The following is a 115,343-nucleotide window of genomic DNA, read 5'->3' on the forward strand; positions in this document are numbered from 1 at the left end:
GACCGCGATATGAGAATAGCTGTCCGGATCGTTGAGCAGTCGCTGCCCGAGCGTCAGCAGCAGGACATAGACGCCTGCGCCCACCAGCGAGGGGAGCGCCGCACGCACCGGGAATGGTTTAGCCGCGCTGCGGATGACCTGCTCGCTCATGAGGAGCGCAGGTTAAGGCGGCAGCCTTAATTCTTCTTTACCGTTCACCGCGTCCCGCCCACGCTGTCAGCAGAGCGATGTCGGTTTAACACCGTCAGCAGCAGGACGATCCGGTGTCATGGTGATCGTTCGCGCCGACAGAGGCCGCGACGTAGCTGAATGAGGTGGCAACTCGCACAAGTTCGGTCGACCCGGTGAACCGAACAGTAACCACGATTTTTTCCTTGGCCTTAGGAGATACCGGTAATGATCCCGCATCCGGGGTGTAGCGAACCGCCAATACGGTCGTAACGGTGCGATATGAATGGTTGGGACGCACGGCTGGCCTGGCGGACATTTAACCTGAATTGGTTTCCCATCGCGGCGTTGGGTGCCGCGCTGCTGCTTGCGATTGCGCGGACTGACTTTTCGTTGGAACCCGTTGCCTTTGGCCTCGCCGCCGCGGTCGCGCTTGCTTTGACCCTGATCGCCTATACGCACGCGTTCGCGAGAGCACAGGCTGCGGACCCGAAGCTTATTTTCTGGCTTGGGACCACCGCCCAGGTGATCCTCGTCACCGCGATTGTCGGGCCTCTCAGTTATATCGCCAACGCGCTCGACTGGCCCTTGCAGGACCAGACATTGTTGTTGATCGATCGCGCCATGGGTCTGAATCCAGAGCCGATTGCGGCTTTCGTAAACGATCATCGATGGCTCGCGAAATGCTTCGAGACCGGCTATGGATTTATCAAATGGCCATTGCTCGGCGTCCCGATCATTCTGGCGATGACGTTGCGGTTGATCAGGTTACAGCAATTCATATTGGCGCTGAATATCGCTCTCGCCGTAACAATCGTGATTTCAATATTTGTCCCGGCCATTGGAACGTACTACGGCCTGAACTTGTCGCCACCCGAAAGATTTCCGTTTATAAATTCCTCGATTTATGCCGCGCAGCTGCGCGATATCTTGTCGCTGCGGGATGGATCGTTGCGCCAGCTCGAGCTGTTCAAGCTGGCAGGCATCGTGTCATTTCCAAGCTTTCACGCGGCTTCGGCCGTGCTTTACATGTGGGCGTTGTGGCCGGTCTGGGGCTTTAGATCCGCGGCAATCGGCATCAATGTGCTGATGATCGCAGCGACACCCGTCATCGGCGCGCATTACATCATCGACGTCATCGCGGGTGTTGCCGTTGCAGCAGGATCCATCCTGCTTACGAAGCATCTTTTTCGAATTCATGCTTCCAGAAGCGCGGCGGGTGCCGAGGCAAGTTCGTCAGCCAAGACTATCCCTCAACTTGCACTTGGTCAGAGCTAGTATCGCACGCCTGAACCGGGCGGAGTGATGCTAGGCTTGCGAGGCAAGTACCCCGGACCTGTGCTCGCATCAGCTTTTGAATATCTGCAAAATAGAAAGGCCCTGGCATGCCAGGGCCTTTCCGATTGGGCGATGATAGAGAGAAGCTTACTTGAGGCTGGTCGAGATCGACGCGAACTTGGTGTTCAGCGTGGAGCCGAGGCCGTTCACAACCGCGATGATCGCGAGCGAGATGCCGGCGGCAATCAGACCGTATTCGATCGCGGTGGCGCCGGACTCATCCTTCACGAAACGTGCGATAACATTCTTCATAGTGTAACTCCCGAGTGTTCACGAGCTGCTGACTAAAGCTGGTCTCACCGGCCCCTCAGCGCCGTGACCATGCGTGCATCCTAGGTTTCGCAAATTGAAGCCTAGTTAACCCGATCCCGTAAACCCGGGGGTTTTCGCGGTTTTTCCGGCGAGGTAAATGCGGCCCTAAAATAGATGTTAAAATCCGGGAGGTCCGTCTATTGGGGACGCGCGGTCAACGGCCTCACCTCCCAGGCCTGACCGTTGGAAGCCAAAAAGCGGATCGGCAGGCCGTGAGGCGGACGCCGGAGGAGCCGGTCATCAGCACCGAGCCTTCACGGCCTTGACGATGGCATCCTTCACTGATCGCGCGCTCTCGCAGCATGCCACCGAGCGAAGCGATTGAAGCAAGCCGTCGGCTGTCGGCAGCCTTTGATTATTCTTCGTTAAAAAGTCCGAGCGTGTCTTATCTACGATTGCCGGGCGTTATTGCATCGATGCCGCAGGTTACAGGGTGCGCTCCGCAGCCGCTCGGATTTACTCGAAGTTATCACCTGCCGTGGTCCAATGATGCAGCTCCAATGAGACAACTGCGCCCGCCGCGCCCTCAAGCGAAAAAGTCCATGTCGATCTCCATCGCGGATACCATCGGCTCGCAAAGGGTCACACGGGGATTCCTGCCGCTTTGCGCCGGGGTGGGAGCGTATCTCTTCTTCCTGTTTACTGGCGACGGCCTGCTGCAGGATTCTGACACTTTCTGGCAAATCAAGGTCGGGCAGTGGATCATCGACCACCGCGCCGTGCCCCACACCGACTTCTACTCGTTTACAAAATTGGGGGCGCCGTGGATCTCGACATCGCCACTATCCCAGATACTTTACGCGGCTGTCCACGCGCAATGGGAATGGGCCGGGCCGGTGATCCTGGCCTCGCTCGCAATCGCCGCGACCGTCGCGATCTTTGTCTATCTTCTTTCGGCACATTTCGAGGCGGCTCACTGCATTCTGCTGGCGATGCTCGCGCTTCTGCTGTCGCTTCATCACCTTCTGGCGCGTCCTCACGTCCTGGCGATGCCGGTCATGGTGGCCTGGGTTGGCGGAATGATCGCGGCTGCCGACCGGCGCGCTCCGCCGTCCCTGCTTCTGTTGCCGTTGATGGCGCTTTGGGCCAATCTACACGGCGGCTTCGTCCTGGGATTGGCGCTGATCGCGCCAGTTGCGCTGATAGCACTCTGGGATAGTGCTCCCGAACGCCGTCTATTTCTCGCATTGAGGTGGAGCTTCTTTGCAGCCGGTGCGCTGTTGGCAAGCTGCTGCACGCCGTACGGGGTGAACACATTGTTGGGCGCGGCCAAGATCCTTGACCTTGGCGAACTGTTGTCGATCATATCGGAATGGCGGCCTGCGGATTTCAGCTCGTTCGGCTTTTTTGAGGCCTCTCTCCTCGGTTTGATCGGCCTGGGATTTTATCGCGGTCTTGTTCTGTCTCCACCGCGAATTATTCTGGTGTTGGGCTTGATTTACATGGCGCTGGCGCATGTCCGAAGCATAGAGGCATTCGCGTTTCTGTTGCCGCTCGTCCTGGCGAAGCCGATCGCGAAACAGATCAGACCGGATACCGCTTCTTGCACCGCCGGGTTTTGGTCGCCACCCTACGTCACGGCCTTTGCGGCAATCGCCATCGTCGGCGCCGCCTGGGCATCGACGATGTCCTATATGTCACATCACAGCTTTGTCTTCGTGAATTCGCAGACGCCGAGTGCGGCGGTCGAGCTTCTCAAACAACGCCAGGCCAAGCGTATCTTCAATTCATATGAATTTGGCGGCTATCTGATCGCCAGCGGCGTGCCGGCGTTCGTCGACGGTCGCGCCGAACTCTACGGAGAGAAATTCGTTATGGATTTCTTCGATGCCGTTGAACACGGCAAGGTCGATCAGCTGCTGCGCCTGCTGGATGACTACCGCATCGATGCGACCTTGCTGGTTCCGAAGTCGCCTGCCGTACAGGTGTTGGATCACATAAAGGGCTGGCAGCGGCTTTATGCGGATGACGCCGCGGTAATCCACATCCGTCAGCCCAATGCGGATCATTGATGCGCGCTGGGTCGGAATTCAAACTGATTTCGGAATCCTCAGAAATATTGTAACCTGCGTTCGTGGCGAGCTTCTGCCGGCATGGATGGACGGCCTTGAATTGCCGGGCGATTGGTTCGTCTGGCATCTGGTCAGGCCGCGGCAGACCGATCCAAATCCGGCAATACCGAAACGGGTCCAGTTCGTTCGGCTGGAACCGCGTGGCGACCGACCGTCGTCCGCCGCAGGGTCGCCATTTCAATGGTCAGGCCAGACAATCTCTCGCGCCATCGACGGGATAACGACAGTGCGGCCCGGTCGACTTGGGAAAACAACAGACCGGCGAGGAAGACAAGGCCGATGCCAGCGACGATTGCGCCGACGCGTGCCAACCCGAGTCCGACTACTCCACTCAGCCACAGGAAGATCAGGGCTACCGGGCCAAACAGGATCGGCCAATGTACCAGGTAGACTGGAAACGACAGCCGCGAGTACCTGACCAGCCACGGCCACGAAAGCGCTGACCGCGCCCACTGCAGATGGATCAAACCGGTCAATACGAGGATCGCTCCGAGTGCCTTCTGCTGCGGTGCCGCGGTCTGGCCCGGAAACAACCAAAACGTGGATTCGCTGCACAGTCTGCGCAACCCTTCAAATTGCCAGATGTCCGCACGCACACAAAGAAACACACCAAGCGCGACTGCCATTGCCGGCAGCAATTGATTTGCCGGAGCGGGCTTTTCGGCACGGTGCCAGTTCGCTAGCAGATGGCCGACGACGAAGCACAGATACGCGCTGCGAATCGTAAAGAACGTCGCCAGAACGACTGCCGCCCACCACAAGGGGCGCGATCGCCGCGCGAACCATGACAGCAGGAGAACTGAGAGCGAGCCATAGAATTCGATGCTGAGCGTCCACAGCGGCGGAACGAAGGACTGGTCGATCGGCTGCTGCCATGGCGCCAGAAAAGCGACACCGGGTAAGCCGCGGTAGCCGAGGAAGAGGGCGTTGCCGACTCCATCCCGGACCACCGAGAGCATCGATAGTTCGGTGAAGTGCGGGCTGGCAAACCATTCCGAACCCGAGATGGCGCTCGCATCTACGTTCGGCCTGCCAAGGATCTCGATGACCGCCGCGCTTACCAGCACGGCCGCTACGGCCGGCAGTCCGAGGCGGAGTGCCCGCGCCGATATCAGAGCAAGCGGGCGTTGCAGATGGCGTTCGAACGAGCGGCTCAGAACATAGCCGCTGAGAACGAAGAAAATATAGACCGCCGAATGGCCGTCATAGAGAAACGAGAGGGGTGACAGATGAACGTACCATGCCGGACTGCCACGTGCAGATTCGAACACCAGATCGGGCCGAAAGGCACTGAAGAAATGCAACAACACGACCTGAACAGCGGCGAGGCCCCTGATCGATTCCAGATAGGCAAGTCGCTGCGGTTCGGCTGAATGTGACGGAGGCGTCATCAAAGGTCCGGCTTGTAAGTATCGCAAGTGTAATGAGAAGCGGCGCGCCGATCATCTTCACCGATTTGACAGCAATACCGTTACCATTGCGTCAATCCCGGCGATCGATTTTGATGGACTAAAGATGGGCCAAAGTCAGCGGACGTCTGCTTCGCGCGGGATGGCCTTTCTAACGACGCATTTTTTCGAGGCGGTCAGTTTCAAGCGCTTCGTCCACGCCCTGAACAATCCAAGGGTCGCGTTCGCCGATATAAATCGTCACGCGCGACAGCTTCAACACGCGGATGGCGAACAATGAACTTGTCAATGTGTCCACGTGGAACCGCAGAAGTGACGGACTGCAATAATCTCGCGCGAAAATCCGGAATTGCTCGCGTCGGCAGCGATTGCAAAACGCAGGCCCGATGATAAAGTTAATCGTGCGAATTGGAACGATTCAAGTCGCGCTATTTGCGATAAACCCGCCGGATTCATTAGGAGCGCTGCCTCTATGAAGCGGCCCGGAACTGCTGTTCGCCGGCGAGATCTGCTTGGTTTTGCGGTTGCGGGCGCTGCAACGGCGGCTGCGAACACGATGGTGCCGACACCGGCGGCAGCGGCGCCCGTTAACCTCAAGGACAAGCGCAAGGCGCGCTATCAAGCCGACTCTCCGGAGGTCAAGAACTTCTATCGCGTCAACAAATACCCGACCCAATAAGGGAATAAGGGAGACGTCCGTGCTGATCAAGAAGTCGGAACGTCATCGGGATCGGCAAAACCTGGATGCCGTGCCAGCTGATGAAACGAGCGATCATCCGGATCGCCGTGCGTTCCTGAAGCGCTCCGGCCTCGCCGTGGGCGCGTTGGCTGCTCTCGGAAACCTTCCGCTTGGCGGTGTACGTCAGGCGCAAGCCGGTCCGCCGCCGCCCGCGGGGGCGACGGTGACGACGCGCAAGAATATCTGCACCCATTGCTCGGTCGGCTGCTCGGTGCTCGCCAAGGTCGCGAACGGCGTGTGGATCGGTCAGGAGCCTGACTACGACAGCCCGATCAATCGCGGATCGCATTGCTGCAAGGGGGCTGCGGTCCGCGACGACGTGCTGAACCAGCGCCGCCTACGTTACCCGGTGAAGCGCGTGAACGGCGAATGGGTCCGCCTGTCCTGGGATCAGGCCGTCGACGAGATCGGCGACAAGCTTTTGGCGATTCGCGAGAAGTCCGGACCGGATTCGGTTTATTGGCTGGGCTCGGCGAAGTTCACCAACGAGGCTGCCTACCTCAACCGCAAGTTCGCCGCCTTCTGGGGCACCAACAACTCCGATCATCAGGCGCGCATCTGCCACTCCACCACGGTCACCGGGGTCGCCAATACCTGGGGCTACGGCGCGATGACCAACAGCTACAACGACATTCGCAACGCCAAGACCATTCTGCTGATGGGCGGCAATCCGGCCGAGGCGCACCCGGTTTCGCTCCAGCACATTCTTGAAGGCAAGGAATTGAACCGCGCTAACATGATCGTGGTCGATCCGCGGATGACGCGTACCGCCGCGCACGCGACCGAATTTGTCCGCGTGCGACCCGGCACCCATATCGCCACGATCTATGGAATGTTGTGGCACATTTTCGAAAATGGTTGGGAGGACAAGGAATTCCTGCGCCAGCGCGTCTACGGCCTCGACGAAATCCGCAAGCAGGTGGCGAAGTGGCCGCCCCATGAGGTCGAACGCGTCACCGGGCTGCCCGAAGCGCAGGTCAGGCGCGTCGCCGAGATTTTCGCCAAGCAAAAGCCGGCGACGCTGATCTGGGCGATGGGACAGACCCAGTTCGCCACCGGCACCGCGAACGTCCGCGCCAGCTGCATCCTGCTTCTCGCCACCGGCAATGTCGGACATGCCGGAGGTGGCGCCAACATCTTTCGCGGCCACACCAATGTGCAGGGCGCCACCGATCTCGGCCTCGATGTCACGACGCTGCCGCTCTATTACGGCCTTGCCGAGGAGGCGTGGCGGCATTGGTGCCGGGTATGGGAAGTCGATTATGACTGGATGAAATCCCGCTTTCCCAGCAAGACGCTGATGGAAGCGCCGGGGATTCCGAGCACGCGCTGGTTCGATGCGACTTTGCTGCCGAAGGACCAGGTCAGCCAGCCGGAAAACGTCCAGGCGATGTTCATCATGGGCCACGGCGTCAACACCATTACAAGGATGCCGGAAGCCAAGCGCGGCATCGAGAAGCTCGAGTTGCTGGTCGTCTGCGATCCTTATCCGACGGCATGGTCGGTGCTGTCGGATCGCAAGGATGGCATCTATCTTTTGCCGGCCTGCACCAGTTTCGAGATGGATGGCTCGCGCACCGCCTCGAATCGTTCGCTGCAGTGGGGCGAGAAGATCGTGGAGCCGGTGTTCGAGTCGAAGAATGACTACGACACGATGTATCTGTTCGCCCGCAAGTTCGGCTTCGCCGACCCGATGTTCAAGAACATCAAGGTCGAGAATAACGCGGTGTCGGCGGAAGACATCCTGCGCGAGATCAATCGCGGCGGCTGGTCGACCGGCTATTGCGGGCAGTCGCCCGAGCGGCTCAAGGCCCATATGAAAAACCAGGCCAAGTTCGATCTGGTCACGCTGCGCGCGCCGAAAGACGACCCGGAAGTCGGTGGCGATTATTACGGCCTGCCGTGGCCATGCTGGGGAACGCCGGAGTTCAGGCATCCGGGCACGCCGATTCTCTACAACACCAATCTGCCGGTGAAGGACGGCGGGGGCACGTTCCGCGCCCGGTTCGGCGTCGAACGCGTGGTCAAGCGCAAGGTGATGGAAAACGGACAGGAAGTCGAAAGGGAGGAACACCACAATCTGCTTGCGGAGGGTTCCTATTCGGTCGGCTCTGAAATCAGGGACGGCTATCCGGAGTTCACCTTGGGCGTGCTCAAGAAGCTCGGCTGGGACAAGGATCTCACGCCGCAGGAAATGGAAGTCATCCAGCGCGTGAATTCCGCCAATCCCGACGCCGTGTCATGGTCGCTCGACCTTTCCGGCGGAATCCAGCGCGTGGCGGTCGAGCACGGCTGTTCGCCCTACGGCAATGGCAAGGCGCGCATGATCGCCTGGAATCTTCCCGATCCTGTTCCCGTCTACCGCGAGCCGATCTATACGCCGCGCCCCGACCTCGTCGCCGACTATCCGACCTTGCCGGACGCACGGCAATTCCGCGTGCCGAATATCGGCTTTTCCGTGCAAAAGACCGCCGTCGACCGGGGCATCGCCAAACAGTTTCCGCTGATCCTGAGTTCCGGCCGACTGGTCGAATATGAAGGCGGCGGCGAGGAGACGCGCTCCAACAAATGGCTCGCCGAGTTGATGCAGAACATGTTTGTCGAAATCAACCCGGCGGATGCGGCCGCGCGCGGCATTCAGGACGGAGGATGGGTCTGGGTGAGCGGTGCGGAGAGTAGTTCAAGGACTCGCATGAAGGCACTGGTGACCGAGCGGGTAGGCAAGGGCCTTGCCTGGATGCCTTACCATTTCGCTGGATGGTATGAGGGCGCCGAGCTGCGCGACAGATATCCGAAGGGTGCCGATCCTATCGTGCTCGGCGAGAGCGTGAACACGCTTACGACCTACGGCTACGATCCAGCGACGGGCATGCAGGAGCCCAAGGCGACTCTTTGCCAGATCAGGGCGGCGTGAGAGGGCGTAGACATGGCGCGCATGAAATTCCTTTGCGACGCGGACCGCTGCATCGACTGCAACGCCTGCGTCACCGCATGCAAGAACGAGAACGAGGTGCCATGGGGCATCAATCGCCGCCGCGTCGTCACCATCAATGACGGTAATCCCGGCGAGCGCTCGGTGTCGATGGCGTGCATGCATTGCACCGACGCGCCCTGCGCCGCCGTGTGCCCGGTGACCTGCATCTATCCGACCGACGACGGCATCGTGCTGCATAACAAGGATCTGTGCATCGGCTGCGGCTATTGCTTCTATGCCTGTCCTTTCGGCGCGCCGCAGTACCCGCAGGTCGGAAATTTCGGCTCGCGCGGCAAGATGGACAAATGCACCTATTGCGCCGGCGGCGGTGGACCAGAAGCTCCCGGCAGCGCCGAAGAATTCGCGAAATACGGCTCGAACCGGTTCGGCGAAGGCAAGCTGCCGCTATGTGCCGAGATGTGCTCCACGAAATCGTTGATGGCGGGTGACGGCGACATCATCGCGCAGATCTACAAGGAGCGTGTGCTCAAGCGCGGCTACGGCTCCGGCGCGTGGGGCTGGATGACGGCCTATCACGAGGGCATCGAGGTCTGAGCGGGCAGGCCTGATGGCCGGAACCCAAAACGAGGATGGTCGTCATGGCTTTTTTTGCACGCATTCGCCTCGCGCTCCTCGTCATCATGCTCTTACTCGGGATCGCGGCGTTCGGCCCGGCGATCGCGCAGAAGCTCAATTCGGATGGTGCCCCCAATCCAACCGCGAGCGTCACCAGCGAACGAGAGCTGTTCAAACAAGCTCCTCGCATCGAAGGGCGCATCACCATCCCCGATAGTAAAGCCAGCGTGCTGATCCAGCCTGCCGGGCGGACTTGGGAATATTTCCGGGAGGTGGTGCTGCAATGGGGCGGCGCGATCGTGATCCTCGGCACTATCGGGATACTCGCATTGGCCTATTTGATCGTGGGACGGATCCGGATTGCGGCAGGACGTTCGGGACAGAAAATTCGGCGCTTTAAGGCCTTTGAGAGATTTGTGCATTGGCTGACGGCGACCTCCTTCGTCATTCTCGGATTGACCGGGTTGAATATCACCTTCGGAAAACGTCTGCTTTTGCCGATCGTCGGCGCGGACGCGTTTTCGGATATTTCGCAGGCCTCAAAATACGTGCACAACTTTACCAGCTTTGCGTTCGTAGCCGGCCTGGTCTTGATCATCGTGATCTTCTTCAAGGACAATCTGTTTGAAATGATCGATCTCGTCTGGATCAGGCAGGGTGGAGGTTTCATCCGGAACAAGCATGCGCCCGCCGGACGTTTTAATCTCGGCGAGAAGCTCGTCTATTGGCTCGCCACTGCCGCCGGGCTCGCGGTCTCCGTGTCGGGGGTCCTGCTGCTGTTTCCGTTTTACGGAACTGATATCGCGCAGATGCAGCTCGCGCAGGTCGTTCATGCCGTCGTCGCCGTGCTGTTCGTCGCCCTGATCCTGGCGCACATCTATATCGGCACGCTCGGCATGGAGGGGGCCTTTGAGGCCATGGGAACGGGCGAAGTGGATCTCAACTGGGCCAAGGAGCATCACGATATCTGGCTCGCCCAACAACTGGAGAAGGAGCACAGTGCGGGACGCCCCTTGGCGACTCCAGCGGAGTGAATGTCCGACGCATCACAACGATATCTTGTCCTCGCGGATATGGGGCGAATCCGCGAATACCGAGACTTGAAGGAGTGTGACTTGAAGGAGTGTGACTTGAAGGAGTGTGACTTGAAGGAGTGTGACTTGAAGGAGTGTGACTTGGAGGAGTGTGACTTGGAGGAGTGAACGTCATGCATGATGTCACGCGACGTACATTACTGACGACCACTGCCGCCGGCGGCTTTCTTGCAGCGGCGACCGCCGGTGCGCAGACCAACGAGCCCGTGCCGCAACCGCAGCGGCCCGGACATGGCGGCACCGATCCCGGTCCGCGCAACGTTGTCCGTGACAGGCAGAATCCCGATCTGCTGGTGCCGCCGTCCACCGATCACGGCACGCTGCCCAATTTGCGCTTCTCCTTCTCGGACGCTCATGTTCGGCAGGAAACCGGCGGCTGGACCCGCCAGGTCACGGTACGGGAACTCGGCATTTCCAAGGACATAGCCGGCGTGAACATGCGCCTGAACGCCGGAGGGGTTCGCGAGCTGCATTGGCACAAGGCCGCCGAATGGGCCTACATGCTTTACGGCACGGCCCGCATCACGGCAATCGACCCTCAGGGGCGCAATTTCGTTGATGACGTTGGCGTCGGCGATCTCTGGTATTTTCCATCGGGCATTCCGCATTCGATCCAGGGCCTGAATCCGGACGGTTGCGAATTCCTGCTGGTGTTCGATGACGGCGATTTCGACGAAGACAACACTTTTCTGCTGAGCGACTGGTTCAAGCATACCCCGGACGAGGTGCTGTCCAAGAATTTCGGTGTTCCCGGCTCGTCTTTCGCCCACATGCCGGATCCGAGCGAACTATATATTTTCCCTGCGCCGGTGCCGGAGCCGCTCGGCTCCGACAGGGTCGTAGGGGCGGTCCCGGGAGCGCCCGGCTTCAGCCACAAGATGCTGGCGCAGCAGCCGATCAAAACCAAAAGCGGCACGGTTCGGATCACTGACACCAGTGTGTTCCCGGCGTCGAAGACGATCTCCGCCGCGCTGGTCGAGGTTCAGCCGGGCGGCATGCGCGAGATGCACTGGCATCCCAACACCAATGAATGGCAGTACTATATTGAAGGACAAGCGCGCATGGGTGTCTTCGCGGCGTCGGGACAGGCGCGCACCTTCGATTTTCAGGCGGGCGACGTTGGTTACGTGCCGTTTGCGATGGGGCACTATATCGAAAACATCGGAACCACAGCCGTGCGCTTCCTGGAAATTTTCAAGAACAGCTATTACGCCGACGTCTCGCTGAACCAGTGGCTGGCACTAACGCCCCCCGAACTGGTGCAGGCGCATCTGAAGCTGGATCGACAAACCCTGGAGGCCTTCCATAAGGAGAAGTCTCCGGTCGTGCCGGTCTGAGAGGCGCAGGCAGGTCAGATGTCTGGATCGTTGTGCTTCAGTGCCTCGCGCTAGCGCAGATAGACGTCCGTGGTGCGAACGGACTGGCCCTGCGCACCGTAGGGATCGAAATTTTGCTCCGCGACGAAGGCGACGCGGCAGTCCTCGCACATCTTGATAGCGTCCAGGCGCCCGGACGAACCGGTGTACATCCAGTGCTTGCCTTCCAGCTTCGCCACCACGAGCTCGATCGTGCTCTTGACGCCGAACGGCTTGCTGCAGCGGATGCAGCAGAACGGTTCCTCCTCCTTGAGGATGCGGGCGGACGCCCGCGCGGCGCGAAAATCGATCTGGGGTTTGAGCGTGATAACCTTCTCTGGACAAGTGGCCTGGCACAAGCCGCACTGCACGCAGGCATCTTCGACAAAACGCAGCATTGGCCGTTCCGGGTCGTCGCGCAGTGCACCGGTCGGACAGGCCGAAACGCAGGACAGGCACAGCGTACAGCCGTCAACGTCGATCTCCACCGCGCCGAATGGCGCTCCTTCCGGCAGTGCGACGACGTCGACGGGGGCAGGAGCGGCGCGGTGAAGTTCGCTCAACGCAAAGCGCAGAACGTCCCGCTTTCTTCCGATCGACTGGAAGCTTGCCGGACGCGGCGCCGACGGCAGTGGCGGAATGGCTTGCAACGCCGATGACAGCTGGTCCGGATCGTCGGTTTCGATGGTCGCGATTCGGCCGGCGCCAAAGCCGAGGCCGATAAGGATCGGATCGGCCAGCGCGATCGTCCGCATCAAGCCGGTTACATCGTGGCGCGGCCGCGCCCGAAGCAGAAGCCGCAAGCCGGCCGCGCCATAGGCAAAGGCGGCGGCGATGCTTTCTAGTCCCAGTTGCGTGATCTCGTTGACCGCAAACGGCAATACATTTGCCGGCAGCCCATCGCCGAACCGTGCCAGAGCGTCGATCAGTGGCGCACCGTGGGGATCATCGTGCACCAGCACGATCGCGCGTTCCCCGCCAGCTTCGCGATAGGCCATCAGCATCCTGCGCAGCTTGCGCATCAGCGCGTCTTCCGGCGGCAGGGCATAGGATGCCGCGCCGGTCGGACAGGCCGCCGCGCATTGCCCGCAACCCGCGCATATGTTGGCGTCAATCGCCACATGGTCGCCGGCGGGCGTGATTGCGCCGGTCGGGCAGAGACCGAGGCAGCGCGTGCATCCCGTGATCTGCGAACGTGAATGCGCGCACAGTCCGGCCTCGAAGGCAACATAGCGCGGCTTCTCGAACGTGCCGACGAGGTCGCGTGCCCTGAGAACCGCCCGCAGCACCGCTGCGGGATCGCCGGGATCGGCGCGCAGATAGCCATCGCGCAAATCGGCCGCCGGGAAAAGCGGCGTGCCGCCAGTCAGATCCAGAATGATATCGCAGCTCGAACGGGACTCGTTGCGCGATGGCCCGAACACCAGCGCGCCGCGCGAGGATGGCGCGGGTTGGGCGAAATCGTCGACCACAAGCTCGAATGTGCCGAGATGACCCCGGGCATTTCTGACCCTGCCCTTCGCCACCGGAAAATCGTTGACACGTGGCGGCAGGATGGAAGCAGGCGGTTCGATCAGGACGGTGACGTCGAGATGGTCCTTGAGCAGGTTGCCGGCTTCGACGGCGGCTTCGTCACGGCCGCAGATCAGGATGATGCCGCCGCTCTCGAGTTCGATGAACGGCACGGGCGGTGCGGGCTCGGCCGCCGCCGCCAGCAGCGCCGCCATTTTTGGCCCGGCCTTGGCAGCCTCGCTGGACCATCCGGCTGTCTCTCGAATATTGGCAAACTGGATCGGAGCCGTGCGGCCAGTTTCCGCTGCCGCTTGGGAAAGAACGGCTGCTTCCTGCGTACATCCGACCGTCAGCGGCGTGTCCTTTGCCGCGATCGCCAAGAACCTGTCGCGCTCGGCGTGGCAGAGCTGGGTCGCGGTCGTGGGATCGCCGCGGCAACCGCGGCGGACCGCGTCGGCATCGAGGGGGATCGTGCCGTCGCACGAGCAGATCAGGAGATGCCTGTTGGAATCAGTCATCGCTCTCACAAATTCTTGCAGACCCGGCTCCGGCTTCCGGTTGCGGACAACTGGCCGGAACTCCGCGGAAAGTATACATTGATGGTGTTGGATAGCGATGCCGGAGGTAGGCAGGAGGCTGCTGCGGATGATCCGGCTTGATGCTTCGGATTCGTTCATTTTTGAAAAAGCGGCGGAGCCCGGCGAATGGGCTGTGTCGGGTGCGTTTGCATTTGCCCATTGCGATCAGGCAGATTTACCGGGCAAGGCACGTGCCGCTTTCCGCGCCGGCTTTTTAGGACTAGAGTCGTTTGGCCGGTCGACATTGGCGCAAATTGTCGAAACGCACGAAAAAGATCGTCAGGCCGTTGTCGAACTGCTTGCGCGGCAATTGGTAAGGCGCTTCGGTGCACCGAAGTTTGACGTCGCTCGCCTGGCCGCTGAGGAGGAGATCGGTTTCGTGACGTCGCTCTGCGATCACCCACCGGGCGTGCTCGTTGCCGTGACCCGGCGCCATGAGGGCGGAGTCATCCGCGAGGAGTTCCGGACGCTGCGTCCGCGCGGTGGAGCGCCGCACGCCCGCGCCTTCGATTTTCTGGAGGTGGTCGGCGACGACGATGTGCCGGACGACGATGTGCCGGCGGAGCACCTCGATCTGGACAGACTGGAGAAGGAGGCGCGTCGTTGAGTACATCGCGTGACTTCTGGGCCTCCTGCGGTCATCATTTGCTCGATCGCGACGCTGCCGGAAAGTTGCTCGTTACCGACGAATTCCTGAAAGTCTATCTGGCGCGTCCTGAGCTGATGCCGCCGCCGGATGCCTGTGCCGCGGAGCAAGGCCTGCACGGCGCATTGTTGAGCGATCCACGGCGGTCGGTCGCAGCCTCGCAGGTTGCCGCGATCGCCGATGCCGATGCGCGCGAAAATTGGGAAATCATGATCGCGTGGCGCGATCATCTTGTGAAACACCGCACTCTCGAAGCCGCCTATCTCGAAATCATCAGGCGCGATATCAGGTTCCCCCATGTCTTGGTGGGTCACCTGGTGCAGCCGATCCTCCGCAATATACTGGAAGGCTGCGAGGACGCTTTCATGCTGCGGGCCGCCGAGATTTTTTTCCGTCCGCAGAAGCTGGTGATGCAGGAAGGTTCGATAACCGCGCTCGACGAAGAGGCGGACCCGTCGGCCGGCCATCACCACCCCCCGTCGCCGCTGTTCGCCTTGCTGGGATTGCCGGCGACCACCCATGTCGACGCGGTCACCGACGAATCGGCAGCCAGCTACTGGGAACGCAGTGATCGCTTCGACATGGCGATTGATCTCACCGCAAGCGGCCGTGGCTGGGCCGCCCTTGGCGAGGTTATCACGCGCTGGCTGGCGCATTTGCTTGCGATCGACGTCGCAATCGAACCTATGGCGAAACTGCAGGCCGCGCCATGGAGCTGGTACGTCGGATTGAGTGCGGACGCCACGCGAATCGGCGATGCGCTCTGGGGCGGCGACGCTCTCGATGATGCGACGCAGGCGCGCTTGATCGGCCTCTACCGGCTGACGTTCCGCGACCCGGCGGAGATGATCGAAAAAGTTAGAGGCGAGCCGGTCTATTTGCTGGTGGCGATGACGCCTGACGAGAAGTTGCGGTTGAAGCCGCAAAACCTGGTAACCGGCCTGCCGGTGCGGCTTGCGGAGGCAGTCCATTGAGATCGACGGCTCTTGTGCGCATTGCAGTCGGCGTCGTGATCGAGCGGCGCAAGGCCAGGAGCATGTGGGTCGACTGCTTGTGGCGGCCAGTTTCGGTGTTTGCCGGAGATCCGTCGGCTTCACCGTGGACGCGGCTCGGTGCGGAGGCGGAAACAAGCTTGTTCTATGCCGGTCAGGCCGTGATCGAATTGCACCGCACCGAGACGACAAATTACCGCGGCAATCTCGCATCGGGGGCGCCCGCGCTGTGGGTCGTGATGCACCCCAACGCGTCTCAGCCGCCCTATGAATTGCTTGCCGTCACGGCGGATCCCGCCGAGGGCGAAGCCTTCACCGATGCCGGCAACAATCTGGTTGAAGCCGTACCCATGCCATCCGACATCGCCGAAATCATCAGCCGGTTCATCCTCCAGCATCATGTCGATCGTCCCTTCGTCAAGCGCCAGCGCGCCCAGGGGACGTCTCTCAACGGCAACGCAGCAGCGAGAACGGGCCGTGACTGACCGAGACAATTTCATTCTGCGTTGGGCGCGATTGAAGCGCGAGCAGGATATGGCACGAGAGATGGAAGGGGGTGCCGCGAGCGTTGACGCGACGACCGCGCGGGCGCCGGGTGAGGCCGCCGCCGCGCCGTTCGATCTGGCGAGCCTGCCATCGATTGAGTCGATTGTTGCCGATACGAATATCGGCGCCTTTCTGCAATCCGGTGTCCCGGCCGAGTTGACCCGCGCGGCGTTGCGCCGGGCGTGGGAAAGCGATCCCGCCATTCGCGACTTCATCGGCATCGCGGAGAACCAGTGGGATTTCAACGATCCGGATGCAATCCCCGGATTCGGCCCGCTGCACCCGTCCGACAACGCGTCTGCTCTCCTCGCGCAAGTCTCGGGCTGGTCCGAGGATGTCCGCGAGGCGCTTGCGGAAGTGCCGGTGCCGGTCGAATACAACCAACCGAGCGCAATCGATTCCGGGCGGCTGACGGCCCGGCATGGCGCACAGTTGACGTCTGGCGAACCAAGCTCCGCGGATTCTGGAAATACTTCTCCATCGAGCGAGACTGGCGAAGCGGACAAGAAGACGGGGCGTGCACCCATCGTGGAGCAATCCGATGCTCCCCGACATCGTCGTCACGGCAGCGCCTTGCCACGGTAACAAGCCGCATCGAGAAAAGATGGTTGATTTGGCCTCACAGGAGACTTCCAAACGACTTGTCGATGAGATCGACCGCGCCCGCGCGCAGGAATATGCGCTGTTGGCAAGCCTGCTCTCGCGCAGCCCGGATTCCCGGCTGATTTCCGCCCTGTCCCGCCTGCAGGAAGATGCCAGTCCGATCGGAAGGGCACACATGTCGCTGGCCGAGGCGGCAGCGCGCGCCAGCGAGGAGAGCGTTGCGCGCGAGTATTTCGATCTCTTTGCCGGTCTGGGAGCAGAAGCTCTGCTGCCGTATTCGTCCCACTATCTGGCGGGCGGGCTCTACGGACGCCCGCTGGCGCAATTGCGCCTATCGCTCCAGCGCCTCGGGATCGAAAGGTCGCCGGAACGTTCGGAACCGGAGGATCATGCCGCAATTCTCTGTGAAATCATGGCAGGGCTTGCCGGCGGCGACATTGCTGCACCCGCGGGGGCTGATCGCGACTTCTTTGTGGCGCATCTTTCGCCGTGGATCAGGCGCTTCTTTGTCGATCTCGAACGGGCTCGATCGGCTGATTTTTACGCATGTGTGGGGGCATTTGGCCGGACCTTTGTGGACATTGAAAGCGAGGCCTTTGCCCACACATGATTCCGGAGGCGTTTTCTTGGGCCGGCCCGCCGTCTTCAAGGATGGGCTGGATGTTGCGAGAGGAAGGACAACAACCATGCGTGAATTCATCGCAGCTTGCTTTGTCGCCGGTGTAATCGCCTTCGGAGCCGCCGCTATTCTTGACAATTTTGTGCAGGAGCCTGCCTCGGTGGCGTTTGCGGAACCCAGCGCGCGAATCTAGCGCTCCTCGACGCGAATTGAACCTTGCCTGGGCTTCGCCGAAATATTCATGGCTGGGAAACGGAGACGTCCCATGATGCGTCCGATCATTTCTGCCGTTGCGGTTGCCGCCCTGATCGCGATTGGAATCTCCACGTTGCAGCCCCGATCGCCTTTGATCGGGTTGTCCGCCGCCGCAATGCCGCCGTTGCAGGAACTCCATGTGATGGCCGGGGTGAATAAACTTCCGGTCCAGGAAATCGACGACCAGTCGCTGGTTTTTACGGCGGTGACGAAACATTAGAAGCGACGACCCCAGTTCTGACGCGGCGAAGTGGCTTCGCGGCCTCGAGCGATGTCGATCGCGGGAATGGCGTTCGGCGACAGAAAGCCAGCCGCCCCGCGAAGGCCTGAAGTCCAATTTTAGACTAATCTATTGATTCTACGGGACCTTAATGCCGTAAGCCTGCCCCGCCCGAAGACATGGGCTTGCTGAGGGGTCTTGCGACGCCCTATTTTTGCCGCCCCCGATTCGGAAAACCGCCTGCAAGCCGAACCGACCAATCAAGCCTTTTGGCCTGAATCGCGCCGAGTGGCATTGTGGCGTGTTGATCACGGCGCGCTTGGGATGGCGTCTAGGAAAACAAGCCTCATGACCGAACCTGCCGTGGCGCCCGACACCCCCGATGTCGCGGAAACCGTCAGCTTTCTGCGCCGGTTCGCCGAGCTGATGGCCAATGGGCACAACGGGGTCTATTTGCGGCGGGCCGCCGATCTCCTGGAAACCCTGACCGTGCGGGTGGTCTCGGCCTCGGACGAAGAGGGGCTCTGGCGATACAAGTACGAGACTCTGACCCAGCATACCGAGGCACTGCAGGCCCAATGCGAGGCGCTCAAGAATGACATCGAGGGACATCTGGAAATCGCCTCTTCGCTGCTGGCCGAACGTGACACGCTCGGGGGAACACTGCAGGCGAGAGAGGCGGAACTCGCCGTGCTACGCGAGGCCTTGAACCGGGAGCGCGATGAACGCACGGCCGAATCGGCGGCGCACGAGGAAGCGCTCAACGGGCTTCGCTCGGCATTCGACCGGATCAACGCTTTGAGGAATCAAGCGATCATGCCTCAAGCCGGCGCCGAAGCCGCCGTCGCCGCAAGAGCAGGAGCTGGCGCGGAAGCCTTTGCGCTTCCGGTCCTGCCGAACGGTCAGCAGGCCGCTGGCGGGGAAACCAGCGCCGTCGTTCCGATCACGACGCTGCGTCAGGCGCGCGCGCAGTTCGAGTATCTCGCCAGGGACTTCATCCCGCTGGGCGACATCGCCTCGCAGGTGATGTGCGAACTCGGGGCCTACACCATGCACATGGCGCTGATCGGCGGCCGGCCGAGCGACCATCTGCCGGTCGGCGAGGTGGCCCGGAGCATCCTCGCGCCCGTCAGTCTAAACCGCAGCTGAAGCGCGTCACGACCGGCTGGGATCAAGCTGGCGCGTGTCATTTTCGACGCGTGCCCGCCCGGCAATTATACGCCCGGCGAAAGCCCGCGGCTTGCGCGTCGTCTTCGGAGCAGAACCAGCGATCCGGTTTCGTCAGCGGCGCATAGCTTCGGCACCCCTGCAAATGATAGATGCCGAGATTGCCGGTCACGCGCGCGCGGACCGCGAATTTCGCCTTGATGTTGCAGCCGGGCGGCGCCGCAGGTTCTTCCGGAAACAGGACCTGGCGAATTTCGCGGTCCTTGTCGCTCCGGCAGGCCGCGCCCAGCAGCGTTCCGTCCTTTTTGCCATGCCGGAATTCCTGCGGTGCGACAAAGCATCCCCGCCACAGACCCCGCCGGTCGTTCCTGGCGGCGGCTTCGTCGTCCTTGAAGGACCCCTTGGCGGAGGGCTCGAAATTCAGCGCAAAACCCTGACGCACCAGGAGCTGGTTGAGACTGCTGGTTTCGCCGTCGACGGTACAAAGGCCCGCCCGCCGCTTGGGCAAGGTCTTGTCGGCTCCGACATCCTCGCAATGGAGGCCGCGCGCGCCGATCAGTTTTGTCAATTGGTCGCGCGCCTCGACGCCGCAGGTCCAGGGATCGGCATGATCGTCGAGGCATATCTGGTCGAATTCCGGCGCGTCGACGCCATCCAGCCGGTAGGTGACCCCGGCAAGCTGCAGGGTGGCGCCGTCCTTGACGGTTGCATTCGCAGCACAGCCCGGACTCGCCGGCAAGAGCAGGGCCAGCATCGCGAACATCAGGCGCATCGGCGCCAGGAGCTCACGCAATCCGGAATTCGACATGATTGTTCATTCTCCGTCTCAGCGCCACATCCTGCGCATGCTGGCGCCGACGTCAATGCGCGGCCCCTGGCTCGCAGGCCGCGGCGCGGCCGTATTGGCCGCCGCCGCTGGCCAGGTGGCCTGTTCGAACAGCCGGAGCAGAGCAGACGGAATGAACCGTGTCCGGGCGGCGTAGACATGCCGGTCGCCCTTGGCATGCTGGCCATGGGTGAAGAAGCGCTGTGGTACCACGAGATGGAGGTCGTCCTTGGCGCGCGTCATCGCAACATAGAGCAGGCGGCGTTCTTCCTCGATTTCGGCCGACGTGCCGGCGCCGAGATCCGATGGCATGCAGCCGTCGACGACATTGAGCACATATACCGATTTCCATTCCTGGCCCTTGGCGGAATGGATCGTGGACAGGATCAGATAGTCCTCGTCGAGCAAGGCAATGCCGGCCTGGTCGCTGGTGGCGTCGGGTGGATCGAGCGTGAGTTCGGTGAGGAAACGTTCGCGCGAAGGGTATCCGCTCGCGATCTGTTCGAGCTGGATCAGATCGGCGCGGCGGCTATCGGCATCCTCATGGATCCGGTCGAGATGCGGCTCGTACCAGAGACGCGCCAGTTCGAGGTCGGCCGGCCAGGTTGAATGGCTGATGTCGGTCACCGCATCGACGAATGCGCGCCAGTCGTCGCCGGCGCGCGGCGGCGCTGGCGCATGCGCAAGGGCTGCGACCGGATCGGCGGCGCCGGCCATGTGTTCGAGCGCCCGCTGCGCGGAGGCCGGGCCCACCCCGGGGATCAGGTGCATCAGCCGGAAGCCCGCAACACGGTCGCGCGGATTTTGTGCAAACCTCAATAGCGCCAGCATGTCCTTGACATGCGCGGCATCGAGGAATTTCAGGCCGCCGAACTTGACGAAGGGGATGTTGCGCCGGGTCAGTTCGACTTCCAACGGCCCGCTGTGGCTGGAGGTGCGGAACAGCACCGCCTGCTGCTTCAGCAGTGTACCTGCTTCGCGGTTCTCCAGGATGCGCTCGACGATGCAGCGGGCCTGGTCCGCCTCGTCGCGGACGCTGACAAGCCGGGGTTTCGTACCCGAGCTGCGATCGGTCCACAGGTTCTTGGTGAAACGCTCCTTGGCGAGATCGATGACGCCGTTGGCGGCGGCGAGAATGGTCTGCGTCGAACGGTAGTTGCGATCGAGCGTGATGATATCGGCCGCAGGCGAGAATTTTCTCGGGAAGTCGAGGATGTTGCGGACGGTCGCGGCGCGGAACGAATAGATCGATTGCGCATCGTCGCCGACCACCGTAAGCCCGTTGCCATCGGGCTTGAGCGCCAGCAGGATCGAGGACTGCAGACGGTTGGTGTCCTGATATTCGTCGACCAGGACATGGTCGAAGCGGCCGCCGATGTCGGTGGCGAGCGCCGCATCGCTCATGGTCTGCGCCCAGTACAGCAGGAGATCGTCGTAATCGAGCACGTTCTGGCGCTGCTTGGCTTCGACATAGGCCGCGAACAGTTCCTTCAGTTCCGCCGCCCAGCCGGAGCACCAGGGAAACCACGCGCCCAGCACCTGCTCGATCGGAGCCTCGGCGTTGACGCAGCGCGAGTAGATCGCGAGGCAGGTGCCCTTGGTCGGGAAACGGCTTTCGGTCCTTGAAAATCCCTTTTCATGCCGGATCAGGTTCAAGAGGTCGGCGGAATCTTCGCGGTCGTGGATGGTGAAGGCGGGATCCAGACCGATCTGCCCGGCATATTCGCGCAAGAGGCGGGCGCCGATGCCGTGGAAGGTGCCGGCCCAGGCCAGCGTGTCGGTCATGATTCCGGCTTTGTCGCCGATCACCTTGCGGGCGATCCGTTCGACGCGCTTTGTCATCTCGGAGGCGGCGCGGCGGGAAAATGTCATCAACAGGATGCGCCGCGGGTCGGCGCCGTTGACCACCAGATGGGCGACGCGATGAGCCAGCGTGTTGGTCTTGCCGGACCCCGCACCGGCAATCACCAATAGCGGCGCGAACGGGCCTTGGCCGACGGCGCCGTGCTCGACGGCCCGCCGCTGCTCCGGATTGAGGCTTTCGAGGTAGGCAGCTGCCGACGGCACGGAATGGTCGTCCCTGGGGGGTGGAGGATCACATTCCGTGATTCCCGCCCTGTGCACAATGTTTCCGGCAGGGCAAACCCTGGCTCACTAACGCCCATCTTTCTCCAGTTTCGACGCCCTGTTGCTTGCGCTCCTTGCCGCCGATGCCGGTCGAATCCTGTGGATCGCGATCTATTCAACCAGTTGTCACAAAATTTTCGTTCGGCTGTGACGCAGCTCTGAAAAGTTCCGCGCGGTACCGCTTGGTAGCCATTCGCAACCTTCATGTTCAATTCAGCTCTTTATCAGGAGGCAACCCCGATGCGTTTGCCAAAAGCTCTAGGTTTGGTTTCCGCGCTGGCCCTCGCGGCCGCGTGCGGAGGCGCTCATGCCGACGATCGCGACGATCACGCGTCCACCGCGACGCCGATCAAGCATGTCGTCGTCATCTTCCAGGAAAACGTCTCGTTCGACCACTATTTCGGCACCTATCCGAGCGCCCTCAACCTGTCCGGCGAGACCAGGTTCACGGCGTCGCCACGCACGCCGAAGGTCAACAACCTCGCGAACCCGCTCGATGTGAATCATCATTTCGGGCCGCTCGCGGGCGTTGATCTTCTCCATAACAATCCGAACGCCAATCCCGCCAATCCGGCCTCTCCAGTCCCCCCGTTGAGCGGTGGCATCGCCAATAAGAACGGCGCCGGCGCATCAAACCCATTCCGGCTATCACCGTTACAAGCGCTGACGGCGGACCAGGGCCACAACGAGAGCCCCGAGGAAAGCGCCTACGATAATGGCAAGATGGATGGCTTTCCGGCCTTCGTCGGAACCGCTGGCCCGCCGCCGGCCGGCATCGGTACCAAGGCGCTGGTGATGGGATATTACGACGGCAACACCGTCACCGCGCTCTGGAATTACGCCCAGCATTTCGCCTTGAACGACAACAACTACACCACGCAGTTTGGTCCCTCGACGCCCGGCGCGATCAACCTGATCTCGGGCCAGACCAACGGCCTCGCCGCGTCGCTGAATGTGCTGAACGGCAGCACGCTGCTGCACGGCACCCATGAGGCGTTCGGGGATGCGACCCAGTCGCCCACCAACATCACCGAAATCGGCGACGGCGACCCGCTGTTGGACGTGTGCTCCAACCCGACCATCGACCAGGTCACGATGGCCGGCAAGAACATCGGCGATCTCCTCAATGAAAAGAACATCACCTGGGGATCGTTCATGGGCGGCTTCGACCTGACCGTCGTCAATCCCGACGGCACCAAAGGCTGCCTGCGGCACACCAACCCGACCGCGCCGGGCACGCCCGCGTCAACCTCGGTCGACTATATTCCGCACCACGCGTGGTTCCAGTACTACGCATCGACCCGTAATACGACCCACGCCCGGCCGAGTTCGGTTCAGGCCATCGGTCACAGCCTGATCCCGCATACCAACACGCCGGATCCGGCCAATCACCAGTATGACATCAATGACTTCTTCACGACGCTCAAGGCGGGCAACCTGCCGGCCGTGAGCTTCCTGAAGGCCGCGGCGTTCGAGGACGGGCATGCCGGATATTCGGACCCGCTCGACGAGCAGCACTTCCTGGTTCGCGTCATCAACGCCCTGCAGAATAGCCCGGAATGGTCGGAAACCGCCGTCGTCATTCTCTATGACGACTCCGACGGCTGGTACGATCATCAAATGCCGCCGATCGTGAACCCCTCGTTCAACCCGGCGGTGGACACGCTCAATGGGGCCGGCGTCTGCAGCACCAGCAATGGTTTCCAGCAGGACGAGCCGCTCTCGACCACGCCGCTCAACGGCAACGCCGGCACGCCGGCGTGGGGACGCTGCGGTTACGGAACGCGGATGCCGCTGTTGGTGGTGTCGCCGTTCGCGAAACATAACCACGTCGATCACACACTGACCGACCAGAGCTCGGTGCTTCGCTTCATCGAGGACAACTGGCTGCACGGCGAGCGGATCCAGCACGGCGGCTCGTTCGACACGATCGCCGGCCCGCTCAACAACATGTTCGACTTCGACGATCATCACGAACGCAACCCGCGCAAGGTGGTGCTCGACGAGACCACCGGCGCCGTGGTTTCGGTCACCGGCGGCGACGACGATCATCATGATCATGATCATGATCGGCACTAAAGCGTAAGAATGAGCGCAAGGCAGTAGGCGTGTTACCTTCCGGCGAGGCGGATTTCACCTCGCCGGAAGACCGGTCATTACCCGGTTCGGTCAGCCAGCGCGGTCAGCGCGCCGCCAATGTTCGGCCTTCTTGTCGCCGATGCCGAGGATTCCCGCCGCTGCGTCAATGCGCTCGGTGCGAAGCGGCGATGCCATCGATTTCTGGAACCATGCAGCACGACACAGGCTGGTAGGCTGTGGCTGCCGTAACTTGCGACCGCCGCGGCCCGGAGCGCGCCCAGCAAGTTCGGCTCGCCGGCGTCGGTCGCTGCGTCGGGCGCGTGCGCCGGAACGAGGCCGGCCAAGCGCGTCGGGCTGATCCCACGGATACGCCGCACCGTTGCGCCGGCATGGCGCTTTTGCGAGATCTGGCTATTGGCCCGCGCGCCGCGCGAGCATCGTCTGACGCAGCGCGGCGTAGTGCGCGTCGTGCACCGTCCTCGTGAACAGCGACCACTGCTCCGCGTTGTTCATGAGCGTTGGTACCGCAACAACCATCCGCTCGCGATAAGCTTCGTAGTCCGTTGCGGCATCGGCCAGGCGCCCGGCCCCGACGGCGATGTCGATCCGCCGCAACGTCAGCACCTGCTCCTTGAGCGCCTGGCGCGCCAGTGCGCGTACATTTTCGCCGCCGGAGACGCTGGTGTCCTTGCGATCCGGATAGAATTCGGTAAGTTCACGCAATTCGTTGCCGATGGTATCGACCGCGAGCGCGACCACATCCTTGTCGTTTGCAGTAATCGCCGCGCCGAGCACCAGCGCGAAGTCGTTGACCTCCTTCAGGGTCGATGGCGTGTCTTCATACTGGTAGGGCTGCATGCCGTTGCCGATCGCGTTGAGATAGTCGACGAGGTCCTGCCGGTTCTGGTCGGAATAGCCAAGGCCGAAAACGCGATCGAAATGCGCGACTACCTGCTCGTAGGTGTCGTAGCGTCCGTCGTGGAAATACGGCGCGTTGTAGTCGGCATTCATCAACGTCGGGGTCTTGAACAGGCCGCCCGAGCCGACGTCATGCTGGCGGTGATCAACGAAGGCGCCGGAAGGCACGTGACAGGTCGCGCAGCTCATGTTCGGATCGTTCGGAAACGGCTTCACGAACAGCGCTTCGCCCCGACGTTCGCTCTCCATCGCCACGGGCGTCAGCCGTCCGGCCGGACCAAGATTGGGATTTGGCAGAAAATCGATGTCGTTGATATAGGCAACGATGGCTTCGACGGTCGCCGAGGACGGCTCCGGACCGGCGAACTCATTGACGATGACGTTGCGAACGAAGTCGCGCAGCGAAGCCGTGCGGCCATCGATTCCGTAGGGCGCGAGGAGGCGAGCCCCGCGAAGTGAGGGGATTCGCACCGGATCGAGCACCTGGTTGTCGGCCTTCGGATTGAACAGCGGGCCGGTGGTGTCGAAGTTGCCCGGCCGCGTCGACATTTTGGGAATGTAGAGTTTGGGGTTGCCGGCTCCGTTGACGTGGCAGGTGCTGCAGCGGAGGCCCGCCTGCCGTGCCACGCCGCCGAGAATCGAGGGGGAGCTGAAAAGAAGATCGCCGAGATTGATCAAATAGGATTTTCGTCCGTGGAGCGTCTCGGAGTGGAAGACCTCGCGTGGAGTGTTCAGCGCGTCCTCGTTCAGTTCCGTGCCGGCTGGCAGCACGGTCTGGTCGCCATTGACAGGAAATGCGGCGACCCTTCCGACCACTGCGGCGATCAGGAACGTGACCACGACAATCCCGAGACTGCTGACCCTCATTATTTCTGCACTTGTTCGAGTGTCGATTTCCGCAGGCCGAGCCTGCTAGCCGCGTCCTGCAACGCCACGACGAGTTCCTCGGACGCGCGCCGCAGTTTCGGCGTGTCGACCCGTCGCAGGTCTCCTACGGAGACCAGCAGCTTGAGCTCGTCGATCTTGCCGTCGATGGCACCGGCAAACTCGCGATCGATCGCATTCAAACTGGCGGCGAAAAGCGTCCGATGCACGAATTCAATGCCGGCGATGTTGTTGCGCATGTCCTCCAGCGAGGTGCCGCTGATGCGGGATTCGCCGCCGTCGGATTTGCTTTCGCCGACCTCGTAGGCCAGCCGCACGGCGCCGTCCATCAAACCCTGCGATGTCAGGGGTATGCTGCGCAACCGGTTATGGAGATCGCTGAGATGCTTGACCAGCGCATCGGCTTCGCGCGCGTCATCAGTTGTTCCGGCGCCGAACAGGTTTGCTTCGATCGCGTGAAAGCCGGTCGTGGCGTTCGGCCACGCATCGATCTCTGAGTCGAGTTCGGGCACGAAGCCTGCGGTGAAGACTTCCGAACGCTCCCACCCGGCGCGGGCGGCAAGCCACGCCCGCCTCGCTCCGGCGAGATCGTGCGCAGCGATCTTGCTCTGCAGATCGCGCGCGCCGGCCAGGGCCTGATCGATTCCCTCGGTCAGATACGGTCGATAGCGCTCGACGACGTCATCGGGCGCGGCCGCCTCGGCGCGATGAGAGCCCAACGTCAGAACCAGCACGAGCATGCCGATCGCGGAGCTCATGGTTCGCGCGAGGCCGACACCAATATCTGTCATGAGGCGGCAGCTCAGATTCGTTCTTCAGGGCGCTACAGTATCGAGGTCCGAACTCATAGCGTTCGCCAAAGCACTATTGTCGACTTTGTTTGCTGTTTTGTGACAGGCGCGCGGCGTGACCCGCCCGAAGTATGCTTACAGCCCGGTGCGACTGGCCCTCACCAGCGCGATCAGCTCGTCGCCGTAATGTTCGAGCTTCTTGTCGCCGATGCCGGGGATGCCGCGGAGCTCGTTGAGCGAAGTCGGGCGCGCGGCGGCGATGCCGTCGATCGTTGAATCGTGCAGCACGACATAGGCCGGTACGCCGCGGCTCCGCGCCATTTGCGACCGCCACGCCCGAAGCGCGCCGAGCAAGCCCGGATCGCCGGCTTTGCCCGCGCCGCCGGAAGCTGGCGCAAGATCGCCGCGCCGCGATTTGGCACGGTTGCTGCGAATGCGGGAGCCGGGAGTTTCCTCGCGCAGCATCACCTCGGTCTCGCCCTTCAGGACGCCGCGCGCGCTCTCCGTCAGTTTCAACGCGCCGAAGGCCTCGGAATCGGGCTTCAGGTGGCCCAGGGCGACCAACTGCCGCATGGCGGCGCGCCACTGTTTCTCATTGAGTTCGCGGCCGATGCCGAACACCGACAATTTGTCATGCCCGAATTGCTGAACCCGCTCGGTCATGCGTCCGACCAGTACATCGATCAGGTGCATCGCCCCAAAACGCTGCCCGGTGCGATAGGCGCAGGACAGCAGCTTCTGCGCGATCACCCTGCCGTCGCGCACCGCCGGCGGCGACAGGCAATTGTCGCAATTGCCGCATTTGACAGCCTTAAGCGTCTCGCCGAAATAGCCGAGCAGGCGGGTGCGCCGGCAGGCCGTGGTTTCGGCGAGGCCGACCAGCGCCTCCAGCTTGCCGAGCGAGACGCGCTTGAACGCCTCGGAGCCGGTGGACTCCTCGATCATGCGCCGATGCTGCACGATATCCGACAGGCCATAAGCCATCCAGGCGCTGGAGGGCTTGCCGTCGCGGCCGGCGCGGCCGGTCTCCTGATAATAGGCCTCGATGCTCTTGGGCAGATCGAGATGGGCCACGAAGCGCACGTCCGGCTTGTCGATGCCCATGCCGAACGCGATCGTGGCGACGATCACGACGCCGTCTTCGTTGATGAAGCGGTCCTGGTTGCGGGCGCGAACGCTGGCGTCGAGGCCGGCGTGATAGGGCAGTGCCTCGACGCCGGCCTTGGTCAGCGCAGAGGCGATGTCCTCGACCTTGGCGCGCGACAGGCAGTAGACGATGCCGGCGTCGCCGGCATGGCGCTCGGTGATGAAGGTCTTGAGTTGTGCCGGGGCGTTCTGCTTGTCGACGATTTCATAGCGGATGTTGGGGCGATCGAAGCTCGCGACGAATTGCGGCGCGCCGGCAAGGCCGAGCCGGTCGACGATCTCCTGCCGGGTGAGTTCATCGGCGGTCGCGGTCAGCGCAATGCGCGGCACGTCGGGAAAACGCTCCGCGATCACCGACAGGCCGATATATTCCGGGCGAAAATCGTGCCCCCATTGCGACACGCAATGAGCCTCGTCGATCGCGAACAACGCGATCCCGGCGCGGCCGAGCAGGCTCAGGCAGCGCGGCGTCACCAGCCGTTCGGGCGCGACGTAGAGCAGATCGAGATCGCCCGCGAGCAGCCGCGTCTCGACCGCGGAGGCCTCCTCGAAGGAGAGCGTGGAATTCAGGACCGCCGCCCTGACGCCGGCCTCATGCAGGCCCGCGACCTGGTCGCGCATCAGCGCGATCAGCGGCGAGACCACGATGCCGCAGCCCTCGCGCAACAGCGCCGGCAATTGATAGCACAGCGACTTGCCGCCGCCGGTCGGCATCAGCACCAGGCAATTGCCGCCATCGGTGACGTGACGGACGATCTTTTCCTGCGCGCCGCGAAATGCCGGCAGGCCGAACACCGAATTCAGCACGGAAAGCGCCTCAGCGGCGTCATTTCCTGCTTCAGGGGTTACAGCAATGGCGGAAAAAGACATGTGGAATGGGTCGTCCGATGAGGCGTTTTGCTGGAGTGGCGCACCACCGCGGGAATGGCCGCCGCCGATACGGCACGATCAGCCAGTGGAGATCAAACTCCGTGATTCCCGTCGCGCGCACAACGGCTTCCTCGCCGACCCCACATCCGAAGAAATCGCGTCGCGCGCACTCTTGCTGGAATCTCCGAAACAAATCAAGAACAATTCGTTAGACCGTCGCCAGGGACGAAAGGCTGGCGGATTTCAGAAAGGCCGCGCTGGTGGTGGTCGATCACTAACTTCGCTGGATCGATCGGCTACGCGCCCGCCCGCCGCAGCGCTTCCGCGACGCTCACGACCGGGATCTTGCGGCGTGACGCCGCTTCCAGCGCATGGCGCAGCATGATCGGCGAGCATCCGTAAGGGCTGGGCGCGGCCCGGACGTCGTGGCTATAGAAGATCAGCCAGCCGTCTTTGGCGACGGCCTCGTCGAATGCGCGATCTATACCCTCGCGGTCGATATTGGTTTCGATCAGGGGTGTGGAGCGCAGGAACTGCAGGTCGATGGCACCGCTGTTGACACCGGGAAGAATGCCGCGGGCGGAACGGAACGCCTTGCCGAGCTGCCGCTTGTGCGACACCGATGCGAAGCCGTAGGGATAGGCGAAATTCTCAATTCTGATCGAAGGCTCGAGCGCCAGGAAATAACGGCGGTTCTTCTCCATCTCCAGCGTCATCGCCGCGGCGTCGAGGTCGGTCGCCCTTGCGTGCGAAAAGGTGTGGCAGGCGACTTCGTGGCCCTTGCGGTGAAGGTCAACGATTTCATCGGCGCTGACGCCGGTCCAATGGCCTTGCCACCGATCGACCAGTCCGCCGGCGATATAGAACGTTCCCCGCGCGCCGTATTCTTCCAGGATCGGAGCCCCGGCCGTGGCTGCGCTTTTCGGAACGTCGTCGAAGGTAAAGCTGACCATCGGGCCAGTGCCCTTCAGCTGAAACGGCGCAGGGCGAAAATGCCGGGCCAGGCGGTTGCTGACGCGTGCTCTTAATGCAGACCAGGCCGGATGCATGATGATACTTTCGCTAGGTCAGAGGTGCGCGCCACACGGGATTCCTCCTCCGGGGCGAACGCTATTTGACGCAATCAACCATTCACCGGCCATCTCAGGCAAGCTCCGTCCGCTATTATGCATAATGAGGAACCTGCTTCGCTTCCATCGAATCCGGACACGTGGTGAAGCGAGAAAATCAGCGTCGTAACGACCTTCGCGCACCTTGCGATAGATAGTGGAGCCAGTTCTTGAAGATCGCGGTGGCCGCGGCTCCGGCCGCGTTGTCCTGCCGAAGGGTGCGGTCGGGCAGTTCGACGCTCAATCCGGGCCTGCGTTCGACCCGCGCCCGTTGCTCGAAGCGAAGAAGACTCTGTTCGGTTTCGGCGTCGAAATAGCCGACAGGCAAGGCCGGATAGGTGTCGCACTGGCCGGCGAGAAAGCGCGAGATGTCGCGCAAATATTCCCGCTCTAGCGAGAGCGCGTCATATTCGGGATGTCCCTGGAAAAATACGAATTGGCTGCCAAGCTGTTTGGCGAAGATATCGACGCCGGCTTCCGGCGAAGTAGTCAGCAGTTGATAGCCGCGCGCGGCCAGGTCGTCGGCGCGCAACTCGTTGAGGCGCGAATGCGAGATCTTCAGCGGCGACGGCGCATCCCCTGTCAGCCAGTGATCGGTCACTTTGGCGCAGTCATAGATCCCGGAACATTTGGCATCGAGTCGCCGCCGCTCGATGCCGTCGAGATGCAACACCGCGGCATGGGCGGCGAGGCACGACCAGATCGTCGAGCGGGTGTTGGCCTGCGCCCAATCGACAATATCTGTGAGCTCTCGCCAGAACGGTTCTTCCGGAAGCGTCGCGGCGATCGGTTCGGCGCCAGTAACGATCAATCCGTCGAGCTGCAGGCGGTCCAGGTCGGCGATGTCGGTATATTGCTTTTCGACCCGCCACTGCGAGGTCTGCGATCTCGTGACCGAAGGCAGCGAGAAGCAGTGGAAGTCGATGCGAATATCGCCGGCGGCTTGTCTCAGCAGACGCATGAACTGACGTTCGGTCGCCTGCAGCGCCGCATCCGGCATGTTGTTGACGAGCCCGATCGTGAGATCCACATCGGCATGTTGCGGACGGCCGAATTTATCCTCGCGCCGCAACTGCGTCGGCGCGAGGCCGGGACTGACGATCAGCCGCCGTTTTTCCAACAGGACGGTCATGCTGGGCCCTCAAAAGATCTATTCCGCGGCCTCGAGCCGCTGGTGCCGGCTGCATGCCTGCGCCAGCGCCTGGTCGATATCTTCAATGATGTCCGAAGAATGTTCGATGCCGATCGACAACCGGATGGTTTCCGGCAGCACGCCGGCCAGGCGCTGCTGTTCCGGAGACATCTGGCGGTGGGTGGTCGAAGCGGGGTGGCAGGCGAGCGATTTCGCGTCGCCGATATTGACCAGCCGCGTGATCAGTTTCAGGGCATCGTAGAATCGCTTGCCGGCCTCCATGCCGCCCTTGATGCCAAAGGTGAAGAGCGACGACGCGTTGCCGTCCAGATATTTCTGGACCAGTGCGTAATAAGGGCTCTCAGGAAAACCCGCGTAGTTGACCCAATCGACGCGCGGATCATTGCGCAGAAACTCGGCAACCTTGCGCGCGTTCTCGACATGCCGTTCGACGCGCAGGGCGACGGTCTCGATTCCCTGCAACAGCAGGAAGGCATTGAACGGCGAAAGCACCGAGCCCATGGTGCGCTGATAGACGCTGCGCGCGCGCTGGATATAGGCGCTGGTGCCGAATTGCCTGGTGTAGACGAGGCCGTGGTAGGATTCGTCGGGCTCGTTGAAGGTGGGGAAGCGGCGCGCGTTCTCGGTCCAGGGGAAACGCCCGCTGTCGACGATCGCGCCGCCCAGCGTGGTGCCGTGGCCGCCGAGAAATTTCGTCAGCGAATGAATGGCGATATCGGCGCCGTAATCGAAGGGCTTCAGGAGGATCGGGGTAGCGACGGTATTGTCGACCAGCAGCGGCACGCCATGACGATGCGCGACTTTCGCCAGCGCCTCGATGTCGCAGACATTGCCGGCGGGGTTGCCGATCGTCTCGGAGAACACCGCCTTGGTATTTTCGTCGATCAGCCTTTCGATGGCGTCGGCCTTGTCGCTTTCGGCGAAACGGGCGGTGATACCCTGGCGCGGCAGGATATGGCCGAGCAGGGTGTGCGTGGTCCCGTAGAGCTGCGGCACGGAGACGATGTTGCCGCCGGTATCGGCAAGGTTAACGAGCGCGAAATGCAGCGCCGCCTGACCGCTGGCGACCGCGAGCGCGCCGACGCCGCCCTCCAGCTCGGTGACGCGCTTTTCCAGAACCGCGGTGGTCGGGTTCGAAATCCGGCTATAGCGAAAGCCTTCGGCCTCGAGATTGAACAGGGCGGCGCCGTGATCGGCGCTGTCGAAGGCGTAGGCCGCTGTCTGGTAAATCGGGACCGCAACAGACTTGGTCGTCGGATCGGGTTCGTAGCCGGCGTGAATGGCGATAGTCTCGCTGCGCATTGTCCACCTCTACGTACGCGTCGCATTTCATTATGCGTTTTGTTCGCAACATATTTGTAAGGGGCGGATGCTCAAGCCTGCAATAATTCGTGCCGACATTGATAAAATAACCCTAACGCATTTTCACCAATTGATTAAAGCTTCAGTCAATTGCCGAGCGTGCGGCGGACCTGCTCGCCGATCTGATGCAGCACCAGCCGGCCCTGCGGCAGGATCGCGCCGATGGCGTGGAAATTATGGATCATGCCGTCGTGGCAGAAATGTTCGACCTGGACACCCGCCGCGACGAGCTTTCCCGCATAGGCGTTGCCTTCGTCGCGCATCGGATCGAATTCGGCGGTATGGATAATGGCTGCGGGAAGCCCGGCGAATCTGATGGCGCGGAGCGGCGAAATCCGGGGATCGGCAAGGTCGGCGTCGCCGTGCAGATAGTCGGCGAGGTCGGCTTCCAGCGTCACCCGGTCGAGCAGATGATTTTCGGCGAATGCCTCGCGCGACGGCGAGGTGTCCTCGAAATCGAGTACCGGACAGATCAGGCATTGCGCGGCTATCGCAGGCCCGGCGTTGCGCATGCTCTCCTGGCAGACCACGGCTGCGAGCGTCGCGCCCGCGGAATCGCCGCCGACCACGAGCCTTGTCGCATCGATGCCAAGCGAGGCGGCCTGTTCGGATACCCAACGGGTCGCTGCGATCGCATCCTCGATGGCCGCCGGAAACTTGTGCTCGGGCGCGAGGCGGTAATCGATGGAGACGAGCCGGCAGCCGGTGCTCTGCGCCAGCGTCGCGGCGATGCGGTCATGGGTGTCGATGCTGCCGGCGACCATGCCGCCACCATGGAAGAACACAAAGCCTGGCAAGGTCTCGCTCGCATCATCCGCCGGCGTGTAAAGCCGGTAAGGGAGATCGCCCGCCGGTCCCGGCAATACGCCGTCGATCCAGCTTGCCGCCGCGACGTCGGCGCGGACGAACTGCATGAGTTTTGTCAGCGCCTGGCGGCGTTCATCCACGGTCGGTCGCGACCGATTGCTCGGCGAGGCCGCCGCCATCATGACGAGCAAACGCTTGGCCAGGGGATCGAGGGGCATAGCGGGCTCCGGTTGCGGGAATGTAGTGTCCAATTGTGGTCTATCAATCGTGAATTGACCGCTATTGCCCAAAATCCGGCAAGGAAATCCTTAAGAGGATTTCGACAATAGTAGCGCCGATGTGCGCGGCATCGCCGCGCTTTGGATGGTGATCATGGTCCAGACGATAGCTCCCGTCAGTTTTTCGCAGACCTGGACCTTCTTTGAAGGCGCCTGGCATGACGGCAACGTGCCGATCATCGGTCCCCGGACCCATGCGGCATGGCTCGGCTCGACCGTGTTCGACGGCGCGCGCGCCTTCGAAGGCGCGGCGCCCGATCTCGACCGGCACTGCGCCAGGGTGAATCAGTCGGCCATCAACTTCATGCTGAAGCCGGTGGTCGATACCGAAACCTGGCTGGGGCTGGCGCGCGAGGGCATCGCCCGCTTCGATGCCAATGCCGAGCTCTACATCCGGCCGATGTATTGGCCGCAGACCGGCAGCGGCGGCGGCGTGCTGTTCGATCCCGAGACGACCAACTGGTGCCTGTGCATCTATGTCGCGCCGATGCCGCCGCCGACCGGCAGCGCCATCACGCTGTCGCCATTCCGCCGGCCGACCATGGAAACCGCGCCGGTCGATTGCAAGGCGGCCTGCCTCTATCCCAACAACTCGCGCGCGCTGATGGAAGCGCAGTCGCGCGGCTTCGACAACGCCTTGATGCTCGACATGCTCGGCAATGTCGCCGAATTCGGCAATGCGAACGTATTCATGGCGAAGGAGGGCGTGGTCTACACGCCGGCGCCGAACGGCACCTTCCTCAACGGGATCACCCGGCAGCGGGTGATCGACCTGTTGCGCGGCGATGGCGTCAGCGTGGTCGAGAAGACCCTGCGATACCGCGATTTCCAAACCGCCGACGAAATCTTCTCCAGCGGCAACTTCGCCAAGGTCGCGCCGATCATCCGGATCGACGATCGCTCGCTGCAGCCGGGGCCGTTCTACAGCCGCGCCCGCAAGCTGTACTGGGAATTTGCGCGCGGCTGATCGGCACGCGTCATCGCTTACGCCTGACGCCGTTGATCACGAGCTGTTCGACCAGCGCGGCGGCGGTTCGGCTGGGAGTATGCTTGTGCATCCGATATCCCTCGAGGTTGTTGCGGCCGCCTGATTGACGAGACGGCAAACGGCCTAAGGCCCGTACAGTACTAATTCGGTGTCGGTCAGGTCGGCCAGGCGGGGCCGGCGCGGGCCCTTGAAATATTTGCGGCCGCGCGCCCGCGAGAAGATGCCGGTGAGACCGGCGACCGGCCCATTGGCATCGAGAATGACGGAAATCTTGCCGTGCCGGATCAGGGCCCGGCCGATCGAGCCCGCGCATGCGACGAATTCGGCGACGTCGCGGCAATAGATCAGCTGCATCGCCGGCGGCGCGATCAATCCGCGGCGGATGCGCATCGGCGACAGGATGAACGGAAACGGTCCGCCGCCGGGCGTGCGGCACGCCAGGCTGAGGCAGCCATAGCGCGCGTGTCGCGCCAGCAATTCGACCTCGTTCCCGGGCAGGCCCTCGACAGCCCCGGTATCCGGCGCGATCGTCTCAATCGTCATGCCCCGCGCGGCGCGCGACAGCACCGGGATCGAGAAGAACAAGCCGCTGCAATACGAGGAAAAACCCTGCGCCTCGATGATCGGCCAGGTCCAGGTCGCGGGGCTGATATTGAGGTAGGTGACGTCCTTGTGACGCTGCGCGATTTTCGTCAACATCGGTGCGTAATTGCGGAACGCGGGATCGACATACCAGCTCGAGAGGTTGCACCGGATCGCCGCGTCGCCGCCGTCGCTCCTCGCCGTGTAGAGCAGCAGCAGGACGCCGGCCACGGCGCCGTCATGGTCGAGCATATAGCCAAAACGGGGATAGCCGCCTGGGACTTCGCGCACCGCCTGGCGGCGCAGCCCCTGCATCCAGTAGTCGCGCGACCTTCCGACGAACCCGCGTGTCAACAGATCCGCCACCGCATCAAGATCGGCGGCGGAAATTTCACGGCATCGAAGTGTCGCAGTGTGCACCGCCGCCTACCGATCGCATCCGTTATTTGTGGCCGAGCGCCTCCCGCACCGCGGCCGGCCACTTGGCGACATCGGTGCCATGGGTGTGGAACATGGCGACCGCGAGCCGATCCATCCCGAACGCGACGCAGCCGGTATGCGCCGGCTCGCCATTGGCGTCCTTGATGTCCCAGGTGGTGCCGAAATGGTCGCGGTGGTAGTTGAAGCTCATGCACGCGGTCGGCCGCTCTTCCGAGCGCAGCGGAATCAAGAGTTCGAACTTCAGCGACTGCTGCTTCTGGCTGACCGCCTTCATCTGGCCGACGCGGCCGAAGAAGGGATCAGAGGCATAATCGACCTTGAAGGTCAGGCCGAGATCGCGCGCGATGGCCTGGGCGCGCACCATCCAGCGCTCGCGGAAATCGGATACGTCTTCGGGGCTGCCGATGCAGACATATTCGCGCATCCGGAACGACTGCAGCCGGTCGAGATGGCGCGACGGCTCGGCGCGGAAGCAGTCGGCCGCGACGTCGAAGCGCAGGCCACCTTTGGGCAGCGCGCCGCGCGCGGCCGCGATCGGATAGACGGGATAGCAGGCCGCCGGCGACAGTACGAGGTCGGCGGGCGAGAGCGACGTGGTCCAGTCGCCACCGGCGTCGAAGCGGCTGACCGCGGAATTGATCTCGCGCTCGGTGCCATGCAGGCCGCAGACGCAGCCGAGGAGGTTGGGAAAGCTGTTCAGATAGCCGGATTTCTCCAGCTGGCCACGGTTCATCACCGGCGGGAAGCGCATCACCTCGGTATCGGGTTCGCGATTGCGCGTGATCAAGGCGGCGAGCCGATCGACCATGTCTTCGTAGAGCGCGGTGCGGGCGTAAACGCCGTCGGTTCCCATCTTGTGGAATAATTTATTGGCGAGGTGATCGAGCGGGTCGGCCGGCTGGGTGGCTTCCGGCGACGGGCTTCGGACAGCTATGTTCATGTTCGGCGTTCCCGGTTTTCTTGTTTGTTGATCAATCGCGCAAGGTCGTGGGCACGCCGCTCATCAGGCTTGCGGTCGCGATATTGGCGAGGATGCGGTCGTTGTTGATCATGATCGGCGCCGACAGCACGTCGCGCAGATGTCGGCCGATGCTGAAGTCGCCGTCGTTGCGATATCCCGACAGGCCGCAGGCGCGCATCGCGCTCATGACGGTCGCCACCGCGAGTTCCGAAGCCTCCACCTTCAAAAGGTTGATCTGGGACTGGAAGTCGAGGGAGGACAGCGCCCGCTCGTCATGCTCGTGGGTCAGATAGGTATCGAGATTGGTTGTGATCATGGCGCGCAGCTTTGCGAGCGACATTTTGGCGGCGGTGAAATGCGCCGCACCCGGCGGCATCTGGCCGCCGGCCCCGCGGGCGGCTTTCCGGATGAACAATTGCGCGCGCTCGACGGACGCTGCCGCGATCCCGGCCCAGGCCGAGGACCAGGAGAGATGCGCGACCGGTGTCATCGTCTGCGCGTGAATCTTGTCATAGGCTTCGGGGAAGATCTGTTCGGCGGTGCCCTTGAACTTCAGCTCGAAGCCGGCGCTGCAGGTTCCGCGCATGCCGAGCGTCTCCCATGCGAGGCTGGGCTCCAGCGTGTAATTGTCCCTGGTAATCGCCAGCAGCACCTGGTCGGAGCCGGCGGCGTCATTGGCGCGGCGCGCGATGGTGACGATGCCGTCCGCCTGCGCGCCGTATGAAATCACGGTGGCGTTGCGAGCCAGCGAGATCTCGGTGCCGGCGTGCTCGACGGCGGCGGTGGAGAAACGGATGTTGCCGCCGTTTTGTCCTTCGGTGGTTGATGACGCCAGCAGCATCTGCCCGGCCGCCGCGCGACGCATCAGCGTTTCGTGCCAGGCCGAGCCCGCGCCGTGGCGGACCAGGCAGGCGACCTTGGTCTGATGCATCGCAAAGATCATCGCTGTCGACGCACAGGCGCGGCCGAGCGTGTAGCACATGTCGGTGATATCGGCGACCGATGCGCCGTCGCCGCCGAACGCGAGCGGGATCTGGACGCCCAGCAGCCGCTGCGCGCGCATCGCGTCGAGCGCTTTCTGCGGGAACCGCGCATCGCGGTCGACCGCTTCGGCTTCCGCGGCGGCGACCGCCGCAACCGTAGCCGTTCGCAGCGGGAAGGAACTCCGGTCGGGAATGAATTGTTCGCTGATCCTGTCCGCAACGGCGTTGCGTAGTCTGGTCTCCCGCATGTTCATGGCCGATATGCCTTTTAGGGGTTCTGTCGGTGCGAAACACCTGCGCGGGCTTCGCGCAATGCCACATCGATCGCTTGAACAGCTTCCGATCAAGCGTCAAGGCTAAGGATTTAATTCAAATGCGTCGACGAAATTCGGGGTAAACGACATTCGTTTCGGCGATGAAAGTTAATCCGCGGTTTTTTCGATGTCTCGTTTTCTGGCGATCGCCGTTAGCGTTAAGAACCGAATGACGGCCTCGCTCAAACGAGATTCATTGTTCTTCAAAGGCTCGTGGAATTATAGATGGGCGTGGTAACAGCCGGTTTTGGCGGCGCAGTTTGATGCGATGGCGCATCGGCGCGACAGGTGGGAATTGAAGATGCAGGCGTTTAACCCCCACGTCTTTAGCGCGAATGTCGGGGATCGCATCCTTGCCCTCGTCAGGGCAATCCTCGAACAGAACGCGATCGCGGCCGACGTGCGGCCGAACTCGCGGCTGGTGGATGTCGGGCTGACCTCGATGGACATGGTCAATCTGATGCTGTCGGTCGAGGCTGAATTCGATTTCACGATTCCGCAAGACCAGATCACGCCGGAAAATTTTCAGTCGGTGAAAACGCTGGAAGCGATGATCGCCGGCCAGCTGCAGCCCGAAGCGGCGGCTTGAGTATCTAAAACGACGCATATGGTGGGCAAGGGCATGCTTCGCTTTGCCCAACCTTCCGCCGTCATACCCCGCGGATGCGGGGTATCCAGTACGCCGCGGCCTCTCGATTCTATCGTCAGCGTCACTGGAATACTGGATCGCCCGCCTGCGCGGGCGACGACAACTGAGGGTGTGGCGCTCGTCTCAATGGCAAAATACGACTTTGCATTCCCGCGACACGCTGCGCCCGAGTTTTGCTAAAGCCTTCCGCCCGGAGGGCGCAGGGAATGCCGGGCGCCCGATGCGCCCGATAGCCGCGTGTGCAGAGATAGTGGAGTTACGCACACGCGTTAGTCAGGTCACACCGAAATCACCCGGCATTCCCCGCGCAATGGTTTTAACGGCTTCCTTCGTACTCTCCCCGGTGATCGGGCTTTTTTGTCACCGTCGCCGGCGGGATACTTCCCGCCAACTTGACGCCAGCGTCGAGGCGTCAGGACCACACGACTTCTCCGTCCGCAAGATAAGCGCTCTCGTCTTTAGCGCCACTTGCGTCCATCGCATCCCGCACCAACGTCCGTGACGATCGCGAAACGCCCCTCTCGGTGGGACGGGACATGTGGGTTATTAAAGTGATTCGCCTCTTCGGAAAACCAGAATATTTTTGCAAAAGGGGCTGGACAGGCGGTTTGGAAAGCGACCCGACGGGCAAATCAGTTGACCCGGCTATCGAAGGTCGAGCGCGAAAACAAAACGAAACAGCAGCCCTTGCGCCGTCGCCAAATGGTCGGTTTCATCACTGCGTCCGGCCACCCCCCGGGTACGGTTTACCGCGAGGCGTCCAGCAAATAAGATGCTTCGCACCATGCTTGAACCCGGACAAAGGTGATCAGGAACGTACGTCAACGCAGGACGGAAAAACCCCGATGAGCGACGAGCCCTACAAATCCTGGCAATGCCGCACCTGCGGTTACATTTATGACGAGGGAAAAGGCGACCCGGATGAAGGCCTGGCGCCGGGCACAAGATGGGCCGCGATTCCGGACGACTGGATTTGTCCGGAGTGCGGCACGCCCAAAGGCGACTTCGACATGGTTGAGCTTTAGCATTCGATTCCGCCTCGAGTCTCCGGCCCATTGGAGAGCCGAAATACAATGGTCGTGCTTCATCGCCAGGATGAGTAGTGCTACGAACGGAAAATGGAGACGGCATGACGAAGGCGATCCTGGGTATCATCGGCGGTTCCGGCATTTACGATCTGCCGGGCCTTGAGAACGTGCGCGAGGAGGCGATCGCGAGCCCGTGGGGCGAGCCGTCGGCGCCCGTGCGCCACGGCACCATCGCCGGCCTGCCGATCGTGTTCCTGCCGCGCCACGACAAGGGCCACCGGCTGTCGCCGTCCGACATCAATTACCGCGCCAATATCGACGTGCTCAAGCGCGCCGGGGTCACCGACCTGATCTCGCTGTCGGCCTGCGGGTCGTTCAAGGAAGAGCTGCCGCCCGGCACCTTCGTGCTGGTCGACCAGTTCGTCGACCGTACCCACAAGCGCGAAAATTCGTTCTTCGGTAAAGGATGCGTCGCCCACGTCTCGATGGCGCATCCGGTGTCGCCGCGGCTGCGCATCCACCTTGCCGCGGCCGCCGAGGCCGAGGGCATCGCGATCGCGCGCGGCGGCACTTATCTGTGCATGGAGGGGCCGCAATTCTCCAGCTACGCCGAAAGCATGACCTACAAGAACCTGGGCTACTCCGTGATCGGCATGACCAACATGCCGGAGGCAAAACTCGCCCGCGAGGCCGAGATCTCCTACGCGACAGTGGCGATGGTGACGGACTTCGATTGCTGGCATCCCGACCATGATGCCGTGACGGTGCAGGACATCATCCGGGTATTGACCACCAACGCCGACAAGGCCAAGGGCCTGGTGGCGCGGCTTGCCAAGGATTTCCCGCGCCAGCACGAGCCGTGTCCCAACGGTTCGGACCGCGCGCTCGACACCGCCATCATCACCGCGCCGGAAGCGCGCGATCCCGCGCTTTTGAAAAAGCTCGACGCGGTGGCGGGAAGGATTTTGCGGGAGCGATGAGGCGCCGGATGGGCCTTATGGTTCGAGACGCGCGGCGTTGCCGCGCTCCTCACCATGAGGGTTCGGCACCTTACCACGACGGTCCAGAGGACCTCCTCCTGAGGAGCACGCGCCAGCGTGCGTCTCGAAGGATGGAGCAATGAGGAGTTCGTCGATGTCTGAGGTGTCCGCGCTGTTCGACCGATGGGAGCGGGTCTGGCATGAGGGCCAATACGATCTGATTCCGACTTGCGTGGGCCAGCACTATATCCGGCACGATGAAAAGGGCGACCGGACGGTGACGCTGGAGGCCTACGCGGCCGAGCTCGCGGCTGTCCATCGGGAGCGACCGGGTACCCGCGTAGTCGTGTACGATCACTTGTTCACAGATGATCGCGCGTGGTTCCGCTTTTCGTTCGTTTGGCCTGATCCGCAATCCGGCGAGCGCCGCAGCCGGGCAGGCATGCAAAGCTACCGGATCGAGGATGGAAAGCTCGCGGAGACCTGGATTACGCTGCTCCCGCTAGGGACCGCATGGACGGACGCGGTTGCGCAAGAACGCTGGACGAGCAAACGATCTATCTGACCTGTATTCGTCAGGATACAATTCCCCGCGCGAGAGAGGGGTAGAAGAAGGGAGCAACGCGGCATCATGAAGGTCGACGGCAGGCATATCCGCAGTATCTGGCTCGAGCCCGACGGCGCGACCGTCAGCGCGATCGATCAGCGCCGGCTGCCGCACCATTTTGCGGTGGAGCGGCTGACGAGTTGCGACGCCGCGGCGGACGCGATCAAGTCCATGCTGGTGCGCGGTGCGCCGCTGATCGGCGCGACCGCCGCCTTCGGGATGGCGCTGGCGATGCGGGCCGATCCCTCCGACGCCGCGCTCGATCGCGCCTATCGAACGCTGATCGCGACGCGGCCGACCGCGATCAACCTGAAATGGGCGCTGGACGAGATGGCCTCGCTGCTGCGGCCGCTGCCGCCGTCGGACCGGACCGCGGCGGCCTATTCGCGCGCCGCCGAGATTTCCGAGGATGACATCGCCATCAACCGGGGCATCGGCGAGCACGGCATTGCGCTGATCAAGGCGATTGCCGCGACCAAGAAGCATGGCGAGCGCGTCAATGTGCTGACCCATTGCAACGCCGGCTGGCTCGCCACCGTGGACTGGGGCACCGCGACGGCGCCGATCTATCTGGCGCACGACAGCGGCCATGCCGTCCATGTCTGGGTCGACGAGACCCGTCCGCGCAACCAGGGTGCGTCGCTGACCGCCTGGGAGCTCGGCCATCACGGCGTGCCGCACACCGTGATCCCCGACAACACCGGCGGCCATCTGATGCAGCACGGGATGGTTGATCTCGTCATCGTCGGCACCGACCGTGTCACCGCCAATGGCGATGTCTGCAACAAGATCGGCACGTATCTCAAGGCCCTCGCCGCGCATGACAATGGCGTGCCGTTCTATGTGGCGCTGCCGTCGCCGACGATCGATTTCTCCGTCGCCGACGGGATTGCGGAAATTCCGATCGAGCAGCGCGGGCCCGACGAAGTGACCGATATGACGGGGCGCACCGCCGATGGGCGGATCGAGACGGTACGGATCGTGCCGGACGGTTCGCCGGTCGCCAATTACGGGTTCGACGTGACGCCGGCGCGGCTGGTGACGGGATTGATCACCGAGCGCGGCGTGCTCAAAGCGAACCGCGCAGCGCTCGCAGCCGCCTTTCCCGAGAGAAACGCGACCGCGGCCGAGTAACCAAGGAAGACAGCTGATGCAGAGCGCCTGGATCGATCGCGACGCGGAAACCGCCGTGGCCCGCTACGAAAAGCTCGGACGCGATGTGGGCTTGCGCGTCTACACCACGCGGCTGTTGGGCCAGGATCCGCGGCTGGTGCTGCATGGTGGCGGCAACACGTCGGTGAAGACCACCATTGCCGATCTCAACGGCGAGAACGTCGAGGTGCTCTGCGTAAAAGGCTCCGGCTGGGACATGGGCACGATCGAGCCCGCCGGCCTGCCGGCGGTGCGCCTTGCTCCCCTCTTGAGGCTGCGTGCGCGTGAAAAACTTTCCGACGAGGACATGGTGCGGCTGCAGCGCGCCAATCTGATCGACCCGGCATCGCCCAATCCGTCGGTCGAGGCGCTGCTGCATGCCTTCATCCCGCACAAATTCATCGACCATACCCATTCCACCGCGGTGCTCGCGCTCACCGACCAGCCCGACGGCGAGGCCCTGTGCCGCGAGGTTTATGGCGCGCGCGTCGGTTACGTGCCGTATCTGATGCCGGGCTTTGGTCTCGCAAAGGCCGCGGCGCAAATGTTCGACGCCGATCCCTCAGTCGAGGGCCTGGTCCTGGTCAAGCACGGCATTTTCAGTTTCGGGGCCGATGCGCGGCAAGCCTATGAGCGCATGATCGCGCTGGTGACATTGGCCGAGGAACGACTGGCCAGACAGCGCAAGCCGGCTTTCGTCAGCGCAAAACTGCCGGCCCGGCCGGCGCGTCTCGCCGACGTCGCGCCGATCATCCGCGGTGCCTGCAGCCTGCCGGACAACAGGACCGACGGCGCCTGGAAGCGCTTCGTGCTGGAGTTTCGCGGCGACGATGCGGTGATGAACTTTGTCAACGGCGCGGAGGTCGTGCGCTACGGCCAGGCCGGCGTGGTGACGCCGGACCATAACATCCGCATCAAGAACAAGCCACTGGTGGTCGCAACGCCCGAACAGGGCGATCTCGCCGGCTTCAAGCGCGCGGTCCGCGACGCCGTCGCTGCCTATGGCGAAACCTACAGGGACTATTTTGGGCGCAACAATGCACGCGTCGGCGGCATCAAGACGATACTTGACCAGGCGCCGCGCGTCATTCTGGTGCCCGGCGTCGGCTTGTTCGGGCTCGGCCGCAGCAGCAAGGACGCGAGGATCGCCGCCGATCTCGCGGAAGCCGCGATTGCCACGATCACCGATGCCGAAGCCGTCGGGCGCTTCGAGCCGCTGCCGGAGGCCGATCTGTTCGATGTCGAATACTGGTCGCTCGAACAGGCCAAACTCGGCGGCGCCAGGGAATTGCCGCTGGCGGGGCAGGTTGCGGTCATCACCGGCGCCGGCGGCGCCATAGGATTTGCAACGGCGAAAGCGTTCGCGGCGGCAGGTGCCGAGGTGGCGCTGCTGGATGTCGACGAGGCCGCGGCGCAGGCAAAGGCCAGGGCGATCGGCGGCGCGGCGCTGGGCCTTCGCTGCGATGTCACCGACGCCGCATCGGTGAAGGACGCGTTTGCGCAAGTCGCGGCCGGCTTCGGCGGGGTCGACATCGCCGTGTCGAATGCCGGTGCCGCCTGGCAGGGCCGGATCGGCGAGGTCGACGAAGCGGTGCTGCGGGAAAGTTTTGAGCTGAATTTCTATGGTCACCAGCGCGTCGCGCAGGCGGCGGTCAAAATCATGCGGGCGCAGGGCACGGGCGGCTGCCTGTTGTTCAATGTCTCCAAACAGGCGGTCAATCCCGGGCCCGATTTCGGGCCCTATGGCCTGCCGAAGGCGGCGACGCTGTTTCTGGTGCGGCAATACGCGGTGGATTACGGCAACGAGGGCATTCGCGCCAACGCCGTCAACGCCGACCGGATCCGCTCGGGCCTCTTGACCGAAGACATGATCGCGCAGCGTTCAAAAGCGCGCGGCCTCAGCGAAAAGGACTATATGCGGGGCAATCTCTTGGGCCGGGAAGTCGCGGCCGAGGATGTGGCGCAGGCGTTCCTGGCGCAGGCGCTGGCGCTGAAAACCACCGCCGACGTGACCACCGTCGACGGCGGCAACATCGCCGCCGCGCTGCGGTGAGCGGCTGAAGCCGGCGCCCCGCGGAAGGAATTTTCTCCCTCTCCCCGCTCTTCGCGGGGTCGAGACGAGCGAAGCTCGCTCTGAGAGGGCTGGGGTGAGGGGCTCTCTCAGTAAATTCTGAACATCTGTATGCTGAGACTCCCCCTCACCCGGATTCTCGCTAACGCGAGAATCCGACCTCTCCCCGCAAGCGGGGCGAGGTGACCAGCGAGGCTCGCCGCCGATTCAACGCAGCGTCATGCTCGAATTGGCAAGTCAAGCATCCAAGGTTGTTGACGAACCGCGCCGCTTGATGTGGAACTCATGCCAAGGCCTCGGGCCAATCAAGAAGACAAAACGGGGGGTACGCCGGTGGAAGAGTTCGACTATGTCGTTGTCGGCGGCGGATCGGCCGGCTGCGTGGTGGCCAGCCGTCTCAGCGAAAATCCGAAGGTGCGGGTGTGCCTGCTGGAAGCCGGCGGCGCCGGCAACAACTGGGTGGTCAAGGCGCCGATGGGCATCGCGATCATGGTGCCTTCCAAGACCAACAACTGGGCGTTCCAGACCGTGCCGCAGCCGGGGCTGAACGGCCGCAAGGGCTACCAACCGCGCGGCAAGGCGCTGGGCGGATCGAGCGCGATCAACGCCATGGTCTATATCCGCGGCCATCGCTCCGACTATGACGGCTGGGCGGCGTTGGGCAACACCGGCTGGTCCTACAACGACGTGCTGCCCTATTTCAAAAAGGCTGAAAACAATGAGGTGGTGCAGGACGACTTTCACGGCACCGGCGGTCCGCTCAACGTCGCCGGCATCAGGACCTCCAATCCGTTCCAGGAGCATTTTCTGGAAGCCGGCCGCCAACTGCAGCTTCCGATGAATTCCGATTTCAACGGCGCGCACCAGATGGGACTGGGCGTCTATCAGGTCACCCAGAAGAACGGTGAACGCTGGAGCGCGGCACGCGCCTATCTCGAGCCGAACCTGTCGCGGCCGAACCTCAAGGTCGTCACCGGCGCGCCGGCCCGCAAGATCCTGTTCGACAGCAAGCGCGCGATCGGCGTCGAATACAGCCGCGACGGCAAGCCGGAATCGGTGCGGGCGAAAGCGGAGGTCATCGTCTCCAGCGGCGCGTTCCAGTCGCCGCAATTGCTGATGCTGTCGGGCATCGGCAACGCGGCGGATCTGAAAGGTTTTGGCATTAATGTCGTGCATCACTCGCCGGGCGTCGGCCAGAACCTGCAGGACCATATCGACTATGCCTTCAGCTACAGGTCGAAAAGCCTGCACAACTTTGGCATTTCGTTCGCAGGCCTGCGCCATCTCTGGAAGGAGATCGGACGCTACAAGCGCGACGGCGTCGGCATGGTCACCTCGAACGTCGCCGAATGCGGCGGCTTTCTCAAGACCGACCCGAACCTCGCAGTGCCCGACATCCAGCTGCACTTCAGTGTGGCGATGGCCGACAATCACGGCCGCAACCGGCATCTCGGCCATGGCTTCGGCTGCCATGTCTGCCTGCTGCGCCCCAGGAGCCGCGGCAGCGTGACGCTGAGCAGCGCCGATCCGGCCGCGGTCCCGGCGATCGATCCGAAATTCTACGATTCCCCCGACGATCTCGAGGTCATGGTCAAGGCATTCAAGATCACCCGCCGCATCATGGACGCCGAGCCGCTGGCGAAATGGCGGACCGGGGACATGTTCGCCGCTGATGTCCGCACCGACGACGAAATCCGCGGCGCCCTGCGCCGTCGCTCCGACACCGTGTACCATCCCGTCGGCACGGTGCGCATGGGCACGGACGAGTTGGCCGTGGTCGATCCGCAATTGCGGGTCAACGGCGTGCAGGGCCTGCGGGTGGTCGACGCCTCCATCATGCCGACCCTGATCGGCGGCAACACCAACGCGCCCTCGATCATGATCGGCGAGAAGGCCGCGGATATGATCAGGGCGGGGTGACTGAAATCGCCTGCAAAGTTCGTCATGCCCGGCCTTGTGCCGGGCATCCACGTCCTGGCGGCACGCCGGCAAGAAAGGCGTGGATGGCCGGGACAAGCCCGGCCATCACGAAAAAGCGAATCCTCTCAGGACGAGCTTCGAAAACGCGCTACCGCAGCGCCAGTCCCGTTGCGGCCTCTAGCTCGGCGATCGCCTGCGGTGCGTCAACCACCTTGATGGTGGTCATGCCCATCTCGCGCGCCGGTTTCAAATTGACGCCGAGATCGTCGAGATAGACGCAATCTTTGGGATCGACGTTGAGCTGCTCGGTCATCATCCGGTAGATGCGCGGATCGGGCTTCCTCAAGCCGATCTTGGCGGACTCGATGATGTGATCGAACAGCGCCATCACCTCGGCGACATAGAGCGAGCGGCCGGAGTGGCTGCCGATCGCGTTGGCGGGAAGATTGTTGGTGATGCACCCGGTCTTGAAATTTGCCTTGACGCGGCGGAGCGCCTCGACCATCTCGGGCCGCAGATCGCCCGACAGCAGCGGCAGCACGTCCTTGCCGCGTACCTCGGCGCCCAGCGCCAGCGATTCTTCGGCGAACAGGGAATCGAACGCTTCGATGTCCAGTTCGGCGCGCTCGAATTGCGCCCAGGCATTTTCGTGGTGGTTGAGGGCATTGGTGCGCCGGATGATATCGGCGGGCAGCCCGCGCTCGCGCTCGAACCGCGCAAACGCCTCGAACGGCGAGGTTGTGAGCACCCCGCCGAAATCCCAGATCACGGCCTCGACCATTATTTTTTCCATCCTGCCAACCTACTGCTCGAGCAACGGCTAGCACGACGTTCCTGCGCGGACCAGCCCGCCCGCGGCGGCTTGCCCGTGCCACGGAATTTGGCGTCGGTTACGCCTTCCTGTAAGTTGCCCCGTCAGCCCCAGGGAAATCCCATGAAAGCCTTCGAGACGACGATTGCGGAAAGTGCGGATTCGCTGGCAGGCCCCTGGCGCCTGCCGCACCAGATGCTCCATGCCCAAATCTACGATTCCCACGCCTCGATCCATGACGATGCCACCGCGCAGAAACTGGGCTTTCAGGGCGGGACCATCGAGGGGCCGACGCATTTCAGCCAGTTCGCGCCGCTGTGCGAACGGCTGTGGGGACAAGCGTGGTTCGAAACCGGATGCCTCTCGGCGCATTACCGCAATCCCTCTTTCGAAGGTGAGGAAGTGCAGGCGATTTTGGCCAAGCCCGAACCGGGCGAGACTCAGAGCGCCATCCAGATGGTGAAACGCGACGGCACCGAAGTGTTGCGCGGCACCGCGTCGGTGGGCGTGGGCAAGCTGCCGACCGCGCTGGAGCAGCGGCTGGCTGAGCTGAAGCCGCTGGCCGATCCCGTGATCCTGCGCGACGTCAAGGTCGGGATGAAGACCGGCCGCCAGACGGTGCGGATGGATTTCGATCAGAACATGGGCGACCTCTATCCATTCTCGCTCGCCGGCAAGCTCAAGGTGATCACCGAGCCGAGTCCCTGGTATCGGAACAACGACAATGGCTCTAAAAATCCCTGGGGCCGGCCGATCATCCCGATCGAGATGCTCAGCGTACTGTTTCAATACCGCTCGAAGGAGGACCGCCCGCCGCTGCGGGGGCCGGCGGTCGGCTTGTTCGCCGATCAGGAGATCCGGCTCGTGCGCGGTCCTTTGTTCGTGGGCGAGGATTATCAGACCGAGCGCGAGGTGATCGCACTCAGCGGCAGCCGCCGGACCGAGAGCCTGTGGGTGCGGACCTCTGTGTTCGCGTCCGGCGATGCGCCGGTCGCGTCGATGCTGTTGAATCTCGCCAGCATCAAGGATTCCTATGCGGCCTATGGCCGGGAATACAGCGAACTCTATGCGTGACCGGATCGCCGGCGGCTATTTCCGTCCGATGAAATTTGTGGCCATCGCGCTGGCGGGTGTGCTGCTCGCCGTGCCCGCGCACGCCATCGTCGGCGGCGGGGTGCCGTCGGCCCAGGGTGTCGGCCGCTCCGTCGTCACCATCGTCGGCTCGCGCGGCAATTTCTGCACCGGCACCCTGATCGCACCGAAATTGGTGCTGACGGTGGCGCATTGCGTGCAGCCCGGCGCGACCTACAAGATCGTCGAATATGGCGCGGACCAGAAGCCGGTGTTGCGGGATGTGCGGACCGTCGCCATCCATCCCGGCTTCAACATGCAGGCGATGCTGGCCCATCGCGCCACCGCCGACGTGGCGCTGCTGCAGCTCGATGCGGTCCCGCAAGGGAAAATGCCGGCCGTGCTTGGCACGCCGCAGATTCCGATTGTCGTGGGCAGCCGCTTCACCGTCGCCGGTGTCGGCGTCACCATTCGCGGCGAGGGCTCTAGCGGCGGCATCGTTCGCGCCGCAGGCCTCATCGCCACCGGTAAGCCCGGCACCTTGCAGATCCGCCTGGTCGATCCACTCACGCAAGGGACAAGCGACGGGCTCGGCGCCTGTACCGGGGATTCCGGCGGCCCGGTGTTCGAGGACCGCCTAGCCGGCGCCGCTCTCGTCGGCGTCGTCAGCTGGTCGACGGGCGCGAACGGCGCCGCGGGCTGCGGCGGCCTGACCGGCGTCACGCCGCTGACGCTGTACCGCGACTGGATCCTGCAGACGGCACGGCAATGGGGCGCGGGCTTGTGAAATCCGAACGGGTTGATCTATGTCGTTTTGTCCGGCGCCCCGATGGGTTGCCATGAGCGCGGATCGGGTCCAGCCTCAGCCAACAAAAGTCTGTAAAAAAACAACGGGAAGAAATAACCATGAATGTCATGACCGCCGTCCGCGCTGCATCGTCCTCGAAGGCGGCTGAACATTTCGACGTCCTGATCATCGGCGCCGGCATTTCCGGCATCGGCAGCGCCTATCATTTGACCCAGCAGCTTCCCGACAAAAGCTTGGTCATTCTGGAGAGCCAGGAGAGTTTTGGCGGCACCTGGCTGACCCACAAATATCCGGGAATCCGCTCCGACAGCGATCTGCACACGTTCGGCTACCGCTTCAAGCCGTGGGTCGGACCGCCGATCGCGACCTCCGAGGAAATCAAGTCCTACATGGGCGAGGTGATCGTCGAGAACGATCTCGGCAAGCACATTCGCTACCGGCACCGGATCGAACGCGCGAGCTGGTCGAGCGCGACCAATCTGTGGACCATTGAAGCGGTGCGGACCGACAGCGGCGAGCCGGTGAATTTCACCGCGAATTTCCTCTGGATGTGCCAGGGCTATTATCGCCATTCCCAGGGCTACACGCCGCAATGGCCTGACATGGACAAGTTCAAGGGCCGCGTCGTCCATCCGCAACTCTGGCCCGAGGATATCGAGCTTGCGGACAAGAAGGTGGTGGTGATCGGCTCGGGCGCCACCGCCGCGACGCTGATTCCCGCGATCGCCGGCAAATGCGCCCATGTCACCATGCTGCAGCGTTCGCCGACCTATTTTAGGGTCGGCCGCAACGCCATCGAGCTCGCCGAGACGCTGCGGCAGCTCCAGGTCAGGGAGGAATGGATCCACGAGATCGTGCGCCGCAAGATCCTGTTCGAGCAGGATGCGTTCACGCGCCGCTGCATCGCCGAGCCGGAGCTGGTCAAGAAGGAGTTGATCAGCCAGATCACCGCGGTGCTCGGTCCCGACTACGACGTGGAAAAGCACTTCACGCCGAAATACCGGCCGTGGCGGCAGCGCATCGCCTTCGTTCCCGACGCCGATCTGTTTCTGGGCATCAAGAGCGGCAGAGCGAGCGTCGTCACCGACGAGATCGACCGCTTTACCGAAAAAGGCATTCGGCTGAAATCGGGTCAGGAGCTCGACGCCGATATCGTCGTCACCGCGACCGGGTTCGATCTCTGTGTGCTCGGCGATATCGCTTTTTCCATCGACGGCAAGCCGCTGAATTTCGGCGACACCGTCACCTATCGCGGCATGATGTTCACGGGCGTGCCGAACATGGTCTGGGTGTTCGGCTATTTCCGCGCGAGCTGGACGCTGCGCACCGATCTGGTGGCGGATTTCGTCTGCCGTCTGCTCGCGCACATGAAGGAGAAGGGTGCCGGCAAGATCGTGCCGGGTTTGCGGCCGGAAGATCACAACATGCCGCTGTTGTCCTGGATCGATCCCGAAAACTTCAATCCGGGCTACATGATGCGCAGCATGAACCTGTTGCCGAAGCGCGGCGACAAGCCGGAATGGCAGCACAGCCAGGACTACTGGGCCGAGAAGGACGAAATTCCGGCGATTGATCTCGACGATTCCGCGTTCGTCTACGATTGACGGCAGCAGCCATCTCTCCCACGGGGAGAGGTCGGCCCAGCGCCGTTCACGAATTCCGCCGGCTCGCGCTGGTCGCAATGGCGGCGGCGGCGGTGCGGTTCTCGACGCCGAGCTTGGCGTAGATCTGCTCGAGATGCTTGTCGACTGTCCGCGGGCTCAAGCCCAGGATCTGCGCGATGTCGCGGTTGGTCTTGCCTTTCGACAGCCACGACAGCACCTCGCCCTCCCGCGTCGTCAGGCCGAGTTCGCTGGAGAATTCGGCGGGCAGGTTGGTGCTGGACTCCTTGGCGAGCCGCAGCAGGAATTCGTTCGGGCCGAGCTTGCCCATATACTGCAGCTGCAGCTGCTCATTGTCGGGGAATGACGCCATCGCCGGCGTCTTCGACCCGCTCTTGCCGTTCTGCGCCTGTTCGAGCCATTGCAGCATGGGCTCGGGCAGCACCAGTTCGTCGTTGGGACTGGCCGCGAGATTGGCCGACAACAGCTTCTGCGCCTGCGGCGTCGCCCACATGATCGTGCCCAGCCGGTTGACGGCGAGCAGAAAACGGCCGGACACATCGAGCGCCGCGCGGGCGCTCTGGGTCAGCCGGGCATTGGCGAGATGAACCCTGATCCGCGCCAGCATCTCCTCGATCACGATCGGCTTTGTCACGTAGTCGACGCCGCCGGCCTCCAGCCCGCGCACGATGTGTTCGGTCTCCGCAAGGCCCGTCATGAAGATCACCGGCACGTTGCTCAAGCCCGCGTCGCGCTTGAGACGCCGGCAGGTTTCGAAACCGTCGATGCCCGGCATCACGGCGTCGAGCAGAACGATGTCGGGCGTGATCTGGTCGACGATCCGCATCGCCGCCGCGCCGTCCATCGCGACCATGACGGTCATGCCCGCGCCGTCGAGCGCGTCGGTCAAGAGCCGCAGCGTCTCCGGGGAATCATCGACAACGAGCGCGATGTCGCGCTTTTTCGGCTCAGTGATCATACGAATGCAGGGTTTTCAGGGTTGCCATGTACTGATCCAGATCGAAGCGATCGACCAGCGAGCGCATTTGCGAAACGAAGTCGGCATGTTCGGGATAATCGGTTCCGATCTCGTCCAGCTTGACCTGGATCGCCCTGATATAGCCGAGCTGGCCAAGACCGATCAGTTCCTCGACATGCTTCACCGGCGGCCGCGAGCCCGAGTCCGGTTTCCAGCGCGGGACCACGGTCTCGTTGGTTTCATATTGCCATTCGATCTTGAGCAGCTGGCGGATCAGCTCCAGCAGCCTCGGAATATCGATCGGCTTCATCAGGTAGCCGTCGTGGAAAGGCTGCGCCAGCGGCGTGCCGTGTGCCTCCAGCGCGCTCGCCGAAACCATCAGGATGCGGGCCTGGTGATGCCCGGTCGCACGCAGCGTCTCCGCCACCGTCCATCCGTCCATGCCGGACATCGAGATATCCAGCAGAAACAAATCGGGCCGGCAATGCTGGGCGAGCGCAAGGCAGCCGGGTCCGTCCGGCGCGCTCAACAGGATAAAGCCGAGCGGCGTCAGCACTTCGCGCAAGAGGTCGCGCTGTACCGGATCGTCGTCGGTGACCAGGATGGTCTTGCGCGGGCCGTGATAGCCGAACAGCGGCGCGTTGACCGGCGCGATCCGCGTCGGATTGGTTACCTCCGACAGCAGGATCTTGACGCGAAAATTGCTGCCGGTCCCGACCGTGGAGGTCACCCTTATATCGCCACCCATCACGCCCGCCAGCAGCCGGCTGATGGTCAGCCCCAGACCGGTCCCGGTCTGCGGCTGCGACACGCCGAGCGCACCGCGCTCGAAGGGCGCGAAGATGCGCTCAAGGTCGCCTGCCTGGATGCCCGGGCCGGTGTCGATCACTTCGAACTCGGCGACCGGGCTGCGGTAATGAACCACGAACTGCACGCTGCCGGTTTGCGTGAACTTGATGGCATTCGACAACAGATTGATCAGGATCTGGCGCAGCCGCTTCTCGTCGGCATAGACCACGACCGGCAGCACCGCCGGGCGCTTGAAGATGAAATCGATGCCCCTGGCGGCGGCCTGCAGCCGGAACATGCCGACCAGCTGATCGAGGAATTCGCTGAGCCGGACTTGGTCGCGCGACAGATACAGCCGGCCGGCCTCGATCTTGGAAATGTCGAGAATGCCGTCGATCAGCCCTGACAGATGGTCGGCGCTGCGGCGGACGACGCGGACCTGGTCGCGCGGCTTTGGCGGCAGGCTGGAATCCTGCTCCAGCAATTGCGCGTAGCCGGAAATTGCGTTCAGCGGCGAGCGTAGTTCATGGCTCAAGCCCACGACATAGCGGCTCTTCGCCAGATTGGCCGACTCGGCGACCTCCTTGGCGCGCTGCAATTCGGTGTCGGTGCGCTTGTGGGCGTCGATCTCCTGAATCAGAAGCGTGGTCTGCCGCCGTGTTTCGGCTTCCGCCGCGCGCCGGCTCTGCTGCGCCAGCACGAACAGCCAGGCCACGACCCCGATGATGATGGTCAGTGCGAAGAACACCTTCCACAGCACTTCGGAGAGCTGCAGATTGTCGGCGTGAACCGTCGCCGAGGTCTGCAGATAGATCAGCCCGAGCGTCAGTCCGACCAGGCCGGCGGAAACCGCGAACACCCCGAGATAATGCCCGAGCTGCGAATTGATCCGCGCGTAGATCGGTTGCGGCAGCAGCTTGCCGAGGGTTTCCGAGATCTGCGCCTGGATCCGCGCGTGCGGCTTGCAGAGATCTTGGCAGCGGGCGTCGAGCGAACAGCACAGCGAGCAGATTGGGCCGGCATAGGCAGGGCAGGACGCCATGTCCTCGGGCTCGAACGAATGCTCGCAAATGCAGCACTGGATCGCTTCGATGTTCTGCCAGCTGCGTCTCGGCTTGCGCGCGATATAATACTTGCCGTCGGTCAAATAGGCGATCAGCGGCGCGGTGACGAAGGCGACAATCAGCGCGACGAACGGCGCCAGCGCTTTCGCCGTCGAGCCGAACAGGCCATAGAACGCGGTGATCGAGACCACGGTGGCGATCGTCATGGCGCCGACGCCGACCGGATTGATGTCGTAGAGATGCGCGCGCTTGAATTCCATGTGCGGCGGCCGCAAGCCGAGCGGCTTGTTGACCACGAGGTCCGAAACCAGCGCGCCGACCCAGGCGATCGCGACGTTGGAATAAAGCGCCAGCGTCTGTTCGAGCGCCTTGTAGACGCCGATCTCCATCAACAGCAGCGCCACCACCACGTTGAAGACCAGCCAGACCACGCGGCCGGGATGGCTGTGGGTGAGGCGGGAAAAGAAGTTCGACCATGCGATCGAACCGGCGTAGGCGTTGGTAACGTTGATCTTCAGCTGCGACAGGATGACGAAGGTGCCGGTCAGCGCCAGCGCGAGATCCGGCTCCGACAGCACGTAGCGGAAGGCCTCCAGATACATGTGCGCCGGTTCGGCGGCATGCTCGTAGGTGACGCCATGGCTCAGGGCAAAATAGGCCAGGAACGATCCGGCCAGCAGTTTGAGCGAACCGAGAATGATCCAGCCGGGGCCGGCGCTCAACAGCGCGATCCACCAGGAGGTCTTCGAGGTCCGGCGGTCGCGCGGCAGAAACCGCAGGAAGTCGACCTGCTCGCCGATCTGCGCCACCAGCGAGAACACCACCGAAGCGGCGGTGCCGAACAGCAGGAGATCGAGATGCCCCGAAAGGTTGCCATGCTCGCCGGGGAAATTTCTCCACTCCACGAAAGAGTGCGGATTGGCCCAGGCGATCGCCGCAAAGGGCAGGATGTGAAGAATGATCCAGAGCGGCTGTGTCCACAACTGGAACCGGCTGATCAGCGTGATGCCGTGGGTGACCAGCGGGATGATGACGACGGCGCTGATGAGATAGCCGATCGGGCGCGGGATGCCGAAGCACAGCTCGAGGGCGGTTGCGAGAATGACCGCCTCGATAGCGAAGAAGATGAAGGTGAACGAGGCGTAGATCAGCGAGGTGATGGTCGAGCCGATATAGCCGAAGCCGGCGCCGCGGGTTAACAGATCGATGTCGATGCCGCATTTGGCGGCGTGATAGGCGATCGGTAGGCCGCAGCAGAAGATGATGACGCTGACGACCAGGATCGCCGCGGTGGCATTGGTGACACCGTAGTTGAGGGTAATGGTGCCGCCGATCGCCTCCAGCGCCAGGAACGAGATCGCGCCCAGCGCGGTGTTGGCGACGCGGGCGGCGGACCAGCGCCGCGCGCTCTTGGCTGTAAAGCGCAGCGCGTAATCTTCCAGCGTCTGGTTGGCAACCCATTGATTATATTGGCGCCTGACGCGGTCTATCCGCTGCCGCCCTGCCACTTCGGTACTCCTGACCCCCAGAGCCTTACCCTGCAAAGCCCGCCTAAAAATCTACGTCGCTATTTTGCGGTGCAATATACGCGATCTTGCGTATCTGTGCACTGCACAATTTCAGTAATCCTCGACCCCGCCAATAACGCGTACTCGAACACCAACGGGGTAAACATGTCAGACGACAACAAACAGGGGCTGCAGTCGGCATTCCGCCGCAAGCTGCTCATGGGAATGGCGGCGATTCCCGCCTTAACCATGCTTCCTCGCCCATCTTTTGCGGAAGTGCCGGCAACCTCCGCGATCAACACCACCGGTCTCGCGGTTACCGATACTGAAGTCACCTGCGGCATCCTGCATTCGGCCACCGGCACCATGGCGATCTCGGAAACCGGGTCGATCGAGTCCGAAAAGCTCGCCATCTCGCAGATCAACGAAGCTGGCGGCATCCTTGGCCGCAAGATCAAGATCATCCAGGAAGACGGCGCCAGCGATTGGCCGACCTTCGCGGAAAAGGCCAAGAAGCTTCTCGTCAACGACAAGGTCGCGGCGATCATGGGTTGCTGGACCTCGGCCTCCCGCAAGGCCGTGCTGCCGGTCCTCGAACAATATAATGGCATGCTCTACTACCCGACCTTCTATGAAGGCCTCGAGCAGTCCAAGAACGTCATCTACACCGGTCAGGAAGCCACCCAGCAGATTCTCGCTGGCCTGAACTGGGTCGCCAAAGAAAAGGGCGCGAAATCGTTCTTCTTCATCGGCTCGGACTACATCTGGCCGCGCACGTCGAACAAGATCGCGCGCAAGCACGTCGAGAACGTGCTGAAGGGCAAGGTCGTCGGCGAAGAATATTATCCGCTCGGCAACACCCAGTTCAACTCGGTCATCAACAAGATCAAGTTGACCAAGCCTGATGTGATCTTCACCGACGTCGTCGGCGGATCGAACGTCGCATTCTACAAGCAGCTCAAGGCGGCCGGTATCGACCTGTCGAAGCAGACGCTGCTGACGATCTCGGTGACCGAAGACGAAATCGACGGCATCGGCGGCGAGAACATCGCGGGCGCCTATGCCTGCATGAAGTACTTCCAGTCGCTCGACAATCCGAACAACAAGCTGTTCGTTCCGGCCTTCAAGAAAATGTGGGGCGAGAAGACGGTGATCGGCGACGTGACGCAGGCCGCCTATCTCGGCCCGTGGCTGTGGAAGTTAACGGCCGAGAAAGCTGGAAGCTTCGATGTCGACAAGATCGCGGCGGCTTCGCCCGGAATCGAATTCAAGGGTGCGCCCGAAGGCTACGTGCGGATCCATGAAAACCACCATCTGTGGTCCAAGACCCGGGTCGGTCGTGCCAAGCTCGACGGCCAGTTCGAACTGGTCTTCGAAACCGCCGATCTGGTCGAGCCGGATCCGTTCCCGAAGGGCTACCAGTAAGCGCTCGCCCTTCAATCGCGCTTTTCCCAAGCCGCTCCCTGGCGCGGATCGTCAATCCGCGCTCAAGACCCCCGCGTCGCGAATCATCTCGCGGCGCGGGACTTATCCCCTGACGGAGGACATCGATGTTCGGCGACTATTCGATTGGTGATCTCGGCTCCATCTTCGTCATGCAGGGCTTTGCCGGCCTGATCCTGTTCTCCGTCTACGTGCTGATGGCGCTCGGTCTTGCGATCATTTTCGGCCAGATGGGCGTCATCAACATGGCGCATGGCGAGTTCATGATCCTCGGCGCCTACGTCACCTGGATGACGTCGAATTTCTTCCAGGCCTACCTTCCGGGCCTGTTCGCCGGCTACTTCTTCCTGGCGATGATATTGGCCTTCATAGCGTCCGGGGCGCTCGGCATGCTGGTGGAGTGGGCGCTGATCCGTCACCTCTACAAGCGTCCGCTCGATACGCTGCTCGCCACCTGGGGCCTGAGCCTGATCCTGCAGCAGGCCTATCGCTCGATCTTCGGTGCGCGCGAGGTCGGCGTCGAGCTGCCGCAGTGGATGCTCGGCTCGCTGCATGTATCCGACAGCATCGAGGTGCCGATCAACGGCATCTTCGTGATGTGCCTGACGGTTCTGATCACCATCGCGGTCGCCTACGTCATGTACAAGTCGCGCTGGGGCCGCCAGGTCCGCGCCGTCGTGCAGAACCGCATCATGGCCGGCGCGGTCGGCATCAATACCGAGAAGGTCGACCGCTACACCTTCGCGCTCGGTTGCGGCATCGCCGGCGTCGCCGGAAGCGCCTTCACCATGATCGGCTCGACCGGGCCGACCTCGGGCCAGCTCTACATCGTCGATACCTTCCTGGTGGTGGTGTTCGGCGGAGCCGCGAGCCTGCTCGGCACCATCGCATCCGCATTCAGCATCTCGCAGACGCAGTCGACGCTCGAGTTCTTCATGTCGGGCTCGATGGCAAAGGTCCTCACGTTGCTTGCCGTTGTCGGAATCCTGATGCTGCGGCCGCAGGGTCTGTTCGCCCTCAAGGTCCGCAAATAACAAAAGGGCTGAAGCCATGACCGACAATCGCTTTGTCAATAAATCGGAGCTGATCGGAATTTTGCTGCTCGCCGCTTTCTTGGTGGTGATCCTTCCGCTCTGCCTCGATGTCTTCAGACTCAATCTGGTCGCGAAATACCTCACTTACGCCTTCGTGGCGCTGGGGCTGGTGATCTGCTGGGGCTACGGCGGCATCCTGAGCCTCGGGCAGGGCGTGTTCTTCGGGCTCGGCGGCTACTGCATGGCGATGTTCCTCAAGCTCGAAGCCTCCAGCGTCGAGAACACCAAGATCCAGTCGACGCCCGGCATCCCCGATTTCATGGACTGGAACCAGATCACCTCGCTGCCGCTGTTCTGGCAGCCCTTCCACAGCCTCACCTTCACCGTCTTCGCCATCATCCTGGTGCCCGGCCTGTTTGCCCTGATCATCGGTGCGGCGATGTTCAAACGCCGTGTCGGCGGCACCTATTTCGCCATCATCACCCAGGCGGTCGCCGCCATCCTGACCATCCTGATCGTGGGCCAGCAGGGCTACACCGGCGGCATCAACGGCATGACCGACCTGCGCACCCTGAAGGGATGGGACATCCGGCCGGACCACGCCAAGATCGTGCTCTACTTCTTCGAGGTGGGCTGCCTGTTCGTCTGCATCTTCATCGCCCAATTCATCCGGCACTCCAAGCTCGGCCGCATCCTGGTGGCGATGCGCGACAAGGAGGACCGGGTTCGCTTCTCCGGCTACAGCGTCGCGAACTTCAAGATCTTCGCCTTCTGCGTCGCCGCCATGTTTTCCGCGGTCGGCGGCGCCATGTTCGCGCTCAATGTCGGTTTCATGTCGCCGTCCTTTGTCGGCATCGTGCCGTCGATCGAAATGGTGATCTACACCGCGGTAGGCGGCCGGCTCTCGATCCTGGGCGCGGTCTACGGCACGCTGCTCGTCAACTTCGCCAAGACCAGCCTGTCGGAATCTTTCCCGGAACTGTGGCTGTTCGGGCTCGGCGGCCTGTTCATCGCGGTCGTTCTCGCCTTCCCGAACGGCCTGGCCGGGATCTGGAGCGACTATGTGGCGCCCCAGATCGCCCGGCTGTTCACCTCTGGCAAATCGAAACCCGGCGGCTGGACCGACAAGTCGGTTGCCGACGGCGCACCGGCGGAATGAGGAGATAGATCATGCTCATAGGCCATCAGCCCAAGGAGTTCCTGCTTGCGGTCGAAGCGCTCACGGTTTCCTTCGACGGCTTCAAGGCGGTCAACGATCTCTCCTTCTATGTCGAGGAGAACGAGATCCGCGTCATCATTGGTCCCAACGGCGCCGGCAAGACCACGGTGCTCGACCTGATCTGCGGCAAGACCAAGGCGACCTCCGGCTCGATCCAGTTCCGCGGCCAGGAGCTCACTAAATTGAAGGAGAACCAGATCGTGCAGGCCGGCGTGGGACGAAAGTTTCAGACCCCGTCGATCTACGACGACCTCACCGTGTTCGAGAATCTCGAGATATCGTTTCCGCGCGGCCGCACCGTGTTCGGCGCGCTGACCTTCACGCGCGATGCCGTGGTGCGCGACCGGGTCCACGAGGTCGCCGAAATGATCTTCCTGAAGGACCGGCTCGACGTGAACGCCGAACTGCTCAGCCACGGCCAGAAGCAATGGCTCGAGATCGGCATGCTGCTGATCCAGGATCCGGAATTGCTGATGCTGGACGAGCCGGTTGCCGGCATGAGCGTCAGCGAGCGCGTCAAGACCGCCGAGCTGCTCAACCGCATCATCAAGGATCGGTCCGTGCTGGTGATCGAGCACGACATGAAATTCGTCGAGGACATCGCGCACAAGGTCACGGTCCTGCATCAGGGCCAGATCCTGTCCGAGGGCACGATGGATCACGTCAAGAACGATCCCAAGGTCATCGAAGTCTATCTCGGGCATTAGAGCATGGTCCCGAAAAGTGGGGTCCGGTTTTCGGACCAGATCATGCGCGGTGAAGGATAAGGAACGCTTCAATGCTGGCAATCTCCGATCTGCACGTTGCCTACGGCCAGAGCGAGGTGCTGCACGGCCTCAACGTCTCGGTGGCGCAAAACGAGATCGTGGCCATCATGGGCCGCAACGGCATGGGCAAGACCACGCTGATGAAGTCGCTGATGGGGATCGTGCCGACCAAGAGCGGTTCGGTGTCGATGGACGGTGCCGAGCTCTCCAGCATGAAGAGCTACGAACGCGTGGCCAAGGGTCTCGCCTACGTGCCGCAGGGCCGGATGATCTTCTCCACCATGACGGTGAAGGAGAACATCGAGACCGGCCTCGTGGTGTCTGGCGAGACCGAGGTGCCGGGCAGCATCTACGAGCTGTTTCCGGTGCTGCTGGAGATGAAGAACCGCCGCGGCGGCAACCTGTCCGGCGGGCAGCAGCAGCAACTCGCGATCGCACGGGCGCTGGTCACCAAGCCGAAGGTGCTGCTGCTGGACGAGCCCACCGAGGGTATCCAGCCCTCGATCATCAAGGACATGGCGCGCACGCTGAAGCGCATTCGCGACGAGCGCGGATTGTCGATCGTGGTCTCCGAGCAGGTGCTGAGTTTCGCGCTCGATATCGCCGACCGCGTGCTCGTGATCGAGAACGGCGAGATCGTGCGCGACGACAAGCGTGACACCGTCGATGCCGCGCAGGTCTCGAAATATCTGTCTGTCTAACCGTAACAGCTTGTAAAAAGGGGAGCTTTTGATGCCAGAAACACTGATCAAGGTCGATCTGTCGCAATCGGCCTACGATAACGATATGATTCATAATCGCTGGCATCCGGACGTGCCGATGGTGGCGTGGGTCAATCCCGGCGATGACTTCATCGTCGAGACCTACGACTGGACTGGCGGCTTCATCAAGAACAACGACTCCGCCGACGACGTGCGCGACATCGACCTGTCGATCGTGCACTTCCTGTCCGGCCCGATCGGCGTCAAGGGCGCCGAGCCCGGCGACCTGCTGGTGGTCGATCTGCTCGACGTCGGCCCGGTGAAGGAAAGCCTCTGGGGTTTTAACGGCTTCTTCTCCAAGCAGAACGGCGGTGGCTTCCTGACCGATCACTTCCCGCTGGCGCAGAAGTCGATCTGGGACTTCAAGGGCATGTACACCTCCTCGCGCCACGTTCCCGGCGTTAATTTTGCGGGGTTAATCCATCCCGGCCTGATCGGCTGTCTGCCCGATCCGAAACTGCTCGCGACCTGGAACGAGCGCGAGACCGCTCTGATCGCGACCAATCCGACCCGGGTGCCGGGGCTTGCCAACCCGCCGTTCGGCCCGACCGCGCACATGGGCCGCTTGAAGGGCGACGCCAAGGCGAAGGCCGCGGCGGAAGGCGCCCGCACGGTGCCGCCGCGCGAGCATGGCGGCAATTGCGACATCAAGGATCTGTCGCGCGGTTCGAAGATCTACTTCCCGGTCTACGTGCCCGGCGGCGGCCTCTCGATGGGCGATCTGCACTTCAGCCAGGGCGACGGCGAGATCACCTTCTGCGGCGCGATCGAGATGGCCGGCTGGCTGCATCTCAAGGTCGAAATCATCAAGGACGGCGTGTCGAAATACGGCATCAAGAACCCCGTATTCAAGCCGTCGCCGGTGACGCCGAACTACAAGGACTACCTGATCTTCGAAGGCATCTCGGTCGACGAAGCCGGCAAGCAGCACTACCTCGACGTGCATATCGCCTATCGGCAGGCCTGTTTGAACGCGATCGAATATCTGAAGAAGTTCGGCTATTCGGGTGCGCAGGCCTATTCGATCCTCGGCACCGCGCCCTGCCAGGGCCATATCTCCGGGGTGGTCGACGTGCCCAACGCCTGCGCGACGCTGTGGCTACCGACGGAGATCTTCGACTTCGACATCATGCCGTCGTCGGCCGGCCCGATCAAACACATCAGGGGGGACATCCAGATGCCGCTGTCCCAGGACAAGTAATCCCTGCGCGACGGGGTGCGGGACGGCCGCGTATCCGCCGCCCCGCATCCGCTGTCGCGGCCACCAAAATTGCGCAAGGGGAAGCAAAATGCCGGTCTATGAATATCTCTGTAACGATTGCGGCCCGTTCACCGACATGCGGCCGATGTCGGAATGCGACGAGCCACAGGACTGCCCGCAATGCGCGGGCGAAGCGCCCAGGGTGATCCTGACCGCGCCGAATTTCTTCTGCATGCCCACCGACAAGCGCAAGGCCCACGCCACCAATGAGCGCTCGGCCAACGCGCCCAAGACCGTCGGCGAGTACAAGGCCTCGCACGGCCCAGGCTGCGGCTGCTGCTCGACCAAGCCGTCGCGTCTGGTCAAGAAAACCGCGACCGGCAGCAAGAGTTTTCCGACCGCACGTCCGTGGATGATCAGCCACTGATTCCGGAATCTCGAAGCCAGGACTTCCCAGGTCCTTGGCTCCATCCTTCGAGACGCATCGCGGAGCCTGTCATCGGGCGCGCATTCGCGCGACCCGTTGGCGATGCTCTTCAGGATGAGGTCTTGGTTCCTCATGGTGAGGAGCGCGTCTTCGCGCATCTCGAACCATGAGGCCCCGGACGCGTGGATGGCAAGGCTCAACGGGAATAAAGCTAGCTCAGCCGGCTGCCGCCCACGGCGAGGCTAGGTCGCGGGTTGAGCTGCCGGGTGGCGATATCCGGCGTTAGCGGCACCGACAGGCGGCAGATCAGGCCTTCGGAGCGCCAGTTGAAATCGGCCTGTCCGCCGAGCTGGGATTCGATGGAGGCGATCACGCTTCTGGTTCCGAAGCCGCGCGAGGCCGGCTTTTCGACCAGCGGGCCGTCCTTCTCCTCCCAAACCAGTTCGAGAGCGTCGCCCTCGATTCCCCAGTGGAGGGAGAGCCGGCCGGACAATGTCGACAGCGCGCCATATTTTGCCGAATTGGTGACGAGCTCGTGCAAAACCAGCGCCAGCGTCTGCGCGGTCGCGGGCTGCAGCTGAATGTCGGTGCCGCGGAAGCTGATCTGGTCGCCGGTCGCATAGGGGGCGAGCTCTTCGTCCACCAGCTTGCCAATTTCGGCGCCCTGCCAGCTCGACAGCGAAAGAATGGTGTGCACGCGCGCCAGCGCGCTGATCCGCCCCTCCACGGCCTGGACATAGGCCTTGATGGTTTCGCCCCGCGTCAGCCGGACGATGGATTGGGCCAGCGCCAGCGCATTCTTGGCGCGGTGATCGACTTCCCGGGCCAGCAGGCTCTGGCGCTCCTCGGCGCGTTTCCGTTCGGTGATATCGACGGTGACGCCGCTGATGCGCGCCACGCGGCCGGCCCTGTCGACGGTCGCGGCCGCCGTGCCGACGCACCAGCGGACTTCGCCGTCCGGCCGGGTGACCCGAAACTCCGCCTCATAAGACCGTGCGCCCTTGCTGAACTGGGCGATGGCCTTGCGCAATTCGTCGAGATCGTCCGGATGCAGCAGAGCCTCGACATTCGCCGTCGTCACCGCGAAGCTCTTCGGGTCGAGCCCGAAGATGCGGTACTGGCCTTCGTCCCACATCCAGTCGCCATTGATCCAGTCCCAGTCCCAGGACCCCATGCTGCCGGCGGCGAGCGCCAGGCTGCGGCGCTGTTCGCTTTCCTTGAGCCTTGCGGTGGATTCCTCCAGCTCCGCGGTGCGCGCGCGAACGCGATCCTCGAGCTCGGCATTGAACCGCTCGAGCTGCCGGGTCTTGCGATAGAGTTCGGCGAAGATCCTGATTTTCGCGCGCAACACCTCGGGGATGACCGGCACCGGAACGTAGTCGACCGCGCCCATCTCGTAGCCGCGCAGCCGGTCGATGTCGCTGACCTGGATCGCCGAGATGAAGATCATGGCGGTCTTCTGGAAACGGGGATGCTCGCGGATCATGGCAGCGAGCTCGAAGCCGTCGAGTTCCGGCATGCAGACGTCGACCAGGATGACCGCGACCTCGTTCTTGAGCAGATATTCCAGCGCCTCGCGGCCCGAGGTCGCTACCGCAAGATTCTCGCCGAGCTCCTTCAGGATCACCTCATAGGCGAGCAGCTTGGCGGGCTGATCGTCGACCAGGAGGATGTTTACCTTTTCATGGTCCATCATCGAATGCACCGGTCAGCGATGGAGCCACATGCGGATGGCGAGCAGCAGCTGCTCGGTATTGACGGGCTTTGCCAGATAATCGGAGGCGCCGGCCTCCAGGCACTTCTCGCGATCGCCCTTCATCGCCTTGGCGGTCAGCGCGATGATCGGAAGTCGGCGGAAGGCCGGGTTTTCCCGGATCACGCCGATGGTCTGATAGCCGTCCATCTGGGGCATCATGATGTCCATCAAAACAATGGCGATCGCGGGGTTCGATTCGACCAGCGCGACCGCCTCGCTGCCGGTCGTGGCGGTGAGCACCTTCATGCCGCGCCGTTCCAGCACGCTGGAAAGCGCAAAAATGTTGCGGGCATCGTCGTCCACCAGGAGCGCGGTCTGGCCGACCAGGTCCTCGTCGGAACTATTGAGCTTCTCCAGCATTCGTTGCTTATCGATTGGCAATTCCGTGATCACACGGTGCAAAAACAGCGATGTTTCATCGAGCAGGCGTTCCGGCGATTCCACGCCTTTCACCACGATGCTCCGCGCCATGGTGTGCAGTTCCGCGTCTTCCTCGACCGACAACTCGCGGCCGGTGAATACCACCACGGGAACATTGGAGAGCGATTCATCGCCCCGGATGGAGTCCAGCACCTCGAATCCACTCATGTCAGGCAGCCGCAGGTCGAGCACGACGCAGTCGCAGGGGCTTTCGCGCAGCGTGGAAAGCGCACCCGCTCCCGTGTCGGTGGTGACGATCTCGATGTCGTCATGGTCCAGGAGCGCCCTGATGCTCATCTGCTCGGCCGCATTGTCCTCCACGATCAACAGGCGCTTGCGGCGGGGTTTTGCGTATTCCTTGATCTGTGACAGCGCCGCGCTGACCCCTTCGGTCGTGGTCGGCTTGTTGACGAAGGAGAACGCGCCACGCGCCAGCGCATGCTGGCGGTCCTCGTCGAGCGTGATGATCTGGACCGGAATGTGCCGGGTGAGCGGATTGTGCTTGAGCTGGCTGAGCACGGTCCAGCCGAGCATGTCGGGCAGGAAGATGTCGAGCGAGACCGCCGTAGGCTGGAACTGCTTTGCGAGATCCAGCGCCTCCGAGCCGCGTGCTGCCACCAAAACCTTGAAGCCCTTGTCGTGGGCGAGATCGATCAGCACGCGCGCATAATGCGGATCGTCCTCGACGATCAGGAGAATGGTGTCGCCGGGCTCGAGGTTGAGCCGGTCGTCCGCAAGCTGCTCGATGACGCGCTCCGGGGTCGCGGCCGGCTGCGCCGGGGCAACGCTGTATTGCGACGACACGGTCACGCGCGCCGCCACCGTCGGGCCGGAATATTTCAGCGGCAGATAGAGCGTGAAGATGCTGCCCTTGCCGGGCGTGCTCTGCAGGTGGATTTCACCGCCCAACAGGCTCGCAAGCTCGCGGCTGATGGCGAGGCCAAGACCGGTGCCGCCGTATTTCCGGCTGGTGCCGGCGTCGGCCTGCTGGAACGCCTCGAAGATCAGCTTCTGCTTCTCCGCGGGGATGCCGATGCCGGTGTCGGACACCTCGAAGGCGATCACCGCCGGCGAATGGTTGAGGACGGGATGCTCGGCGCTCCAGCCGGCGAGCGCGGCCGAAACACTGAGGCGCACGCCGCCCTCGGCGGTGAACTTGAACGCGTTCGACAGCAGGTTCTTCAGCACCTGCTGCAGGCGCTTGGAGTCGGTGACGATGCTGCGTCCGAGGGTGGGATCAATCTCGACGTTGAACGACAGCTGGCGGTTTTCGGCCTCGTGCCGGAACGGACGCCCTACGGTTTCCAGCAGGTTCGACGTCAGGATTTCCTCGGCATCCACGGTCACGGTTCCCGACTCGATCTTGGAAAGGTCGAGAATGTCGCTGATCAGGTTCAGAAGGTCGGTGCCCGCGCCATGGATGGTGCGCGCGAATTCGACCTGCTTGCCGGTCAGATTGCCGTCGGGGTTTTCGGTGAGCTGCTGGCCCAGGATCAGGATGCTGTTGAGCGGCGTGCGCAGCTCGTGCGACATGTTGGCCAAAAATTCCGACTTGTACTTCGAGGTCAGCGAAAGCTCGGTCGCCTTCTCCTCGAGCGCGCGCCGTGCCTGCTCGATTTCCTGATTCTTGCGTTCCACCTCGACGTTGCGTTCGGCGAGCTGCTGCGCCTTTTGCTCGAGCTGCTCGTTGGTCTGCTGCAGCTCCTTCTGCTGCGTCTGCAATTCTCCGGCGAGCTGCTGGGATTGCTTTAGGAGGCCCTCGGTCTGCATCGTGGCTTCGATCGAGTTGAGCACGATGCCGATCGAGTCGGTGAGCTGCTCGAGGAAGGTCATCTGCGAGGTCGTGAACGCGCTGACGGAGGCGAGCTCGATCACGGCCTTGACCTGGTTTTCGAACAGCACCGGCAGCACCACCAGGTTCTTCGGCACCACCCGCAATAGCGCCGAATTGATCGGGGCGGCGTCGCTCGGGATGTCCGCTACCAGCCGCTGCCGCTTGTCCATCGCGCTTTGCCCGATCAGGCCCACGCCGAACTGCACGATCGGCTGATGTGGCGTGACGCCGTCGCCGGCATAGGCCGACAGCAGCCGCAATTGCGGACTGTCCTCGTTCTCGACCTGGTAGATCACGCCCATATGGGCGTTCACCAGCGGCGTCAGTTCGGTTAGCAGCAGCCGGCCGACGGTGGTCAGGTCGCGCTGGCCCTGCAGCATGTTGGTGAACCGGGCGAGGTTGGTTTTCAGCCAATCCTGCTCGGTATTGACGTCGGTGGTGAGCCGCAGATTGCCGATCATGGTGTTGATGTTGTCTTTCAGCTCAGCGACTTCGCCGCGGGCATCGACCTGGATCGAACGGGTCAGGTCGCCCTTGGTCACCGCGGTCGCCACTTCCGCGATCGCGCGCACCTGCGAGGTCAAATTGGCGGCCAGCAGGTTGACGTTGCCGGTCAGGTCCTTCCAGGTGCCGGCGGCACCCGGCACGTTGGCCTGGCCGCCGAGGCGGCCTTCGACGCCGACCTCGCGCGCCACGCTGGTGACCTGATCGGCGAACGTCGCCAGCGTGTCGGTCATATTGTTGATGGTCTCGGCGAGCGCCGCCACTTCGCCCTTCGATTTCACGGTCAGGTTCTGCTTGAGGTCGCCATTCGCAACAGCGGTCACCACCTTGACGATGCCGCGCACCTGCTCGGTCAGGTTGGCGGCCATGAAGTTCACGGTGTCGGTGAGATCCTTCCAGGTACCGGCGACGCCGGGCACCTGTGCCTGGCCGCCGAGTTTGCCCTCGGTGCCGACTTCGCGTGCGACGCGCGTTACCTCGCCGGCGAAGGCGTTCAACTGGTCCACCATGGTGTTGATGGTGTTCTTGAGTTCGAGAATCTCGCCCTTGACGTCGACGGTGATCTTGCGCGAGAGGTCGCCGCGCGCGACTGCCGTTGTCACTTCGGCGATGTTGCGGACCTGCGTGGTCAAATTGGCGGCGAGCAGGTTGACGTTGTCGGTCAGGTCCTTCCAGGTGCCGCCGACGCCGGGCACCACGGCCTGACCGCCCAGCCGGCCTTCGGTGCCGACTTCGCGCGCGACGCGCGTCACTTCGGCGGCGAAAGAGCGAAGCTGCTCGACCATCGTGTTCAGGGTGTCCTTGAGCAGCAGGATTTCGCCGCGCACGTCGACCGTGATCTTCTTCGATAGATCCCCGCCGGCGATCGCGGTCGCGACTTCGGCGATGTTGCGGACCTGCGCGGTCAGGTTCGAGGCCATGAAGTTGACGTTGTCGGTGAGGTCCTTCCAGGTGCCGGCCACCTCGGGCACTTCGGCCTGGCCGCCGAGCTTGCCTTCGGTGCCGACCTCGCGCGCCACGCGCGTCACTTCGGAGGCAAAGGCGTTGAGCTGGTCGACCATGGTATTGATGGTGTTCTTCAGCTCGAGGATTTCGCCCTTCACGTCCACGGTGATCTTGCGCGACAGGTCGCCGCGCGCCACCGCGGTGGTGACCTCGGCGATGTTGCGGACCTGCGCGGTCAGATTGCCCGCCATCGAGTTGACGCTGTCGGTGAGATCCTTCCAGGTGCCGGCGACGCCGGGCACGTTGGCCTGGCCGCCAAGCCGGCCTTCGGTGCCGACCTCGCGCGCCACGCGCGTCACCTCGCCGGCGAAGCGGTTGAGCTGGTCGACCATGGTGTTCAGCGTCTCCTTCAATTGAAGGATCTCGCCGCGCACGTCGACCGTGATCTTGCGCGACAGGTCGCCGCCGGCAATCGCGGTCGCGACCTCGGCGATGTTGCGGACCTGGGCGGTCAAATTGCCGGCCATCGAGTTGACGCTGTCCGTCAGATCCTTCCAGGTGCCGGCGACGCCGGGCACTTCGGCCTGACCGCCGAGCTTGCCGTCGGTGCCGACCTCGCGCGCCACGCGCGTCACTTCGCCGGCGAAGGCGTTGAGCTGGTCGACCATGGTGTTCAGCGTTTCCTTCAGCTGCAGGATTTCGCCCGACACGTTCACGGTGATCTTCTTCGACAGGTTGCCCTTGGCGACCGCGGTCGCGACTTCGGCGATGTTGCGGACCTGGCCGGTCAGGTTGGAGGCCATCGAGTTGACGCTGTCGGTGAGATCCTTCCAGGTGCCGGCGACGCCGCGCACCAGCGCCTGGCCGCCGAGCTTGCCCTCGGTGCCGACCTCGCGCGCCACGCGCGTGACTTCGCCGGCAAAGGCGTTGAGCTGGTCGACCATGGTGTTGATGGTGTCTTTCAACTCCAGAATTTCGCCCCGCACGTCGACCGTGATCTTCTTCGACAAGTCGCCATTGGCGACCGCGGTCGTCACTTCCGCGATGTTGCGGACCTGCGCCGTCAGGTTGGACGCCATCGAGTTGACACTCTCGGTCAGGTCCTTCCAGGTGCCGGCGACACCGAGCACGTTGGCCTGGCCGCCCAGCCTGCCGTCGGTGCCGACCTCGCGCGCCACGCGCGTGACTTCGCCGGCAAAGGCGTTGAGCTGGTCGACCATGGTGTTGAGCGTTTCCTTCAACTGCAGGATTTCGCCGGACACGTTGACGGTGATCTTCTTGGACAAGTCGCCGCCGGCGATCGCGGTCGCGACGTCGGCGATGTTGCGGACCTGCGCCGTCAGATTGGAAGCCATGAAATTGACGTTGTCGGTGAGGTCCTTCCAGGTGCCGGCGACGCCGGGCACCTGGGCCTGGCCGCCGAGTTTTCCCTCGGTGCCGACTTCGCGCGCGACGCGCGTCACTTCGGAAGCGAACGAGTTGAGCTGATCGACCATCGTGTTGATGGTGTCCTTCAACTCCAGGATTTCGCCGCGCACGTCCACCGTGATCTTGCGCGACAGGTCGCCGCGCGCAACCGCGGTGGTGACGTTGGCGATGTTGCGCACCTGGGCGGTGAGGTTGCCGCACATCGCATTGACGGAGTCGGTGAGGTCCTTCCAGGTGCCGGCGACGCCGGGCACGATCGCCTGGCCGCCGAGCTTGCCGTCGGTGCCGACCTCGCGCGCCACGCGCGTCACTTCGGAAGCGAAGGAACGCAGCTGGTCCACCATGGTGTTGATGGCTTCCTTGAGCTGCAGGATCTCGCCGCGGACGTCGACCGTGATCTTCTTGGACAAGTCGCCGTTGGCGACCGCAATGGTGACCTCGGCGATGTTGCGGACCTGGCCGGTGAGGTTGTTGGCCATGGAATTGACGCTCTCGGTCAGATCCTTCCAGACGCCGGTCACTTCGGGGACCTGCGCCTGGCCGCCGAGCTTGCCTTCGGTACCGACCTCGCGCGCCACGCGAGTCACCTCGGACGTGAACACGCTGAGCTGCTTGATCATGGTGTTGACGATGGTGGCCGACTGCAAGAATTCGCCGCCCAGTGGGCGGCCGTCGACGTCGAGCTGAACGGTTTGCAAGAGGTCGCCCTGCGCCACCGCGGCGACCGCGCGCGTCACTTCGCGCGTCGGCCAGAGCAGGTCGTCGATCAGGGTGTTGACGGAGCCTTCCATGTCGGCCCATGAGCCGCTGGCCAGTCCGAACTTGACGCGCTGGCGGGTCTTGCCTTCGCGGCCAACAACCTGGCCGACGCGCTCGAGCTGCTGCGCCATGCGCTGGTTGGCGGCGACGATTTCATTGAAGGTGTCGGCGATCTTGCCCTCGATACCGAGATGGTCGCCGGTCATGCGTACCGAGAAGTCTCCGCTTTTCATCGCCTGCAGCGCGTGCAGCAATTCCTGCGACGGATCCGGCTTTCCGTTGCTGTACGGCTTTGCTTTGGCTGTGCGACGCCGGGTAGATGATGCTGCCGGGCCGAGATCACTCATGAAGTTCCCCTCGAGAAAGCGGAAGCGTGCTCGCATCCGCGCGGGAGCGAGTCGTTATTTTTATACCATCAGATCGCCAGGCGGTCGCGACGCAAGAAGAATACTTTAAATATTACAGGTGCTTAGGTTCCGCATTTTGAACCAGCCGGAACAATTCCGCTGTGGAACTTTTGTTCCATCGAGGAATTAAAATTATTCGTTGGAACATTCTTGGCGATTGAGGAGGGGTGAGGGCGTCACTTTTGCGGTGAGAATCGCATAGATTCCGGTGTGCATCCCCTGCTGGTTCTTGCGGCGGAACCGGGGAGGCGATTTATTGCCGCTTCTGGTTCGGTTTTCCCGGCGGGGGCGGGTTGCCGACGCCGACGGCCTGCGGATCGAATTTGCGGGTGACCTTGACGGCCGCCTCGCTGATGTCGAGCAGCGAGCGGCGGCCCTCCTCCATCACGGTGGCGGACTTCCTGTTGAAGCTGTCGGCCAGTTCGCGGATCGTCTTCACCGTTTCGAACAATTCATCGGGCTTGCCGTTCGCCAGCCCCGGCACGATGGTGTCGACCTTGGTCATGGCGCTGTCGATGCCGGCAAACGCATCGTCGGCCTTGCGCATGATGCTCTCGATCGCGTCACCCTTGCTCGCCAGCGACGCCGTATAGGTCTCGAAGTTCAGCAGCGCATCCTTCACCATCGACTGGTTGCCGACGAGGATGCGGTCGACATTGTGCAGGGAGTCGCGGATCGACTCGATTTCGCGGAGATCGGCGGTCAGGATTGGAATGCCGTCTTCATCCAGCGGCACCGGCGCCGCGGCGGCCGCGCCGCCGGTCAGCGCTATCGCCGCCAGCCCGGTCAGGCCCTGGAATTCCACGCCGACCACCGTGTCCTTGCGGATCGGGGCGTTATTGTCGACCGTGACGAGGGCGACAATCTTGCGCGGGTTGTCCAGCTTGAGGGATTTTATCTCGCCGATCTGGACGCCGTCGAAGTTCACGCTGCCGCCCCTGCGCAGACCGCTGGCGGAGCCTTCGAACACAATGCGAAGCGGGCTTTGCTGCCGCAGCGCGTGGATTTTCTGGTACCCGAGCAGGCCGGCAAACGCCGCGGCGATCAACGCCAGCGTCGTCGATCCGATCATGAGGTTGCTCTTCACCATCCTCCGATTGTAAGGGCAAAGCCGCGCGGGTGAAAGGCGCGCTTTCACCCCTCCTCCCGCGAAGCGGTGGGGAGGGGCCGGGGGTGGGGGGTCTCTCCGCGCGTTCGATTTCTCATTTCGGTAAGAATCTGCCGAGGCACCCCCCACCCCCGGCCCCTCCCCGCCACGCGGCTTGCGCCGCGCGGGGGGAGGGGAGGTAGTTGGCGGCAGTTCGTGTCGTCGGAGTCGGCGCGATCGCCTTACGTCAGCGTCCATTCCTCGGCGCTGGCGCCCGCAAGCGCCCGGACCCGGCCCTCGTCGGCGGCAAGCTCTTTGGCCGCTCCCGAATAGACAACGATGCCGTCGTCAAGCACATACGCGTCGTCGGCGATTTCCAGGCTCATCCGGGCATTCTGCTCGACCAGCAGAACCGAGATGCCCTCGGCCTTCATCTGCTGGACGATGCGGAACACTTCGCGCACGATCAGCGGCGCCAGGCCCTGCGAGGGTTCATCGAGAATCAAAAGCCTCGGGTTCAACAGCAGCGCGCGCCCGATCGACAGCATCTCCTGCTCGCCGCCGGAGAGCTGGCGGCCCCGGTTGGACTTGCGCTCCTCGAGCCGCGGAAACAGCTGGTAGATCCGCTCGATAGTCCACGGCCCCCCGCGTTCGAGCGGGACTTTGAGGTTTTCCTCGACGCTGAGATTGGCGAAGATGCGCCGGCCTTCGGGCACGTAGCCGACGCCTGCGGCCGCGACGCGGAAGGTCGGCCAGCGCGTGGTTTCCTTGCCGAACACCGTGATCTTGCCTTCACGCGCCGGCGTCAGGCCCATCAGGCTGCGCAGCGTCGTGGTCTTGCCGGCACCGTTGCGTCCCAACAGCGCGGTGATCTTGCCTTCGGCGACGCTGAGGCTGACGCCATGAAGGATATGGCTCTTGCCGTAATAGGTGTGGAGGCCTTCGGCTGTCAGGGCTGCGGTCATGCGGCATTGCCCAGATAAGCGGCCTGCACGGTCTCGTTGGCGGCGATCTCCTGCGGCGTACCTTGTGCCAGCATCCTGCCCTGGTCGAGCACGCAGATGCGGTCGGCGAGGTGAAACACCACGCGCATGTCGTGCTCGATCAGCACGATGGTGTAGTTGGAGTCGCGGTGCAGCCGGCGAATCAGCTGGGTGATCTGAAACGTTTCCTGGTCGCCCATGCCGGCGGTCGGTTCGTCGAGCAGCAACAGATGCGGCTTCAAGGCCAGCGCCATCGCGATCTCGGCGGCGCGCTGGTCGCCATGCGCGAGCTCGCCGACCAGCCGGTTCGTTTTGTTTTCCAGCGAAACCAGTTTCAGCATCTCCTCGACGCGGGCATGGACCTGGGCTGCCTCGACGCCGTTGATCCAGGGCCGTAAGCGGTAGCCGCCGGCCACTTCAGCCGCGATGCGGACGTTTTCGAACACCGTGAGCTCGGGGAAGATCTCGGTGATCTGGAAGGTGCGGGCCATGCCGGTGGCGACCCGCTCATGGGTGGAAAGTCTCGTGATGTCGCGGCCGTCGAAAATGATGGAGCCCGAGGTCGGCGGAAAAAATCCCGAGATCAGGTTGAAGAAGGTGGTCTTGCCGGCGCCATTCGGTCCGATGATCGCGCACAATTCGCCCTTCGCCACCGACAGCGAGACGTCGCGCACCGCCACGAGATTGCCGAACCGCTTGGTGACGTTGTTGATATCGAGAACGTTCATGCCTTGCTCCGTTGCAGGAAGCCCAATAGTCCGCGCGGGAAGAACAGCACGACCAGGACGAACAGGAGGCCGACGAACGACATCCAGTTGACGGTGATGCTCGACAGGTAATCCTGCAGCACCACGAACACGGCCGCGCCGAGCAGCGGTCCCCAGAAGCTGCGCATGCCGCCCATCACCGCCATCATGACGAAATCGCCGGACTGGCTGTAATGCAGGCCCCTCGGGTCGGCGAAATTGTTGACCAGCGCATAGAGCGCGCCGGCAAACCCCATGAAGAAGCAGGATAGGGTGAAGGCGATCCAGATGTGGCGTTCGACGGGAATGCCGAGGAAGCGGGCGCGGCGCTCGTTCTCGCGGATCGCGATCATGGTGCGGCCGAACGGCGAGCGCAGGATGAAGGCCATGGCGCCGATGGCGAGCGCGAAACAGAACAGCACGAAGTAATAGAAATTGTTGGCGCTGGAGAGAATGTCGACCTTGAAGGCGCCGAAATCGAGCGGCTGGCGCGAAAAGCCGCGCAAGCCGTCGTCGCCGCCGGTCAGCGAGCTCCACTGGAAGGCGATGTAGTAAAACACCTGGCCGAACGCGATCGTCACCATGGCGAAATAGACGCCGCGCCGCCGCACGATCAGGGTGCCGAGGATGGCGCCGGAAAGGCCGCCCAGCAGCATCCCTGCGATCAGCGCCAGCGGCGTGCTGAGCGCGACGAATTTCAGCGCCAGTCCGGCGCCATAGGCGCCGAGGCCGAAATAGGCGGCATGGCCGAACGACAGCACGCCGGTAAAGCCCAGCAGGAAATTCAGCGACATCGCCGCCAGCCCGAGCACCAGCACGCGGGTGGCGAGCGCGGTATAGCCGCCGAGCGGCACCATCCAATAGGGGGCGAGCAGCAGGGCTGCCCAGATCGCTGCCAGCGCGATCGCTTTACGGGTTTTCTCGGCACTCAACTCATCATTCCTTCTTCGCCGAACAACCCGCGCGGACGGATGAGCAGGATCACCGCCATCATGACATAGATCACCGCCTCGCTGGCGGCCGGAAAGAATACCGCCGTCAATCCGGAGGCCACGCCGATCAAGAGGCCGCCGGCCAGGGTTCCCGGCAGGCTGCCGATGCCGCCGACGATGATGGCGATGAAGCTCGGCATCAACAGGCCAGTGCCCATGGTCGGTTCAAGGCCGAGTTGTCCCGCGGCGAGCACGCCGCTTAGACCGGCGAGAAAGATGCCGACCGCGAAATTCAGCGAGCGCAACATCTGCACGTTGATGCCCAGCGCCGCCACCGTATCGAGGTCGAGCGTGCCGGCGCGGATGCGAATGCCGAGCCGGGTGTAGCGCAACAGCAGAAACAATCCCGCCACCGCGATCATCACCACCGCCACCATGAACAGGCGGTAGCCGGTGATGAAGAACAATTCATTGCTCAGCGGCTGCGCCAGGAAGGCGGGGATGGTGACCGGCTTGCCTTGCGGGCCGAAGATGAACCGGGTGCCGTCCTCGATGATGAACGCCAGCCCGAAAGTGAGCAGCAGGCTGTAGAGCGGATCGCGTCCGTAGAGCGGCCGGATCAGCGCGCGTTCGACCGCAAGCCCGATGATCGCGGTCAAGGGCGGCGCCAGCAGCAGCGCGCCCCAGAAGCCGATATAGGGTGTGATCGTATAGGCGATGTAGCCGCCGATGACGAGAAATCCGCCATGGGCGAAATTGATGACATTGCTCAGATTGAGGATGAGCGAGAGACCGAGCGCCATCAGCACGTAGAACGCGCCGATGATCAGCCCGTTGGTGACGTTAAACAGAAGCAGTTGCCACATAATTCACCGAAATAAACTCATGCGTCTCGCCCGCGAGGCGGATGCCTCCCGGAGCCCCAGGAAAACGGTGGACTTCATGTCAGGTTGGCCACTGCACGTTGCAGCCGGTTTCGCCGACGGCCGGCGCGGTCTTGTCGCCGGCGACGATCTCGTCGACGCGGAACAGGTCTTCCGGATCGTCCTTGCCCTTCGACTGCGCCTCGCCGACAAAGGCCGAGGTCATCAACTGATGATCGCCCTTGCGGTAATACACCTTGTTCGGCTGCAGCTTGACGTCGTCGGGCAGCTCGAAATTCTCCAATGCACCCGCGAGCTTGATCGCGTCGGTGGTCTTCTCCTGGTTCGCGATCAGGGCGAAACTCATCGCCGAGGTGTAGCCGAACCAGTGCCGCGCGGTCGGAACATTGCCGTTATTGACCTTGCGGATATCGGCCGTGAATTTTTCCACGCCGGCAACGCCCGGCTGTTTCCAGTACCATTCGAACATCCAGACGCCGATTCGCGCTTCCGGCGGCAGCGCGGCGAGCGATTCCAGCTCCTGCTGGGTGCCCGCGACATGGATCTGCTTGTCGAGGCCGAACTGCACCACCTGCTTGAGGCAGTTGATCATGTCGGAGCCCTGCACCAGCAGGATCAGCACGTCCGGACTGGCGGCGCGCGCCTTGATCAGGTAGGCGGAGAAATCGGTGGTGCCGAGCGGCGTCAATTCGTTGCCGGTCACGGTGCCGCCGAGCTTCTTCAGATCGTCGGTACAGGCGTCATACAGCGTGTGGCCGAAGGCGTAGTCGGGCGTGATGAAATGCCATTTCTTGCCGTACTTGGAAAACAGCACGCTGGACACCGAATTGGCTTCCATCCGCGTGGTGTTGCAGACGCGGAACACGTTCCATTTGCAATCCTTGCCGGTGATCGAATCGGTATGGCCGCCGGAGACGATGTGCAGGACCTTCTTCTCGGCAGTGACCTGGGCGATCGCGGCCGCGATGCCGGAATTGACGTCGCCGATCATGAAATTGACCTGGTCGCGCTCGATCAGTTTGCGCGCCTTCTGCACGCCGGTGCCGACGTCATTGGCGGAATCTTCCACCAACAGCTCGACCTGGCGGCCGAGAATGCCGCCCTTGGCGTTGATCTGCGCCACCGCGAGCTTGGCGCCCATCACCTCATTGCCGGCCGGGGCCGCGTAAACGCCGGTGAGCGGATCGACCATGCCCATCCGGATCGGCGTTTCGCCGCGCGCCTGGATGATGAACGGAGAAGCGACCTGTAGCGCGCCGAGCGCGGCGGCGCCTTTTATCAGGGTGCGGCGATCGAATGTCGGATTGAGAATTGACGGAGTCATGAGCTTTCCTCGTTGTTGTTTTTTGTTCCTCATTGCGAGGAGCGGAGCGACGACAATCCAGTACTTCTCAGCGGTGGATTGCTTCGCTTCGCTCGCAACGACGGTCTCAAGTCTCACTGCGCGGCTGTACAAAGGCAGCGGGCGCAGCGTTGTCCATGGCTCAAGCCGGCCACTGAATCTTGCAGCCGGTAGCCTCGGCCGGTCCGGCGGCTTTCTCGCCGGGCACGGGGTTCTTCACCGTAAACATATTGTCCGGGTCGCCCTGGGGCGGGTGCGCCTCGCCGACGAACACGGTACTCATCAATTCGTGGTCGCCGTCGCGATAGGACGGCGCGCCCGGCTGCAACGCGACTTCCGGCGGCAGCTTGAAGCCGGACAGGGCGTGCGCCAGCTTCGGCGCATCCAGCGTCTTCTCCTGGTTTGCGATCAGCGCCAGCGTCTGCACCGAGGCATAACCGAACCAGTTGCGCGCGGTGGCCGCAGCACCGGTGATCTTCTTGATCGAGGCGTTGAATTCGGCGACGTGCGACACGCCCGGCTGGTCCCACCACCATTCCATGGTCCACCATCCCACCCGCGCGCCATCCGGCACGGCGCGGATGCTCTCGAGCTCGAACAGCGTGCCGCCGACCGCCATCTGCTTGTCGAGCCCGAATTGCACGAACTGCTTGAGGCTCGAGACCTGGTCGCCGCCGCCCATGACGTTGATCAGCACCTGCGGGCCAAAGGCCTTGGCCTGGATCAGATAGGCGGAATAATCCGCGGTGCCGAGCGGCACCAGCGCGCCGGAGGAGGTGCCGCCATTGGCCTTCAGCAGCTTCTCGAAGCCGGCCTGCACCGAGTGGCCATAGGCGTAATCGGGCGTCAGGAAGTACCATTTCTTGCCGAACTTCTCCATCAGGGTGGTGGCGATGGCGTTGGCGTCCATGGTGGTGGAGTTGCAGACCCTGAACACGTTCCAGGAGCAGTTGGCGCCGGTGATCGGATCGGTGTGCCCGCCGGAGACGATGTGGAGCACCTTCTTTTCGCTGGTGACCTGTGCCATCGCGATCGCGATGCCGGAATTCACGTCGCCGATGATGAAGCTCACATTGTCGCGCTCGATCAGCTTGCGCGTCTTCTGCACACCGGTGCCGACATCATTGGCGGAGTCTTCGATCAGAAGCTCGACCGGCCGGCCGAGAATGCCGCCTTTCTTGTTGACCTCTTCGGCGGCGAATTTGGCGCCTACCACCTCGCCCTGGGCGATCGCGGCATAAACGCCGGTCAGGGGATCGACCATGCCGATCTTGACCGGCGTTTCGCCGCGGGCCTTGATGATGAAGGGCGATGAGAATTGCACCGCAGCAATTGCAGCCGTCGATTTCAAAATAGTCCGCCGATCGATCGGCCAGGATCGTCGCGAAATACCCATGCTGTCCTCCCAGACAAGATGATGATTTATGTCCCGGCATTCTTCGATGCCTTGGTCGGGCGGGAGCCTAGCCTTTCCGGCTTGGCTTTGCCAATCATCTACCTCAGGGAATCTTGCGACCTTCGGCCTAGGGATGTGCCCATAAAGCAGGCCGGTGGCGGTTTGGACACGGCCGCTGGTGCCTACCGGCTTTCTTGCGTTGCGGCAGTGGCTTTGGCGCGGATCGGCGCGGCCGGGCGTTTCGCTTCGCCGGGCTCCATGACAAAACGTTGATCGAGCGAATACCAGGGCCCCGCGAACCCCGGCTCAGGCGACGGCTCGTCATGGCGGACGTAATTGCCGATCAGCGCGCGCGTCACGCCGAACTGCACATCCGAATCGATGTGTTCATCGTCGGGTGAATAGATTTGCGAGATGAGGGTTTTGAAGCCGGGCTTGTAGATCATGAAGTGCAAATGCGCCGGCCGGAAGTTGTGGCGGCGGGTAGCCCGCACGAGTTCGCCGACCGGGCCGTCGGTGGGAATCGGATAGCCCGCGGGCTTGACGCTGCGGAAGTGAAACCGCCCCGCCGCGTCGGAAACAAAGCGTCCGCGCAGATTCATCTCGGTCTGCGCCGGATCCTGATTTTCATAGAGGCCTTCCGGCGAGGAGTGCCAGACGTCGACTTCGGCGCCTGCGACGGGGCGGCCCTTTCCATCCTCGATCGAGACGCGAACGATAAGCCCCGGGCCCCGCGTCGGCGAACGCACCAGACTATCGCCGCTGGCGCTCAGCGGCTGATCGTCGCGCCAGAACGGTCCGAGCAGGTTGGCCTGGGTCTCGGTCTGGCCGTTGCTGCCGTTGTTGAGCAGGCAGACCAGCGAGGAAACTCCGAGCGAGCCCGCCATCAGCACCACCTCGTTATGCGAGGCGGTGGTCTTCTGGCCCATCGCGGCGATGATCCCCACTGCTTGCTGAAATTCGCGTTCGGACAAGTGTATCTCGCGCACGAAGCCGTGCAGATGCCGGACCAGCGCCAGCAAGATCTCGCGGAGCCGCGGATCCTCGGTGCGGCTGACCGCCTCGAGGACCGCGTCGGTGACCATGGCCTGATTTTCTATGATCATGTTGGTCCCGCTGATCCCTGCGGCGCAGTGCGTTCGTGATTTACAATCTAGCCGACGCTTCGCCGCGGCATCAATGCCCGGCGGCGCTCTTGGCCGCTTCGTTGTTGAGGACGATCAAAGCGTCGACGGCGACGCCGGTCCTGGTATTGATCAGGAACGGATTGACGTCGATCGAGGCGATGCGGGTGCCGGCGTCCGCCATCAGATTGGACAGGCCGACCAGTGCCTTCACGGCGGAAGCCTCGTGCAGCGCCGGCTTGCCGCGATAACCCTTGATCTTCACGCCGGCCTTGGTGCGCTGGATCAATTGCCGGGCCTCGGCCGCATCGAGCGGGGCGCCGGCGAGTGCGACGTCCTTCATCAGTTCGATGTCGACCCCGCCGGTTCCGAACAGCACCACCGGGCCCATTTCGGCATCGAGTGCTGCGCCGACCACGAGCTCGAGCTCGGCCTTGACCTGCTGCGCGATCAGGATGCCCCCGAGCTTCGGCTTGCCCTTGAGCCGCTTCACCCGCACGGTGATGTCGTTGAACGCCTTCTTGACCTCGGCTGCGCTGTTGAGGTTCAGCACCACGCCGCCGATATCGGATTTGTGCAGGATCTCCGCGCTGACGACCTTGGCGACGACGGGGAAGCCGATCTTCTTGGCGGCCTTCACCGCGTCCGCGGCGGTCTGCACGATCTCTTCCTTCGATACGGGAATGCCGTAGGCCTTGAGCAGCTTCTTCGATGCGACCTCGTCGAGCGCGGCGCCGGTGGCGTGCTTCAGCGTCTTCTCCAGCGTCGCGCGCGCCGAGGAAGACGAACTCGATACGATGTCCGGCACCACCTTGCGCAAGCTGGCGTAATCGATCAGCGATTTGATCGCGTCGACGGCCCGGTCCAGGCCCTGCATGACCGCGATGTGCGGCAGCGATTTGCGCAAGGCCTTGGTGAATTCGGTGAAGCCGATCGACATAGCGCTGATATAGACGACGGGCTTGGAGGCAGCGCCGGCCATCGCGTTGACGATGCGCAAATTCTTTTCGCGCAGCTCGTGCGGCGCCTTGGGCAACTCGGAGTCGATGATGACGATGTCGGTGTCGGGATCGTCGATCATGATCTTGATCGACTGCATGTAGACGGAAGGATCGACCACGGCGGCGAAGCCGGCATCCAGCGGATTGCCGACGATGGAGCCGGGTCCAAGCATCCGTGCCAGTCCGTCGCTGGCATTCCTGCTCAAGGGCGCAAAATTCAGGCCGGCTGAAAAGAACGCGTCGATCAGCAGGCCGCGCTTGCCGCCCGACAGGGTGACCGCGGCGAGGCGGTTGCCTTTCGGCGGATCGGCATGGACGAAGCATTCGGTGGTCTCGATCAGCTCGTCGAGGCCACGGGCGCGGATCACGCCTTCGCGAGTCGAGATCGCGTCGAAGGTTTCGATCGAACCGGCTAGCGCGCCGGTATGTGCCATGGCGGCGGCGCGTCCGCCCTCGGACGCCCCGAGCTTGAGCGCGATCACCGGCTTGCCTGCCGCGCGCGCGGCCTTGCAGGCCTCGCGGAATACCTTGGTATTGCGTACGCCCTCGAGGTAAACCACGATCACGCGAACTTGCGGATCGGCGGCAAAATAGCGCATCAGATCGGGCGTCTCGAGGCCGGCTTCGTTGCCGGTCGTAACCATGTAGCCAACACCGACGCCGCGATCCTCCAGCGCCTGGCGTATCGCCATCACGATCGCGCCGGACTGGCCGGCGATCGCCACGGGCCCCGCTTCCATGGTGACGATGCGGTCGTCGATGTTGGTGAACAGCTTTTCGCCGGCGCTGAGATTGCCGAGGCAATTCGGACCGGTGACGGCCAACCCGGTCTCCCGAATGGCCTGCTGCAGCTCCACCGCGAGCTTCTGGCTTTCCTCGTCCTGCAATTCGCTGAAGCCGGAGGTAACGATGGTCGCCGAGCGCGCGCCGGCAGCGGCGGCATCCCGGATCACCTGAACCGCGAAGCGGGCGGGAACCAGCACCAGCACGTGATCGGGCTTGTCCGGCAGGCTGGCGAAGTCCCTGTAGCAGGGCACGCCCCAGATGGTTTCGCGTTTCGCATTGACGGGATAGAGACCGCCCTCGAAGCCATACTTGATCAGGTTGTTCCAGATGCGCTCGGCGTAATTGCCGGGCTTGTCCGTGGCACCCACCAGGACGATATTGCGCGGATGCAGCATCGCATGAATGCGCTTGACGATCTCGCTGGCATCCGGCGAAGGAGACCATTTGCCTGAAGGAGCCGATGCGGTGCTTACCCTTGCTTCCATAGCGTAACCCTTACCCTGTTTCTTTCCGAATGACGTCGGCCGGCGCATGCCATTCGGCTTCATTTCTTCTTATTGATAGTCAGGCAGGGTGGCAACTCGCGAAGCCGGACATTGTCCGTCACACGGTATTCGCGGGCTCACCAGGCCGGTCGCGGGCGCGATGGCGAGGCGATGCCGGCGAGCAGGACCGCGAGGATGCCGGTGAGGAATATTCCGTCGAAGGTCCCGGCGCCGCCGATCGAGGCCACCGGCGCGCCGAGTCCGTTGATCTTGTCGAGATTGAGCAGATCGGCGCCGATCAGCGTCCCCATCGAGCCGCCGATATAGGCCAGCGGCGCGGCGTATTCGCGGGACAGGATGAAGGCAAGGATAGCCGTGACCACGACCGGCGCAAACACCGGCACGGCGATGCCGATGCCATGCACCGGCGTCGCCATCATGTGGATGATAAAGGCGATCACGGCGACCGCGATCGCCGCCTTGAGCCAGAGTTGATATCGAATCACCAGATAGGTCGACATCAGGGTCGGGATCACCGCGCCGCCGACATTGACGGCCACCACCGTCCCGGGCGACGAAACGACGTATGGGACGACATACTGCATGCCGAAGAAATCGACAATCTGCCCCGACTGGACGGCCTGTCCGGGCAGCACCGCGACCGGAAGATTGAAATAGCTGCCGATCAGCGAACCGAACAACAGCAGCAGCGCGGTGCCCGGACTGACGCCGAGCCGCATATAGGCATAGCGGAGAATGCGAAGCTGAATCAAAATGACCAGCCCCACGAACAGAAAAACCAGGACCGAGAACAATCCCGGCGTCAGCGGCAGATAGTGCATTTGGGTCCCCTGGCTTTAGCGGTTTGGCGAGGGTTGGTTTAGCTGGACTGCCTGCATATTTGGGAACCATGTCACGGGATCACAAGCTGTTCCAATGCCTGGACGGCGGGGCTGCCGTGCCCTTATGTAGCGCGCACCGGTCGGTGTATTCCGGTCGCAAGCTGCAAGCGAACCGCCCGTCGGAACGGTCTAATTTGCCAATTCGCACGACCGCCGCCTGGCGGAGGAGGCAGTCATGAACGACCCGAGCCGCAGGGATCATTGGCAGAATGTCTACACTGCCAAGAGCGAAAACCAGGTCAGCTGGTTTGAGGAAACACCTGCGCTTTCGCTTGAGCTGATCGGCCTTGCCGGGGCGGTGCCGGGCTCCGGCATCATCGACATCGGCGGCGGGGCGTCGCGGCTCGTGGACCGCCTGGTTTCGCAAGGCTACGAGGACGTGACCGTGCTCGATCTATCGGCGGCGGCGCTCGCCTCGGCGCGATCGCGCGTGGGCGACAAGGCAAAGCGGGTGACATGGATTGTGGCCGACGTGACCGCTTGGGAGCCATCGCGGAGCTATGATATCTGGCACGACAGGGCGGCATTTCACTTTCTTACCGACCCCCGCGACCAAGCCGCCTATCTGGCGCGGCTGCGGCTGGCCTTGCGGCCGGGCGGATATGCCATCATCGGCACGTTCGCGCCCGACGGGCCCGAACGCTGCAGCGGCCTGCTCGTCAGCCGCTACGACGCAAGCAGCCTGGCCGCAACGCTGGGAAGCGGCTTTGAGGTAATCGATACAAGGCCGCAGGAGCACGTTACGCCCTGGGGCGCAACGCAGAAGTTTCGGTTCACGACGTTCCGGCGCGAGCCGGGCTGATGATCTGCGCCGCAGCTGGTCTGGTCTAGCCCGGGGAGCGGCCCCGTCATACCGGGTCTGCGCCTGGCGGCGCATCCCGGAATGACGTCGCGTTGGCTATTAGCCCCCCGTCTCGGCGCTGATGATGTCGCCGAACAGCACCCATTGGCCGTTCTTGAACTGCATCATCTTGAGCTGTTCGATCGGTGCGAAGTCGGTGGCCGAGGTGTTGATCCTGATGCCGGGGATCAGCGTATCCGGCACGAAATCCCTCAGGCTGGCGGCCTGCTTCATCACGTTTTCCCGTGTCAGGTTGTCGCCCGCCTGCTTCAGCACCTGCACCATGGTCTGCGCCGCGGCGTAGCCATAGACCAAATTGGCGTCGGAGATGTTGGCGCCCGGCATGTATTTGTCGATGAACGTCATGAACTTCTTCATGCCTTCGTCGTTCGCCCATTGGCTGTCGGAGGCGTCCTTGAGATAGCCGGCCGACAGCACGCCTTCGGAGGCGTCGAGGCCGGCGGGCTTCATCACTGCGCCGATCGAGATCGAGACGTCGGTCATGACATGCATCGGCTTCCATTCCAGCTCCGCCATCTTCTTGATGGCTTGCGCCGCAAATTTCGGCGTCGAGATGTTGACGAACACATCGGCGCCGGTGCCCTTCAGCTTGACGATGTGGGAATCGATCGAGGGTTCGGTGGTCTCGTAGCTCTCCTCGGCAATCAGGATTGAGGAGGTCTTGTCGCCGAACACTTCCTTCAGGCCGGCGACGTAGTCCTTGCCGAAATCGTCATTGGCGTAGAATACCGCGACCTTCGCGTTCGGCTTTTCCTTCATGATGTACTTCGCAAAGATCCGCGCCTCGACGCGGTAGCTCGGCTGGAAGCCCATGGTCCAGGGAAAATCCTTCGGGTCGTTCCACTTGCTGGCGCCGGTGGCGAGGAACAGTTGCGGGACCTTCTTGGCGTTCTGGTATTTCTGCACGGCGGTCTGGGTCGGCGTGCCCAGCGCGTTGAACACCAGAAAAACTTCGTCGCTCTCGATCAGCTTGCGCACCTGCTCGACCGTCTTTGGCGGGCTGTAGCCGTCGTCATAGCTCACAAAATTGATCTTGCGGCCGTTCACGCCGCCCTGGTCGTTGATCATCTTGAAATAGGCATCCTCGATCTTGCCGATCACGCCATAGGCGGAGGCCGGTCCCGAATAGGCCTCGACATTGCCAATCTTGATTTCGGTGTCGGAGGCGCCGGTGTCGTATTTCTTTTGCGCCAGCGCGCCTTGCGTGGTCAGTGCGGCGAAAGCGGCCGCGGCGGCGAAGGAGGTCGCTAAGGACAGTTTCTTGTTATTCACGGGAACAATACCTTTCATGAAGTGAGGATGAGGAGACGAGCGGGAGGATAGGCACAGAGGCATCAGGAGGCAGCGGCTTTGGCGATATCGGCGGGCGCGGGAGTTGCAAAATTCTTGCGCAGGGTCGGCTTGTGGATCTTGCCGGTGGCGTTGCGCGGCAGGGCGTCGACGAATTGAATCACATGCGGACGCTTGAAGCGCGCCAGGTTGGCGGCGCAATGTGCGTGGATCTCGCTCTCGGTGATGCTGTGTCCCGGTTTCACCGCGATGATCGCCATCCCGGTTTCGCCCCACTGCTCGCTGGCGATGCCGATCACGGCGGCTTCGGCGATCGCCGCGAGCTGGTGCAGCACGTTCTCGACTTCGGCCGGATAGACGTTCTCGCCGCCGGAAATGTACATGTCCTTCCAGCGGTCGACGATGTAGTAGAAACCTTCCTCGTCGATGCGCGCGGCGTCGCCGGTGTGCAGCCAGCCGTCGGTGAAGGACGAAGCGTTGGCGTCGGGCCGGTTCCAGTAGCCGGGCGTGATGTTCGGCCCCTTGACCCATAATTCGCCTGTTACGCCAACCGCGGCGTCCCGCCCGTCGGGGGTCACGATTCTTACTTCCGTGTGCAGCACCGGCTTGCCGGAGGAGCCGGCCTTGCGGGCGGCGTCCTCCTTGTCGAGCGTCAGCACCGCGGGGCTGGTCTCGGTCATGCCGTAGCCCTGCTGCAGTGCTACCCCGCGCTCCTCCCACACTTTCAGCAGCGGCACCGGCATCGGCGCGCCGCCGACGCCGCCGTTGACGAGGCGGCTGAAGTCGGCGGTCGCGAAGGAAGGATGCTGCGCCATGAACTGATAGATCGAGGGCACGCCGAAGAACACGTTGATGCGCTGCGCGGGGTCGCTGATCACGGCAAGCGCGAGCCCCGGATCGAACGCGCGCATGATCAGCACGGTGCCGCCGGCATGCAGCACCGGGTTGGTGTAGCAATTGAGCCCGCCGGTATGAAACAGCGGCAGCACCGTGAGCAACACCGACGAGGGCGAGATGTAGGCGGGGCCGCCGAGATTGACGCAATTCCAGAACGTCATGCCGTGGGTGATGATGACGCCCTTCGGCTGGCCCGTGGTGCCCGAGGTGTACATGATGGTCGAGATGTCATCGAGCGTCACGATCTCGATCTCGTCGAGCGGTTTTGCAGCCGCGATCGCGGCCTCGTAGGAGCCGCCGGGCCCCAGCAGCAGCGTGGAGTCGACCTTGCACAGTTTTGAAACCGACAGCGCGATCTCGGCGAGGTCGGCATCATGGACCATCAGCCGTGGCGCCGCGTCGCCGACGATGTAGTGCAGTTCGGGAACGGTGAGCCGGGTGTTCAGCGGCAGGAACACGGCACCGATACGCCCGCACGCGAACTGCACCTCCAGCGTATCGGTTGTGTTGAGCGCGAGCACGGCGACGCGGTCGCCGCGCTGGATGCCGAGGCCCCGGCGCAGATGCGCGGCGAGTCGGGAAATGCGGGCATCGAATTGCGCGTAGGTGAAGCGGCGCCCGCTGGCGAGATCGACGGCCGCGACCTTGTCCGGCGTGCGGCGTCCGAAATGCGCGATCCAGTCATAGTGACGAACTGGCAAAAATTTTCCTCCCCGGTTCAGCGGTCTTGTGCCCTGATCCCGTGCATGGCGTGCAGCATGCCCAACTTCGCTCCCATTGGCCAGCGGGTGTTTTGTGCATGATGCCGCGTCGAAGCCAGTTCGGGGCAGGATGCAAAGGCTGTCTTGCGTCGAGTGGCTGGGGAGGGGGTCAAAATCCGGATACCGTTATTGGCAAGCGATACCGTCGTTGCAAGATGCCGTCATTGCGAGCGCAGCGAAGCAATCCAGCTTTCTTTCTTGCCGCGCGATGGATTGCTTCACTGCGCTCGCAATGACGAAGGGATGTGCGCCCGCATTCTCGCCGCACGTTCCGCGCGAGGTTTGGCCTGCTCGTTCCGCCCTCTCATTTCAGAGGGCGCAGGGAATGCCGGGCGCCCGATGCGCCCGATAGCCGCGTGTGCAATGAGTGTGGTAGAGCGCACACGCGTTGGTCAGGTCACACCGGAAAACGCCCGGCATTCCCCGCGCAATGGTTTTAACGGCTTCCTTCGCGCTCTTCCCGGTGACCGGGCTTTCTTGCCACCGTCGCCCCTGAGAAATTTGCATCTCAAGAACTTGACGCCAGCGTCGGGGCGTCAGAACCACACGACTTCTCCGTCCGCGTCAGGCGCCGTCGTCTACAGCACCATTCGCGTCCACCGCATCCCGCCCCTACGTTCGTGACGTTGCGCAACGCCCCTCTGAGTGGGGCGGGACGGGATCGGTATATTGCTGATTTGGGGTCGGGGTCAAGAAGAAATTCGGAAAATCAGAATGTGGCCAAATTCGGAAATTCGCCGGAGGCCACCCCGTCGGCCGTTTCACGGCCCACGCTAGCTCAAGTTAGTTTACGCATGCTTCCCAAGCTTGTCGGCACCCGTAAGTTCACGCACGGGAAGACTATGGTAATTCCATCTCGGGAGAAACAATCCGTCGGCCTTTCCGAGCTGAGGTTTTGGATATGCGGGCTTATTGAATATCCATCTTAGAAGTTGTTCGAAATTTTCCGCGAAAATGTCTTCTTTGCTCAAATCAATGTGAAGACGAGATTGATAGTAGGTGGGAACATAAGGTTTCCCCTCCCCGTCGGTTTCAGAGATCACGCAAACAAACTTATTTTGGTCCTGAACCTTCTTGTAGATATGCGGGGTAATGATTTGCGTTTCGGTGCCGACGCCGCCTTGTCGTCCATCAGCCTTTTCTGCGTACTTTCTATCTGAAACTACAATTACCTTCTTGATGCTTTTGTCTGTGACAATTCGCTCCATGAACGCGATAGCGTCGTCACCCTCTTTCAAGTCCCATTTGTCAAAAATGACGTCGACGCCGCTCTCTCGAAGCTGAGTTGCTAAATCGAGAACCCACTGCTGATGATCGAGAGAACTCCAGCTGTACGAGATAAAGGCTTTAGGCGCGGTCATTCAATCTACGTCCTTGCGAATCGGGTGCCACGTACGATGGCACAATGCAGGGTAGCAATACGAATATTGCTATCTTCTCCGGGCTATTCACAGTCCGGCTGCATTGAGGTTTTGGTCGCTGGCGTCTCGCCTGCGGAGGCACCCCCCACCCGACTGGCCTTCGGCCAGCCACCCTCCCCACCGCAAGTGCGGGGGGAGGGATAAGAGAAGCGCCTTTCGGGTGTGGCTTGATCCGTCCAACTCGGCCGCATGCCAGCCACTCGACGCAAGCCCGCGCCGGCCGATACCGGCCAAGGTGATTCCTCGGGAGAACACGATGCTGGAGCGCAGCCGGGCGCAGAGCCCGTTTTATACGGAAGAGCACGAAGCGTTCCGCGACGTAATGCGCGGCTTTGTTTCGCGTGAAATCGAGCCTTACGCCAGCGCGTGGGACGAAGCCGGCGAATTCCCCCGCGAGCTCTATGCCAAGGCGGCCGGCATCGGCCTTTTGGCGCTCGGCTTCCCGGAGGAGTGCGGCGGCGTGCCCGCTGATCAATTCATGAAGATCGTGGCTTCGCAGGAACTGGCGCGCGCCGGGGCCGGCGGCGTCAGCGCCAGCCTGATGAGCCACACCATCGGTTCACCGCCGATCGCGCGCGCGGCGCGGCCCGACATCAAGGCGCGGGTGCTACCGGAGGTGCTGTCGGGCGCGAAGATCTCGGCGCTGGCGATCACCGAACCCGGCGGCGGCTCGGATGTCGCCAATCTCCGCACCAAGGCGCGGCGCGACGGCGATCATTATGTCGTCAACGGCGAGAAAACTTTTATCACCTCGGGCATGCGCGCGGACTATCTGACGGTCGCGGTGCGAACCGGCGGGGAGGGGGCGGATGGCGTCAGCCTGCTTTTGACCGAAGGCGATACGCCGGGCCTGTCGCGCACCAAACTCAAGAAAATGGGCTGGTGGGCGTCGGACACCGCGACGCTTCATTTCGACGATTGCCGCGTGCCCGCTCAAAACCTGATCGGCGAGGAAGGCCAGGGTTTTAAGCTGATCATGCAGAATTTCAACAGCGAGCGGATGGGCATGGCGGCGAGCTGCACGGCGTACGCCCGCGTCTGCGTCGAGGATGCGATCGCCTATGCCAAAGAGCGCCATACCTTCGGCAAGCCGATCTCGCAGCATCAGGTGATCCGCCACAAGCTGGTCGACATGGCGCAGCGCGTCGCGGCCTCGCAGGCGATGCTGGAAATGCTGGCCTGGCGGCTCGGGCAGGGCGAAAGCCCGGTCGCCGAAATCTGCATGATGAAGAACCAGGCCACGCAGACCATGGCGTTCTGCGCCTCCGAGGCGGTGCAGATCTTCGGCGGCGCCGGCTACATGCGCGGCATCAAGGTCGAGCGCATCTATCGCGAGGTCAAGGTCAACGCGATCGGCGGCGGCACCGAGGAGATCATGAAGGACCTGGCGAGCCGGCAGATGGGGCTGTGATATTCCGTCATGGCCGGGACAAGTCCGGCCATGACGAGCAAACTGAAGAGTCATCGCGCTGGTCGCGGGCTCAGTAAGATTAGCTCCCCTCCCTCCACGCGCAGCGTGGCGGGGAGGGGTTGGGGGTGGGGGGTGGTGTGGCGAGTTCTCGCTCTCGTGCTGGCACTGAGCCCGCTGAAGCACCCCCCACCCCCGACCCCTCCCCGCCGCTGCGCGGGGGGGAGGGGGGTAGACGAAGCGCGCCGCCCGGAATGACAGGGAACAAAAATGCTCTTTACCGCCGACCATGACGAGCCGCGCCGCGCCTTGCAAAAATTCATCGCCGCCGAGATCAATCCCTTTGTCGACGAATGGGAGAAGGCGGAGCAGTTTCCCTCGCACGAGCTGTTCAAGAAGCTCGGCGATCTCGGCTTTCTCGGGCTCAACAAGCCGGTGAAGTTCGGCGGCCAGGGGCTCGATTACAGCTACGCGCTGATGATGGCGGAGGAACTCGGCGCCATCAGATGCGGCGGTGTGCCGATGGCGATCGGGGTGCAGACCGATATGGCGACGCCCGCGCTGGCGCGGTTCGGCTCCGACGAGGTGCGGCGCGAATTTCTGGCGCCGGCGATTGCTGGCGATGCGGTGGCGTGCGTCGGTGTCTCCGAGCCGGGCGCCGGTTCCGACGTCGCCTCGATCAAGACCAGCGCGCGCTCCGACGGCGACGACTACGTCATCAATGGCGGCAAGATGTGGATTACCAATGGCGTCAAGGCCGACTGGATCTGCCTGCTCGCCAATACCGGCGACGGGCCGGTGCATCGCAACAAGTCGCTGATCTGCGTGCCCATGAAGTCAAGGGGTGTCGAGGTCGCGCGAAAACTCGACAAGATGGGCATGCGCTCGTCCGATACCGCGCAGATCTTCTTCGACAATGTGCGGGTGCCGAAGCGCAACCGGATCGGCGAGGAGGGCAAGGGTTTTACCTACCAGATGATCCAGTTCCAGGAGGAGCGGCTGTGGGGTGCTGCCGCCTGCCTGAAGGCGCACGAATTCATCATTGCCGAGACCATCGAATACACCCGCAACCGCAAGGCGTTCGGCGGCTCGATCCTCGACAACCAAATCGTGCACTTTAAATTGGCGGAACTGCAGACCGAGGTCGAGCTGCTGCGCTCGCTGATCTACCGCGCCGCGGAAGCTTTGGTCGCGGGCGAAGATGTGACCAGGCTCGCGACCATGGCCAAGCTGAAGGCCGGACGGCTGGGACGCGAATTGACCGACGCCTGCCTGCAATATTGGGGCGGCATGGGTTTCATGAACGAAACGCCGGTGAGCCGCGCCTATCGCGACAGCCGCCTGACCTCGATCGGCGGCGGCGCCGACGAGGTGATGCTGATGGTATTGTGCAAGATGATGGGTACATTGCCGGGAGCGCGACAAAAGCAATAGGTAGACCTCATTCCTGCGTGACGGCTTTGCCGTTATCGCTGGAGGAGGCGCACTTGCGCCGTCTCGAAGGACGAGTTGTGTTGCTCATGGTTCGAGACGCGCGAAGTCGCTCCTCACCATGAGGGTCATCTTCTCCCCTCCCTCCGCGAAGCGGCGGGGAGGGGTCGGGGGTGGGGGGTGGTGCGGCAAGTTCTCGCTCTCGTTCTGGCACTGCGCCCGCTGAAACACCCCCCACCCCCAACCCCTCCCCGCCACGCGCGCTGCGCGTGGAGGGAGGGGAGCTCATGATCTCATCCTACGACCCTCGTTGGGAGGGAGGGGAGCTCATGAACTCGCTCACCGCCGATCGCACTTGCGGATGGTTCACCGGCGTTCCAGACTGGTCTGAAATCAGGAGAAGGGAAAACGCCGGATGATCACGCTTTACCATTGCGACGCGGCGCGCTCGTTCCGGCCGCTGTGGATGCTGGAAGAAATGGGGCTGCCCTATGAGCTGAAAATGCTGCCGTTCCCACCGCGGGTGTTCGCCAAGGAGTACCTCGCGCTCAATCCGCTCGGCACCATTCCCTTCATGATCGATGGCGAAACGAAGATGACAGAATCTTCCGGCATCTGTCACTATCTCGGCGCGAAATACGGCCCGACGCCGCTGGTCGTCGGCGTCGACGAGCCGGCCTACGGCGCGTTCCTGAACTGGATGTATTTTTCCGACGCCACGCTGACTTTTCCGCAGACCCTGGTGCTGCGCTACACCCAGCTCGAGCCGGAAGAGCGGCGCAATCCGCAGGTCGCCACCGACTACGCCAAATGGTTTTTGGGGCGGCTGCGCGCGGTCGAAGCCGCGACGGCGAGTGCGGAGACGCTGGTCGCCGGCCGCTTCACCGCGGCCGACATCGTGATCGGCTATGCCCTGCGGCTGGCCGAGACCATCGGCCTGGCCCGGGATTTCGGACCCAACGTCGCGGCCTACTGGGCGCGCCTGAAGGCGCGCGACGGCTACCAGCGGGCGGTGGCCGCGGAAACCCGGGCCGGGGCCGAACAGAACGTGGCCCCCCGCGTCCGCGCCTGATCCTTTCGTCATTCCGGGATGGTGCGCAGCACCAGCCCCGGAATCTCGAGATTCCGGGTTCGACACTTCGTGTCGCCCCGGAATGACGGCGCTCCAGATCCTCCGATGTGCAATTGCACATCGGAGTTCGATGCTTCGCATCGCCCCGGAAAGACGCTATGGTTGACCTCACGCAGCGGCCGCAAGAGCCGCGCCGGGAGGGTCGACCATGGACGAAAAAGGCTGCGAATCCGGCCATTTGATGCTGATTACGCCCGAACGCGTGTTTTACGCGGGCCTGCTCGGCCGTCCGCGCCAGCGCGGCTCGGGCGCGTTCCACGTCTATGTCGCGATCCAGGGCGGCTTGCGGCTATCGGTCGAAGGCCGCGGTGAGAGCTATGGCGAACTGGCGGTGGTTCAGCCCGACGTGCGGCACACCATCGCCAGCGACTATCGCTCGGTGATCTGCGTCCTTGTAGAGCCCGAAACCGTCGCAGCCGGCGCGCTCGACGATCTCGCTAGGCGCCTGTCGGGAGCGGAGCGAAGGTTTTTCGCCAACCGTATCCGCGCGGCCTACCAGCAATTGCTGCTCGAGCCCTGTGCCGGCGATCTCGGCAGTAGCGCGTTCGACATCATGTGCTTCGGCGAGGCGCTGCCGCGGCGCGGCCTCGATCCGCGCGTGACGCGCGCGATCGCGCAGATCGGCCGGTTCTGCGGCGAGCCGGTGACGGCGGCAAGCTGCGCCGCGGAAGCCGGGCTGTCCTCGTCGCGTTTCCTGCATTTGTTCAAGCAGGAGACCGGCATCTCGTTCCGCGCTTTCCGCGCCTGGAAACGCGCGCGCCATCTGCTGCATTTCGCCAACCAGGATCTCAATCTCGCGCATCTGGCGCAGGATATCGGCTATCCCGACTCCACGCATTTCAGCCATTCGATCCGCAGGTTCTACGGGCTGAAGCCGCGCGCGATTTTCTCGGGCTCGCGCGATCTCGCGATCCGGATCGGCAGGTAGCGCATGGACGCAAGAAGCCGGATGACGACGCACGCATGATCGCTATGGTCGCATCCCGGCCCCAAGCGAGAGTCCATCCATGAGCGACAAGGCCGTCATCACCTGCGCGCTGAACGGCGTGCTGACCGACCCGAAACAGCATCACGTGCCGGTCACCCCGGAGGAAATGGCGCGCGAGGCGAAGGCGGCCTTCGATGCCGGCGCCAGCATCATGCATATCCATCTGCGCCAGCAGGCGCCGGGCAAGGGACATCTGCCGTCCTGGGAGGTCGCGGTGTCCCGCGAAATCCAGCAGGCGATCCGCGAGGCCTGTCCGGGCGTCATCATCAATCACACCACGGGCCAGTCAGGCCCGGACTACAAGGGCCCGCTCGATTGCGTGCGCGAGACCAGGCCGGAGATCGCGGCCTGCAACGCCGGGTCGCTGAATTATCTGAAGGTAAAGGCCGACAACAGTTGGGCGTGGCCGCCGATGCTGTTCGACAATTCGGTCGAGAAGGTCGGCGACTATCTCGACGTGATGAAACAGGCCGGCACGATTCCCGAATTCGAATGTTTCGACGTCGGCATCGTGCGCTGCGTCGGGATGTACCGGCAGACCGGGATGTATTCGGGCCCGCTGGAGTATAATTTCGTGATGGGCGTGGCGTCGGGCATGCCGGCCGATCCGGAATTGCTGCCGATATTGTTGAAGCTGAAGGCGCCGGAAGCGCACTGGCAGGTCACCGCGATCGGACGGGCGGAAATCTGGCCGGTGCACCAGCGCTGCGCCGACCTCGGCGGTCATCTGCGCTCCGGCCTGGAAGACACCTTCTATCTCGGCGACGGCACCAAGGTGACCTCGAACGGGCAGTTGGTCGAAGCACTCGCGGCCTGCGCCCGTCGCGCCGGCCGCGCTATCGCCAGCCCCGCGGAAGCGCGGCAGATTTTTGGGGTCAGGCATTAGCGTCAATCAAGCCTGACCGTCATTGCGAGCGAAGCGAAGCAATCCATGCCGCAACACAAAGAAAAAATGGATTGCTTCGTCACTTCGCTCCTCGCAATGACGAAATAATGAGGGAGCGAAATCATATGACCAACCTCGCAGCCACCGGCGGCGTGCCGGGCCCGGGCCGGATCGGGCGGGTCGCGATCGGCGATCTGTTGAAGCGCGCGGCGGCGCGGTTTCCGGATCGGACCGCGCTCACCGACGGCGCGCGGCGGGTGAGTTTTGCCGAAATCGAGCGCGACGCCAATCGCTTCGCCAACTACCTCGTAGCGCGGGGCTTGAAGCCTGGCGAGAAGATTTCGACCATCTGCAACAACTCGGTCGAATTCGTCAAAGCGCTGTTCGGCATTCACCGCGCCGGCCTCGTCTGGGTCCCCATCAACACCATGCTCGGCCCGGCCGACATGGATTACATCCTCGACCATGCCGAGGTGAATTTTGCGATCATCGACGACAATCTCTATGCGCAAGCTGAGCGGCGCGCGGCGCTGCAAAAGCGCGGCATCGACCTGATCGCGATCGATCTCGCCGGGACCGCCGCCGCTGCGGGGCTCAAAGATTTCAACAATCTGACAAAAGGTCGATCCGAGATCGAGCCGGAGATCGAGATCGACGATCGCGATCTCGCCATGATCATCTACACCTCAGGCACGACGTCGCGGCCGAAGGGCGCGATGCATTGCCATCTCGCGGTGGTCATGGCGGTCATGAGCAATTGCATCGAGATGCAGCTTGGCCGCGACGACGGCATCACCGGGCAGTTTCCGCTGTTCCATTGCGCTGGCCACGTGCTGCTGCTGAGTTACCTTTCGGTCGGCGGCCGCATGGCGCTGATGCGCGGCTTCGATCCGGTCGTGTGCATGGAAGCGATCGTGCGCGACAAGCTCACCGTCTTCGTCGGCCTGTCGCTGATGTATCAGGCGATCCTCGATCATCCGCGCCGCAAAGAGTTCGATCTCAGGGGTCTTCGCGCCTGCATCTATACCATGGCGCCGATGGGCCGCCCGCTGCTGGAGCGCGCCATCGCCGATCTCTGCCCGAATTTTGTTCTGTCGAGCGGCCAGACCGAGATGTATCCGGCCACCACGATGTCGCGCCCCGAGGTCCAGCTTCAGCGCTTCGGCAATTACTGGGGCGAATCGCTGATCGTGAACGAGACCGCGATCATGGACGATGTCGGCAATCTGTTAGCCCATGGCCATGCCGGCGAACTCGTGCATCGCGGGCCCAATGTGATGATGGGCTATTACAAGGACCCGAAGGCGACCGAAGAGGCGCGCAAATTCGGCTGGCACCATACCGGTGATCTCGCCTTGATCGACGAAAATGGCGAGGTGCTGTTCCTCGACCGCAAGAAGGACATGATCAAGTCCGGCGGCGAGAACATCGCCTCCGTCAAGATCGAGGAGACGCTGCTCGCCCATCCCGCCGTGCAGAACGCCGCCGTGGTCGGCCTGCCGCATCCGCAATGGGGCGAGGCGGTCTCGGCCTTCGTCAAATTGAAGCCGGGTGCCGTGGCCGACGAGGCCGGCCTGTCGGAGCATTGCCGCCAGCATCTCGGCGGCTTCCAGGTGCCGAAATTCATCCGCATCCTCGATGAAATGCCGATGACCGCGACCGGCAAATTGCGCAAGGTCGAACTGCGCCAGGCCTTTGCCGATTATTTTGCGAAGGAGCGGGCGTAGCGGTGGCTTCCGCCCCAACAACTCTCAGTCATTCCGGGGCGACGCGAAGCGTCGAACTACGATGTGCAATTGCACATCTGAGAATCTCGAGATTCCGGGTTCGCGCTGACGCGCGCCCCGGAATGACGAAGAAGCAGGATATCCATGGCCATCATTGAATCGACCATCGCCCCGTCCAGCGCCGCCTACAAGGCCAACCGTGAGGGTATGCTGGCGCTGATTGCGCGGCTGCGCAGCCTTGAGGAGCGGGCGCGCGCGGCGTCGGCCGCGGCCAAGGACCGCTTTCACAAGCGCGGGCAGCTTTTGCCGCGCGAGCGCGTGGCGCTGGTGCTCGATCCCGGCGCGCCCTTCATCGAGCTCTCGACGCTCGCGGGTTACGGCTTCGACGTGCCCGATCCCGACAAGAGCGTCCCGGGCGGCGGGCTGATCGCGGGCATCGGATTCGTCGCCGGCATCCGCTGCATGATCAGCGCCAGCGATTCCGGCATCGATGCCGGCGCGCTGCAACCCTACGGCCTCGACAAGACGCTGCGGGTGCAGGAACTGGCGCTGGAGAACAAGCTGCCTTACGTGCAGCTGGTCGAAAGCGCCGGCGCCAATTTGCTGCGTTACCGCGTCGAGGATTTTGTCCGTGGCGGCAACATCTTTCGCAACCTCGCGAGGCTGTCCGCGGCAGGCCTCCCGGTGGTGACGGTGACGCATGGCTCGTCGACCGCCGGCGGCGCCTACCAGACGGGTCTATCCGATTACATCGTGATGGTGCGCGGCCGCACCCGCGCGTTTCTCGCGGGCCCGCCGCTGCTGAAGGCCGCCACGGGAGAAATCGCCACCGAAGAGGAACTCGGCGGCGCCGAGATGCATACCAGTATCTCGGGCCTTGGCGACTATCTCGCCGAGGACGACCGCGACGCGCTGCGGATCGCGCGCGACATCATGGCCAATCTGGAATGGGACCGCCCGGCCGCGAGCACGACCGCGCACCGCCCGCCGCGCCACGATCCCGAGGAACTGCTCGGCATCATGGCGATGGACCACAAGCGCCCCGTGGACATGCGGCAGGTGATCGCGCGGATCGTCGACGATTCCGATTTCACCGGGTTCGGCGTCAATTACGGCCCCGCCACCGTGTGCGGCCACGCCCGCATCGAGGGCCAGGCGATCGGCATCATCACCAACAATGGCCCGCTCGATCCTGATGGCGCCAACAAGGCGACGCATTTCATCCAGGCCTGCTGTCAGTCGCGCACGCCGCTGCTCTATCTCAACAACACCACCGGCTACATGGTCGGCAAGGCCTACGAAGAAGCAGGCATGATCAAGCACGGCTCGAAGATGATCCAGGCCGTGACCTCGGCCACCGTGCCGCAGATCACGATCTATTGCGGCGCGTCGTTCGGCGCCGGCAATTACGGCATGTGCGGGCGCGGCTTCCACCCGCGCTTCTGTTTCTCCTGGCCCAACGCCAAGACCGCCGTGATGGGCGGCGAGCAGGCCGCCGAAACCATGGCGATCGTGACCGAAGCCGCGGCGATCCGGCGCGGCAAGCCGATCGAGAAGGAAAAGATCGAGGCGATGAAGGCGCAGATCACGGGCGTGTTCGACGGCCAGATGGACGTGTTCGCGACCAGCGCGCGCGTGCTCGACGACGGCGTGATCGATCCGCGCGACACCCGCGCGATCCTGAGCGAGGTGCTGGCGATCTGCCGCGAGGCCGAGGCGCGCACGCCGCAAGCCATGCAGTTCTCGGTGGCCCGGCCATGAGGAACGGGTCGACGAAAGTGACAGAATTCCGCAAGATCCTGATCGCCAACCGCGGCGAGATCGCACTACGCATCATGCGCACTGCGCGACGGCTGGGCTATGGCGTGGTCGCCGTCTATTCCGACGCCGACCGCGATGCCTTGCACGTACGCGAGGCCGTTGAAGCGGTACGGATCGGCGAGGCGCTGCCGGCGCAATCCTATCTGAATATCGCAGCGATCATCGCGGCGGCAAAAGCCGGCGGCGCCGACGCCGTCCATCCCGGCTACGGCTTCCTCGCCGAGAACGAGGATTTTGCGCAAGCCTGTCGCGAGGCGGATCTCGTGTTCATCGGGCCGTCGCCCGAGGCGATCAAGGCGATGGGCAACAAGGCCGGCGCCAAGGAGATCATGCTGGCGGCCGGCGTGCCCTGCGTACCCGGCTATCAGGGCGCGGACCAAAGCGACGCCGTGATGTCCGCGGAAGCGAACAAGATCGGCTTTCCTGTGATGATCAAGGCCGTCGCCGGCGGCGGCGGCCGCGGCATGCGGCTGGTCGCCGACGCGTCAGCTTTCCCCGATGCGCTGCGCAGCGCGCGGTCCGAGGCCAAAGCGGCGTTCGGCGACGCCACCGTGATCCTGGAGCGGGCGATCGTCGATCCCCGCCATATCGAAATCCAGGTGTTCGGTGACCGCCACGGTAACGCCATCCATCTCGGCGAGCGCGATTGTTCCGTGCAGCGGCGGCACCAGAAGCTGATCGAGGAAGCGCCGTCGCCGGCTGTGTCGCCGGAATTGCGGGCGCGGATGGGCGCCATTGCCGTCAACGCGATCAAGTCGCTTCGTTATGAGGGCGCGGGCACGCTGGAGTTCCTGTTGGATAAGAGCGGCGAATTCTACTTCATGGAGATGAACACGCGGCTGCAGGTCGAGCATCCCGTCACGGAGGCCATCACCGGGCTCGATCTGGTCGAACTGCAGCTGCGCGTCGCCAGCGGCGAGCCGCTCGGATTGAGGCAGGAGGATGTAACATTCTCCGGCCATGCGATCGAGGTGCGGCTGTGTTCGGAGGATGCGGCGCATGAGTTCATGCCGCAATCGGGGCGGATGGCGCTGTGGCAGATGCCCGGCGGATTGCGCGTCGAGCACGCGCTGCAATCCGGCAGCGATATTTCCCCGTTCTACGATTCGATGATCGCCAAGCTCGTCAGCCATGGCGCCACCCGCGACGAGGCGCGACGCAAGCTTATCTTTGGCCTCGAGCACACCGCCGCATTCGGCGTCACTACCAATCAGGCGTTTCTTGCGGCCTGCCTGCGGCATCCCGTGTTCGCCACGGGACAGGCGACGACCTCCTTTATCGGCAATCATCGCGACGAACTGCTGGGACCGTGCAAGGACGCCGGCGCTGACGCCGCACTCGCGGCGCTGCTGCTTTACGTCACCGATCCCTATGCGCCGCCATGGCGGGGCGGACGATCGCTGGCGGCGACGTTCCCGGTTCCCATCCGCGTCGAACTCGATCATGGCATCCGTGATCTCGAAGTCGGCCGCGAGCGCGATGGCAGCTATTGCGTGGGCCTGGAAAACGCCCTGTATCGAATCGAGATCGACGCTCTGGACAGCGATTCCATTTGCATCCGTCGGGACGGTCACAGCGAATCCTTCAAATGGTCCCGTGATGATGACCGGCTCTTCTTCCTGTACCGAGGGGTCACCGTGGCGGCCCGCGATCTCACGCTGGCAGCTCCCGCAACAGCGGCGGTGAACGGCAGCGACGGCAAGGTCCGCGCCGCGATGAGCGGCCGCGTCGTGGCGGTTCTGGTCAAGCCCGGCGACCGCGTCGCGGCCGGCCAGCCCGTGATGACGCTGGAAGCGATGAAGATGGAACACGTGCACGCCGCGCCGATCGCAGGCGTGATTGCCGCGATCGATGTCGTGGAGGGCGAGCAGGTCACGACGGGCAAGATCGTGGTCGAGATCGAGGCGGAGGCGCCGGCGTAGCGACACTTATTCCGTCATTCCGAGCGGCGCGCGCTTCGTTTCTGCTCCCCTCCCTCCGCGCAGCGGTGGGGAGGGGTCGGGGGTTGGGGGTGGTGCGGCAAGTTCTCGCTCTCGTGCTGGCACTGCGCCCGCTGAAACACCCCCCACCCCCAACCTCGAGAGCGAGCTTTGCTCGCCTCGGACCCCGCCACGCGCGATGCGCGTGGAGGGAGGGGAGCGATGGAGTTCAGTTCTCCCGCCCCGTGCCCTCATTGAGGAAACACGCCACCCGATGCTGTCCGCCGAATTCGGCCAGCTCAGGCCGTTCAACCTTGCAGCGCTCCATCGCGTAGCGGCAGCGGGTGTGGAAGGCGCAGCCGGAGGGCGGATTGATCGGGCTCGGGACGTCGCCGTCGATCAGCGGCACCAGGCGCTTTGCCCTGGGATCCGCCACCGGAACGGAGGCCAGCAGCGCCTGCGTATAGGGATGCCGGGGATTAGCGAACAGCGCGGTCTTGTCGGCGATCTCGACAATGCGGCCGAGATACATCACGGCGACGCGGTGGCTGATATGGGCGACGACGGCGAGGTCGTGCGCGATGAACAGATAGGAAAAGCCGTGCTTGCGCTGCAGGTCGATCAACAGATTGATCACCTGGGCCTGGATCGACACGTCGAGCGCCGATACCGGTTCGTCGCACACGATCAGGCTCGGCCCGAGCGACAACGCGCGCGCGATGCAGATGCGCTGGCGCTGGCCGCCGGAGAACTGATGCGGATAATTTGTCATCTGGTCCGGCCGCAAGCCGACCTGCTCGAACAGCTCGGCGACGCGCTGGCGCTTCTTGTCGCCAGAGGCGAGACCATGCACGGTCAGCGGCTCGCCGACGATGTCGCCGGCGGTCATCCTCGGATTGAGGGAGGCAAACGGGTCCTGGAAGATGATCTGCATCGAACGGCGATGCGCCCGCAGGCTCGCCTTGCCGAGATGGGTGATGTCCTGCCCATTGAGCCGGATGCTGCCGCCGGTCGGCTCGACCAGTCGCAGGATCGAGCGTGCCACCGTCGACTTGCCGCAGCCGGACTCTCCGACCATCCCCAGCGTTTCTCCGACGCCGATCGCAAAGCTGACGCCGTCGACGGAATGTACCTGGCCGACCGTGCGACGCAGGATGCCGCTGCGCACCGGATAGTACTTTTTCAGGTCGGTTACTTCGAGGAGCGCGTCGCTCATAACGGCCCCGCCAATTCCCCTGCGCGCCAGCAGGCCGCCAGATGGTCGGCGCCGTAATCCTGCAGCGGCGGATATTCCTCGTGGCAGCGCGGCAGCGCCATGCCACAGCGCGGCGCGAACGCGCAGCCCTTCGGCAAGTTTGTCAGCGAGGGCACCATGCCGGGAATCTCGGTCAGGCGGACATCGGTGTTCGCGCCGGGCAAGGGCACGGTCGGGATCGAGGCCATCAGGCCGCGCGTATAGGGGTGTCTCGGATTGGCGAACAGGGTTTCGACATCCGCCTCCTCGACCTTCCTGCCGGCATACATCACGATGACGCGCTGCGCGGTCTGGGCGACCACGCCGAGGTCGTGCGTGATCAGGATCAATCCCATGCCGAGCTGCTTCTGCAGGTCGAGCACCAGCGCCAGGATCTGAGCCTGGATGGTGACGTCGAGCGCGGTGGTCGGCTCGTCGGCGATCAGGAGCGCCGGCCGGCAGGCAAGCGCCATCGCGATCATCGCGCGCTGGCGCATGCCGCCGGAAAGCTGATGCGGATATTCGCTCGCGCGCCGCTCGGGCTCGGGGATCCTGACCAGCCGCAGCATCCTGACGGCCTGCTCCCACGCTTCCTTCTTTGTCATCTCTTGATGCAGCCGCACCGCTTCGGTGATCTGGTCGCCGATCCGCATCACCGGGTTGAGCGAGGTCATCGGCTCCTGGAAGATCATCGAAATTCGGTTGCCGCGAACCTCGCGCATCGCGTTCTCGTCCAGCGCGAGCAGGTCGGTCCCTTCGAGCATGATCGAGCCGCCGACGATCCGCCCCGGTGGATCGGGCACCAGCCGCAAGATCGACAACGCGGTCACGCTCTTGCCGCAGCCGGATTCGCCGACGATCGCCAGCGTCTCGCCGCGGCGGACATGGAATGAAACGTCGTCGACCGCTTTGAACAGCCCGGAATTCGTGAAGAATACCGTCTGCAGGTTCTTCACGTCGAGAACCGTCGCTTCCATGGCTGGCTCGCTCATCAGCCGCGCTGCCTCGGATCGAGGATGTCGCGCAGTGCGTCGCCGAACAGATTTGTGCCGAAGACTGCGAGGCTGATGGCGATGCCGGGGAAAATCACCAGCCACGGCGCGGTGCGGACATATTCCGCAGCCGATTCCGACAGCATCCGGCCCCAGGACGGATAGGGCTCGGGAATGCCGAGGCCGAGGAACGACAGCGAGGCTTCGGTGAGAATGGTGGAGCCGAGCTGGGCGGTGGCGAGCACGATCAGCGGCGCCAGCGTATTGGGCAGGACATGGCGCAGCGCGATCCGCGTCTCGCTCATGCCGATCGACTTGGCGGCTTCGACGAAGGGAAGCTCGCGCAGCGCCAGCGTGTTGGCGCGGATGACGCGGGCCACCGTCGGGATCAAGGGAATGGCGATCGCGATGATCACGTTGGGAAGTGTTGGCCCCAGCGCCGCCGTCATGATCAGCGCCAACACCAACAACGGCAGCGCCTGCAGGATATCGGTGACCCGCTGGAACACCAGATCGACCCAGCCGGAGAGATAACCCGACGCGAGACCGATGGTGACGCCGAACAGCGAGCCGAGCGCGGTCGAGCCGATACCGACCGCAAGCGAGATGCGCGCGCCGTGGATGATGCGGCTCCAGACGTCGCGGCCGAAGGAATCGGTCCCCATCCAGTGCCGCCAATCGGGATGGGCGAGTGCGTGCGCCGAATCGACGCTGAGCGGATCGTAGCGGCAGATCAGGTCGGCGAACCCCGCCGCCCACACGAACAGCAGCATGAAGAACAGGCCGATCGTGCCCAGCATGTGGCGCTGCGCGAGGAAGACGAGCCTGCGCCAGCCCTGCGTCGCGTTGGCGCCGGCGCGTCTTAACTCGTTATCGTAATTGATCGCGGCCAAGTCGCCTCCTAGTCCGTGTACCTGATCCGGGGATCGACCAGTGCATAGAGCATATCGACCGTGAAGTTCGCGAGCACGACGACCACCGCGATCAGCATCACCAGGTTCTGCACGATCGGATAGTCGCGCCAGCGGATCGCCTCGACCAGGAAGCGGGCAACGCCGGGGATATTGAAGACGGTTTCGGTAACGATCAGGCCGCCGATCAGGAACGCCGCCTCGATGCCGATCACGGTGATCACGGGCAGGATGGCGTTCTTCAGCGCATGGCGATAGTTGACGGAGCCTTCCGACGCGCCCTTGGCGCGCGCGGTGCGGATATAGTCCTGCCGCAGCACCTCCAGCATCGAGGAGCGCGTGATGCGCATCGTCAGCGCCGCGCTGCGAAAGCCGACCGCCATCGCCGGTACGCAATAGATCGCGATTGCCTCGCTCCAGGTTTTCGGGTTCGGGTTGAAGATGGGCATGGTTCCGAACAGGGAGACGGAGGCCATCAGGATCAGCAGGCCGAGCCAGAAGGAGGGCAGCGACAGTCCGCTCAGGCTGACGACACGCAGGAAATAGTCGAGCCGCGTGCCCTGCCTCACCGCGCTGATGACGCCTAAGGGAATACCGATCGACGCGGAGAAGCACAGCGCCAGCCCCGCCAGCCGCGCCGTGATCGGAATCCGCGGCAGGATCTCGTCGAGCGCCGGCTTCTCGGAGACAAAGGAATAGCCGAGGTCGCCGTGCAGCAGGCCGCCGATCCAGTGCAGATATTGCATGACGATCGGTTGATCGAGCCCGAGTTCGCGCTCCAGATTGGCCTTGTCGGCGGGGTCGACATAGCCGGCGGCGGCAAACAGGATGTCGACGATGTTGCCGGGCACGATGCGCAACAGCACGAAGATGATGACCGAGATCCCGAACAGGGTCACCAGCATCAGGACGAGGCGCCGCACGATATAAGCAAACACCTGGCTGATCTCCGTTTAGCCGCTGGACCGCTTCGCGCCGGCTGTCACTTGTCCAGCCACACATCCTCGTAGCGATAGCCGTTGTAGGAGCTGTTGGTCATGACGGTGACGCCCTTGACGTAGGGCTGCCAGCACGTGCCGGTGTGGGCATGGAAGATGATCGGCCGGGCGACATCCTCCTGAAGCTTCTTGTCGATGTCCCAGACCAGCTTCCTGCGCTTGGCGATGTCGGTCTCCTGGGATTGCTCGTCGAACAGCTTCTCGATTTCCTTGTTGCAGTAATTGGTGTAGTTGCGCTCCGAGCCGCAGGAATAATTCTCGTAGAACGACTGGTCGGGATCATCGACCGAATTCCCTGTCAGGTTCAGGCCGAGCGCATAATCCTTGCGTGCGATCTTCGGGAACCAGTTGGCGGTCTCGACGACGTCGAGTTCGCCGTCGATATAGATGCTCTTGAGCTGGTCGATCAGGATCACCGCGGGATCGCGGTAGACCGGGATGTTGCGCGTCGACACCTTGACCGCGAGGTGCTTGTCGGGGCCATAGCCTGCTTTCTGCATCAGCTTGCGCGCCTCCTCGCGGTTGGCGTTCACGTCGGGACCGTAGCCTGGAATGGTCTCCAGCATGTCCTTCGGCATGCCCCAGAAGCCGGCCGGCGGCGGCAGCATGGTGCCGCCGACATCCGCCTCGCCCTCGAACAGGATCGAGATAAAGGCCTTGCGATCGAGCGTCAGCGCCAGCGCGCGACGGATATCGAGATTGTCGAACGGCGGCGCTGACGAGTTGACGATGATGTTGGTGCTGACATTGTTGGGTGCGACCACGCAGACCGCGTTCGGCGCCTGCGTCTTGATGTCCTTGAGCAGCGGGATCGAGACCTCGGTCGGAAACGTCATGTCGAATTTGCCGGCGACGAATGCCAGGATCGCGGTCGAGCGGTTCGGGATGATGGTGAACTCGATGCCGTCGAGATGCGGCAGGCCCTTCTTGAAATAATCAGGATTGCGGGTGAGCTTGATGGATTCGTTGGCCTTGAACTCGACGAACTCGAACGGGCCGGTGCCGATCGGATGGGTGCGCATTTCCGCTGGTGACACATGGCAGGGATAGACCGGCGTATAGCCGGAGGCGAGCATCGCCAGCAGCGCCGGCTGCGGCCGCTTCAAATTGAACGCGACCTCGAAATCGCCTGGCGTGGTGACGTCGTTGACGAATTCGTACCAGCTCTTGCGCGGGTTCTGGCGGAATTTCTGCGTCGACTTGCCCATCAGCATGTCGAAGGTGCATTTGACGTCGGCGGATGTGAACGGCTTGCCGTCATGCCATTTGACGCGCTGCCGCAATTTGAAGGTCAGCGTCTTGTTGTCGGCGCTCCAGGCCCAGCTCTCGGCCAGATCCGGAACGATCGAATCCATGCTGTTTTGCGCCACGTCCTGCTTGTAGACGACGAGGTTGTTGAACACCGGCATGAAAGGAACGTTGACCGAATAGGTCGCGCCCTCGTGGATCGAGGCGCTGCCGGGGCTGTCGCGGTGATAGATCCGGAAGATGCCGCCCTGCTTGGGTTCGGCCGCGAGCGCGATCGACGAGATCGCCAGCAAAGATAGCGCCACTGCTACGGCGAGCGGCTGCACGCTCCGCATGGTTCCCTCCCTCGAACTTTCGGCCTCATGCGGGCCAATTTATCGAACGATAGCATGGCGGGACGTTCGCGCAACACGCGAAGGCGGCGGCCCGCATTGGCAATTTGGCCTAATGCGGCGTCGTGCGGCAGAACAGCGCAGTTACGCCTCCCGCAATGCGTCACACTTCCAGCTTGTCGCCGCCTTTGAGATGGAGAATTTCGCGGGCCTCCTCGGATGTCGCCACCTCGAGTCCGAGACCCTCGATGATCTTGCGGGCGAGCGTCACCTGTTCGGCGTTCGAGGCCGCCATGCGGCCCGGCGCCGCCCATAGCGAATCTTCCAGCCCGACGCGGACATTGCCGCCCATGGCGGCCGCCATCGCCGCGATCGGCAGCTGGTTGCGGCCCGCGCCGAGCACCGACCAGACCATCTTGTCGCCGAACAGCCGGTCGGCGGTGCGCTTCATGTGCAGCACGTCCTCAGGGTGAGCCCCGGTACCGCCCTGCAGGCCGAACACCGTCTGCACGAACAGCGGCGGCTTCACCATGCCCTGTTCAAGGAAGTAGTTCAGATTATAGAGGTGCGCGGTGTCGTAGCATTCGAACTCGAAGCGCGTGCCGGTCTCCGACAGCGTCTTCAGCACGTATTCGATGTCCTGGAAGGTGTTGCGGAACACGATGTCCTTGTTCTGCAGATGCTTGAGCTCCCAGTCGTGCTCGAATTTCTTGAAGCGGTTGAGCATGCCGAAAAAAGCAAAATTCATCGAGCCCATGTTGAGCGAGGCGACTTCCGGCTTGTAGACTGCGGCGGGGCGGACGCGCTCGTCCACCGTCATGGTCGGCGCGCCGCCGGTGGTGAGGTTGATGACGCAGTTCGAACGCTGCTTGATGATTTTCAGGAACGGCGCGAAGGCCTCGGGGCTCTGGTCGGGCTGGCCGGTCTTGGGATTGCGGGCGTGCAGATGCACGATGGCGGCGCCGGCCTCTGCCGCGTCGACCGCGGCGTCGGCGATTTCCTGCGGCGTCACCGGCAGCGCCTTCGACATCGAGGGGGTGTGGATCGCACCGGTCACGGCACAGGTGATGATGACTTTGCGGCTCATGTTCTTGCTCTCATTCTTCTGGATCGTCATTTCATGATCTGTCGTTCTGGGCGGCCTTGTGCGCGGCCAACGCTGCCAGCCGCTCATTGCGCCGCTGCGTCAGGTCGGCGATCCGCTCCGGCGCCGGCTGATGCGGCCAGGCCGCGATCACCCGGTCGACATTCGGGCTTTGATAGACTTCGGGGCCGGCAGCGGATGCGGCTAGCTCCTTGTAGAATCCGGTATAGCGCGCGCAATAATCGGGGATGCCGCCGGGCGCGTTGAGCTCGATGGTCTCGAACGGACCGAGGAAAGACCAGCGCAAGCCAAGGCCGTCCTTCACCGTGTGATCGAGATCGTCCGCGGAGATAAAGCCTTCGCCGACCAGCCGAAACGCTTCGGCGAGCAGCGCGCCCTGCAGCCTGTTCAGGACAAAGCCGTTGATCTCGCGGCTGATGGTGACAGGCACTTGCCCGATCTCGCGATAGATGTTACGCGCCCGGTCGATCGCCTCGGGCGAGGTCCATGGCGCGCCGCAGAGTTCAACCAGCGGCACCAGATGCGGCGGATTGACGGGATGGCCGATCAGGCAGCGCGCCCGGCCCGGCAGCGTTTCCGTGAAGCGCGATGCCACGATGGCCGAGGTCGAGGACACCAGCAGCGCGCTCGGTGGCGTCAGCCGGTCGAGCTGGGCAAAGATCGCCCGCTTGTCCTCGACTTTTTCCGGTCCGTTCTCCTGGATGAACTCGACGTCGAGCACGGCCTCCTGCAGGCTTGCCGCGACCGAGACCCGCGTCATCGCGCCATCGGGATCGGCGGCGAGGCCATGGCGCGCCAGCGCGTGCAGTTCGTCGCGGATCAGCCGGGGTGCTGCCTTCAGAGTCGGGATATGCGGATCGGTCAGCCGCACGTTCCAACCGGCGCGGGCGAAGATCGCGGCCCAGGCGCGTCCGATCAGACCGGCGCCGACGATGGCGACGTTACGTTCACTGCTTGCCATTCTGTTCTCACAACTCCCTTACAGCCAGAGCACCTTGCGCCGCAGATCGAGATCGTCCTTCAACGCCCTGGAGGGTCCCTCGTGGATCACCCGGCCGCGTTCCAGCGCCACCGTGGTATCGGACAACGCCAGCGCCAAATCGAGATTGTGATCGACGATGATGATGGCGATTTCCTTGCGCAGGCGGTCGAAGGTCTCGAATAATTGCTCCACCACGGTCGGCGCAAGCCCTTCGAAGGGCTCGTCGAGCAGCAGGAGGCGCACGTCGCCCGACAGCGCGCGGGCGACCGCAACCATCTGCTGCTCGCCGCCGGAGAGATAATCCGCGGGACTGTCAAGCCGTTCGGCAATGCGCGGGAAATATTCGTAGATCCGCTCCCTTGTCCAGTGCACGCCGTTGCCGGTCTGGCGCTTCAGGCCGCCGAGCTCGAGATTCTGCTCCACGCTCATGCCGGCGAATAGGCCGCGGCCCTGCGGCACATAGCCGATGCCGAGCCGCGCGGATTCCGCCGAGGAGAGCCCGATCAGCTCATGGTCGGAGAGCTTGATCGATCCGTTCGAGGCCGGCGCGATCCCGATCAGCGTTTTCAACAGCGTCGACTTGCCGGCGCCGTTGCGGCCCAGCAGCGCGATGATTTCGTTTTCATGCAGCGTGAAGCTGACGTCGTTCAGGATATGGCTCTTGCCGTAAAACGTGTCGATGTGGCTTGCCGTCAACAGGGAGCTGATTCGGGCGGCGGTCTCGCGCGGCCGCGCGGCGACTTCGGTGGCACCGGAGCCGATATAGACTTCCTGCACCCTGGCGCTGCTGCGGGCGTCCTCGACCGAGCCGTCGAGCAGCACCCGGCCTTCGTTCATCACCGTGACCTGGTCGGCGAGCTGAAACACCCGGTCGATGTCGTGTTCGACCAGCAGCACCGGCAAATCGGACGAGATGCGCTTGATGATGGCGCCGATGCGCTCGCGTTCGGCGGCCGCGAGGCCGGCGAGTGGCTCGTCCAGCAGCAATACGCGCGGCGCGGTGGCGAGCGCCACCCCCATGTCGAGCAGGCGCTGGCCGCCATAGGACAGCATGCCGGCTTCGGCCCCCTCGATGCCGGCGAGACCGAGATAGCGGATCACGGCGTCGGTCTCGGCGTTGATCGCCTCGATCGACAAGGCCTTGGTCAGCGGATCGAAGCGGCGGGGATGCCGCGCCTGCACGGCGAGGCGGATGTTTTCCCCGACGCTGAGCGCTGGAAACAGATTGGTGATCTGGAACGAGCGGCCGATGCCGGCGGTGGCGATCTCCTCCGGCGTACGACCGGCGGTCGGCCTGCCCAGCAGCGACACCGTGCCCTCGTCCGGCGCATACATGCCGGACAACAGGTTGAACGCGGTGGTCTTGCCGGCGCCGTTGGGACCGATCAATGCGTGCAGCGTGCGGTCGGCGACGGCGATATCGACGCCTTGCACCGCCCTGATGCCGCCAAAACTCTTGAAGATGTGATGCGCGGCGAGCACCGCGCCGTCGATGTGAGCTTTCGGCCGCAGGAATTCAGGCAGCGGCAGCACTTCGATGCGCCGCGCCGACATCGCGGCGTCCTCGATGGTCTTCTTGCGGAACGGCGCCAGCAGCCGCTCGCCGACGCCGACGAGACCGGTCGGCGAGAAGACGATGAAGGCGACGAACACCAGGCCGAACCAGAACAGCCAGTTCTCGGTATAGATGCCCAGGAATTCGCGGAACAGGATGAAGAACAGCGCGCCGAGCGCGGGGCCTAAGAAACTGCGCATGCCGCCGATCACGACCATCGCCAGCAGGTCGCCGGAAAACGACACCGAGATCGGGTCGGCCGAGGTCATACGGTTCTGGTACAACAGGAGAATGCCGGCAAGCCCGGTGATACCGGCCGACAGCAGAAACGCCAGGAGCTTGTAGCGGTTGGTCGGATAGCCGAGGAAGCGCGCGCGCTGCTCGTTCTCGCGGATCGCGACCAAAACGCTGCCCACGGTCGAATTGTGGAACCGCCACAGCAGAATCAGCACGGCGAACGCGATCAGTGCCACCAGCCAGTAATAGTCGGTGGAGGATTCCAGATTAAAGCCGAGCAGCATCGGCCGGGTGATGCCGCCAAGGCCATTCTCGCCGCCGGTGACTTCGGTCCAGCGAAACGACACCGCATAGAGCATCGCGGCCAGCGCCAGCGTCAGCAGCGAGAAGTAGACGCCGCGCCGCCTTAGGATCAAAAAGCCGAAGGCGGTGGCGACCACCATGACGATCAGGACGCCTGATATAGTCGGGCCGAAGAACGAATCTTGCATCAGATTGCGCTGGATCAGCGCCGCGGCGTACGCAGCCAGGCCGAACCAGGCGCCGTGGCCGAACGAGACCAGGCCGGTATGTCCGACCAGGATATTCAGCGCCATGCAAGCCGTGGCATAGACCACGACTTCGGTGGCCGAGGTCATGGTGAGGCCGAGCGCGAGCAGCACCGGCGGTAGCAGCAGCAGCCCGAACGCGGCCAGCAACAATGGAATGGGCAGGCGTTTCAGCATCCGCGGCGCCTCACTCGAACCGCAGGATGCGTTCGCCGAACAGGCCGCGCGGCCGGAACAGCAGCACCAGAAGCATCAGGAGATAGATCGCCGCGGTGGAGGCGGCGGAATAGCCGATCCCGACCATGACGCCCTTGACGAGTCCGACCAATAGCGCCGCGGCGACCACGCCCCAGAACGAGCCGAGCCCGCCGATCACCACGACCACGAAGGCCGGCGTGATGATCTCCTGGCCCATCGCGGGATGGATCGAATAGATCGGCGCCAGCAGCACGCCGGCCAGTCCCGCAAGACCGATGCCGAGCGCGGCCACCGCCGACATATAGGGCTGCAGCGAGATGCCGAGCGCGCCGACCATGTCGGGGTTCTGCACGCCGGCACGCACCACCCGGCCGAACGAGGTTTTCTGTAGCAACAGCCACAGCAACGCGATGCAGGTCGCGGCGATGCCGAGCAGCACCACGCGGTAGAACGAATAGATGAAGCTGCCGAGGAAGACCTGGCCGCGCAGCCAGGGCGGGATCGAGTAGGACAATGGCGGTGCGCCGAAGATCATCCGCAGGCCCTGCTCGGCCACCATGGCGAGGCCGAAGGTCATCAGCAGCGAGAGGATGGGATCGGAGCGATAGAAGCGGCGGAACAGCGTGCGCTCGATCACCACGCCGAGCAAGGCCACCGCCACGGGCGCGGCAACGAACGAGCCGCCAAAGCCCAGCCAGGGCGACAGCACCAGCGTCAGGTAAGCCCCGATGGCATAGAACGCGCCATGGGCAAGATTGACGATGCCGCCGAGCGAGAAGATCAGCGACAGCCCGAGCGCGATCAGAAGGTAATAGACGCCGTCGAGCAGCCCGTTGAGGACTTGCTGCGCTAACAACATGGCGGACATGGTTTTGGTCCCGACCAAAGATTTGAAGGGTCTGAAAGCGTCATTCGGGATCCAATGTCGCGCGAATGTGCCAATGCCGTCATTCCGGGGCGCGTCGAAAGAAGCGAACCCGGAATCTCGAGATTCTCCGATGTGCAATTGCACATCGCAGTTCGATGCTTCGCATCGCCCCGGAATGACGGCTCAATGCGCTCACGTCCCGAACGTGCAGCTGTTCTCTTCCTTGGTCGCCGCGATCACTTCGAGGTCTTCGTCCGGGCCCGGCACCGCCGGGCTCGAGGCGAAAATGTCCCACTGGTTTTTGATCTTGTCGGCGGGAAGTGCTGTGACCGCGTACATTTCGTGCATCAGCTGGTGATCGGAGGCGCGGAAGTAGCCGGGCCGGGTCTTCAGCAGATCGAATTTGGCGCCTTTTTCGAAGTGCTCGATGATCTTGGTCGAGTCGGCCGATTTCAGTTCGTTCACGGTCTGCGCCACGATCTTGGTGGCGATGTAGTCGCCCCAGGCCTGGTTCTCCGGCGGCTTGTTGTATTTCTTGGTGAAGGTCGCGACGAACGCCTTGGTGCCGGGCGTATCGAGCAGATGATGCCAGACCACCGGCCATGTGCCGACGAAATTGCCCTTGCCGGCGGCCCAGGCCAGCGCGGTGTCGAAGCCGAAGCCGCCGACCGGGAAGGTCAGCCCGAACTCGGCATATTGCTTGAGGAAATTGGTGATCTGGTTGCCGGCGAGGTTGATCACGACCAGGTCTGGCTTGGCCTCGCGGATCTTCAGGAGATAGGCGGAGAAATCGGTGGCGTCGGTCGGCACCAGATCGTCGCCGGCGAAATTGCCGCCATTGGCTTCCATGAAGCGCTTTGACACCTTCAGGAGGTCATGGCCGAAGGCATAGTCCGCCGTCAGCGAATACCACTTCTTGCCCTTGACCAGGCCGTCGCGCAGGAAGGAACGGCCGACGGTTTTGACATACATCGAATTCTGCGATTCGACGTGGAACATATAGCGCTTGCAATCGGAGCCGCGCAGCGCGTCCGAATTGCCGCCGGTGTTGATGTAGAGCACCTTGTTGCGTTGCGCGACCTGCGCGATGGTCAGGCACGAGGCCGACGAAATCTCGCCGATGATGCAGGCGACCTTGTCGCGCTCGATCATGCGCTCGGCCTTGGTCGAGGCGGTCTGCGGATTGACCGAATCTTCCTTCAGCACCTCGACCTTGCGCCCCATCATGCCGCCGGAGGCGTTGATTTCCTCGACCGCAAGGTCGACCGCCATCACGGCATATTCGCCGAGCGGGCCGAGAAAGCCGGTGCGCGGCGTCAGATGGCCGATCCTGATGACGTCGGCGGTCTGGGCGCGCAAAATCGCCGGTGCGGAAATCCCCGACACCAACGCGATGCCGCCGGCGGTCTTCAACAGCCTGCGGCGGGTGAATTGAGTGTGGTCTGACATCAGCCTTGGTCTCCCTGATACGGCCGCGACGCGGCTGTTTCCTCTCCCGGCCGGCGCCAGCGCTGTTTTGTAAGGGAGCGCTTTGTCTCGCTTGCCGTGATCTGTGATCACAGTTAGAGTTGCAAAAGACCGGGCCCTTGTCGAGTCCTCCTCGGGAAAATCCTTCCCGGGAAAATTTTGGGCCCACCCGGGAGGCACGCGTTGAATTTGCCCGCCGCGCTCAATCTAGTGGAGCCGCTCGACCGTCAGACGCTCGGCGAGCGCGCCTACGCGAAGTTGGCGGATCTGCTGATTTCCGGCCGGCTGGCGCCGGGCGAGAAATTATCGCTGCGCGCGGCCGCCGACGTGCTTGGCGTCTCCATCATGCCGGTACGCGAAGCGGTGTCGCGGCTGGTCGCCGACAAGGCGCTGGAGGTGACGCCGAACCGCGCGGTGCGCGTGCCGCTATTGTCGGCGGCGCAGTTTCGCGACCTCACCAAGGTACGCATCGCCATCGAGGGTCATGCGGCCGAGCAGGCCGCCGCAAATCGTGACAACAATGACCTGTTGTCGATCGCGGGCGCGGAAGAGGCGATGCGGGCGGAGAGCGAATCCGCCACGCCGGATTTGCCGCGCGCGGTCGAACTCAACAAGACCTTTCACTTCGCGGTCTATGACGCGGCCCATTCGCCGATCCTGGTGGAGATCATCCGCGCGCTCTGGCTAAAGGCCGGCCCCGTGATCAATCTCGATCTGCGCGCCAATCCCGAACGGCTGGCGAAGGGACATGCGATCAAATGTCACGCCGATGTGCGCAGGGCGATCGCCGCCGGCCACGGTGCCATGGCGCGCGAGGGCATCGCCGCCGACATCAGCGACGCGGCGGAATTCATTCTTTCTCGCGGCGGTCTCGCCGGCTGAATCATCCAAAAGAACAGCGCGGAGCGGTCATGGATCTCGATATCAAGGGTTTGCGCGTGCTGGTCACCGCAGGGGGCAACGGCATCGGGCTTGCGATCGCGCGCCGCTTCGCGGCCGAAGGCGCCAGGGTTCACACCTGCGACGTCGATGCAACGGCGCTGGCCGCGCTGGCGAACAGCGATCCCGCGATCTCCTCGACGCCGTGCGACGTCTCCGACCGCAAGGCGGTCGCAAACCTCTTCGCCGAGGCATTGACAAAACTCGGCGGCCTCGACGTGCTGGTCAACAATGCCGGCGTCGCTGGGCCGACCTCGAAGGTCGAGGAGATGAATCCGGAAGACTGGGACCGCTGCCTGGACATCTGCCTGACCGGGCAATTCAACAGCACGCGGCTCGCGGTGCCGCATCTGCGCCACAGCAAGAACGCCTCGATCGTCAACATCTCGTCCGCCGCCGGCCGGCTCGGCTTTGCGATGCGCACGCCCTATGCGGCGGCGAAATGGGGCGTGATCGGCTTTTCGAAATCGCTGTCGATCGAACTGGGGCCGGACAATATCCGCGTCAACGCCATCCTGCCCGGGCTCGTCGCCGGCGACCGCCAGCGCCGGGTGCTGGAAGCCAAGGCGCAGCAGCGCGGCATCTCCTACGCCGAAATGGAGCGCACGGCGTTTTCCTACACCTCGATCAAGGACTATGTGACGCCGGAGCAGATCGCCGACCAGATCCTGTTCTTGTGCAGCCCGCGCGGCAGGACGATCTCGGGGCAGGCGATCTCGATCTGCGGCGATACGCAGATGCTGGGCTAGTAGTACCGCACAGTGATTATGATTCATTGGGCGAGGGCGTTTTAGAGCCTTCCGAGGGATAGGCACGGCCCATTTTGGCGCGGGCTTTCTCGGTTGTGAACATCCATTTGATGCGGGCGCGTGAAGCGTTGCGCTGCCGCTCCCAGGCGGCGATCTCGGATACGAGTTGTTGCCGGTTGTCGATGCGTCTGTCCAGACACTGACTGCGCAGCACGCCAATCTCGATCTCCACCATATTCAGCCAGCTGGCGTGCTTGGGGACGTAGTGGAACTCCAGCCGGCGCAAGATGCGTCGCGCCTCGGCCGGCGGGAAGGCTTGGTAAAGCGCGCCGACTGAGTGGGTCGATAGATTGTCCAACACGACCCGGATGCGCTCTGCCTTTGGGAAGTGAACATTGGCGAGTTCGCGCATGCAGGCGGCGAAGTCGACCGCAGCGCGGCTGTCAGTGACTTTGACCTTGCGCCAGGGCCGGTGCACGTCGAGGAAGATGAACAGGTTGACCGTGCCATTGCGCTTGTACTCACAATCGTAGCGCTCAAGTTGGCCCGGCGCGGCTGGGATCGGCTGGCGGACTTCGCCGATGAGCTGGGTTGGGCTCTCGTCGAAGCAGACCACCGGGCGCTTCGAATCGGGCTGTTCGGCATAAAGGTCGAGCACATCCTCCATGCGGGCGACGTACTCGCCGTCGACCTGCGGAATGCACCACATGTCCTTGCGCCAGGGCTTGAGGTCGTTTTCAGCCAGGCGCCGGCGCACAGTCTCTCGGGAGATGTCGTCGTGCTCGGTGAGCCTGACCAACTCGCCCGCCAGGAGTTCCAGGGTCCAACGCGCCCGGCCTTTGGGTGGGCTCGAACAGGCCGTCGCAACCAGCAGGGCTTCCTCCTTCCCTGAGAGCTTGCGGGCCGCTCCGGGGCGCGGCTCCTCGCTCAGCGCCGCCTCCAGGTTGCCGAGCACGAAGCGGCGCTTGGTCCGGTAGATAGTCGAGCCGCTTGCGCCGACACCGGTGGCGATTGCTTCGTCGCTCGCGCCTGCATCGGCAGCCAGTAAAATCTGCGCTCGCTTGAGCTTGCGCGCGGCGTGCTTGCCGCCACTCAAAAGCGCTGTGAGTTCTGCCCGCTCGGTTTGGCTCAGTTCGACCCGATAGCGTACATTCATCCCTGCCTCCTCGCTCGTGTGAGGCTTGGACGAACAGCTGAATCGGATGGCCGGCGTGAGTCCCGCTGCAAAAAACTTCACGCCCAAGCAAGGGCAGTATCTGGCGTTTATCCACCTCTACACGCGGCTGCATCGCAGGCCGCCGGCGGAAGCCGACATGCAAGAATATTTTCGCGTCAGCCCACCATCCGTTCATCAGATGGTGCTGACGCTCGAACGGGCAGGTTTCATCAGACGGCAGCCGAGGGTCGCCCGCAGTATCGAACTCCTCGTTGATCCTCAGCAGCTTCCCGAGCTACTTTGATCCAGTATTCAACCCGTCAAATTCACCGTGCAGCGGTACTAGATTGTCAGCCACCAATCCGTGATTGGCACCGGTGGCCGCTATTGGCGATACTACCTCCGCGAGCAATCGATAAAAAGATATTTAAACTAGCGATCTGCCCCCGGGAGGTGTCTCGTGAAGGTTTCAGGGTCGTTCCGGACAGCCATTGCCATGGCCTGCGCGGCGTTTGCCGCGGGTCCGGCGCTGGCCGAGCCGCCTGTCGTGCTGTCCGGCTACAATGCCGACATCAGTCAAAGTTCGATCTCGGGTATCTCATCCGGCGCGTTCATGGCCGTGCAGTTCGGCACCGCCTGGTCTTCGGTGATCAAGGGTGTCGGCATCGTCGCCGGCGGCCCCTATTGGTGCGCCAAGGCCGACACCGACGATTTCATCAACGGCTATACGCTGCCGTTGATGGCCGCGAAGGGACCCTGCGGCACGCCGGGGCCACCGTCCGCGATGAGCGACTTCTTCGCGAAGGCCGAGACGAAATCGGCGTCCGGCGATATCGATCCCTTGCAAGGGCTGAGCCGGCAGAAAATATATGTCTTTCACGGTTATAACGACACCGTGGTCGCGCGATCGGTGACCGATGCGGCGGTCGACTTCTATCGCCATTATCTTGGCGATACCAACCGCGGCAACCTCTACTATCAATCTATGATCGGGGCTGGTCATGCGCTGGTGGTTGCGAAGGAACCGCACGGCGCCGGCATCAACGATTGCAACGCCAATGCCGGCCCGTTCATCGATGCGTGCGGCTACGATCAGGCTGGAATCATCCTGCAGCATATTTACGGGACGTTGAATGCGCCGAACCGGGGCCAGTTGAACGGCACCGTCAAGCGCTTCGACCAGTCGGTTTACACCAAGCCCGATGATCCCGTCGGGCTGAGCCTGGCCGACGCCGGCTACGTCTTCGTTCCCAGGGAATGCGAGGATGGCGCGGCGTGCCGCGTCCATATCGCCCTGCACGGGTGCCTGCAGGATACCGGCGATGTCGATCGGCAGTTCATCGACGATACCGGCTACAATGCCTGGGCGGACACCAATCGCCTGATCGTGCTGTATCCGCAGGCGGCCAAGAGCTGGCTGCCCTATAATCCGCTGGGATGCTGGGACTGGTGGAGTTACATCGATCACGAGGACAGCTACGTCACGAAGTCCGGATTGCAGATCAAGACGATCAAGGCGATGCTCGACGCGCTGACCGCGCGTGCCACACCGGCGCTGACGCCGGCGCCGGCGCCCGATGCCGCGCCGACCGGGCTGACTGTTATCGACACCTCGGACACCGGCGCGGATCTGGTGTGGACGCCGATCGCGGGTATCGCGGCCTACCGCATCTCGCGTGCGGGCGCTGACGGCCAGTTCGCGGCGGTCGGAGATACGGCAGGTCCCGGTTTCGGCGATTCGGGGCTGAGCCCGCGATCCGCTTATCGCTGGCGCGTCTCGGCCGTCGTCAACGGCGTCGAAGGCCCGGTCTCCACCGAAGTCTCCGCCACTTCAAGGCCCAGTCCCGCGCCGTGCGAAAATCCAGGCAACTGCCC

Annotated in this window: 94 protein-coding genes (2 of these 94 running past the window's edge); 48 read left to right on the top strand and 46 right to left on the bottom strand. The window is 63.1% G+C overall.

Annotation, left to right across the window (positions count from 1 at the left end):
* Positions 1–150, bottom strand: partial view of a hypothetical protein gene (locus B5525_RS12490; RefSeq protein ID WP_079566279.1) — the start only. The gene continues 1,308 nt to the left of window position 1, outside the view; 150 of the gene's 1,458 nt are visible here — the first part of the coding sequence; its start codon is at positions 148–150; its stop codon lies off the left edge, out of view.
* A 300-nt stretch (positions 151–450) separates the two neighbouring features.
* On the opposite strand from B5525_RS12490, the gene B5525_RS12495 reads away from it, so the two are divergent.
* Positions 451–1,446: a phosphatase PAP2 family protein gene (locus tag B5525_RS12495; RefSeq protein WP_079566280.1), complete on the top strand. Its 996-nt coding sequence runs from the start codon at positions 451–453 to the stop codon at positions 1,444–1,446.
* A 147-nt stretch (positions 1,447–1,593) separates the two neighbouring features.
* Here the strand turns inward: B5525_RS12495 and B5525_RS12500 are convergent, their stop codons facing one another.
* Entirely contained in the window at positions 1,594–1,758 is a 165-nt protein-coding gene (locus B5525_RS12500) for a Flp family type IVb pilin (protein ID WP_079566281.1), read from the bottom strand.
* A 602-nt stretch (positions 1,759–2,360) separates the two neighbouring features.
* On the opposite strand from B5525_RS12500, the gene B5525_RS12505 reads away from it, so the two are divergent.
* Positions 2,361–3,830 (top strand): hypothetical protein, encoded by a 1,470-nt coding sequence (locus tag B5525_RS12505; protein WP_079566282.1) that lies wholly within the window; start codon positions 2,361–2,363, stop codon positions 3,828–3,830.
* 131 nt (positions 3,831–3,961) lie between these two features.
* Here the strand turns inward: B5525_RS12505 and B5525_RS12510 are convergent, their stop codons facing one another.
* Together B5525_RS12510 and B5525_RS43830 are read right to left on the bottom strand one after the other, a co-directional pair.
* The gene (locus tag B5525_RS12510; protein WP_079566283.1) at positions 3,962–5,281 is read right to left on the bottom strand and encodes an acyltransferase family protein; all 1,320 of its coding nucleotides are present in this window, start codon (positions 5,279–5,281) and stop codon (positions 3,962–3,964) included.
* A gap of 169 nt (positions 5,282–5,450) precedes the next feature.
* Positions 5,451–5,597, bottom strand: coding sequence for a hypothetical protein (locus B5525_RS43830; RefSeq protein ID WP_154073178.1), 147 nt, complete (start codon positions 5,595–5,597; stop codon positions 5,451–5,453).
* Positions 5,598–5,771: 174 nt separating this feature from the next.
* Between B5525_RS43830 and B5525_RS12515 the strand changes: the two genes are divergently transcribed.
* Genes B5525_RS12515 through B5525_RS12540 form a run of 6 tightly spaced genes read left to right on the top strand, consistent with a single transcriptional unit; the run spans position 5,772 to position 12,019 of the window.
* Positions 5,772–5,978 (top strand): hypothetical protein, encoded by a 207-nt coding sequence (locus B5525_RS12515; protein WP_079566284.1) that lies wholly within the window; start codon positions 5,772–5,774, stop codon positions 5,976–5,978.
* 19 nt (positions 5,979–5,997) lie between these two features.
* On the top strand, positions 5,998–8,952 hold the full coding sequence (locus B5525_RS12520) for a formate dehydrogenase subunit alpha (RefSeq protein ID WP_079566285.1): 2,955 nt from the start codon (positions 5,998–6,000) through the stop codon (positions 8,950–8,952).
* Between the two features lie 12 nt (positions 8,953–8,964).
* Positions 8,965–9,567, top strand: coding sequence for a formate dehydrogenase FDH3 subunit beta (gene fdh3B, locus B5525_RS12525; protein WP_079566286.1), 603 nt, complete (start codon positions 8,965–8,967; stop codon positions 9,565–9,567).
* Positions 9,568–9,611: 44 nt separating this feature from the next.
* Positions 9,612–10,622, top strand: a complete 1,011-nt coding sequence (locus B5525_RS12530) for a formate dehydrogenase subunit gamma (RefSeq protein WP_079573273.1) — start codon at positions 9,612–9,614, stop codon at positions 10,620–10,622.
* Between the two features lie 39 nt (positions 10,623–10,661).
* Positions 10,662–10,790 (top strand): pentapeptide repeat-containing protein, encoded by a 129-nt coding sequence (locus B5525_RS47800; RefSeq protein WP_425305308.1) that lies wholly within the window; start codon positions 10,662–10,664, stop codon positions 10,788–10,790.
* A 5-nt stretch (positions 10,791–10,795) separates the two neighbouring features.
* Positions 10,796–12,019 carry an oxalate decarboxylase family bicupin gene (locus tag B5525_RS12540; protein WP_079573275.1) on the top strand — a complete coding sequence of 408 codons (1,224 nt, stop codon included), beginning with the start codon at positions 10,796–10,798 and terminating at the stop codon, positions 12,017–12,019.
* Positions 12,020–12,069: 50 nt separating this feature from the next.
* Here B5525_RS12540 and B5525_RS12545 read toward each other — a convergent pair whose 3' ends face one another.
* A complete protein-coding gene (locus B5525_RS12545; protein ID WP_079573277.1) occupies positions 12,070–14,019 on the bottom strand; it encodes a 4Fe-4S binding protein in 1,950 nt (649 codons plus the stop codon).
* A 175-nt stretch (positions 14,020–14,194) separates the two neighbouring features.
* On the opposite strand from B5525_RS12545, the gene B5525_RS12550 reads away from it, so the two are divergent.
* The 8 genes from B5525_RS12550 (at position 14,195) to B5525_RS12580 (ending at position 19,157) form a co-directional block, all read left to right on the top strand.
* Positions 14,195–14,734, top strand: coding sequence for a DUF6505 family protein (locus tag B5525_RS12550; RefSeq protein ID WP_244567880.1), 540 nt, complete (start codon positions 14,195–14,197; stop codon positions 14,732–14,734).
* Complete coding sequence (locus B5525_RS12555; protein ID WP_079566289.1) at positions 14,731–15,747, top strand: DUF6352 family protein; 1,017 nt, start codon at positions 14,731–14,733, stop codon at positions 15,745–15,747. Before B5525_RS12550 ends, B5525_RS12555 begins: the two co-directional genes overlap by 4 nt.
* Positions 15,744–16,250, top strand: coding sequence for a DUF3305 domain-containing protein (locus B5525_RS12560; RefSeq protein WP_079566290.1), 507 nt, complete (start codon positions 15,744–15,746; stop codon positions 16,248–16,250). The genes B5525_RS12555 and B5525_RS12560 overlap by 4 nt, the downstream gene beginning before the upstream one ends.
* 31 nt (positions 16,251–16,281) lie before the next feature.
* On the top strand, positions 16,282–16,896 hold the full coding sequence (locus tag B5525_RS12565) for a DUF3306 domain-containing protein (protein WP_244567881.1): 615 nt from the start codon (positions 16,282–16,284) through the stop codon (positions 16,894–16,896).
* Positions 16,853–17,524 (top strand): TorD/DmsD family molecular chaperone, encoded by a 672-nt coding sequence (locus tag B5525_RS12570; RefSeq protein WP_079566292.1) that lies wholly within the window; start codon positions 16,853–16,855, stop codon positions 17,522–17,524. The genes B5525_RS12565 and B5525_RS12570 overlap by 44 nt, the downstream gene beginning before the upstream one ends.
* A 76-nt stretch (positions 17,525–17,600) precedes the next feature.
* Positions 17,601–17,726, top strand: coding sequence for a hypothetical protein (locus B5525_RS47175; RefSeq protein ID WP_276328848.1), 126 nt, complete (start codon positions 17,601–17,603; stop codon positions 17,724–17,726).
* Between the two features lie 72 nt (positions 17,727–17,798).
* Positions 17,799–18,008, top strand: a complete 210-nt coding sequence (locus B5525_RS12575; protein ID WP_079566293.1) for a hypothetical protein — start codon at positions 17,799–17,801, stop codon at positions 18,006–18,008.
* Between the two features lie 348 nt (positions 18,009–18,356).
* Positions 18,357–19,157 carry a hypothetical protein gene (locus tag B5525_RS12580; protein ID WP_079566294.1) on the top strand — a complete coding sequence of 267 codons (801 nt, stop codon included), beginning with the start codon at positions 18,357–18,359 and terminating at the stop codon, positions 19,155–19,157.
* 37 nt (positions 19,158–19,194) lie between these two features.
* On the opposite strand, the gene B5525_RS12585 is transcribed toward B5525_RS12580, so the two are convergent.
* Positions 19,195–19,947 carry a thermonuclease family protein gene (locus B5525_RS12585; RefSeq protein WP_079573279.1) on the bottom strand — a complete coding sequence of 251 codons (753 nt, stop codon included), beginning with the start codon at positions 19,945–19,947 and terminating at the stop codon, positions 19,195–19,197.
* A gap of 54 nt (positions 19,948–20,001) precedes the next feature.
* Positions 20,002–22,068, bottom strand: a complete 2,067-nt coding sequence (locus tag B5525_RS12590; protein ID WP_079566295.1) for an ATP-dependent helicase — start codon at positions 22,066–22,068, stop codon at positions 20,002–20,004.
* Positions 22,069–22,368: 300 nt separating this feature from the next.
* Here B5525_RS12590 and B5525_RS12595 point away from each other — a divergent pair, with 300 nt between their 5' ends.
* Positions 22,369–24,207, top strand: coding sequence for a phospholipase C (locus B5525_RS12595; RefSeq protein WP_154073180.1), 1,839 nt, complete (start codon positions 22,369–22,371; stop codon positions 24,205–24,207).
* A 411-nt stretch (positions 24,208–24,618) separates the two neighbouring features.
* Here the strand turns inward: B5525_RS12595 and B5525_RS12600 are convergent, their stop codons facing one another.
* The 7 genes from B5525_RS12600 to B5525_RS12630 form a co-directional block, all read right to left on the bottom strand.
* A complete protein-coding gene (locus B5525_RS12600) occupies positions 24,619–25,992 on the bottom strand; it encodes a cytochrome-c peroxidase (protein WP_079566296.1) in 1,374 nt (457 codons plus the stop codon).
* Positions 25,992–26,801 carry an EfeM/EfeO family lipoprotein gene (locus B5525_RS12605; protein WP_244567882.1) on the bottom strand — a complete coding sequence of 270 codons (810 nt, stop codon included), beginning with the start codon at positions 26,799–26,801 and terminating at the stop codon, positions 25,992–25,994. The genes B5525_RS12600 and B5525_RS12605 overlap by 1 nt, the downstream gene beginning before the upstream one ends.
* 135 nt (positions 26,802–26,936) lie before the next feature.
* On the bottom strand, positions 26,937–28,817 hold the full coding sequence (gene recQ, locus B5525_RS12610; RefSeq protein WP_079566298.1) for a DNA helicase RecQ: 1,881 nt from the start codon (positions 28,815–28,817) through the stop codon (positions 26,937–26,939).
* Between the two features lie 296 nt (positions 28,818–29,113).
* The gene (locus B5525_RS12615) at positions 29,114–29,770 is read right to left on the bottom strand and encodes a polysaccharide deacetylase family protein (RefSeq protein ID WP_244567883.1); all 657 of its coding nucleotides are present in this window, start codon (positions 29,768–29,770) and stop codon (positions 29,114–29,116) included.
* A 274-nt stretch (positions 29,771–30,044) separates the two neighbouring features.
* Positions 30,045–31,058, bottom strand: a complete 1,014-nt coding sequence (gene metA / locus B5525_RS12620) for a homoserine O-succinyltransferase MetA (protein WP_079566300.1) — start codon at positions 31,056–31,058, stop codon at positions 30,045–30,047.
* 18 nt (positions 31,059–31,076) lie between these two features.
* Entirely contained in the window at positions 31,077–32,381 is a 1,305-nt protein-coding gene (locus B5525_RS12625; RefSeq protein ID WP_079566301.1) for an O-acetylhomoserine aminocarboxypropyltransferase/cysteine synthase family protein, read from the bottom strand.
* 146 nt (positions 32,382–32,527) lie between these two features.
* Positions 32,528–33,466, bottom strand: coding sequence for an alpha/beta hydrolase (locus B5525_RS12630; RefSeq protein ID WP_079566302.1), 939 nt, complete (start codon positions 33,464–33,466; stop codon positions 32,528–32,530).
* Between the two features lie 154 nt (positions 33,467–33,620).
* Between B5525_RS12630 and B5525_RS12635 the strand changes: the two genes are divergently transcribed.
* Positions 33,621–34,493 (top strand): branched-chain amino acid aminotransferase, encoded by an 873-nt coding sequence (locus B5525_RS12635; RefSeq protein WP_079573281.1) that lies wholly within the window; start codon positions 33,621–33,623, stop codon positions 34,491–34,493.
* Positions 34,494–34,637: 144 nt separating this feature from the next.
* Here the strand turns inward: B5525_RS12635 and B5525_RS12640 are convergent, their stop codons facing one another.
* The 3 genes from B5525_RS12640 to B5525_RS12650 all read right to left on the bottom strand — a co-directional run bounded on the left by B5525_RS12640 (position 34,638) and on the right by B5525_RS12650 (position 37,729).
* Entirely contained in the window at positions 34,638–35,450 is an 813-nt protein-coding gene (locus B5525_RS12640; RefSeq protein ID WP_244567884.1) for an acyl-CoA acyltransferase, read from the bottom strand.
* 88 nt (positions 35,451–35,538) lie between these two features.
* Complete coding sequence (locus tag B5525_RS12645) at positions 35,539–36,477, bottom strand: amino acid--[acyl-carrier-protein] ligase (RefSeq protein WP_079566304.1); 939 nt, start codon at positions 36,475–36,477, stop codon at positions 35,539–35,541.
* A 31-nt stretch (positions 36,478–36,508) separates the two neighbouring features.
* Positions 36,509–37,729, bottom strand: a complete 1,221-nt coding sequence (locus B5525_RS12650; protein ID WP_425305309.1) for an acyl-CoA dehydrogenase family protein — start codon at positions 37,727–37,729, stop codon at positions 36,509–36,511.
* 367 nt (positions 37,730–38,096) lie between these two features.
* Between B5525_RS12650 and B5525_RS12655 the strand changes: the two genes are divergently transcribed.
* The 7 genes from B5525_RS12655 (at position 38,097) to B5525_RS12685 (ending at position 46,202) form a co-directional block, all read left to right on the top strand.
* On the top strand, positions 38,097–38,384 hold the full coding sequence (locus B5525_RS12655) for a phosphopantetheine-binding protein (RefSeq protein ID WP_079573283.1): 288 nt from the start codon (positions 38,097–38,099) through the stop codon (positions 38,382–38,384).
* Positions 38,385–39,289: 905 nt separating this feature from the next.
* Positions 39,290–39,469: a rubredoxin gene (locus tag B5525_RS12660; RefSeq protein ID WP_079566306.1), complete on the top strand. Its 180-nt coding sequence runs from the start codon at positions 39,290–39,292 to the stop codon at positions 39,467–39,469.
* Between the two features lie 104 nt (positions 39,470–39,573).
* Positions 39,574–40,452 carry an S-methyl-5'-thioadenosine phosphorylase gene (locus B5525_RS12665; protein ID WP_079566307.1) on the top strand — a complete coding sequence of 293 codons (879 nt, stop codon included), beginning with the start codon at positions 39,574–39,576 and terminating at the stop codon, positions 40,450–40,452.
* Positions 40,453–40,606: 154 nt separating this feature from the next.
* Positions 40,607–41,017, top strand: coding sequence for a nuclear transport factor 2 family protein (locus tag B5525_RS12670; RefSeq protein WP_079566308.1), 411 nt, complete (start codon positions 40,607–40,609; stop codon positions 41,015–41,017).
* Positions 41,018–41,083: 66 nt separating this feature from the next.
* Complete coding sequence (gene mtnA, locus B5525_RS12675; RefSeq protein ID WP_079566309.1) at positions 41,084–42,193, top strand: S-methyl-5-thioribose-1-phosphate isomerase; 1,110 nt, start codon at positions 41,084–41,086, stop codon at positions 42,191–42,193.
* A gap of 16 nt (positions 42,194–42,209) precedes the next feature.
* Positions 42,210–44,264 (top strand): bifunctional aldolase/short-chain dehydrogenase, encoded by a 2,055-nt coding sequence (locus tag B5525_RS12680; RefSeq protein WP_079566310.1) that lies wholly within the window; start codon positions 42,210–42,212, stop codon positions 44,262–44,264.
* A 351-nt stretch (positions 44,265–44,615) separates the two neighbouring features.
* Positions 44,616–46,202 carry a GMC family oxidoreductase gene (locus B5525_RS12685; RefSeq protein ID WP_244567885.1) on the top strand — a complete coding sequence of 529 codons (1,587 nt, stop codon included), beginning with the start codon at positions 44,616–44,618 and terminating at the stop codon, positions 46,200–46,202.
* Positions 46,203–46,350: 148 nt separating this feature from the next.
* Here the strand turns inward: B5525_RS12685 and B5525_RS12690 are convergent, their stop codons facing one another.
* On the bottom strand, positions 46,351–46,983 hold the full coding sequence (locus tag B5525_RS12690) for an HAD-IA family hydrolase (RefSeq protein ID WP_079566312.1): 633 nt from the start codon (positions 46,981–46,983) through the stop codon (positions 46,351–46,353).
* Between the two features lie 153 nt (positions 46,984–47,136).
* On the opposite strand from B5525_RS12690, the gene B5525_RS12695 reads away from it, so the two are divergent.
* From B5525_RS12695 to B5525_RS12705, 3 genes are all read left to right on the top strand, one after another.
* Positions 47,137–48,087 (top strand): hypothetical protein, encoded by a 951-nt coding sequence (locus B5525_RS12695; RefSeq protein ID WP_079566313.1) that lies wholly within the window; start codon positions 47,137–47,139, stop codon positions 48,085–48,087.
* Positions 48,088–48,115: 28 nt separating this feature from the next.
* A complete protein-coding gene (locus B5525_RS12700) occupies positions 48,116–48,871 on the top strand; it encodes a S1 family peptidase (RefSeq protein ID WP_079573285.1) in 756 nt (251 codons plus the stop codon).
* 119 nt (positions 48,872–48,990) lie between these two features.
* The gene (locus B5525_RS12705; protein ID WP_079566314.1) at positions 48,991–50,496 is read left to right on the top strand and encodes a flavin-containing monooxygenase; all 1,506 of its coding nucleotides are present in this window, start codon (positions 48,991–48,993) and stop codon (positions 50,494–50,496) included.
* A 46-nt stretch (positions 50,497–50,542) separates the two neighbouring features.
* On the opposite strand, the gene B5525_RS12710 is transcribed toward B5525_RS12705, so the two are convergent.
* Both B5525_RS12710 and B5525_RS12715 read right to left on the bottom strand, forming a co-directional pair.
* The gene (locus B5525_RS12710) at positions 50,543–51,472 is read right to left on the bottom strand and encodes a response regulator transcription factor (protein WP_079566315.1); all 930 of its coding nucleotides are present in this window, start codon (positions 51,470–51,472) and stop codon (positions 50,543–50,545) included.
* Positions 51,462–54,833 (bottom strand): hybrid sensor histidine kinase/response regulator, encoded by a 3,372-nt coding sequence (locus B5525_RS12715; protein WP_079566316.1) that lies wholly within the window; start codon positions 54,831–54,833, stop codon positions 51,462–51,464. The genes B5525_RS12710 and B5525_RS12715 overlap by 11 nt, the downstream gene beginning before the upstream one ends.
* Positions 54,834–54,998: 165 nt before the next feature.
* On the opposite strand from B5525_RS12715, the gene urtA reads away from it, so the two are divergent.
* The 7 genes from urtA to B5525_RS12750 all read left to right on the top strand — a co-directional run bounded on the left by urtA (position 54,999) and on the right by B5525_RS12750 (position 61,685).
* Positions 54,999–56,258, top strand: coding sequence for an urea ABC transporter substrate-binding protein (urtA, locus tag B5525_RS12720; protein WP_079566317.1), 1,260 nt, complete (start codon positions 54,999–55,001; stop codon positions 56,256–56,258).
* 125 nt (positions 56,259–56,383) lie between these two features.
* Entirely contained in the window at positions 56,384–57,310 is a 927-nt protein-coding gene (gene urtB, locus B5525_RS12725) for an urea ABC transporter permease subunit UrtB (RefSeq protein WP_079566318.1), read from the top strand.
* Positions 57,311–57,326: 16 nt separating this feature from the next.
* Positions 57,327–58,469, top strand: a complete 1,143-nt coding sequence (urtC, locus tag B5525_RS12730) for an urea ABC transporter permease subunit UrtC (RefSeq protein ID WP_079566319.1) — start codon at positions 57,327–57,329, stop codon at positions 58,467–58,469.
* An 11-nt stretch (positions 58,470–58,480) separates the two neighbouring features.
* Positions 58,481–59,236, top strand: a complete 756-nt coding sequence (urtD, locus tag B5525_RS12735; protein WP_079566320.1) for an urea ABC transporter ATP-binding protein UrtD — start codon at positions 58,481–58,483, stop codon at positions 59,234–59,236.
* Positions 59,237–59,307: 71 nt separating this feature from the next.
* Positions 59,308–59,997 carry an urea ABC transporter ATP-binding subunit UrtE gene (gene urtE, locus B5525_RS12740; RefSeq protein ID WP_079566321.1) on the top strand — a complete coding sequence of 230 codons (690 nt, stop codon included), beginning with the start codon at positions 59,308–59,310 and terminating at the stop codon, positions 59,995–59,997.
* 31 nt (positions 59,998–60,028) lie between these two features.
* On the top strand, positions 60,029–61,258 hold the full coding sequence (gene fmdA, locus B5525_RS12745; protein WP_079566322.1) for a formamidase: 1,230 nt from the start codon (positions 60,029–60,031) through the stop codon (positions 61,256–61,258).
* A gap of 88 nt (positions 61,259–61,346) precedes the next feature.
* Positions 61,347–61,685, top strand: coding sequence for an FmdB family zinc ribbon protein (locus tag B5525_RS12750; RefSeq protein ID WP_079566323.1), 339 nt, complete (start codon positions 61,347–61,349; stop codon positions 61,683–61,685).
* Positions 61,686–61,896: 211 nt separating this feature from the next.
* Here B5525_RS12750 and B5525_RS12755 read toward each other — a convergent pair whose 3' ends face one another.
* From B5525_RS12755 to B5525_RS12810, 12 genes are all read right to left on the bottom strand, one after another.
* Positions 61,897–63,378 carry an HWE histidine kinase domain-containing protein gene (locus tag B5525_RS12755; RefSeq protein WP_079573287.1) on the bottom strand — a complete coding sequence of 494 codons (1,482 nt, stop codon included), beginning with the start codon at positions 63,376–63,378 and terminating at the stop codon, positions 61,897–61,899.
* A 15-nt stretch (positions 63,379–63,393) separates the two neighbouring features.
* Positions 63,394–69,678 carry a HAMP domain-containing protein gene (locus B5525_RS12760; RefSeq protein ID WP_079566324.1) on the bottom strand — a complete coding sequence of 2,095 codons (6,285 nt, stop codon included), beginning with the start codon at positions 69,676–69,678 and terminating at the stop codon, positions 63,394–63,396.
* Positions 69,679–69,991: 313 nt separating this feature from the next.
* On the bottom strand, positions 69,992–70,810 hold the full coding sequence (locus B5525_RS12765) for an MlaD family protein (RefSeq protein ID WP_425305266.1): 819 nt from the start codon (positions 70,808–70,810) through the stop codon (positions 69,992–69,994).
* A 257-nt stretch (positions 70,811–71,067) separates the two neighbouring features.
* Complete coding sequence (locus B5525_RS12770; RefSeq protein WP_079566326.1) at positions 71,068–71,790, bottom strand: ABC transporter ATP-binding protein; 723 nt, start codon at positions 71,788–71,790, stop codon at positions 71,068–71,070.
* The gene (locus B5525_RS12775) at positions 71,787–72,536 is read right to left on the bottom strand and encodes an ABC transporter ATP-binding protein (RefSeq protein ID WP_079566327.1); all 750 of its coding nucleotides are present in this window, start codon (positions 72,534–72,536) and stop codon (positions 71,787–71,789) included. Before B5525_RS12775 ends, B5525_RS12770 begins: the two co-directional genes overlap by 4 nt.
* Positions 72,533–73,486 (bottom strand): branched-chain amino acid ABC transporter permease, encoded by a 954-nt coding sequence (locus B5525_RS12780; protein WP_244567886.1) that lies wholly within the window; start codon positions 73,484–73,486, stop codon positions 72,533–72,535. Before B5525_RS12780 ends, B5525_RS12775 begins: the two co-directional genes overlap by 4 nt.
* Positions 73,483–74,352 (bottom strand): branched-chain amino acid ABC transporter permease, encoded by an 870-nt coding sequence (locus B5525_RS12785; protein ID WP_079566328.1) that lies wholly within the window; start codon positions 74,350–74,352, stop codon positions 73,483–73,485. Before B5525_RS12785 ends, B5525_RS12780 begins: the two co-directional genes overlap by 4 nt.
* A 79-nt stretch (positions 74,353–74,431) precedes the next feature.
* The gene (locus B5525_RS12790; RefSeq protein WP_079566329.1) at positions 74,432–75,694 is read right to left on the bottom strand and encodes an ABC transporter substrate-binding protein; all 1,263 of its coding nucleotides are present in this window, start codon (positions 75,692–75,694) and stop codon (positions 74,432–74,434) included.
* A gap of 160 nt (positions 75,695–75,854) precedes the next feature.
* On the bottom strand, positions 75,855–77,108 hold the full coding sequence (locus B5525_RS12795; protein ID WP_079566330.1) for an ABC transporter substrate-binding protein: 1,254 nt from the start codon (positions 77,106–77,108) through the stop codon (positions 75,855–75,857).
* Between the two features lie 182 nt (positions 77,109–77,290).
* Positions 77,291–78,214, bottom strand: a complete 924-nt coding sequence (locus tag B5525_RS12800; RefSeq protein WP_079566331.1) for a dioxygenase — start codon at positions 78,212–78,214, stop codon at positions 77,291–77,293.
* Between the two features lie 70 nt (positions 78,215–78,284).
* Positions 78,285–80,504, bottom strand: coding sequence for an acetate--CoA ligase family protein (locus B5525_RS12805; protein WP_079573291.1), 2,220 nt, complete (start codon positions 80,502–80,504; stop codon positions 78,285–78,287).
* Positions 80,505–80,641: 137 nt separating this feature from the next.
* Positions 80,642–81,346 carry a DUF1614 domain-containing protein gene (locus tag B5525_RS12810; protein ID WP_079566332.1) on the bottom strand — a complete coding sequence of 235 codons (705 nt, stop codon included), beginning with the start codon at positions 81,344–81,346 and terminating at the stop codon, positions 80,642–80,644.
* A gap of 235 nt (positions 81,347–81,581) precedes the next feature.
* On the opposite strand from B5525_RS12810, the gene B5525_RS12815 reads away from it, so the two are divergent.
* Positions 81,582–82,208 carry a class I SAM-dependent methyltransferase gene (locus tag B5525_RS12815; RefSeq protein ID WP_079566333.1) on the top strand — a complete coding sequence of 209 codons (627 nt, stop codon included), beginning with the start codon at positions 81,582–81,584 and terminating at the stop codon, positions 82,206–82,208.
* A gap of 99 nt (positions 82,209–82,307) precedes the next feature.
* Here the strand turns inward: B5525_RS12815 and B5525_RS12820 are convergent, their stop codons facing one another.
* The 3 genes from B5525_RS12820 to B5525_RS12830 all read right to left on the bottom strand — a co-directional run bounded on the left by B5525_RS12820 (position 82,308) and on the right by B5525_RS12830 (position 86,577).
* Positions 82,308–83,540 carry an ABC transporter substrate-binding protein gene (locus B5525_RS12820; protein ID WP_244567887.1) on the bottom strand — a complete coding sequence of 411 codons (1,233 nt, stop codon included), beginning with the start codon at positions 83,538–83,540 and terminating at the stop codon, positions 82,308–82,310.
* Between the two features lie 62 nt (positions 83,541–83,602).
* Positions 83,603–85,156 carry an acyl-CoA synthetase gene (locus B5525_RS12825; RefSeq protein ID WP_079566335.1) on the bottom strand — a complete coding sequence of 518 codons (1,554 nt, stop codon included), beginning with the start codon at positions 85,154–85,156 and terminating at the stop codon, positions 83,603–83,605.
* An 848-nt stretch (positions 85,157–86,004) separates the two neighbouring features.
* Complete coding sequence (locus B5525_RS12830; RefSeq protein ID WP_079566336.1) at positions 86,005–86,577, bottom strand: SEFIR domain-containing protein; 573 nt, start codon at positions 86,575–86,577, stop codon at positions 86,005–86,007.
* A gap of 316 nt (positions 86,578–86,893) precedes the next feature.
* Here B5525_RS12830 and B5525_RS12835 point away from each other — a divergent pair, with 316 nt between their 5' ends.
* The 8 genes from B5525_RS12835 (at position 86,894) to B5525_RS12870 (ending at position 97,952) form a co-directional block, all read left to right on the top strand.
* Positions 86,894–88,048 carry an acyl-CoA dehydrogenase family protein gene (locus B5525_RS12835; protein WP_079573293.1) on the top strand — a complete coding sequence of 385 codons (1,155 nt, stop codon included), beginning with the start codon at positions 86,894–86,896 and terminating at the stop codon, positions 88,046–88,048.
* A gap of 267 nt (positions 88,049–88,315) precedes the next feature.
* Entirely contained in the window at positions 88,316–89,479 is a 1,164-nt protein-coding gene (locus B5525_RS12840; RefSeq protein ID WP_079566337.1) for an acyl-CoA dehydrogenase family protein, read from the top strand.
* 412 nt (positions 89,480–89,891) lie between these two features.
* Positions 89,892–90,548, top strand: coding sequence for a glutathione S-transferase family protein (locus B5525_RS12845; protein WP_079566338.1), 657 nt, complete (start codon positions 89,892–89,894; stop codon positions 90,546–90,548).
* A 208-nt stretch (positions 90,549–90,756) separates the two neighbouring features.
* Positions 90,757–91,536 (top strand): AraC family transcriptional regulator, encoded by a 780-nt coding sequence (locus B5525_RS12850; protein WP_079566339.1) that lies wholly within the window; start codon positions 90,757–90,759, stop codon positions 91,534–91,536.
* 79 nt (positions 91,537–91,615) lie between these two features.
* Positions 91,616–92,482: a 3-keto-5-aminohexanoate cleavage protein gene (locus B5525_RS12855; protein ID WP_079566340.1), complete on the top strand. Its 867-nt coding sequence runs from the start codon at positions 91,616–91,618 to the stop codon at positions 92,480–92,482.
* A gap of 125 nt (positions 92,483–92,607) precedes the next feature.
* Positions 92,608–94,209 carry an AMP-binding protein gene (locus B5525_RS12860; protein ID WP_079566341.1) on the top strand — a complete coding sequence of 534 codons (1,602 nt, stop codon included), beginning with the start codon at positions 92,608–92,610 and terminating at the stop codon, positions 94,207–94,209.
* A gap of 144 nt (positions 94,210–94,353) precedes the next feature.
* Complete coding sequence (locus B5525_RS12865; protein WP_079566342.1) at positions 94,354–95,970, top strand: acyl-CoA carboxylase subunit beta; 1,617 nt, start codon at positions 94,354–94,356, stop codon at positions 95,968–95,970.
* Positions 95,967–97,952 carry an acetyl-CoA carboxylase biotin carboxylase subunit gene (locus B5525_RS12870; RefSeq protein ID WP_079566343.1) on the top strand — a complete coding sequence of 662 codons (1,986 nt, stop codon included), beginning with the start codon at positions 95,967–95,969 and terminating at the stop codon, positions 97,950–97,952. Before B5525_RS12865 ends, B5525_RS12870 begins: the two co-directional genes overlap by 4 nt.
* A gap of 226 nt (positions 97,953–98,178) precedes the next feature.
* Here the strand turns inward: B5525_RS12870 and B5525_RS12875 are convergent, their stop codons facing one another.
* The 10 genes from B5525_RS12875 to B5525_RS12920 all read right to left on the bottom strand — a co-directional run bounded on the left by B5525_RS12875 (position 98,179) and on the right by B5525_RS12920 (position 110,606).
* Complete coding sequence (locus B5525_RS12875; RefSeq protein WP_079566344.1) at positions 98,179–99,165, bottom strand: ABC transporter ATP-binding protein; 987 nt, start codon at positions 99,163–99,165, stop codon at positions 98,179–98,181.
* Positions 99,162–100,175, bottom strand: coding sequence for an ABC transporter ATP-binding protein (locus B5525_RS12880; protein WP_079566345.1), 1,014 nt, complete (start codon positions 100,173–100,175; stop codon positions 99,162–99,164). The genes B5525_RS12875 and B5525_RS12880 overlap by 4 nt, the downstream gene beginning before the upstream one ends.
* Positions 100,175–101,068: an ABC transporter permease gene (locus B5525_RS12885; protein WP_079566346.1), complete on the bottom strand. Its 894-nt coding sequence runs from the start codon at positions 101,066–101,068 to the stop codon at positions 100,175–100,177. Before B5525_RS12885 ends, B5525_RS12880 begins: the two co-directional genes overlap by 1 nt.
* 8 nt (positions 101,069–101,076) lie before the next feature.
* The gene (locus B5525_RS12890) at positions 101,077–102,024 is read right to left on the bottom strand and encodes an ABC transporter permease (RefSeq protein ID WP_079566347.1); all 948 of its coding nucleotides are present in this window, start codon (positions 102,022–102,024) and stop codon (positions 101,077–101,079) included.
* 44 nt (positions 102,025–102,068) lie between these two features.
* Positions 102,069–103,667 (bottom strand): ABC transporter substrate-binding protein, encoded by a 1,599-nt coding sequence (locus B5525_RS12895; RefSeq protein ID WP_079566348.1) that lies wholly within the window; start codon positions 103,665–103,667, stop codon positions 102,069–102,071.
* Positions 103,668–103,827: 160 nt separating this feature from the next.
* Positions 103,828–104,751 (bottom strand): 3-keto-5-aminohexanoate cleavage protein, encoded by a 924-nt coding sequence (locus tag B5525_RS12900; RefSeq protein ID WP_079573295.1) that lies wholly within the window; start codon positions 104,749–104,751, stop codon positions 103,828–103,830.
* A 31-nt stretch (positions 104,752–104,782) separates the two neighbouring features.
* Positions 104,783–105,730, bottom strand: a complete 948-nt coding sequence (locus B5525_RS12905; RefSeq protein ID WP_079566349.1) for a 3-hydroxyacyl-CoA dehydrogenase — start codon at positions 105,728–105,730, stop codon at positions 104,783–104,785.
* 18 nt (positions 105,731–105,748) lie between these two features.
* A complete protein-coding gene (locus tag B5525_RS12910) occupies positions 105,749–108,268 on the bottom strand; it encodes a branched-chain amino acid ABC transporter ATP-binding protein/permease (protein WP_079566350.1) in 2,520 nt (839 codons plus the stop codon).
* A gap of 10 nt (positions 108,269–108,278) precedes the next feature.
* Complete coding sequence (locus B5525_RS12915) at positions 108,279–109,157, bottom strand: branched-chain amino acid ABC transporter permease (RefSeq protein WP_079566351.1); 879 nt, start codon at positions 109,155–109,157, stop codon at positions 108,279–108,281.
* A 192-nt stretch (positions 109,158–109,349) separates the two neighbouring features.
* A complete protein-coding gene (locus tag B5525_RS12920) occupies positions 109,350–110,606 on the bottom strand; it encodes an ABC transporter substrate-binding protein (RefSeq protein ID WP_079566352.1) in 1,257 nt (418 codons plus the stop codon).
* Positions 110,607–110,807: 201 nt separating this feature from the next.
* Here B5525_RS12920 and B5525_RS12925 point away from each other — a divergent pair, with 201 nt between their 5' ends.
* Both B5525_RS12925 and B5525_RS12930 read left to right on the top strand, forming a co-directional pair.
* The gene (locus B5525_RS12925; protein WP_079566353.1) at positions 110,808–111,506 is read left to right on the top strand and encodes a GntR family transcriptional regulator; all 699 of its coding nucleotides are present in this window, start codon (positions 110,808–110,810) and stop codon (positions 111,504–111,506) included.
* Positions 111,507–111,535: 29 nt separating this feature from the next.
* Entirely contained in the window at positions 111,536–112,312 is a 777-nt protein-coding gene (locus tag B5525_RS12930) for an SDR family oxidoreductase (protein ID WP_079566354.1), read from the top strand.
* Positions 112,313–112,328: 16 nt separating this feature from the next.
* Here B5525_RS12930 and B5525_RS12935 read toward each other — a convergent pair whose 3' ends face one another.
* Positions 112,329–113,468 carry an IS630 family transposase gene (locus B5525_RS12935; RefSeq protein WP_079566206.1) on the bottom strand — a complete coding sequence of 380 codons (1,140 nt, stop codon included), beginning with the start codon at positions 113,466–113,468 and terminating at the stop codon, positions 112,329–112,331.
* 46 nt (positions 113,469–113,514) lie between these two features.
* Here B5525_RS12935 and B5525_RS12940 point away from each other — a divergent pair, with 46 nt between their 5' ends.
* Together B5525_RS12940 and B5525_RS12945 are read left to right on the top strand one after the other, a co-directional pair.
* Positions 113,515–113,772 (top strand): LexA family protein, encoded by a 258-nt coding sequence (locus B5525_RS12940; protein WP_154073816.1) that lies wholly within the window; start codon positions 113,515–113,517, stop codon positions 113,770–113,772.
* A 156-nt stretch (positions 113,773–113,928) separates the two neighbouring features.
* Positions 113,929–115,343, top strand: the 5' portion of a protein-coding gene (locus tag B5525_RS12945) for an extracellular catalytic domain type 2 short-chain-length polyhydroxyalkanoate depolymerase (protein ID WP_154073181.1). 13 nt of this gene lie beyond the right edge of the window; only the first 1,415 of its 1,428 coding nucleotides appear in the window; it begins with the start codon at positions 113,929–113,931; its stop codon lies beyond the right edge, outside the window.

The sequence above is a fragment of the Bradyrhizobium erythrophlei genome (assembly GCF_900129505.1).
Taxonomy (GTDB): Bacteria; Pseudomonadota; Alphaproteobacteria; order Rhizobiales; family Xanthobacteraceae; genus Bradyrhizobium; species Bradyrhizobium erythrophlei_D.

Coding starts and splice junctions, on each gene's coding strand:
- B5525_RS12695 (WP_079566313.1), top strand. CDS start 47,137: ATGAAAGCCTTCGAGACGACGATTGCGGAAAGTGCGGATTCGCTGGCA.
- B5525_RS12570 (WP_079566292.1), top strand. CDS start 16,853: ATGCTCCCCGACATCGTCGTCACGGCAGCGCCTTGCCACGGTAACAAG.
- B5525_RS12575 (WP_079566293.1), top strand. CDS start 17,799: ATGATGCGTCCGATCATTTCTGCCGTTGCGGTTGCCGCCCTGATCGCG.
- fmdA (WP_079566322.1), top strand. CDS start 60,029: ATGCCAGAAACACTGATCAAGGTCGATCTGTCGCAATCGGCCTACGAT.
- B5525_RS12805 (WP_079573291.1), bottom strand. CDS start 80,504: ATGGAAGCAAGGGTAAGCACCGCATCGGCTCCTTCAGGCAAATGGTCT.
- B5525_RS12815 (WP_079566333.1), top strand. CDS start 81,582: ATGAACGACCCGAGCCGCAGGGATCATTGGCAGAATGTCTACACTGCC.
- B5525_RS12770 (WP_079566326.1), bottom strand. CDS start 71,790: ATGACCGCAGCCCTGACAGCCGAAGGCCTCCACACCTATTACGGCAAG.
- B5525_RS12880 (WP_079566345.1), bottom strand. CDS start 100,175: ATGAGCGAGCCAGCCATGGAAGCGACGGTTCTCGACGTGAAGAACCTG.
- B5525_RS12850 (WP_079566339.1), top strand. CDS start 90,757: ATGGACGAAAAAGGCTGCGAATCCGGCCATTTGATGCTGATTACGCCC.
- B5525_RS12600 (WP_079566296.1), bottom strand. CDS start 25,992: ATGAGGGTCAGCAGTCTCGGGATTGTCGTGGTCACGTTCCTGATCGCC.
- B5525_RS12690 (WP_079566312.1), bottom strand. CDS start 46,983: ATGGTCGAGGCCGTGATCTGGGATTTCGGCGGGGTGCTCACAACCTCG.
- B5525_RS12905 (WP_079566349.1), bottom strand. CDS start 105,730: ATGGCAAGCAGTGAACGTAACGTCGCCATCGTCGGCGCCGGTCTGATC.
- B5525_RS12760 (WP_079566324.1), bottom strand. CDS start 69,678: ATGAGTGATCTCGGCCCGGCAGCATCATCTACCCGGCGTCGCACAGCC.
- B5525_RS12785 (WP_079566328.1), bottom strand. CDS start 74,352: ATGTGGCAACTGCTTCTGTTTAACGTCACCAACGGGCTGATCATCGGC.
- urtC (WP_079566319.1), top strand. CDS start 57,327: ATGACCGACAATCGCTTTGTCAATAAATCGGAGCTGATCGGAATTTTG.
- metA (WP_079566300.1), bottom strand. CDS start 31,058: ATGACCGTCCTGTTGGAAAAACGGCGGCTGATCGTCAGTCCCGGCCTC.
- B5525_RS12865 (WP_079566342.1), top strand. CDS start 94,354: ATGGCCATCATTGAATCGACCATCGCCCCGTCCAGCGCCGCCTACAAG.
- B5525_RS12510 (WP_079566283.1), bottom strand. CDS start 5,281: ATGACGCCTCCGTCACATTCAGCCGAACCGCAGCGACTTGCCTATCTG.
- B5525_RS12930 (WP_079566354.1), top strand. CDS start 111,536: ATGGATCTCGATATCAAGGGTTTGCGCGTGCTGGTCACCGCAGGGGGC.
- B5525_RS12530 (WP_079573273.1), top strand. CDS start 9,612: ATGGCTTTTTTTGCACGCATTCGCCTCGCGCTCCTCGTCATCATGCTC.
- B5525_RS12595 (WP_154073180.1), top strand. CDS start 22,369: ATGCGTTTGCCAAAAGCTCTAGGTTTGGTTTCCGCGCTGGCCCTCGCG.
- B5525_RS12830 (WP_079566336.1), bottom strand. CDS start 86,577: ATGACCGCGCCTAAAGCCTTTATCTCGTACAGCTGGAGTTCTCTCGAT.
- B5525_RS12795 (WP_079566330.1), bottom strand. CDS start 77,108: ATGGGTATTTCGCGACGATCCTGGCCGATCGATCGGCGGACTATTTTG.
- B5525_RS12670 (WP_079566308.1), top strand. CDS start 40,607: ATGTCTGAGGTGTCCGCGCTGTTCGACCGATGGGAGCGGGTCTGGCAT.
- B5525_RS12500 (WP_079566281.1), bottom strand. CDS start 1,758: ATGAAGAATGTTATCGCACGTTTCGTGAAGGATGAGTCCGGCGCCACC.
- B5525_RS12515 (WP_079566284.1), top strand. CDS start 5,772: ATGAAGCGGCCCGGAACTGCTGTTCGCCGGCGAGATCTGCTTGGTTTT.
- B5525_RS12615 (WP_244567883.1), bottom strand. CDS start 29,770: ATGGTCAGCTTTACCTTCGACGACGTTCCGAAAAGCGCAGCCACGGCC.
- B5525_RS12700 (WP_079573285.1), top strand. CDS start 48,116: ATGAAATTTGTGGCCATCGCGCTGGCGGGTGTGCTGCTCGCCGTGCCC.
- B5525_RS12580 (WP_079566294.1), top strand. CDS start 18,357: ATGACCGAACCTGCCGTGGCGCCCGACACCCCCGATGTCGCGGAAACC.
- B5525_RS12840 (WP_079566337.1), top strand. CDS start 88,316: ATGCTCTTTACCGCCGACCATGACGAGCCGCGCCGCGCCTTGCAAAAA.
- B5525_RS12935 (WP_079566206.1), bottom strand. CDS start 113,468: ATGAATGTACGCTATCGGGTCGAACTGAGCCAAACCGAGCGGGCAGAA.
- B5525_RS12630 (WP_079566302.1), bottom strand. CDS start 33,466: ATGCCCCTCGATCCCCTGGCCAAGCGTTTGCTCGTCATGATGGCGGCG.
- B5525_RS12650 (WP_425305309.1), bottom strand. CDS start 37,729: ATGCGGGAGACCAGACTACGCAACGCCGTTGCGGACAGGATCAGCGAA.
- B5525_RS12775 (WP_079566327.1), bottom strand. CDS start 72,536: ATGAACGTTCTCGATATCAACAACGTCACCAAGCGGTTCGGCAATCTC.
- B5525_RS12550 (WP_244567880.1), top strand. CDS start 14,195: ATGATCCGGCTTGATGCTTCGGATTCGTTCATTTTTGAAAAAGCGGCG.
- B5525_RS12645 (WP_079566304.1), bottom strand. CDS start 36,477: ATGAACATAGCTGTCCGAAGCCCGTCGCCGGAAGCCACCCAGCCGGCC.
- B5525_RS12900 (WP_079573295.1), bottom strand. CDS start 104,751: ATGAGCCGCAAAGTCATCATCACCTGTGCCGTGACCGGTGCGATCCAC.
- B5525_RS12755 (WP_079573287.1), bottom strand. CDS start 63,378: ATGGACCATGAAAAGGTAAACATCCTCCTGGTCGACGATCAGCCCGCC.
- B5525_RS12800 (WP_079566331.1), bottom strand. CDS start 78,214: ATGATCATAGAAAATCAGGCCATGGTCACCGACGCGGTCCTCGAGGCG.
- B5525_RS47800 (WP_425305308.1), top strand. CDS start 10,662: ATGGGGCGAATCCGCGAATACCGAGACTTGAAGGAGTGTGACTTGAAG.
- B5525_RS12705 (WP_079566314.1), top strand. CDS start 48,991: ATGAATGTCATGACCGCCGTCCGCGCTGCATCGTCCTCGAAGGCGGCT.
- B5525_RS12940 (WP_154073816.1), top strand. CDS start 113,515: ATGGCCGGCGTGAGTCCCGCTGCAAAAAACTTCACGCCCAAGCAAGGG.
- B5525_RS12875 (WP_079566344.1), bottom strand. CDS start 99,165: ATGAGCGACGCGCTCCTCGAAGTAACCGACCTGAAAAAGTACTATCCG.
- fdh3B (WP_079566286.1), top strand. CDS start 8,965: ATGGCGCGCATGAAATTCCTTTGCGACGCGGACCGCTGCATCGACTGC.
- urtB (WP_079566318.1), top strand. CDS start 56,384: ATGTTCGGCGACTATTCGATTGGTGATCTCGGCTCCATCTTCGTCATG.
- B5525_RS12895 (WP_079566348.1), bottom strand. CDS start 103,667: ATGCGGAGCGTGCAGCCGCTCGCCGTAGCAGTGGCGCTATCTTTGCTG.
- B5525_RS12585 (WP_079573279.1), bottom strand. CDS start 19,947: ATGCGCCTGATGTTCGCGATGCTGGCCCTGCTCTTGCCGGCGAGTCCG.
- B5525_RS12790 (WP_079566329.1), bottom strand. CDS start 75,694: ATGACTCCGTCAATTCTCAATCCGACATTCGATCGCCGCACCCTGATA.
- B5525_RS12710 (WP_079566315.1), bottom strand. CDS start 51,472: ATGATCACTGAGCCGAAAAAGCGCGACATCGCGCTCGTTGTCGATGAT.
- B5525_RS12605 (WP_244567882.1), bottom strand. CDS start 26,801: ATGACAGATATTGGTGTCGGCCTCGCGCGAACCATGAGCTCCGCGATC.
- B5525_RS12680 (WP_079566310.1), top strand. CDS start 42,210: ATGCAGAGCGCCTGGATCGATCGCGACGCGGAAACCGCCGTGGCCCGC.
- B5525_RS12505 (WP_079566282.1), top strand. CDS start 2,361: ATGTCGATCTCCATCGCGGATACCATCGGCTCGCAAAGGGTCACACGG.
- B5525_RS12870 (WP_079566343.1), top strand. CDS start 95,967: ATGAGGAACGGGTCGACGAAAGTGACAGAATTCCGCAAGATCCTGATC.
- mtnA (WP_079566309.1), top strand. CDS start 41,084: ATGAAGGTCGACGGCAGGCATATCCGCAGTATCTGGCTCGAGCCCGAC.
- recQ (WP_079566298.1), bottom strand. CDS start 28,817: ATGTCTTTTTCCGCCATTGCTGTAACCCCTGAAGCAGGAAATGACGCC.
- urtE (WP_079566321.1), top strand. CDS start 59,308: ATGCTGGCAATCTCCGATCTGCACGTTGCCTACGGCCAGAGCGAGGTG.
- B5525_RS12910 (WP_079566350.1), bottom strand. CDS start 108,268: ATGCTGAAACGCCTGCCCATTCCATTGTTGCTGGCCGCGTTCGGGCTG.
- B5525_RS12855 (WP_079566340.1), top strand. CDS start 91,616: ATGAGCGACAAGGCCGTCATCACCTGCGCGCTGAACGGCGTGCTGACC.
- B5525_RS12625 (WP_079566301.1), bottom strand. CDS start 32,381: ATGCGCAGCGAGACTATCGCCATTCACGCCGGCTACGAACCCGATCCG.
- urtD (WP_079566320.1), top strand. CDS start 58,481: ATGCTCATAGGCCATCAGCCCAAGGAGTTCCTGCTTGCGGTCGAAGCG.
- B5525_RS12920 (WP_079566352.1), bottom strand. CDS start 110,606: ATGTCAGACCACACTCAATTCACCCGCCGCAGGCTGTTGAAGACCGCC.
- B5525_RS12845 (WP_079566338.1), top strand. CDS start 89,892: ATGATCACGCTTTACCATTGCGACGCGGCGCGCTCGTTCCGGCCGCTG.
- B5525_RS12540 (WP_079573275.1), top strand. CDS start 10,796: ATGCATGATGTCACGCGACGTACATTACTGACGACCACTGCCGCCGGC.
- B5525_RS12860 (WP_079566341.1), top strand. CDS start 92,608: ATGACCAACCTCGCAGCCACCGGCGGCGTGCCGGGCCCGGGCCGGATC.
- B5525_RS12835 (WP_079573293.1), top strand. CDS start 86,894: ATGCTGGAGCGCAGCCGGGCGCAGAGCCCGTTTTATACGGAAGAGCAC.
- B5525_RS12660 (WP_079566306.1), top strand. CDS start 39,290: ATGAGCGACGAGCCCTACAAATCCTGGCAATGCCGCACCTGCGGTTAC.
- B5525_RS12495 (WP_079566280.1), top strand. CDS start 451: ATGAATGGTTGGGACGCACGGCTGGCCTGGCGGACATTTAACCTGAAT.
- B5525_RS12765 (WP_425305266.1), bottom strand. CDS start 70,810: ATGATCGGATCGACGACGCTGGCGTTGATCGCCGCGGCGTTTGCCGGC.
- urtA (WP_079566317.1), top strand. CDS start 54,999: ATGTCAGACGACAACAAACAGGGGCTGCAGTCGGCATTCCGCCGCAAG.
- B5525_RS12635 (WP_079573281.1), top strand. CDS start 33,621: ATGGTCCAGACGATAGCTCCCGTCAGTTTTTCGCAGACCTGGACCTTC.
- B5525_RS47175 (WP_276328848.1), top strand. CDS start 17,601: ATGCGTGAATTCATCGCAGCTTGCTTTGTCGCCGGTGTAATCGCCTTC.
- B5525_RS12810 (WP_079566332.1), bottom strand. CDS start 81,346: ATGCACTATCTGCCGCTGACGCCGGGATTGTTCTCGGTCCTGGTTTTT.
- B5525_RS12665 (WP_079566307.1), top strand. CDS start 39,574: ATGACGAAGGCGATCCTGGGTATCATCGGCGGTTCCGGCATTTACGAT.
- B5525_RS12915 (WP_079566351.1), bottom strand. CDS start 109,157: ATGTCCGCCATGTTGTTAGCGCAGCAAGTCCTCAACGGGCTGCTCGAC.
- B5525_RS12655 (WP_079573283.1), top strand. CDS start 38,097: ATGCAGGCGTTTAACCCCCACGTCTTTAGCGCGAATGTCGGGGATCGC.
- B5525_RS12750 (WP_079566323.1), top strand. CDS start 61,347: ATGCCGGTCTATGAATATCTCTGTAACGATTGCGGCCCGTTCACCGAC.